This is a genomic window from Pedobacter sp. R-06 (assembly GCF_049913135.1).
Lineage (GTDB): Bacteria > Bacteroidota > Bacteroidia > Sphingobacteriales > Sphingobacteriaceae > Pedobacter.
Genome location: NZ_CP183977.1, coordinates 3,921,463 through 4,036,805, shown reverse-complemented (window position 1 = coordinate 4,036,805; position 115,343 = coordinate 3,921,463). Strand labels below are relative to the sequence as shown.

Below are 115,343 nucleotides of genomic sequence, written 5' to 3'. Positions count from 1 at the left end.
ATTTGGGGAAAAATATCCGCGAAGGAGCCCATTATACCCAATTTATGGTGTACGATCTGGATGGTGATGGCATTGCAGAAATAGTATGTAAAACTGCCGATGGAACAGTAGATGGTAAAGGAAAAGTAATTGGCGATGCGACTAAAGATTGGCGTAACCCGAACGGCAAAATATTGGATGGCCCTGAATTTTTAACCGTATTTAGTGGTAAAACCGGAGAGGCATTAGCCACAACAGATTATATTCCTGCCCGTGGCAATATTGGTGCCTGGGGTGGTAGAGGTGGGAACGGAAAAAACGATAATACGGGTAACCGTGTAGATCGGTTTAATGCCTGTGTGGCCTATTTAGATGGGATCCATCCAAGTGTGGTGATGTGCAGGGGTTATTATGGCAGAACGGTTTTGGCGGCCTGGGACTGGCGCAATGGCAAACTAACTTCCCGATGGGTATTTGATAGTAAGGATAGTAAAAACCCTTTTTCTGGGCAAGGAAACCACAATCTTACGGTTGCAGACGTAGATGGCGACGGAAAAGATGAAATTATTTACGGTTCGATGTGCGTAGACGACAATGGAAAGGGATTGTATACTACAGGTTTGAGGCATGGTGATGCCATTCATGTTTCAGACCTTGACCCGGAACACCCTGGCTTAGAAGTTTTTGGCGTACATGAGATAGAGGAAGGTACTAAAGGCCCTGGTGCGGCAGTATATGATGCCAGAACGGGTGAGATTTTATGGAAAGGTTCGCCAGATCAGGATGTAGGAAGAGGAGTGGCAGATAATATCGATAATACCCGTTTTGGTGCGCAGATGTGGTGGTCGGGATCGAACGGATTATATGATATTAAGGGCAATCGGATCGGTAATCAACCCCGATCAACCAATTTTTTAATTTATTGGGATGGTGATTTATCAAGAGAACTTTTAGATGGTAACCGTATAGATAAATACAATGCCGGGAGGCTTTTTACGGCTAATGGAGCTGTTTCTAACAACGGAACCAAATCTACCCCAGCTTTAAGTGCCGATATTTTTGGCGATTGGCGCGAAGAATTGATTTTAAGAGCCGAGGATAATCAAAGTTTAAGGATTTACAGTACCACCATCCCAACTGAATACCGAAATTATACTTTAATGCACGACCCACAGTACCGCTTAAGCATTGCCTGGCAAAACGATGGCTATAATCAGCCGCCGCATACGGGTTTCTATTTCGGTTTTGGTATGAAGAAAGCACCAAAACCACACATTACTTTGATAGAACCGAAAAAATAAACGAATCTGAAAACATACTATGACTAATTGCAGATTATATATTCTCATTTTTACATTTTCGTTTAGCTGCTACGCTACAATTGCACTATCGCAGGTAGTAAAAGAACAGGCGAGGGTAATAACACCTTTTGATCAGGACTGGAGCTTTAATCAAGGCGATGTTCAGGGCGCAGAAAAAGCTGATTTTGATCAAACCAAATGGCGGAAATTGAATGTTCCGCACGATTGGAGTATCGAAGGGACTTACGATAAAGCCCATTTAACTGCCCGTGGCGGTGGCTATTTGCCATCGGGTATTGGTTGGTACCGCAAAAGTTTCAATCTTGATGAAAGCTTTGCGAAAAAGAAAGTAACAATCGAATTTGATGGCGTAATGGCCAATAGTGAGGTATGGATTAATGGATTTTATCTTGGCAAGCGCCCTTATGGCTATATTAGTTTTACTTACGATTTGAGCAAAAACTTAAATTTTGGTAAAGACAAAACAAATGTCATTGTAGTAAAAGCCGATAATACTGTACAACCTGCTTCGCGTTATTATACCGGCGCTGGAATTTACAGGCATGTGCGTTTAGTGGCAACAGATGCCGTTCATATTGCAGATTGGGGTGTTTACATCTCTACGCCAGGTGCTACCGCGCAAAAAGCTACGGTTAAAGTAAAAACAAACCTTATTAACGAATCTGCTCAAAGCACTCAGGTTACTGTAGAAACAGCTGTTTTAGATCCTGCCGGAAAAATTGTTAAAACTGCTCAGAGTGAGCAAACCATCGCTGCGGGTAAAAATATTAATGTAGATCAGGATATTGTTGTGACCAATCCAAAACTTTGGAACCTTGAAAGTCCATTTTTGTATAAAACCTTAACCAAGATAACCGTAAATGGAAAAGTTATCGATGATCAGTTGAATACCTTCGGCATCAGGGCTTTTAAGTTTGATGCAGCAACAGGTTTCTGGTTAAATGGCAAAAACTTTAAGCTAAAAGGAGTTTGCCTGCATCATGATGGTGGTGCGGTTGGTGCAGCAGTGCCGTTAAGCGTGTGGAAATTCCGTTTAGAACGCTTGAAAGAAGTAGGGGTAAACGCCATCAGAACTGCTCATAATCCGGTTGCGCCAGAATTTTTGGATTTATGCGACCAACTGGGCTTTTTGGTGATGGATGAAACATTCGATACCTGGAACTCGGCAAAAAATAATGGCGAAAAAGGTTACAATAGATTTTTTACCGAATGGTGGGAGCGCGATACGCGCGATATGGTGATGCGCGACCGTAATCACCCATCCATCATAATTTACAGTGTTGGGAACGAAATCCATGATGATTTAAACAGCCCGGAGGGATTCAAAAAATATAAAGATCAGCAAGATCTTATTCATTTGCTAGATCCGAGCCGTCCGGTAACCATGGCGCTTTTCCGTCCTGCCAATTCGAAGGTGTACACTAATGGATTTGCCGAAACTATGGATATTGTTGGACAGAATTACCGTGAAAATGAATTGGTAGCCCTGCACAATCAAAAACCGAATTTAAAAGTAATCGGCACCGAAAATACACATGTAATTCAGCAATATTTGGCACTTCGCGATAATCCTTTTATGGCAGGCCAGTTCCTTTGGACGGGTTTTGATTACCTTGGAGAAGCCGATTGGCCTCAGATTACCAATGGACAGGGTTTGTTCGATAGGATTGGCAGTTGGAAACAGCAAAGTTTACAGCGCCAGAGCTGGTGGTCGGAGAAACCTGTTGTACACATTGTTCGCAGAGAAGATAATGCTGGCGCTGGTGCCTGGATCAACAATTGGACACCTACCGATTTCGATACTTACGATGACTCAAAGGTTGCCATTTATAGCAATTGTGAAGAAGTTGAACTTTTTTTAAATGGTAAATCGCTGGGCAGCAAACCTAAACCAACTGATGATTCTCCACGTTTATGGGATGTAACCTTCGAGAAAGGCAGTATTAAAGCGGTTGGTAAAAATAAAGGCAAAATAGTTTCATCAGAAGAACTTAAAACCGCAGGCGTGCCAGCTAAAATTATATTATCGGTTGATAAAAACAAAATCAGTAACAGCTGGGATGACGTGGCTTTTGTAACTGCAAAAATTTACGATGAAAATGGAAATATTTGCCCAAATGCGGATCAGTTGATCAAGTTTACCATTTCGGGCAGTGGAATTATCGATGCTGTTGATAATGGCAATATAACCAGTCATGAAATGTATAAAGCAACGCAGCGTCATGCCTATCAAGGTGTTTGTATGGCTAATATTAAAGGTAATATGCCCGGAACCGTCGAAATTAAGGCCTCTGCTGATGGTTTGGAAAGCGGGGCAATAAAATTAGAAGTGGGTAATAAATAATGTCGGTCTTCGAGACTGTGTAATAAATATAGTTTGTCATCCTGAGCCTGTCGAAGGACTTTTCTAAATGTGCTTTGAGGTGTTTCGACAGGCTCAACATGACAGTTCCCGAAGAGAAATTGCCAAAGGATGCAGGACAACAATAAATAACATTTATAAAATAGTTAACATTGATAATAATAAAATGAAGCTTAAACCCATAAAACTACTTACCGCAATAGCCATCATCTTTTTGGCCTCGGCATTTATAAAAGGCAACAAACCCGCATTACACACTATTGGCGATTCTACAGTCCGCAACTCAAACAAAGAAACCTGGGGCTGGGGAACACCGATTGCTTCCCTATTTGATACGACAAAAATCCATGTAGAGAATAATGCAATGGCCGGAAGAAGTACCCGTACCTTTTTATCGGAGGGCAGATGGGACAAAGTTTTGGAAACATTAAAACCAGGTGATTTTGTTACCATGCAATTCGGTCACAATGACGGAAGTGCGCCTGATACCACGAAAGCTGGTAGAAGAGGTGTGTTAAAAGGAACCGGAGAAGAAACCAAAGTATTAACCTGGCCAGATGGAAAAGTAGAAACCGTGCATACTTATGGTTGGTATATCCGCAAATTTGTACGCGAAACCAAAGCAAAGGGTGCTACGCCTATTGTACTTTCCATGATCCCCAGAAATATTTTTAAAGATGGTAAAGTGGTTCGGGCCAATAACGATTTCGGAAAATGGGCCGCTGAAGTTGCCAAAGAAGAAAATGCCTATTTTGTAGACCTGAATAAAATAACGGCCGATAAATATGATGCGCTCGGTCCGGATAAAGTAAAACTCTATTTCCCGGGCGATCATACTCACACCAATTTAGAAGGCGCAAAAATTAACGCGGCTTCTGTTGTAGAAGGAATCAGGGAATTAAAAGATTGTAATTTGAAAAATTATCTGCTTTAATAAAGGAGCTGAAAGGCCAAAGGCAATATAAATCTGTGTAATCCAACAATCGGTGTAATCATCCCGAAGGTTGTAATCTAATAATCTGTGTAATCATCCCGAAGGTAATAACCATGAAATCAACTAAATCATACCTGAATCTAATTCTCTTAACCACATTCATTATCTTTTCTTCCTGCATCATCTTAAAACCGCAAGGTAAACCCACTTTATTCCTCATAGGCGATTCTACCGTTAAAAATGGAAAAGGCAAAGGCGATGGTGCTTTATGGGGCTGGGGGAGTTTTGTTGGAAATTTATTTAATTCCGAGAAAATCAATGTAGAAAATGATGCGCTTGGTGGTACCAGCAGTCGTACTTTTCAAACCAATGGTTTGTGGGATGCTGTTTTGGCAAAAGTAAAAAAAGGCGATTTCGTGATGATGCAGTTTGGGCATAACGATAGCAGCCCATTAGACGATACCGCCCGTGCCCGTGGTACCATAAAAGGCATTGGAACCGAAAGTAAAGAAATTTATAACCCAATTAAGAAAAAACAGGAAGTGGTTTATACGTATGGCTGGTACCTGCGTAAATTTATCAGCGATATTAAAGCTAAAGGCGCAACAGCAATTGTGTGTTCACCGATTCCACGCAATCCGGTTAAAGATAATGCGATCGTTTTAGCTAACGATAGTTATGCAGGTTGGGCCGAAGAGGTGACAAAAGCCGAAAAAGTCGATTTCATTCCACTGAATCAGATCATTAAAGATAAATATGCTGCTTTAAGCGCGACAGAAGTAAAGGCATTTTTTACCGAGAAAGACCATACGCACACCAATGAAGCAGGAGCGAAGTTAAATGCAGTTGCTGTTGTAGAAGGTTTAAAGAAATTAAAAAACAATAAACTGAATAGCTACCTGAAATAAACCATCGGGCAGGATACTACAGGATGCTTTCCTGCCGATATTGTATTATTTTAACCGCCTAACCAAATACCAGCGGTAATAAACCGTCCAATTTTATGCAGATACAGGTTAACCGAGTTTTCAAAGTGCTGATAGGCATTGCTTTTATATTTTTAAGCATCACGCAAACACATGCCCAAAGCATTTCGCTTGCCGGCAAATGGCGTTTCAAAATTGATGCTAAAGATGAAGGTATAAAAGGAAAATGGTATTCAACTGTTCTTCCCGAATCCGTTAATCTGCCAGGCTCAATGGCCGAAAACTTAAAGGGCGATGACATTACCCTCAAAACTAAATGGACCGGAAGTATTTACGATAGTTCGTACTTTTTTCATCCCCGTTTAGAAAAATACCGTAAACCAGGTAACCTGAAAATACCTTTCTGGTTAACCCCTGCCAAACATTATACAGGTGCAGCATGGTATCAAAAAGATATCGAAATTCCTGCCAATTGGAAGGGTAAAAGACTAGTGTTATCTTTAGAATATCCTCATTCGGAAACAAAGGTTTGGATAGATGATATCGAAATTGGAACACAGTATACCTTTGTGGTTGCACAAAATTTCGAACTCCCGGCAAATTTAAAAGCAGGAAAACATACCATCACTTTATTGATCGATAACCGCATCAAAGCGATAAATGTGGGGCAGGATTCACATAGTTTAACCGATCACACTCAAGGAAACTGGAATGGCGTGGTGGGTAAAATGGAGCTGGTGGCTGGCTCTCCCATATATTTTGAAGATATTCAGGTCTATCCTGATCTGAAAAATAAGTCTGCCAACGTTAAAATCCAGCTTAAAGCCAATGCTAAGCAATCCTCTACCGGAAAAATTACGCTTACTGCTACAACTTTCAATACCAAAAATGCACTCCAGGTTAAGCCTGTAACCGCAGCTTACCGCATTACAAATGGTGAGGGTGCTTTGGAAATCAATTTGCCAATGGGGGATAAAATAGCCACCTGGGATGAGTTCGATCCGGCATTGTACCGTTTAACAGCTACTTTACTATCGAAAGATGGTAAAAAAGACGAGAAAAAGCTACAATTCGGTATGCGTGAGTTTAAAGCCATAGGCAGAACTTTTGAAATTAACGGTCGGCCGGTTTTTTTACGCGGAACGGTTAACAATTGCGAATTTCCTTTAACCGGTTATCCATCAATGGATGTTGCCGCATGGGTACGCATTTTTAAAATTTCGAAAGCCCACGGGTTAAACCATATGCGTTTCCACTCGTTTTGTCCACCAGAAGCTGCTTTTATCGCTGCAGATCAAATCGGTTTTTACCTTCAGCCAGAAGGACCAAGCTGGGCCAACCACGGTACGTCTATCGGAGATGGAAAACCAATTGATCAGTTTATTTATGATGAAACCAACCGTATGACCAAAAACTATGGCAATTATGCATCCTTTTGTATGATGGCCTATGGAAACGAACCACGTGGCAAGCAAGTAGAATACCTGACCAAATTTAATAATTACTGGAAAGCCAAAGATTCCAGACGGTTATATACAGGTGCGTCGGTTGGTGGCAGCTGGCCGGTTATTCCGAACAACGAATACATGGTTCGGGCTGGCGCAAGGGGGTTAGATTGGAGCAGAAAGCCAGAAAGTATTTCAACTTATGCCAAACAGATCGAACAATTTACCGTGCCTTTTGTAGCACACGAAATGGGGCAATATTGTGCTTTCCCTAATTTCGATGAAATAAAAAAATACACTGGTGTTTATCGTGCAAAAAACTTTGAGATGTTTCAGGAAGATCTTAAAGATCACGATATGGCCGATCAAGGACATGATTTTTTAATGGCTTCGGGCAAATTACAAGCCCTTTGTTATAAAAATGAAATCGAAAAAGCATTACGAACGCCAAATTACAATGGTTATCAGTTATTGTCGCTAAATGATTATCCAGGCCAGGGAACAGCACTTGTAGGTGTTTTAGATGTCTTTTGGGACGAAAAAGGTTATATTACAGCGAAAGAATTCAAACGTTTTTCTAACAGCACAGTGCCTCTGTTAAAAGTTTCAAAATTTGTTTTTACCAATAACGAAACCTTAGAAGCTGCGGTAGAAGTGGCACATTTCGGAAAGGCGCCAATTGAAAATGCAAAACTCTCCTGGACACTCAAAGATGAAAACGGTACAAATATAGCCAAAGGCAGTTTCAATCCTAAAACCTTGCCTGTTACCAATTGTATTGCCATCGGAGAAATTAAATTTCCGTTAAACAGTATTACAAAAGCAACAAAACTGAAATTAGAGGTTACCATAGATGGAACTGAATTTGCCAACGACTGGAGTTTTTGGGTTTACCCTGCACAATTGCCACAGGTTAAAGGCAATGTATATTACTGCACCAGCTTAGATGAAAAAGCACAGGCTGTTTTGGCCGAAGGAGGCAGTGTTTTTCTCAATGCAGCTGGCAAAGTGGTAAAAGGGAAAGAAGTGGTGCAAACTTTCCTGCCTGTTTTTTGGAATACCTCTTGGTTTAAAATGCGCCCGCCACATACTTTAGGTATTTTATGTGATCCAAAACACGCTGCTTTTAACAATTTTCCGACCGATTTCCACAGCGATATGCAGTGGTGGGAAATCGTAAACAAATCGCAGGTAATGAACCTCGAAGATTTCCCTTCAGGATTTAAGCCAATTATTCAACCAATTGATACCTGGTTTTTGAACCGCCGTTTGGCATTGGTTTTCGAGGCAAAGGTAGGTAAGGGGAAATTAGTGGTTTCGAGTGCCAATCTCTCACCTGATTTAAAAGACGCACCCGCTGCACAACAACTTTATTTCAGTTTGCAGCAATATATGATATCTGATCAGTTTAATCCAAAATATGAAGTGGCTTTTAATACTGTAAAAGATATCTTCGAAAGTCCTTCTAAAATTCAGTTCGATACCTTTACAAAAGATAGTCCTGATGAGTTAAAAGTAAAACCTAAAACCAATTAAGATAAGCGAATACCATCATGAAGAAATTTATATTCAGCTCCGCTATACTGTTCTGCATATCTGTCCAGTTACTTTTGGCACAGAAAATCCCTAATAAAAAGGAGGTTTTAAAAGTGTTAAAAACAACAAATGCTTATTTTATGAATAAGTGGCCTGATGCCGGGAAATCAATCATAACGAACAGAGAGCGGCCAAGTAATATCTGGACAAGGGCAGTATATTACGAGGGATTGATGAACCTTTATAAAATCCATCCTGAAAAACAATACTACGATTATGCCGTTCAATGGGGTGAAAAACATAACTGGGGCTTAAGAAATGGCATTACTACAAAAAATGCCGACGACCAGGCCTGTGGGCAAACTTATATCGATCTTTACCTGATTGATAAACAACCCGAACGCATTAAAGACATTAAAGCTTCTATCGATCTGGTAATTAAATCGGGCAAGGTAAACGATTGGACATGGATTGATGCCATCCAAATGGGCATGCCTGTTTTTGCCAAACTGGGTAAGTTATACAACGATACCTCCTACTATAATTATATGTACAAAATGTATATGCATTCTAAAAATACCGAGGGTGGCGGTTTGTACAATGCTAAAGATGGTCTTTGGTGGCGCGATAAAGATTTTGTGCCCCCTTACAAAGAACCAAACGGCGAAGATTGTTATTGGTCCAGAGGAAACGGATGGGTGGTTGCTGCGCTGGTGCGTGTATTGGAAATTATCCCTGAAAATGAAGCTCACCGCAATGAATATTTAAAAACCTATCATGAGATGATCAAAGCTCTGGTACCAATTCAGCGTGCTGATGGTTTTTGGAATGTAAGTTTACACGATGCGACGCATTTTGGTGGTAAAGAAACTTCTGGCACTGCTTTGTTTGTATATGGCATGGCCTGGGGCGTAAATCAGGGTATTTTAGATAAGGCTACTTATCTGCCAATCATTACCAAAGCCTGGAATGCCATGACCAAAGATGCTGTTCAAAAAAATGGGTTTATAGGCTATATGCAAGGAACCGGGAAAGAGCCAAAAGACGGACAGCCGGTAAGTTATACCAGCGTACCAGATTTTGAAGATTATGGACTGGGTTGCTTCTTATTGGCCGGAACAGAGGTTTACAAGCTTAAAAAATAATTAAAATGAATTTCAGAAATCTAGCAGGCTTATCGGTATTGATGTTTTTGTTCTTGCTGCCTAAACAAAATATGGCACAAAGGGCGGCCATTGCTGTTTCTGAAATTAATAGTATTTCATCTTTCCCGATTGTGGATGGAGGAAAAGCAGCATCAATTTATATCGATGAAAAAGATGCTGAAGTTGTTGGAATCGCTGCTGAGGCTTTTAAGGGTGATATTCACTTATTAACGGGGACAACAAGTCAGGTTTTGAAAAATAATCCTGCTTTCAGTGCTTATCCCATTATTATTGGTACCATGGGGCAGTCGCTTTACATAGATCAATTAGTTAAAACTGGAAAAATAAGCAGGACTGCTTTATCAGGAAAATGGGAGACTTTTTCTGTTTCAGTGATCGAAAATCCTTTAAAAGGAATAAAAAGGGCTTTGGTGATTGCCGGTAGTGATAGACGTGGGACTGCTTATGGTGTTTTTCAGCTTTCGCGGATGCTTGGCATATCGCCGCTTTGTTGGTGGGCTGATGTGAAACCTGCAACAAAAAAATCGTTATACATAAAAGCTGGTCAGCCCTTGGTAGAATCGCCTTCAGTTAAATACCGTGGTATTTTTATCAATGATGAAGATTGGGGAATACAGCCCTGGGCGGCTAAAATGATGGATACCGATGTGAAAGATATCGGCCCAAAAACTTATACTAAAATATTTGAACTGTTGCTCAGGCTAAAAGCCAATTACATCTGGCCGGGCATGCATCCTTCAACCAAAGCCTTTTATTATTATGCCAACAACCCTGTAATGGCTGACAAATATGGTATTGTTTTAGGTTCCAGTCACTGCGAACCGATGCTGAGGAACAATGTTTTCGAATGGGCAGAGAATTTTGAGCACGAATACGGCAAAAAACCAGGTGAATGGCGTTACGATCTAAATAAAAATGAAATTGCAAACTACTGGACCGACCGTGTAAAACAGGCAAAAAATTACGAGTCGGTTTATACTGTAGGGATGCGTGGTATCCACGATGGCAGTATGCCGGGACCGAAAGATAAAAATGAAAAAGTGAAATTGTTGGGGGAAGTGATTGCCGACCAAAGAACGATTTTGAGCAAAAACATTACAAAGCCTGTGAGTTCAATTCCACAAATTTTTTGTCCTTACAAGGAAGTATTATCTTTATACCAGGCTGGTTTAAAACTGCCTGATGACGTAACGATCGTTTGGGCCGATGATAATCATGGTTATATCCGTCAGCTTTCGAACCCTGAAGAGCAAAAACGCTCAGGTGGAAGTGGGGTGTATTACCACATTTCTTATTGGGGTGCTCCACAAGATTACCTCTGGCTTTCGTCTATTTCTCCATCGTTGATTTCATATGAGTTAAGCAAAGCGTACCAGTACAAAGCCGACCGCCTTTGGGTTGTAAATGTGGGCGATATTAAACCTGCAGAAATGGAAACACAGTTTGCCATGGATTTGGCCTGGAATGTAAACCAGTGGAAACCCGAAAATGCAGATAAATATGCCGAAAGCTGGGCTGCTGAGACTTTCGGTGCCGAATTTGCAAAACCCATTGCCGAAATAAAAGCAATTTATTATCGCTTAGCGCAGGCTGCCAAGCCAGAGCATATGGCCAGCGTTAATTTTACTGATGCCCAGGCCGAAGAACGTTTGGCTGCTTATCAAAAGATTTACGAACAAGCTAAAAGCTTAAATGACCAGATGCCGGCACGTTTGAAAGATGCTTATTTCGAATTAGTTTTATACCCGGTCGAAGGTGCCATACTGATGAACCAGAAGATTTTATACGCAAAGAAAAGTTTGGTTTTAGCGGCAAACGGCGATCAATCGGCCTTAAGTTATTCGAAAAAATCGAAAGAAGCCTTCGATCAGATCCAGTTGATTACCAAAAAATACAATGAAGAAATTGCTGGTGGCAAGTGGAACGGAATGATGAGCTGGAAACCACGCGATTTAGCCGTTTTTAAAATGCCAAAAGTGGCCGATTCTGTAACTTCAAAATCATCAGACATTAGCGCGAAAACTGAAAATAAAATCATTGTTCGTGCGGCTAAATATGTCGAGAAATCAGTGCCGAAGGGACTATCCTTACAAACCCTGAAAGGACTTGGTTTAGGTGGTGATGGCATTTCTCTTTATCCTTTTACTTTTAAGCCATTCGGGGAAACAGCGCTTCAAAATGCCGCCTTTACTGTTTACGAAGTTGATTTCAAAACACAGGGCGAACACCAGATCGAAGTGAAATGTTTACCTACTCAGTGCGTTAATAATGGGATTAAAGTGCGTTATGCCATTTCGGTAAACAACGACAAGCCGCAGGTCATTAATATTTCTCCGGCTTCAGAAAATAATATCTGGAAACAGAACGTATTACAGGGTTACGCTTCGGGCATAACCAAACACGAGATTAATAAAACAGGTAAATCGACTGTGAAAATCTATATGCTCGATCCGGGCTTGGTAATTAACCAGTTGGAAATACAATAAATATGATGAAGAAACTTTTAGCTTTTGCCCTATCCTTAATTTTTATGCTTGCCATCGCCAGGGCACAAAGTATTGGCGATTATAAATCTGGTTTTAAGAAAACGGGCAATACCATTTCATTTTTAACCACAAGAGGAGAAGTGAAATTGGAGTTCTGTACACCAGAAATCTTCAGGATCAGAACCAGTTGGAACGGGAAATTCGAAGCCAACGAAAACCTGATGGTGGTTAATTACAATTGGGCCAATGTAATGGTTAAAGTTTCGGATAAAAAAGACCATTTCTTGCTTGCCACCTCAAAATTGGTGGTTAAATTATACAAAGCCCCTTTCAGAATTGATGTTTTTGATGCCAAAGGTAAATTGCTGAGCAGCGAAGCGAATGGAGCGGTAGTCAAAGAAAATACGCAGGTTGGGGTAAGCAAAAAACTGCAGGCCGATGAGCATTTCTTTGGTTTTGGCGAGCGCATGGATTTTATGGACCGCCGCTTTAAAAAAGTAACATTAAATGTTGGACGTGGTAAAGGTTTACCGCACGCCATCGGTGCTTACAATATATTGGAAGCCAATTATTGTCCGGTTCCGTTTTTTATGAGCACAAAAGGTTACGGTATTTTCTTGCATAATTCTTTTGCTACCGAATGGGACATGGGCGCTTCCAAAAAAGGTCAGTACAGTTTTAAAGCTGCTGATGGAGAATTGGACTATTATTTCATGTACGGCCCAACTTTTCCGGCTATTTTAGACCATTATACCAGTATTACCGGCAAATCGCCAATGTTACCGCAGTTTGCATTAGGTTTACATGCAGGTACGTACAGTGGTGGTACATGGGGCTATGAGGCACAAACTTCCGATCATTATGTGGTTGAGCTGGCAAAAAAATACAGGTCATTAGGCATTCCGGTTGATCTGCTTTGGTTAGATTCTACCTGGCGCTTATTTGGCGAAAATGGAGGTAAAGGTGCTACTTCTTTCGAATGGAGAGAAACCTTTAAAGATCCAAAATCAATGTTCGATAGCATTTACGCCATGAACTATAAAATGGTGGGGCTTCACCTTCGTCCACGGTTCGATAACGCCAAAAAATTGAACTTGTTAGATCAGGCCAGAGCGCAGGGGTATACTTATCCCGAAAATGGTAAACCCGGCGAATTTGTGAACTTTTTCGATGAAAAGGCTACACAGTGGTGGTGGGATAATGGTGTAATGCGGGTAGCAAAATTAGGCGCTAAATTTCTGAAAACCGATGAAGGTAGTGCGTTTGGATCTTTAGCCAACGAAAGTGAGAAGGTTGGTCCAACAGGAAAAGATGCAGAACGTTTACACAATCTTTTTCCAATAGCTTATGCCAAAGCACCGTTTTTGGAGTTCGAAAGGTTTAATGGTTTTAGGGGATTAAATCAAACAAGGGAAGGTTATTCTGGCATTCAGCGTTATCCATATATTTTTGCAGGCGATTGGCCAAGTGAATGGCAGTATTTTGCTCCAGTAATTAAAGCCGGACTAAATGTTGGCCTTTCGGGCGTAGGTTCATGGGCACACTGTATGGGCGGTTTCGAGCATCAGGCCGATCCGGAACTGTACATCCGTTGGGTACAGTTTGGAATGTTCAGCCCAATTGCACTTGTTTTTGGGATGGATCATCCCGGTTATAAAGAACCCTGGAAATATGGTGAAGACGCATTGCGTAATTTCAAAAAATACGATCTGCTACGTTACCGTTTGTTTCCTTATATGTATACCAGCATGCATCAGCAATACGAAACAGGTTTACCAATGATGAGGGCTTTGGTGCTCAATTATCAGGATGATGAAAATGTGTACGAAATTGGTGATCAGTATCTATTTGGGGATAACTTAATGGTTGCTCCGGTAACCACCAAAGGTGCCATTACCCGTTCGGTTTATCTACCAGAAGGTACCTGGTTTAACTATTGGACAAACAAAAAATACGAAGGCAAAAGTTATCACCATGTGGTTGCGCCTTTAGATACCATTCCGTTGTTTGTAAAGGCGGGAAGTATTATTCCGATGCAACCAGAAATGGCCTACAGTGGTGAAAAACCAGTTGATGTGATTACCCTGGATGTTTTTCCCTATGGAGCATCTGAATATAATATGTACGAAGACGATAATTTAAGCGCTGCCTACAAAACAGGAAACTTTGCTTCAACCAAGATCACTTCTTCATTAGCCGCATCAAATTTAACGTTGAAAGTTGCTAAACCAACAGGTAATTTTAAGCCCAGTAAGCATAAATATCTGGCTAAAATACATTGGACAGGAAAAGTAGATCCAAATGGTGTCTCAGAAAATGGTATTAAATTAAAAGTTTTAAAAACACCAGATCAATTGGATAAGACTGAAGGCTGGTTTTATGATATAAAAAATAAAATACTTTGGATTAAATCAGCCGGAGATAACAGTAATGATTTAAGCTTTGTAGTGAATTAATAGGTGGTTAGTTCCTCGGTCTGTGTTTCCACAGACCGAAACTGAGCGATTTTAGTTTGGGTATAAAATAAATAATATTAGCGGTTCGTGGGGACATGAACCAGGGCGGGGAAAATCCTTAAAAAAATTGAAAACATGAAAATTGCATTTAAGATGAAACTTAAACCCGGTTTTGAAACAGAATACAAAAAGCGCCATGATGAGATCTGGCCAGCGCTATCTACTTTGTTAAAGGAAAATGGGATCAGCGATTATTCTATCTTTTTAGATGACGAAACCAATACACTTTTTGCCGTGCAGCAACAAAATGGAAACTCTTCACAAGATTTGGGCAATACCCAGATTGTGCAAAAATGGTGGGCATACATGGCCGATATTATGGAAACCAATGCCGATAATTCACCAAAAACATTTCCTTTGGAAATGGTATTCCATTTAGATTAAAAATATGCAATTACATAGATTCTTTTCTGTTCTGCTACTTAGTATATTGATTTTTAGTGTGGCTAAAGCACAAAAGCCTGTAAAAAATACCAGCAGTTGGCCTGTTATCGAAAAGCAGATGAAACCCTGGACCCGCTGGTGGTGGATGGGAAATGCTGTAGACGAACAGAATTTGGACCTGGTTTTAAAGAAATATGCAGATGCTGGTCTTGGTGGTGTAGAAATTACACCAATTTATGGCGCCAAGGGTTTTGAAAAGCAATATTTACAGTTTTTATCGCCAGAGTGGATGAACATATTACACCACACGGTAAATAAAGCAAATACGCTAGGCTTGGGAGTAGATATGAACACTGGCACGGGATGGCCATTTGGCGGTCCGCAGATTAAACCTGAAAATGCCGCCACCAAACTGATTACCCAGCAATATGCACTCAAAGCTGGCGAAAGATTAAATGAAACTATTAAGGTTAAAGAAGCTAAACAGGATTTCGCGCAGTTACAGGCGTTAACAGCTTATGGTAACAATGGTGAAGTGCTCAACCTGCTTTCTAAAGTTCAGGCTGATGGATCTTTAAATTGGTCGCCTGGTAGTGGGAGTTGGGATATTTATGCTGCTTTTGCAGGTAAAACCAGGCAAATGGTTAAACGCGCAGCACCTGGCGGCGAAGGTTTTACTTTAGATCACCTCGATAAAAATGCAGTTGATGTTTACCTGAAAAGATTTTCGGATGCTTTTGGAGGTAAACCACAGGGTATCCGATCGTTTTTTAACGATAGTTATGAAGTTTATGGTGCAACATGGACGCCAACTTTCTTACAGGAATTTAAGAAAAACCGGGGCTACGATCTGTCCACTCATATTAAAGAATTAACCGGTAAAGATTCTACGAATGCAAATATTGCCCGTTTAAAATCTGATTACCGCGAAACCATGGATGAACTTTTGCTCCATAATTTTACGCAAAACTGGACCAATTGGGCGCATCAGTTTAAATCGGTCACAAAAAACCAGTCGCATGGTTCTCCAGGCAATTTGCTCGATCTTTATGGAGCGGTTGACATCCCTGAAACCGAAACCTTTGGTTCAAGTTACTTCCCAATTCCAGGTCTTAGGCGTGATGCAGGAGATATCCGCAACGTAGATCCCGATCCGATAATGAGCAAATTTGCATCATCTGCAGCACATACAGGCGGCAAAAAACTGGTGTCTTCCGAAACGTTTACCTGGCTAACCGAGCATTTTAAAACATCGTTTTCGCAATGTAAACCAGAAGCAGAACAATTGTTCCTGGCAGGGATAAACCATATCTTTTATCATGGAACCACCAATTCGCCAGCAAATGTATCCTGGCCGGGATGGCTGTTTTATGCCTCGGTAGAAATGAATCCAAACAACAGTTTATGGCCACAGGCACAAGGATTAAACAATTATATTGCCCGTTGTCAGTCTATTCTTCAATCAGGAAAGCCAGACAACGAAATTTTAGTCTATTGGCCAATTTATGACGTATGGAACAAAGCGAAGGGTTTGGATATGGCCTTAAAAGTGCATGATGTTGACGAGTGGCTGCACCCAACAGCGTTTTATAAACTATCAAAAGAACTTTCCAAATCGGGTTATTCCTTTGATTTTGCATCCGATCGACTGTTAAAGCAATCAACCGTTAACAAGACTTTAATCAGCACCAATCAGACTGCTGCGCCATATCAGGTGTTAATTGTGCCGCAATGCGAAATGATGAGCCCGGAAACGCTAGATCAGATGATAAAACTGGCCAGCAATGGAGCGAAAGTCATTTTTCAGGCATTACCTAAAGATGTTCCAGGTTTAAATAATCTGGAAGCAAGACGCGCACAGCTAAAGGCCAGCCTGGCTAAATTGATTTTTACGGATAGTGCAGATGGTATTAAACGGTTTAAAGTTGGCGCAGGATTAATTTTATTGGCTAACGATGTGCAAAAAGCATTAAATGCAACTGGCATTAACAGAGAAACGCTAACCGATTCAGGCCTTCAGTTTATCAGGAGAAAAACAACAACTGGCAAATATTATTATCTGGTTAACCACACCGCTAAAGATATTGATACTGAACTTTCCTTAAATGAAGAAGGACAGGTTTTAATCATGGATCCGCAAAGCTCGAATGTGGGTTTGGCGGCAGTACGCGATAAAAAGGTTCGTGTACAGCTTAAATCAGGAGAGAGTTTGTTTTTAAAGGTCGATCAGAATGGAACAACCAAAACTCCTTGGGTTTATTTAAACAAAGCTGCCCGTACGATTAATCTTAACCAACCATGGAGCTTACATTTTATCGAAGGTGGGCCAGAGCTTCCTGCAGATCAGAAATTAGACAAATTGGTAAGCTGGACTACTTTAAACGACCCTAAATTACAAGCCTTTTCTGGCACTGGTGTTTATACCTCAAGCTTTATGCTGAACTCAAAATCGGCCAAAGAATATGTTTTAAATCTAAACCAGGTTGATGAAAGTGCCAGGGTGTGGATCAATGGACAGGAAGTTGGTATTTTATGGAGTATTCCTTTTCAGGCCCGTGTTGGCAAATATTTAAAAGCAGGCCATAATACCATCAAAATTGAAGTGGTTAATTTGATGGCGAACCGCATCCGTGATATGGATATCAAAAAAATCCAGTGGCGGAATTACCACGAAATCAATTTCGTGAATATTAACTATAAGGATTTTGATGCATCAAACTGGAACGTAGTGCCTTCAGGCTTAATCGGCCCGGTAAGCATTACAGCTTTCAACTAATCGTATACAGTCATTCCTGCGCAGACAGAGATTTAAAGCCTTGTACAAATCAATATGCATTTTATCATGAAAAAACTCATTATACTCGCTTTGTTTACGGCCATTGGCATAAGTGCCATGGGCCAAGATTATATCATCACAAAATTTGGTGTTGGTGCCGATAGCACCAAACTGAATACCAAAGCTATTCAAAGTGTAATAGACAAGGCCTATCAAAAAGGAGGAGGAACGATTGTAATCCCTAAAGGTGTTTATCTTAGCGGAGCACTCTTTTTTAAGCCTAAAACGAAGCTTTTGTTGCAAGAAGGCGCGGTACTTAAAGGATCTGATAACATAAAAGATTATCCTTTTATCCCGTCGCGTATGGAAGGTAGGAGCCTTAAATACTTTGCAGCATTAATTAATGCCACAAAGGTAGATGGTTTTAGTATTTCTGGCCCAGGTACCATTGATGGAAATGGCCTCAAATTCTGGAAAACATTCTGGGCACATCGCGATTCGCTCAAGAAATTAGGAAGGGAATCTACAAACCTGGAGGTGAGCCGTCCTCGCTTACTTTTTATCTGGGGATGCAATAATGTGAATATTAAGGGGGTGAAATTGCGTAATTCTGGATTCTGGACAACCCATTTGTACCAATCTAACAATGTACTAATTGAGAATTGCGATATCCGTTCGCCATTTCGGCCGGTAAAAGCACCCAGCACTGATGGTATAGACATTGATTTTTGTAAAAAAGTAACGATCAGGAATTGTTATATCTCTGTAAATGACGACGCCATTTGTATTAAAGGTGGCAAAGGACCCGATGCACAGAAACTACCAGAAAATGGTATTGTTGAAGATATTTTAATTGAAAACTGTACCATTGGCGAAGCACATGCTACTTTAACCATGGGAAGCGAGTGTATTCATGCACGCAATATTACCATGCGAAACTGTAAGGTAGAAAATAACTGCCCGATTTTAAAAATGAAAATGCGTGGAGATACTTTTCAGCTTTACGAAAATATTACGGTAGAAAACATTACAGGAAAATGTGGTGCTATTATCGACTTAAACCCCTGGAAACAGTTTTTTGATCTGGCAGGCAGCACCGCAAAACCATTTGGTACGATCAGAAACATCAAGATCTCAAACATTAAAGTAGAAGCAACAAAATTTGGCGAAATGGATGGGAACCCTGAAGATAAAGTATCGGGCTTTCTTTTTAAAGATTTGGAAGTAACGACTAAAACACCATTTTTGAAAAACAGGTACCAGGATGTTAAAATTGAGAACGTAATGGTAAACGGAGCACCATTGGTTGTTAAACCTTAGTGCTGAAGATAACTAATAATTTCAGCCAGCGGGCAACGGTAAATTGTGTAATACAAGCATGGTGCTCCATTAAAAATATTTTAGTATTAGGAAATAAGCGGCTTGTGGTTCTTGGCGGTCTTCAGTCCCGCTTTCATTTCAAGTCCTCGCTACGCTTTGGGCTTTACATTACAATCGGGTTTAGGAACGAGGGGTTGTGCACCCTGCAACTTTACAAATGAAATGCTGTTGTAGCCACTTAGCCCCTGTTGAAGCGATACCCTGCAGCAACGAGGCACGAGGAAGCGAAGCGTACAAGCGGAAAACGGGAAGAAATTTAGTATTTACTACAGGCCTTGCGCTCTAAATGTGAAAGTATTTAGTGTCAACTTTAACCTCGGTATGTGTCCTCAGAGAACGAAAAAATAATATTTAGGTGGTCTGTGGAGACCCAGACCACGGAATTGGAGAAAAATACTCTTTTTATTTCTGTGCTTCAGTGTTTCCGTGGCAAAAAAGCAAAATGCTACCAATCCAACTTTAATAAAGCCACGCCTTGTCTGGATAAGTCCATTTCAAAAGCACCACCTGCGGTGTTAAATTTTCTAGGTTTACCAATCATTTTAAGCTGGCCTGCTTTTTCTAATGCCGCAATCTGTTTTGCATCCGGATTTTGGGGTGAACCCATTTTTTTCCATTCCGAATAAGCGTTACTATTTTCGGTATCAATGCGATATTCTGTTATGATTACTGTTTTGGCAGGTAGTTTATTTAACAAGATGGAAACAACATCTTTCGAGTCCGCTTTATCCTCATCGTGGTAATTCCACAGCATAACAGCAGCGGTTTTTTCGGCTTTAGTGGCTAAAACACCTATGTCTGTCTGCGGTTTTCTAATGCTCGAATCCAAAATAGAATTTAAATTGTACATGCGGTTACTTATGGCTTCAACACGGTTCCCTTTCATCTGGCCAAACATCCTGAAGACATTCAGCACAGGTTTATCAACTCCGTTGGTGGCTAAATCGCGAAAACCTGCAAACCAAGGCTGGTTTTCAAATTCAAACGACCAGGTAACAGCACCCAAAAGGTTGATTTTATATTTATCTGTAAGTTCGTAAAGCCGCGCAAAAGAGGCTGCGGTATAGCTCGAATACATCGTGCCGTTGCGGTAGGCATTTTCAGGATTAGTACTCATGCCACAGGCTGCACAACCTTCAGGATCGGATTCGCCAATAATTACAGGGATATTTTTAAGTTGAGGGTATTTACTGATGATCTTATAATTTCCATCAATATTGCGGAGCTGGGCCCTTACATTCATCACTACGGTTCCATTAATCACCCTTGGTGAGCCTTTAGCATGAAAAAGAACAGCATCTAAAGTAGAACCGATTTTGCCCGTTACATAATTGGTATCTGTTAAACAATGTTTAATAAAGGCATCTAAATACTTGGTGCCTCCACCTGTTACGTTGGCACCGCCAATTTTCGCAGTAGGCAAGGCGCGTTTTAGTCCATCGGCAGCGTAGTCGTAAAGTTTAAAGAATTCGGCCTGTGTACCTTTCCAATAAGCACCATCCGGTTCGTTCCACACTTCCCAGTACCAGCTTTCAACCTCAGCTTTGCCATATCGTTCCACACAATGTTTTACCCATTCGTAAACCAAATTGCCCCATTTTTTATAATCTTTTGGCGGGTAGGCCCAGCCGGTTAAAATTTCATCGTACCGGGCGCCGGGCTTCCATTTGTGTTGGTAGGGTTGGGGGTTGGTTGAAAGTGCCTCAGGCATAAAACCAATTTGCGCCAAAGGTTTCATGCCCCTTTTTACGTAAGTATCGAAAATCTGATCAACAATTTTCCAGTTGTAAACCGGATCACCTTTGGCATCTTCTGTATAGGCATTCGTCGATCCCCATTTTAAAGCAGGTGTACCGTCGCCGGAGGTTAGCAGGTTATGCGTACGTACATATACGGGAACCGGACTTAATTTAGAAATCTCGGTCAATAACTTCTGCCCATCTTTCATATAGGTGTAATTCGGTTCATCGTAGCCAAACCAGGCCCAAATGGGTTTCATTGGTGCAATGTTCTGGTCGAAATTAACCTCGATGCTGGCTTTAGACTGCGCATTAACCGTATGGATGAAAGTGCTTAAGCTAAAGAATAGGAGATAAGCCTTTTTAAATGTTTTCATATCGTGTTGTTTAGAGATTTCGTCATACCGAACTTGTTTCAGTATCCGTCGTGCCTTTAAGATCCTGAACTAAATTTACTTCGTAGCTTTCCAAATCTGTCCGTAGAATTCAGTAGGGCTCTACGGACTATCAATGGAAAAGAGTCTCCGACTCATTCTTGTCAGTTGAGTTTGAATCTCAACCCTATAATTAAATCCGTAGAGACGCTGCGCTTAACTCTACTGACAGTTCATCGGTTAAGGCTGCTCGTAAATTTCTGCTTCAATAATACTTAAACCACCTTTTAATTTGGTTTCTGCACGGTCAACACCATCATCAAGTTTTTTACCATTTACCTCTACGCCAATATATGAGTTTTCTTTTTCTTTACCTGAACCCACCAATTGTATAGTCACTGTTTTTCCTTTTGCTGGTTTGCAGTTTGCAGTAAAATAACCCAGGCTAGGTTTGCTATTGCCTTCGAAAACCACTTCTCCATCAACCAAAATCCTTAATGGATAAATTTTAGTCCTGAAACCATTCAATTTTAAAGAAATTGCAGATACGGTACTTTCTTTTGCTAAAGTATATTTGATCCATGCGGTAGCGATCTTTCCATCATTTACCCAATCGCTCAATTCATTATCATCGAAGCTTAAATTGGCCTTTTCGCTATCGGCACCTGCTTCGGCAGCAACAATTTTAATCGATTTGCGTGTTACATTATACGATTGATCAAGTGGTGTTGCACCTTTGCTTAAGTTCGGTTTCAAACCATCACTTGGCAGTTGAACGGATAATCCGTCAGCTGTTTTAACTGGTAATGTTTCAAATGAAAGCGTTGCTGCTTGTACACCTTCGGCTTTTGCCGTTAGATTAATTTTTCCGGCTGTGGTTGTCGATCTGATGAGTATCCGGTTTACCCCACTCTCAACAGGAAGATCTTTAGCCAAAATATAATTATCTGGTCCTTGAGCTAAACCTCCGCGCCATTCGGCAGGGCCATCTAAACTAAGGTTAACCATATTTGAAGCCGTAGGGCAACGGTTTCCATCCTCATCTGTTACTTCAACCTGAACCAGCACCACATCTGCACCATCAGCCTTAAAACCGCTTGGGTTTTTCATTGCGGTAAGTTTTAACCTTATTGGTTTGCCTGCTGTTTTTAATTGGGTTTCTGCCAGTTTTTTTCCTGCTGAGGAATAAGAAATGGCCTTGATTGTACCTGCTTTATAAACTATGTTTTTAAAGGTGAACAGAAAACCATTACTTTTTTCACCAAAACCAAGCGATTTATTGTTTAAAATCAGTTCAACCTTATCACCGCTGGCCACTACATATACATTCTTTTTTACACCTGCCTTGTAGTTCCAATGGCCGATTAAATGAATGCCGGTTTTTTTAGCGTCAACCCAACCATCCCACATCACTTTGTGTGCAAAAAAGGCATCTTTTGGAATACGCATGGCATCTACCTCACCACTTCTGCGGTAGTTTTCTTCGCCACGATGGTGGGTATTCGAATCAGAAAATATGATGTTTACCCCACCAGAGCTTACCCTGGTTCCTGTTCCGGGGCGCTCTTCGTAATATTCGTTCCAGCGGATTACATCTTCAATAGCGAACGAATCCTGATTGCGGTTATAATCGCTGGCATCGGCATCTTTGTACTTAGGACCTGCACCATTTACATGGAAGGGAGGTGAGAACTCATCCCAATATTTTCTTAAGGCTTCATCTCTCGAATATTCCATAGACCATACTGGTTTAGTTGCGCTCTTATTGATGTACAACATTTCGCCTCCATATTCAGCTTCGGGAATATCGAGCATTTCTCTCGATCCGATTGCTCTACCGCCATTTGGATCGTAAAGGTTTCTAATGTCTTTCATTTCCAGCATGTGCGCTGCGCTGATCGATTCGTTTCCACATTCGTAAAAAACGATACTCGGGTTATTGCGGTTGTAAATAATGGCATCTGTCATTACTGCTTTCCGTTGATCCCATCTTGTTCCGGTTACATCTTTTTCCGAATCTCCGGCAGGCATGGCTTGGATCAAACCTACACGATCACAAGATTCTATATCCTGTTTCCAGGGTGTAATATGCATCCAGCGTACCAAATTGGCATTACTTTCTACCATGAGTTGATTGCTGTAATCGCTTAGCCAAGGTGGTACCGATAGGCCTATTGCCGGCCATTCGTTACTGCTGCGCTGGGCATAACCCTTCATCATCAATACCCGGTCGTTTAAATAAACCATCCCGTTTTTAAATGCTGTTTTTCTAAATCCGGTTTTGGTGTTCAGCTCATCGATAATCTTGCCTTCCGATTTTAATCTTGAAGTAACCGTATACAGATAGCCGTAGCCCCAGCTCCAAAAATTTAAGCCCGTTACCAATGCCTCGGCTTTTAAGGTTAAAGTATCGCCAGCTTTGATATTGGTTTCTGCAGATTTAAAAGTTTTAACGATTTTTCCATCAAGGTCTTTAAGCTCTACCTCATAAACCAGTTTTTTATCCGTTGCACTTTCATTTTTAACCTGCGATTCGGAAACTACTAAGGCTGATTTACCTTTAATATCGAAATTTTTAGCGTAACAGTAGGTACCTGTGGTTTTTAAAGTAGAATATAGTGGAAGTGTTTGATATACATTTCCGGTAACATGAAGGCGTACGTTTTTCGATATCCCGCCATAATTGGCATTAAAATTTTTATCATTCCATTGGTAGCCAGAATTGGTCGCTTTTTCTTTGTAGTTCCAGGTATTATCGATTCTAACTGCAATCACATTTTCTTTGTTCTGATTAATTAAGCTGCTAATGTCAAACCCAAAGGCCATCACGCCATTTTCATGTCTACCAATAAACTTTCCGTTCAGGTAAAATTCACCAGCCTGCCTGATGCCCTCAAATTCAAGGAATATTTTACTGCTTTGGCTGGTCTCTGAAATGGTAAAATGCTTACGGTACCAGGCGATGCCGGTTGATAAATCTTCTATAGATTTTTTAAAGGCTTCATCTTCGTTCCAGGCATGGGGTAGGGTAATGGCCTTCCATGTTTTGTCATCAAAATCGGCACTTTCTGCACCGGGTAAATCACCAACAAAGAGTTTCCAGCCAGGATTAAAGTTGTAGGTTTTTCTTACCGGATCTGCAGCACCATCATAAAGAGGATCGCTGTACAAAGGTTTGGAAACGAGCATTGTTTTATTGCTTTTTTGAGCAAAAGCACATATAGAAAATAGCATCAAAAAGGCAAGGAGGAGTTTCTTCATCTCAAATAATCATTATTGGCCCGTTTCTGTACCGTTGGGATAAAAACGCCATTAATAAAAAGGAAATATTTGGTTAAATAGTTTAAACGAGATTAACGTTTAAAATTGAAAGCGCCATCCTGCTCTATCCTGTAAGAATTGGCCTGGGTAAATTGTAAATGGCTTTAAAGGTGTTTCAAACGTTTGAAATAATGGTATGGTGGTTGTAATGAGGAAGTAACAAATGCAATACGAAATACAGAGAGGGATAATAACAAGTTTTTTTTTGAAAAAAGGTTGCATCATAAAGTTAATCTCTCATCAGATTCTGTCATTTTGAGCCTGTCGAAACACTTCAAAAGTATTTAAAACAAGTTCTTCGACAAGCTCTCCGCAGGAGTTCCCTTGGACAGGATGACAAGACTATATTTATAATGCAACCTTTTAATAGATCAAATTATTTACCAACCTGGGTTTTGCATGGCCTGTTTTTGCTCAGGTGTTAATGCTGCACCCCCGCTCTTAATTACATCTAAGAAACTTTGAGGAATTGGGCGCAGGTAATGTTTGCTATCTGATGGTTTTGCTTCATCGTTAAAGGCAGCTGTTCTTGCGACCAAAGTTTTGGTGCGTGCCAAATCTTCCCAGCGCAATAACTCGCCCATTAGTTCCCTTGAGCGTTCGTTTAAGATAAAAGCTGTAAACTTATTTTCCTGTGAGGTAGCACCAATTTTATCATAAAACTCTTTGTTGGAGTTAAATATATCGGCCTCACTATTTAAGTGCATATTGGTTAGCGTGGTGGCTGTTGTAGCAGTAATGTTATTTGATTCGAAGTAGCTGTTTTTATCAGAGTACGAAACAAATGGTGCTGTGTTTGCGGCAGCATTGTTTTTATACGACACACCGCCATCTACATATGCTGATCTGTCTTCTCCTTCTTTATAAGCAGCACGGTCTCTAACTTTATTTAGGTACGGAATGGCCTGCGCAAACTGGCCCATTCGTCCATAAGCTTCAGCCGCAATTAAATAGGTTTCTGCCAAACGGGCTAAAATGCCATCACGTTGACCAAATTGCGAAGCTACAGCATTTCTGGAACCATCCATAAATTTAGATAAAGCAACAAACTGACTAACACCATAATTTCCATGCCCACCCAGGTAACTTTGCGGCTGGCCAGCAAAGTACCTTACATACATACTGGGTTTACGGCGGCCAATATCAGTAGGAAGTGCAGGGTTTGCATTTGCAACGGCAGGTGTATACCTGGTATCGCCTGCATTATTAACGATATATAAAATAGATTCTTCGCCGCCAGCAAATTTTGCTTTACCCACAAGATCTGGTGTTGGTGCTGTTCCTGCTGTCCAAAGTGGCGCTCCGGCAGGCCTGTTACATAAATAACGTGTTTTAAAGCTTTTCCAAAACCTCGAGTCGTTTACACGGTCGAAAACATCCAGGGCATAATCTGTAGATCTTAAACGCTGGAATTCACGATCGCCAGGGATATCGCGCTGCATACCTGGTAAATTTTGATAAATAGAGGGATAATACAAATGTACCTGGTTACCATAACGCCCCTGAGTAGCCGTATTACCAGAAAATTGTGCGGCTAATATGATTTCTTTGTTGGTTTCATTCGCGCCGTCAATGGTGGTGAAATTCCATAAATCGCTGAAGTTGGTAGCCAGGGTATGCTGACCGCTGTTAATCACCAGGTCGGCATATTTTACTGCATTTTGTAAATCAGCAGTCTTGGTATCGCTATTCCATGGATTGTTTATTTCGCTTGCACGGAATAAATATGCTTTTGCCAAAAAGTGCGCAGCCGCCCATTTGGTAATCCGGCCGGTTTCTGTTACCGTAGCCGGCAAAAAGTTATAAGCCTGTGTAAAATCTTGAATTACTTGCTCATATACTTCTTTTGCGCTGTTCCTTGTAAATTCTTCCTGAATGAAATCCTGTGCTTCTAACCTCAACGGAACACCGCCATACTGTTTTACCAGTTTAAAATAATCGAAAGCACGCATAAAATAACCTTCGCCCAGGCGTGTGTTTTTACTTGCACCCTGATAATACAACGGCACGTTCTTGATAAGAATATTAGCCGAATTTATGTTCTCGTACATATTATCCCATACACTGGCCACATCCGAATTAAGGGAATTTAAACTCGCATCGTAAGAGTTCCACATTTGTTCAGTTCTATCTCCACCAACTGTAAATTCATCTACTCCATAGTTGGATGTAGTGTATGCCCAGGTATAATTAAAGTGAAACTTTAAACTTTGGTACATGCCTATGGTTAAACCGTCGAGGCCATCAGTTGTTACAAAATCTGCAGTGGTACGGGCATTAACAACTTCTTCGTCTAAGAAGCTTTTTTTGCAAGAAGTAGGGAAAATCATCAGTCCTCCTAATATTGCAGCACCCGATAATATATTTATAATCTTTTTCATGATCAATTTCTTTAAATAGCGATTAAGGATTACAGACTAACATTAACACCAAATACTACACCTCTGTTAAAAGTTGAGGTAACGGTATTGTTGGATGAGATGCCCGAATCAGGATCAACCCAGCCAACATTAGAGTAAATTAAACCCGGATTAATGGCCTGTGCATACACCCTTAATTTAGATAAGGCTAATTTTTTAGCAATTTTTTCTGGGAAATAATAACCCAGAGAGATATTTCTGATTTTTACGAAAGATCCGTCCTGGTAGTTCATCGAACTTCTGTAAGGGTCGCCGGCTGCACTTCCATAATTTGGTGCAGGATAATCGTTTGTTGGGTTGGTTGGTGTCCAATAATCAACTAAGCGTTGGGCAAAACGACCCTGAAGCGATTCCGCACCTGTGGCAATTAAGAAATTATATCTTGCGATAATAAAAATAGAAAGGTCGAAGTTTTTGTAAGTAAAGGTATTGGTCATCCCGCTGGTCCAGCTTGGAGTGTAACTTCCTCTTATCATTCTATCGTTATTGGCATCAATTTTATAATCGTTATTTAAGTCCCTAACCCGAATACTGCCTGGTTTAAAAGCGCTTGCTGCTGGCAGGTTAGCATTAAACTTTGCCATTTCAGCTAAGTCTTCAGGTGTATTTTGCCAGATGCCATCTTTTACAAAATCGTAGGCTACTCTAACCCTTTGACCGATGAACAATAAACTACCAATCACATCACCGTTGGCCAGTTTAACCACTTTATCTTTGCTTGCCGAGAAACTTAATGTTGTAGACCAGTTAAAATCTTTGTTTTTTAAGTTCACAGTGTTTAGGGTAATGTCGATACCTTTATTATGAGTTTCTCCAATGTTATCGAAAGATGAAGTATAACCATTTATCGAAGAAATATCTTTTTGTAATAACAGGTCTGTGGTTTTAGATTTATATAAGTCTATGGAACCGCCAACTCTCCCTTTAACTAAGCTAAAATCAAGACCAAGGTTATATTGTAAGGTATGCTCCCACCCAAGCGCTTTGTTTGGTAAGGTAGGAGGGCTGGCCAGTGATGCATCGGAGGCTACATATCCGGTTTGTACCGAACCACCATAAGTATAAGTTAAGGGCTGTAATTTACCTAAAGTTGTTCCATAAGAAATGGCCGAATTACCTACACTACCCACACCTAATCGAAGTTTCAGTTGATCAACCCATTTGATATTTTTCATAAAATCTTCCTGATCTATACGCCATGCAATTGCAGTAGAAGGGAAAAAGTCCCATTTGTTGCCTTCAGCTAATTGTGATGCACCATCCCAACGGGCAGATGCAGTTAACAGGTATTTGCTATTAAAACTGTAGTTTACCCTGGCCATGTAGGATACAAGGGTGTTTTTACTCAAATCGGTACTGAAAGCATCCAGGCTCGGAATATTTGCCCCGCCTAAGCCATACCAGAGTGGATTACTTAAAGGAATTTTAGTTCCCGTCATTGATGAACTCTCTTCTTTAAAGAGCGATGAACTTTGCAATAAAGTTACGCCAAAGTTGTGTTTTTTTACAGTTTTATCGTAGTAAACTAAGTGATCTAACGTATAGGCAAATCTGTTGTTTTGGTTAAGCTGAGCGTAGTTGGTAGAACCTGATTCGCCCGCACCGCGATTGATTGATTTTGCATCCTGATACCTTCCGTTGTAGTTGTTGTAAAAATCAGGACCGAAGTTAATACGGTACTTTAATCCTTTCAAAAGGCTTACTTCAGCATAAAAAGAGCCGATTGTTCTTAACACTTTACGTAAATTGATATTGTATTGATCTTCACCCACTGGATTTTGGATATTGATGTCGGCACCTGGTAAATTGATCCTGTTACCATTTACATCAAAAGGTACAGCAACTGGTAGCATGCCAAGCGCTGCGCCATACAAACTGCTCGGGCCTGTTGCATTGCCTGTTGAAAATCCATAGTTCTGCAAGCCATAAGATGCGGTAATGTTAGCCCCGAATTTAAACCACTTTACAGGATTCAATTCTACACTTACCTTAGAAGTGTAACGGTTATAATCCTGTCCTAGTTCTGTACCAATCTGGTTTAAGTAGCCAAATGAGGCGTAGGCTTTTAATTTGTCCGTACCGCCACTGGCGCTTAATACATGGTCTTGTGTAACACCAGTACGTGTAACCAAATCGGTCCAATTTGTTGTGGGCACTAAACTGCCATTGTAAACTCCATTTTGCCAGCCTTGCGCAATATTTGCCGTTACATAACTATCGTTAGGAAATATACGGTTATCATCTGCTTGTGTTGGTATAACAGGATAAGTAGTGCTTGCCTGTGCCGCAGGATTTAAATAACCTACACGACGGTAAGCATCGCGACGGAATTCGATATATTCAGCAGCATTCATCATCTGTGTTCTATCCTGGATGGTTTCGATGGTTGCCGTACCCACATAATCTAAAGTTAGTCTGCCTGCTTTACCTTTTTTGGTGGTAACCAGAACAACACCATTTGCTCCTTTGGATCCATAGATAGCAGTTGCCGATGCATCTTTTAAAATGTCGATGGTTTCGATATCGTTAGGGTTGATGGCTTCAATACCGCCTGCGGCAAATGGAATACCGTCTACAACGTAAAGTGGTGAATTGCTGGCGTTTATAGATCGTACGCCTCTGATTAAAATGGAGCCGATCTGACCTGGGCGCTCGTTTGAAGTAACATCAACCCCGGCTGCCTTACCTTGTATGGCTTGTAATGCATTTTGTACCGGCCTTGATCTAATCTGTTCTGCACCCACACTTACAACAGCACCTGTTAAATCACTTTTCTTTACGGTGTTGTAACCAACAACTACAACCTCATCTAAATCATTTGTGGAACTTTTTAATTGAATGCTGATCGTTGTTTTCCCATCAACAGGTACTTCTTGTGTGGCATATCCAATGTACGAAACCACCAAAACCGGGTTGCTCACCGTTGATGGAATAGTAATGGAGAAAGCACCGTTGGCATCGGTAGAGGCTACAATAGTCGTACCTTTTACTTTTATGCTAACGCCAACAAGGGTTTCGCCTTTTTCATCAACAATTTTTCCTTTAAGGTTAACATCTCGTTTGCTCATTGAAATGTTTGTACCTACAGTCCCTGATGTCGCTTTACGGTTGGCTGCATTTGCAGTATTCGCGACACAGAGTAGGCATAATGCCGACATACCCGTAATCAGGATTTTTTTGTACGAAGAGCCTTTTCGTCGCTTTAGATTTTCTGGATAAAAATTAAGATCCATAGTTTTATTGGTTATGTAAATATTTGGTTATTTGGCCAAATAGCATATTAGATGGAATGTGCTATCTGTTTTGAGTGCATATGATTAAGCAATCAATCCATTGTTTGTTGGATGAATTAGCAGTTGTGGAATGAAAATGAGTTAGTTTTTAATGTTTTTTGACTACAATAGTATCTTCGTTATAAGGCTTTAAATAGCAGTAAAGGTGTAATTAAGTGCAAACGATTGCATTGTTTGATGTACGGTTTTTCTTGCTCATAATAAGTATCGATTAAAAGAATTGATTATACTTGGTTATACGAGATTAGAACTTTTATTTCGGTAATCCATCCTGTTCCATCCTGTAAGGTGTAACCAGATGTAAAGATTTTGTTCTTTGGCCGATAGGTTTTAGTACATTGTTCAATAGTTATTTGGCTGCAACATTGGGGTTAACTCATACTGTTTTTGATTTCAGCTAGTTTTTATTTGACAAGCCATCACCTATTCGATATTAACTTCTTAACGGCTTTATAATAAAAAAAAATGGCCTATGTAAACACACAGACCATTTTTATATTGTTTAAGCCACAGTAAAGCTAAAATTGTTTCTGCCTCTTAAAGTTAAAAGCTGTTGTTCCAATTAGGATTACTGTAAATAGCAATATGGAAAGGAGATTTACCCATACAGATGGTATTTGCTGCGGACTATATTTTTCCAGTTTATAGTCCTTAATATCTGTACTGTCAACTGCTTTATTAAGAAAGATGCCCGGATAAAAGTGCAGCCTGATCTGTTCATGATATTTTCTGACTGCCTGCTGGAAATCGAGGTGGGTATTAAGATCCGATCCAGCCATATTGTTTATTCCCAACTGGGTTTGTATGGTAGGGAAGAAAAATGCAAACGCATTTGTAAATCGCTGTCTGGCAGCTAGTTTATTCTCAATTGCACGCCTGCTTGCCATCGCCTGATCATCACCCATCTGTTGCATGGCATAATACCAGAACCAGCTAAAAGTTTTCTCTTGTGGGAAGGGATATTGCTTCAGCTGCGGGTAATGTTCAAAAAATGGTTTCATGGTTACTTCTTTGGCCATATCCCATTTTTCGTGGTAACCCTCGCGCTGGTTAATTACATGCTGCAGTGCTTCTGGCATGGGGTATTTTCGGGTAAGAAAAAGGTTAAGTGATGCTGGAATTACAATGCAGATAAGTACCCAAATGGCAACCAATGCCGATGCATTAAAGTTAGATGATTTTGCTAAAGAAATGATAAAAAATGAAACTGCAAACCAGAAGGCCAGATAAAGCATAATGAGTGCAGTTATTGAAAAGAAAATGAAATCTACAGGCAAATGCAGATAAAGAATAGCAACAAATAATAGTAATAAAGCAACTGTAAAAATTACGGCTACCCTAACTAAAAATTTTTGCCAGATTACCTGAAAAGACTGGCTGGTTTGTGCGCTTAAAAGCGACCAGACTCCACTTTCTTTTTGCTCCGAAAGTAAGTTATAGCTAAAGGCAATAATCACCAGGGGAAATAAAAAGATAAATACAAAACTCAGATCCATGTTGCCCAAAAGCAGGCTTACCGGGTTATTAATATCTGTATCGTAAAGTTGGCCTTCTAAACCCAGCATCGTTACCGAAATTAAATAAGGATTAATATCCCGCTGCCCATTGGCAAAGGCAGCCCAGGCATTGGGTGCATTAGCCAATGAAAACTTATTGTGGTAAAACAATAGGCCAATATCTTTACCAAAATGATCGATATTGCTGAGGGTATTTTTCTTTTGTAACATTGCTGCTTTTTCAATTACAGCCTGTTGGTTGGCAATAAATGTTTTGCCGAAATACAAACCGGCAAAGCCTGTAATTAGCAGCACAATGATGCCTATCCCGGAGGAACTGTTTCTAAAAAACAGTTTAAATTCGAGGGTATATATACTTTTTTTCATCCTTAATAGCTATATCGTTTTAATCCATCTGGTTGTGTAATGTAGCAGCATAACCGTTGCCACTAACCAACAGGTTAAAGCACTCAGTGCCAATAACTCATTTGATATTACAGAACTTAATTTGCCAAAGCGGTAATTGAAATCAGGTTGCTCGGCCCAGTTGGCCTTACTAATGGACAAAGGTTTTTCTTCTTCCCCAGGGGTAATGTTACTGATCTTGTCAATCTGGAGTTTATTCATCTTTTGTGCCAGCTGATAACGGTAGGCTTCTGCCTGGTTCTGAAAATCAACAAAGGTGTCAAAATCAGATGCTGTTAGGGCCATCGAAATATGCTTGAGGGATAAATAAGGGTTCATGAAACCTGCTATCCTTGTAAAGCTGTTTTGCTTTTCAAAAATTTTATTCAGCTCCTTTTGGTGGTTGCTGTAAATTTTTGAGGTTATTTTTTCGCCCTCTGCCATAATATAGCCACCATAGTTAAAAGGCAGTTTTTTTACATCATCTACACCATAAGTTTTGAGTAATGAGTCTTTAATGGCAGCATAATGCGGGTCATCTGGATTATGGCTATCGCCCTGTTTATGGATGTCGGCAGCAATGGCATCTGCAAATGCTATTTTAGATGGAGAGGGATAAATTTTTACGCCGATTGCCTGGGTAATCTTGGGCATAATGACTATAAAAAAGATCCAGCAGGCCAATAAAGTGATTAGGGCTGATTTAGAACTGCGTGCAAAAGCCGAAACCAAAACCGTTACAGCAGACAGAACGAAGAAATAGATCGCATAGCTAAATATCAATACCATTAAACGCAAACTGGCATCACCAGTAATCTGCCAATGACTTAGCGAGGCCCATAGCAAAATGGTAAGCAGCATAAGTGGGATAAATATCGACAAACAAACACCAATTATGCCCAATGTTTTGCCCCAGAGGAGTTGTTTCCAGCTTACATTTTGGCATAGCAGGATTTTTAATGTTCCCGATTCGCGCTCAGCCGAAATGCTGTTGTAGCCTAAGAAGAAAATAAGTAATGGTACCAGGAGCTGCAGCACCATGGCCACACTAATTTCGCCGAAGCGCAACATTCCGTTAGAAAAACCTGCTTCACTAAAATTCACGGTGTTTTGTTTATGTGCTTCTAAAAAGATCGATACACCTGCAAAACTTTCTATCCCAAAATCGAAGAAACTCAGTTCATGTTTCTCGCGAAAGGCGAGGTAACCGTAGTGGGCCATCCGGTGTGGGTGTTTATCCGGTTTTGCCAGCCATTGTGCCCTCACCAACGCTTTATAGTGGAGACGCTGATTGTTTTGTGTTTTAAAATTCTGCCAGCCTACATAGGTAGCCAAACAGAGCGATAAACCTAATAAAAGGGTTAAGGCTAAGGTGGCCCTGTTGTTAAGGGCGGTTTTAAAAGTTTGTTTAGCTATAGTGCTTATTCTATTTGGCATTATATTCTATAGGTTACGTTAAACATTACATTTCTTGGTGTACCAGGGAAAAGGCGTAGATAGTTTTGTGCACCAACCCAATAGGTTTTATTTAAAATGTTATTCATATTTACAGCCAGTTGCACTTTAGAACCAGCGGGCGAATAATAAAGCGCAGCATCAAAAAGGGTATAAGCAGGTAGTACGAAATCTTTGATGTACAACGGAAGTTTAGTGCCGCTATACTGTAAACCGGCTCCAAAACCTATTCCCTTTAGCTTAAGTGTTTCAAAGTTGTAGCGTGTCCATAAGCTGGCACTGTGTTTTGGCGTGTTCTGCACCCTTTGACCAATTAAATCAGGATTAAAATCATCCTTAATAATGGCATCTACATAACTATAACCTGCATTAAACTGCCAGTTAGACCTGATAAAGCCAGAAGCTTCGAATTCGACACCACGGCTGCGTTGGGCACCGCGTTCTATCAGGCGGTTTACATCCAACGGATCATTTGCATTCACCAGTAGGTTTTTCTGGTTGATTTCGAATGCCGAAATGTTAACCATTAAACTTTTATTCAACCATTCAGATTTTGCACCAATCTCTTTTAAATCACTTTCTAAAGGTTTAAAATTGGTGCCTGCAGGTGGTGGTACAATAACCAGGGTTGAGGTATTGCCTTGCGGTTGGTACCCCTGTAAATAGGTTGCGTAAAGGTTAATGTTTGCGTTTATGGCATAGGTAATTCCTGCCCTCGGCAAAAGCTTATGCTGATAAATTTTCTTTTCGGTAACCAATTTGTAATTGCTATAATCTTCGTACCACTCTTGTCGTAAACCCAATGTTAAGGTAAGCTGATGGTATTTTATCTGATCCTGCAGATATACTGCATTAACCAGATTATATGCTGCAGGAATTTCTGTTTTGTTAAAAACGTAATCGCTTAAATTTTTAATGGTATAGCTTGGGTTGGCGAGGTTAAAGTGTTCTACATTGGGCACTGGTGCAGTTATACCATTTGCCACCTTAAATAAATAGAGGTCCTTTTTTGTGGGATCGTACCTTGCTGCAATGCTTCCATCTTTTAAACGGTAACCCTGAGCCGAGTTTTCGCCACCGCCCCGCAGTTTCTGGGTGTTTATCCTATCGTAGCCGATTACCAGCTTGTGGCTTAAGTTAAAAGTATTGGCGGTTATACTAAAATAGGTGCTTAAATTGTCGGTTCGCCATTTTTGCTGACGCTGAACGGCACGCATAGCCGCTAACGTAGGGATAGGTTGATTGTTTTCATCAACGCCAAAAGCATTAGTAGTTCTATGTTCTAAAAGATCTTCGTTCCAGTTTTGCTTCATATAGGCCACATTAAATACAATATCCTGTGTAAGGCTATGCGAAAAATTGGTCATCAACATTAAATCCTGACTGTTAAAGCGGTCGTTACTGGAACCCATATTGAAACTGATCGGTGTGCTTTTCAAATCAGTTTTACCAGCAATTGCACCAAAAATAGCCTGTCCACGGTCTAACCTCGAATTGCTGTTGTTCATTACCACTTCTACATTTAAGCTGGTTCGATCATTCGGGATGTACGAAAAGGAAGGGGCAATCAGGTAACCCTTTCTGTATTGCAGGTCTCTGAAGCTTTTACTGTCTTCATAACCTATATTAAGCCGGTAAAGCAGCGTTTTATCAGCATTTAAAGGGCCAGTAAAATCTAAAGCGCCCCTAACGGTACTGAAACTTCCCGCCGAGAGACTGATCTCTTTGCGATCTTCAGTCAGTGGTTTTTTGGTTACCAGGTTAATGCTTCCCCCTGGGTCTACACTCGAAAATGTAGCACTTGCAGGACCCTTTATTACCTCTATCCGTTCCAGGTTATTGGTTAAAGGTTGATTAAAATAATATTGGCGGGTACGCATGCCGTTAATAATGGCACCTTCTTCGTTCTGGTTAATTCCCCTGATCGAAAATTGGTTGTAATAGCTGCTTTGCGATACACTGGTTACATTTTTAACCGCATCGGCCAGTATAGCCGCCTGCCTGTCGGCAATTAATTCTTTCGAAACCGAAGAAATAGCCTGTGGAATATCCTTGTTCAAGGTAGCCGTTTTTGTGGCCGAAAAAGAGTAATTGCCATAGTACTTTTTGCCATTGGTACCTACTACTTCAACGGTCTGCAATTCTTCGTTGGTGCTTTGCAGCACAATCGCATCCAGTTTTAAATCACCAATGCCATTAACAGAGTAAATGCGATTAAAAGGGCTATAGCCTATAGCGCTAATGCTGATGGTGTAATTGGCTGTTTTAGGTAAAACAACCGAGAAATTGCCGAGCGAATCGCTGCTTGTATTCAGTTGATCTTTCCCATTCTTAAATTTAATTGTGGCTTTTTGGATAGCTTGTTTTTGGGTATCGATCACATTTCCACTCACCTTTAGCTGAGCAAAAGCGACCAGGTTAAATGTGCTGCAGAGCAATAGCAAACAGAGCGCACGGAAAATAGAAAAGCCTTTATATGTTAGGTACATGAAATGGATTTGTTTTTAAATAGTTTGTAAGTATAATTCCTGGAGATCGGCCGCAGTAATATCGCTGGCTTTAAGTGTATGGATCAATTCGCCTTGTTTCATAATGCCAATGTGCGAACCTACATTTACCGCATTAAAAATGTCGTGCGTAGCCATTAATATCGATCTCCCTTCTGCAGCCAATTGTTTAACCAATTGGGTAAACTCGGCCGTTGCTTTTGGATCCAGTCCGCTGGTAGGCTCATCCATTAAAATGATTTTTGCATTTTTCGCTAAGGCAATCGCAATTCCCACTTTTTGACGCATGCCTTTACTAAAACCCGATAAGTGTTTGTGGTGGGCAGCTTCCTGTAAACCACATTGCTTTAAAAAGCCGATCAAGCTTGAAGTACCATAGTTAAACCCTGCCAGTTTAGAAAAATAATCGAGGTTTTCAACGGCCGAAAGATTGCCGTAAAGCATAACCACCTCAGGAATGTAGGCCAGGTGTTTCCGCCGTTGGTCATCGTGCGCAGAGATTTCTTCGTTGTCGATTAAGATTTTTCCGCTACTTGGCTCAATAAAACCTAGAAATAAATTAATGGTAGTGGTTTTTCCGGCACCGTTTTGGCCCAGCAGGCAAAATACTTCACCAGGGTTAACGGTTAAATTAAGCTGATTTAAGGCCCGGTAAGATTGATAATTTTTGGATAATGAAATGGCTTGAAGCATAATAAAATATTGGCGCATACCAAACAGGCATGTGCGTTAAACAGAGTGAATTTGAAGGTTATGAAAGAAAAACTTCTTGAATGAAGATTAAGCCATTAAGCTTGGTGGGCCTTTATTGGCGCAGCATAAGATGTAAGCAACAGGATGCCTCATAAGGTAAACACAAGGTTTAATGGTTGGTTTAACTTCGCGTAAAGCAAAGGCAATAGGAGCAGGAAGATCGAAAAAGTGCGATCGGTGTTTCAATACCTCGCACAATTTGCATTTCAGCTTTGCCGAACTCAATTGTTTAAGCAAGTGCGCCTCACTACAGCTTTGCTTGCTGTAACCGGTTTTTTCGGCACCATGATGATGCAGGCTTTCGATTAGTGTTGCATTAAGAAATACCGCCAAGAGCAATACCGCCCATATACGGGCAAAAAAATCTCTGCGATATGTATAAGCTGAATATATCAATGCAACAAAGTTACATTTAAAAAATTATAAATCAAGTGCTGTGTTATTTAGTTAATTGCGGAATCGGTTAACTTTATGTTGTTTCATCAACTGCGGACTAAATATTATTTGTCCTTTGACTGCGCTACCATTGTCAAAAATTGGCGTCATCTCGACTGGAGTGCAACGGAATGGAGAGATCTTTGAAGCAAATTATAGAAATGAAATTTAAAAGATTTCTCCACTACGGTCGAAATGACGATACTTCGAGACCGTTTATCTCCTTAAAATCCGCTGTCAATTATCTTGATTTATGCAACAAATTATCACTCAGGGTGACATTTCGATTGGGGAATCAGTATATATTAATCGTTTAATCGACTTTGGACTCTAGACTTCGGACTTTCGACTAACCTCATTAATTCTTACCTTTATTTCGAGCTATGGATCCTAAAGAAACACTAAAAGCGCATATTTTAAAAACCGCTACTTTAAGCGACAAAGAGTTCGATTATTTATTTTCTCATTTCAAGCTGCAGTCTTTTAAAAAGGGGCAGGCCATCATTAGCGAGGGAGATAAGGTAGATCACGAATATTTTGTGATCTCGGGTTGTTTAAAAGCTTTTTTTATCAATGATGAAATCAAAATGTATATCCTGCAGTTTGCGATGCCTACCTGGTGGACTTCAGATTATGGCGCCCTATACAACCATACCCGTGCAACCATAAGCGTTGATTGCATTAGCGATGCAGAAGTATTATGTCTTTCTAACGATGACCGCGAAAAAATCTGCAGCGAAATCCATCAGGTTGAACATTTTTTCCGGTGGAGAACAAACAGAGGCTATCTGGCTTCGCAAAAAAGGCTGTTATCTTTTATGAATAACGATACCAAAGCCCGCTACGAGGAACTTTTGGCCATGTATCCTCAACTCTATAATCTTGTACCTAAACATTTAATTGCAGCCTATTTGGGTGTTTCCAGAGAAACCCTGAGCAGACTTTACAACGCACAAAAATAAAGCTTGCAGAATGTGATGTACATCACCTAAGTCCTGTAAATTTCCTCCTTTACTTTGTGTTGTCAAATCACTAACGATTGACAAAACAAAGAAATGGAAACTACAAAATTTGAAATTGTAAGCGCTCAAAGCAACATCAACTGGACTGGTAAAAAAGTTACCGGAGCACACAACGGAACCATCACGATTAAATCGGGTTCACTAAGTTTAAACGATGGTAAACTCATCAACGGAAACTTTATTATCGATACCACCTCTATTGTAATATTGGATGTTACCGACCCTGCAACCAATGCACAGTTTGCCGGACATTTATTCTCTGACGATTTTTTTGCGACCGATCAATTCCCGGAGGCCACATTTGTCATCACAGCTGTTGATCAAACCAATGAAGATAATACTGTAATTACTGGCGATTTAACAATTAAAGGCATTACACATGCGGTAATTTTTGCGGCTGATGTTGTGGTTAACGGCAATACGTTAACAGCTTCCGGTAAAATCTTTATCGACCGTACCAAGTACAATATGAAATTCAGATCGGGTAACTTTTTCACCAACCTTGGCGATAACCTGATCTACAATGAATTTGAGCTCGATGTAAAATTAACCGCATCATTAACTATTTAATCGAACAGCCATGCCATACGTAAAAATAGAGGTAACCCGCGAAGGTGTTACACGCGAACAAAAACAGACCCTAATTAGTGGAATAACCAAACTGATTACCGAAGTATTGGATAAAGATCCGAAGCTTACCCATGTAGTAATTCAAGAAATCGAACTGGATGATTGGGGCTATGCAGGCGAGCAGGTATCGGTATTGCGCGAAAAGGGGATAACAGCAAACAATAAATAAGCATCAAAAACATGAAAACACTAACTGTCATTATAACAGGCGCATCAACAGGTATTGGTCGTGCCATTGCAGCTTTATTTTTAGAACAGGGCCACAATGTGGTGATCAACGCTGCAAATGAGAACAATTTAATCACTGCTTTTAACGAATTAGGGTTGCACGATCAATTGGCGATGGTAGCAGGCGATATCAGCAATAGTAACACAGGTAAACTATTGGTAGAAACTGCCGTAGCGCGTTTTGGCGCTGTAGATGTGCTGGTAAATAATGCCGGTATTTTTGAGCCAAAGCCTTTTTTAGAGGTAGATGAAGCACATCTGGATAAATTTTTGAACATCAATTTAAAAGGCACATTTTTCACCACGCAGGCAGCCATCACGCAGATGTTGAAACAAGATGGTGGTGCTGTTATTAACATCGGAACTGTATTGGTAGATCATGCCATTGGAGGTTTTCCTGCAACAGCACCCATTTCTAGTAAAGGAGGTATCCATGCCTTAACCAAACAATTGGCTGCAGAGTTCGGCAAAAACAACATCAGGGTAAATGTCATCGCACCAGGGATTATTAGAAGTCCGTTACAGGCCAAAAATGGCATTAGTGATGCGGATGCATTTGCGGGTTTACATTTATTAAACCGTATTGGCGAAACACAGGATGTTGCTCAACTGGCCCTGTACCTGGCGGAAAGTAATTTTGTAACAGGCGAGACCATCAATTTAGACGGAGGTCATGTAGCAGGTCATCACATTGGCTAAGGATAAAAATTAAACAAAAACCAGGTATGCAAAGGGAAATCATTAAGCCCGGGCATACCTTAAAAATTAAAACCATGAACAATTACAGCGAAAATGCAAATGCAATAGCAGAGGTACTGTCATCTTATTTTAAGGGCGTTTTTAATGGAGATACCGCACTGCTCAGAAAAATATTTCACCCACAGTCTATATTGGCTGGTGATGTAAACGGCATTCCATATTTTAAAACACTTGATGAATATTTAGAAGGTGTAAGTAAGCGCAAAAGTCCGCAAGAGCTCAATGAAACATTCCGAATGGAAATATTATCTATAGAAATTATCAATTCTATTGCAATTGCCAAAGTTCATCTGCCTATTTTTGATTTTAATTATTACGACCTTTTATCATTAAGTCTAACCGATAGCGGGTGGGTGATTGTGAATAAACTTTTAACCAACGTAAAAATTTATTAAGATGTGGAACAGAACTAAAATAACCGAACTTTTAAAAATCGAATATCCGATTTTATTAGGCCCAATGGGCGGTGGATTTTCAACACCTGAACTTTTAGCAGCCGTATCAAACGCTGGTGGTTTGGGCAGTATCGGCGCATATACCTTAAGTCCTGAAGAAATTATCGAAACCGATAAAATTGTAAGAACAAAAACAGCTAAACCTTATAACATCAACCTATTGGTGAAAGATGTAGATGAGCGTTTGCTTAATTATCCATCAGAGAAAATAGAGGAAATTAAACTATTATTCAAACCTTTTTTTGACGAATTGAGCATTCCATTACCCGATCTTAATGTCAATATTCCTTCAAAATTTTTGAAACAGGTAGAAACGCTTTTCGAGCTGAAACCTGCTGTATTTAGTTTTATATTCGGTATACCTTCAAAAGAAATATTAAACGAAGCAAGAAAGCTAGGCATTAAAACGGTGGGTGCAGCAACCACATTAGATGAAGCTTTAGCACTCGAAGAAGCCCAGGTTGATGCCATTGTAGCAACAGGATTTGAAGCCGGGGGACATCGTCCTTCGTTTCTTAAACCGGCAGATGAATCGTTAACAGGAACTTTTGCATTGGTCCAGCAGGTAAAAGCGAAAACAAAAACACCTATAATTGCTGCCGGTGGTATTGCCGATGCGAAAGGTATAAGGGCAGCATTAACGCTTGGCGCAGATGCAGTCCAGATCGGTACCGCCTTTTTAGTAACCGACGAATCTAATGCAACGCCTATGCACAAGGCAAAACTTTTTTCCGAAGCATCAAAAAATACAGTACTTTCTAAATCATTAACAGGGAGAATGGGCCGGATGATTGCTAACCGGATATCTGGTGCTATTCGTTATGAAACTGAGGTGTTGCCCTTTCCACTGCAAACCCGGTTAATGGGGCCGTTAAGAGCCGCTGCCATTGAACAGGGCAAAACAGATATGTACAATTTTTGGTCGGGACAAAATGCGGTAAACTTAAAATATACATCTGCAAAAGAATTAATGCAGGTGTTGATTAGGGAGATGCATTAGTTGATTGGGCATTAGTTCATTGGTCATTGGTTAATTGGGTATTGGTTCATTAGTCATTGGTTCATTAGTCATTGGTTCATTAGTTAATTGGGCATTGGTCATTAGTTCATTGGAAACTGAGAACTATAAACTGAGAAGTGTTTCTTCCCTCATTTTCTTATTTTGTCTCTTCAATAATGCAACATTTATGCTGCTTTGCGAAAAATAAGTAAATTGAGCCGTTATTTTTTTGCTTAGTATTGCAAAGATATTCCTTATACTAATGAAACCTGATAATTTACAACTATGGCCTGATAGTTTGCTTGTTAGCGATATGCAAAGCAATGATCGGTCTGCGTTCGAAAAAATTTACAACAGGTATTGGAGCAAGTTATATTTATCAGCCTATCATATTTTACGCAATAGGGAGGCCGCTGAAGATATTATCCAAGAAATATTTGTGAGCCTTTGGTTAAAACGGGAGTATACCACAGTCGATAATCTCAATAATTATCTGTTTACTTCCGTTCGTTTTCAGGTATTTAAAGCCATTAGAGATGGGAAATTACGCCCAGATTTACTTCATGATACCGACCTTTTGGTGAGTCCGCATAATGCCGAAAATGCTTTTGCTGAAAAAGAGATTGCGCAACGTTTGGATAAGAGTATTGAGCTGCTGCCTCAAAAATGTAAAGAAATCTTTATCCTGAGCAGAAAAGAACACCTTAGTGTAAAAGAAATTGCCGACCGGTTAAACCTTTCACCAAAAACGGTAGAGAACCAGATTACAATCGCATTACGCCGCCTGCGTACCGATATGGGCGAATTCTTATTTTGGGCCATTTTATTATTGGCTGGCATTTGGGGTAAATAAATCAACGCTTATCCAATGCAATATGTCAATCCTGATTGTTTACCGTTACTTAACTTTGTTTAATTTTAATTGGCTGTTATATAGCTTGTTGTGTAAACTTTAAAATTTCTTTTGGGGGATATACTTCGTTTTAGGTACATACACCAAACCACAAGCAATTGAAAAAAGCAGAATTAACAAGTTTAACAGAAAAATACATAGCCGGTACTGCCAGTGGAGAAGAACGTCTTAAGTTAGAATCTTGGTACAATAATCAATTGAACCAAAATCCTTTGGCAGGAGAAAAACAGATTGATGAAGAAGAACAGGTTGAAGTTGGCGAAAAGATTTTTAATAAGATTAATCAACAAATAGATCAGCAAGAGAAAAAACGGACAGGCAGGTATTTTTATCGTTTAGCTGTTGCCGCCTCATTAATTGCCGTTTTAGGATTTGGATGGTTTATTTTAAGTGAACGTACCGATCTTAAAAAAATAAATAAATCAGCTAGCTTAATCAAACCTGGTGGTAACAAAGCCTTTTTAACACTTGCCGATGGAACTAAAATTAATTTAGATCAGGCGCTAAATGGTACAATAGCCAAGCAGGAGGGAATTCAGATTAACAAAACAGCTGATGGGCAATTGGTTTATACCATTTTAGAAAATAAATCAGCGTTAGCTAAACCAGGTCTTAACACCATCAGTACACCAGCTGGCGGCCAGTATCAGGTTACCCTGCCAGATGGAACGAAAGTCTGGTTAAATGCACTGTCATCATTAAAATACCCTACTACTTTTACAGGCAAGTATAGAATGGTAGAGCTTACCGGTGAAGGTTATTTTGAAGTAGCTAAGAATAAAAACAAGCCTTTCAAACTTAAAACAGCAAAACAGGAAATAAGCGTTTTGGGTACCCATTTTAATGTGAGTGCCTATGCAGATGATGCTGAAATTAAAACAACACTTGTGGAAGGTGGGGTAGCCGTTAAAAACTTTAATCCACAGGCTACAGGTTTGCTAAAACCAGGACAGCAGGCTGTTTTTCAAGGTACAGGTTTTAAAATGAGCAATGTTGATGTGGAAGAATATATCGCCTGGAAAAATGGGTTCTTTATGTTCAATAATGAAGGAATTAAAGAAGCGATGCAGAAATTGGCCAGGTGGTACGATGTTGATATTGAGTATGTTGGTAATTTCGATGGAATTTATTTCGGTGGATCTTTTTCTAAACACAACAACCTGCAAGAAACCTTAAAAATATTAGAGTCTACTGATAAGTTTAAATTTAAAATAGAAGGAAGGAGGATTAAAATTTTAAAATAATACTTTAAATTTTAATCTGAAAAACGGATTTCGAGTGCAATCGAAACCCGTTTAAAGTTTTAGATTAAAATTGTCCCAACAAATAACCAAATAGTTAAAACAAAGTAAATGTAATAGCAACTGCTATAGGCATTTAACTCAACCTAAAACCTAACAAATGTATGAAAATTTACGATTTTAATTTATATGGTGCAAGCCGTATAAAGAATAAAATTCTGTTATCTATGAAGCTAACCATCTTATTGCTTTTTATAGCCATTTTACACGTTAACGCGGGCAGTTTTGCACAAAAAAATATAACGCTTAACGAGAAAAATGCCTCGTTACAGAAGGTGCTTAAAGCAATAAAAAATCAAAGTGGCTACAATGTATTTTTTATCCAGAGCGATTTAAAAAAGGCAAATACAGTAAGTATTGATGTAAAAGATATGCCCCTCGCCGAAGCTTTAAACCAATGTTTTAAAAATCAGCCCCTAACTTATTCTATCCAGGCCAATACCATTGTGGTTAAAGAGCGGCCTGCAAATATTGTCCCTGCCAATAAGCCAGAACAAAGCGCACCTGTAAACAAGGTTATCGATGTGATTGGTACTATTTTAGACGAGATAGGTAAGGGTATACCTGGTGCCAGCATTAAAGTAAAAGGTAAAGAACAGGGTACGATGAGTGATGAAGCCGGAAACTTTAAACTAACTGGTGTGGCCGATGATGCCACTTTGGTAATTTCTTATTTAGGATATCAAACCAAAGAGGTAAAAGCTTCGGCAACGGTAAAAGTGACGATGGTGCCGCAAAGCAACGATTTAAATGAGGTGGTAGTTGTGGCTTATGGTACGCAGAAAAAATCGAGTTTGACGGGAGCTATTGCAACCATTACCCCTAAACAATTAAAAGAACGGCCTGTAACCTCGATACAAAATGCTTTACAGGGTATTTCGCCAGGATTAACCATTTTGCAACGCCCTGGCGATGTAAGTGCCAGTGCTACAAGTAATACAGGTGTAAACATTAGGGGAAGAAGCAGTTTAGCAGGTGCAGGTACCCCACTTTATATTATTGATGGTATACCGGCCAGCTCGCAGGAATTCGCTTCATTAAATCCTAATGATATTTCGGGCATGTCGGTATTAAAAGATGCTTCATCTGCCGCTTTATATGGTTCGAGAGCTGCCAATGGTGTAATTATGGTCACCACAAAACGTGGTGGCGGAGATAAAGCAACCATCGAGTTTAATGCCAATTACGGCTGGCAATCGCCTACCCGTATTGCCAAATACCTGGGATCGGTAGATTATACCACGCTTTATAACGAAGCTCTTACCAATGTTGGCCGTAATCCGATATATACCCCGGCGCAGATAGAATTGTATAGAAACGGTTCCCAGCCTGATTTATATCCCAACACCGATTGGTATAAAGAGGTTTTAAGAGAAAGTGCACCCTTGGGTGATGTAAATTTAAATATCAACTCACCGGGCAAGATCACCAATAGTTATTTGGGCTTAAGTTATTTAACCCAGGAATCGCTAATCCCAAATAAAGATCAAGACCGTTTCAGTGCAAAATTAAACACCGAAACTAAGGTTATCGAAAATATTTTAAAAGTTGGTACCAATATATCATTTATCAACCAGGCTTTCAATCGCTTGGGTAATTTATCCTGGACAGAATTAAACCGCTCTTTACCTACCACTGTTTTTCGCCAAAGCAATGGCCAATGGGGATCAGTAAATAACGGTACAGTAGCCAGTAGCTCTATTCCGTATCGTAACCAGGCACGTTTGGTCGAAGAAGCAGGGAAAGGAAGCGATAGAAACAATCTGTTACAAACTGCTGCAAATGCGACATTAACCCCATTAAAAGGTTTATCCATTAATGGATTGGTTTCGTTAAAGTTTACCAATAACAACAGCACTGCGTTTAACAATACCATGACGCCGATTAATAATTTTTTAACTGGTAATCCAATTCCACTTCCGGCAGGAGTAGGCACACAGAACGATTTAAGAGAATACTGGGTAAAAAGAAAAGAACTGTTAATACAAGGTACGGCCGATTATGAACGTACTTTCGGTAAACATTATGGTAAATTAACTTTAGGTGCATCCCAAGAAAGCAACGTGTTCCGTCAAGCATTTGTAGGACGGAGAAATTTCCCTAATAACGACTTAAGTACAATTATCAATGGCTCTACCAATGGTGAAGATATCGTAGCAGATCCTGATGGTGTATTGGCCAATAATACTACTGCCGAAGAATGGGCAATGCGTTCGATGTTTGGCCGTTTCAATTATACTTTTAACGAGAAATATTTATTAGAGTTAAATGCACGTATCGATTATTCTTCGCGTTTCAGTGAAGATGTACGTAGGGCCTTCTTCCCATCGTTTTCAGCTGGATGGATAGTTTCTAAGGAAAACTTTATGAAAGATATCAGCTGGATCGATAATTTGAAAATCCGTGGTTCGTATGGTTCACTGGGTAATCAGGATGTAGTGGCCGTTGGTAACTATTTTAACCGCTTAAATTCTGGCTATCAATATAGTTTTGAAGGTACTGCCCAAGGCGGAATCTGGCAAAAAGATGGCTCGTGGCCAACAACTACCTGGGAAAAGGTTTACATGACCGATTTTGGTGCAGATATGACCTTTTTTAAAGGTAAACTCGAAATTACTACCGATTACTATATCAAGGATACCAAAGATCTTTTATTGCGCAATACGGCACTTGCTACCTATCCGCTTACAGTGCCATTTACCAACTCGGCATCAACCCGTAATACGGGTTTCGAATTGGCCATTAATCACAACAATAAAATAGGTAAAGACTTAACTTTTAGCATTGGTGGTAACTTATCGTTAATCAAAAGCAAAATCACAAAAATCGGTGCCGATGGTAATGATAACTTTCCTACGGGAGATCCAAGTTTCCCAGATAATTCGCAGATACAGCGTTTAGGCGAGTCAATCGGCTCTTTTTATGGCTATATTGCTGATGGTCTGTTTGTTAGTAATGCCGAAGTGGCTTCGCATGCTTTTCAGGATACACGTACAAGAGCGGGAGATATTAAATACAGAGATTTAAACGGAGATAATGTAATTAATGCGGCAGATCGCACCATTATCGGAAACAATGTCCCTTTTGTTAACTATGGCTTTAATTTAAGCGCTGCTTACAAAGGTTTCGATTTCAATATCCTTACTTATGGTGTGGCTAAAGTAAAAACCTATTTAGGGCAAGAAGCATCTACACCTTTCTTTAACGGAGCAAATGCAAAAGTACAGTTGTTAAACCGCTGGACTAAAGAAAATCCTGATCCAAATGCCGATTTCCCAAGAACATTATTAACAGCCGATGGTGGGCATAACATTGATAATTATTCTTCTTTCTGGTTGTTTAATGGTGCTTATTTCAGGGTAAGGGGCATTACTTTGGGATATACCTTACCACAGAACGCAATTAAAAAAATCGGATTGTCTAAGCTAAGAATATACGGTACAGCCAATAATCCATTTACCATTATGGCCGATAAACGTTTGGGAGATTACGATCCTGAGTCTGCTTCCGGCCGTGGTGGCTACCCAGGTATTAAAACATGGTCGTTTGGTTTAAGTGCAGGATTATAAATTGATTAGAAAAATGAAAAAGATATATATAATTACAAGCGTACTATTATTAAGTGCAATTGTTTCTTGTAAGAAAGATTTTTTAGAGAGGCCGCCATTAAACGTAGTATCTGAAACTACTTTTTGGAAAAATGCCAACGATGTTTACCTGGCAGTTAACAGCGTGTATAGCCAGTTGCCGGGCGATGATATGGTTTATGATGATGCAGCTGCAGATAATGCACATGCGCAATACCCATGGGAAAGTTCGGCCACAGATGTATCGTCAGGTAATGTAAACTCTACATTAGACGCAGGGTGGGGATTTACCGGAATCGGCCGGGCCAATTACTTCTTAGATAATGCCGATAAAGTAACCGCTATTGATAAAACATTGCTCGATCGATATAAAGCAGAAGTGCGCTTTATCAGAGCCAATGCCTATTTTTGGATGCTTTGTAAATTTGGCGATGTGCCTTTAATTACGAAAACAGTTACACTTGGAGAAGAAAATGTACCACGTACCCCAAGGGCTCAAGTATTAAAATTTGTGGTAGATGAGTTAGATGCCATAGCCAAAATTTTACCACAAAGTTATGCTGGTGGCAAGCCAAATGAAAAAGGCCGTATTACAAAAGGTGCCGCTCTGGCTCTAAAAGCACGTGCACACCTGTACGAAGGGCAATGGCAGCTTGCCGCAGATGCCGCTGGCCAGGTAATGACATTAGGTTACGATCTGTTCAAAGTAACATCAGAAGATGCCTTAAGTGCTAAAGATGACTATAGTATATGGGTAGATTTTACCAATGCCGATGATCAGAAAAAATTCCGTTTAGGTTTGCGTAGTTACGAAGCTTTATTCCAACAGGCAAACGAGGGCAACATAGAAGTTATTTTAGATAGGCAACGCATTCCTCAACAGGATGCAAATTTCTTAAATACACTTCTACCATCTGGCGATCTTGGTGGATGGGGTTCCATAGCACCAACACAAGAACTGGTTAACAGTTACCCAAGTTATAAAACTGGCGATTTAATTACACCGCCGTCACCAGCACAAAGGGCAGCCTGGTATAAAGCAAAAGATCCAGCATTTAAAAACGAATATAAAAACAGAGACCCTCGTTTTTATGCCAGTATTTTATTTGATGGAAACCCATGGAATGCCATCGAAGATGATTATTCATTTAAGTGGACTGAAGGTGCAGGTAACACCGCCTTAACTGGTTACAGTGTGCGTAAAATGGTCGATCCTAAAATTTATAGAGATCAGATTGATAACCATGCGAATAATATTTTAATCCGTTATGCTGAGGTTTTATTAACCTATGCCGAAGCCAAAAATGAATTAACAGGCCCTGATGCAAGCGTGTATGATGCCTTGGATAAAATCAGGACCCGTGCAGGTATGCCTGTAATAGACAGAACTAAATATGCCACGCAAGAAACCTTAAGAGCATTAATCAGAAATGAGAGACGCGTTGAGCTGGCTATAGAGGGACAACGTTATATGGATATCAGAAGATGGAAAATTGCGCCACAAGTAATGAAACCCATATATAGTATTGCAGATGCCGCAAAACCGATCCAGGAAAGAACCTGGACTGATAAATTATACTTAATGCCAATCCCGCAAGCACAGATAGATCTCTCTAAAGGCGTTTTAAAGCAAAACAGCGGATATTAGAAAACACACAACACATAATGAATAAATAATGATTAAGAGGGTGTCCAAGAAGTTTGGATACCCTCTTTAAATTAGATTTTATGGCACTAACAATAGATTTAAAAGGGAAAATAGCTTTGGTAACAGGTGTTACTTCGGGCATTGGGTTGGGAATTGCCAAAATGATGGCTAAAGCGGGCTGTACCGTAATAGGTTGTGCAGAACAAAGTGAAACGAGTGATGTTGCCCAGCAGTTTTTAGCAGAAATGGAGTCTTTTGACGCACATACAGACTATTTTAAAGCTGATATGGTAGTAACTGAAGAAATTGACGGTCTTGTATCAGATATTACCGGTGACTATGGACGATTGGATATTTTGGTTTCTAACGCTGGTCAGAATGTATTTACGGGTTTAGAAAATACTACCGAAAAAGACTGGAAGTTTAATCTGGATTTAAACCTTTCTGCACATTGGCGTTTGGCTAAACGCTGCAAGTCGTTACTAGATGGAAATAATGGGGTAATTATCGTAATGGCGTCTAACCATGCTTTTGCCAGTATCTCTGGCTGTGCGCCTTATAACATGGCCAAAACTGCATTGACAGGTTTGGTGAGAAGTTTGGCTATAGAAACAGGCCCCGGTATTAGAACAATAGGTATTGCGCCGGCCTTTACTGATACGTCCGGTAATCAGCAATGGCTTAATTCATTTATACGGACCAAAGAAGAAAGGCAACAGACCATAGATCTTCATCCGGTGAAAAAACTGGGTACAGTAGAAGAAATTGGAGGCTGGTGTGTCTTTTTATCTAGCAAGTACGCCGGTTTTGCATCTGGAACTACCTATTTAATTGATAGTGGACGAAATGCAGTGCTGCAGGATAATTGAGATTTGAGATTTGAGATTTGAGATTTGAGATTTGAGAAAAAAGGGATACTAAGATAGAGGTAATTTTTTAACAATAAGATGGATATTTGGAAGCCAGATGTGCTTTGTAAAGCAGATTTAATATTAGGGGAAGGTGGCATGCCTGTAAGTTACTCCAATCGGAAGATTATTCAATCGCTGATGTTTGTTATGCCAGTGGATTTAATAATCAAACCAACTTTAATAAATTTTTTAAGCCTTTAAAGGCATGAAACCGTCAGAATATAGAAACAGGCTGAATAATTAAATTGGTTTATTGGTCATTGGTTCATTAGTCATTAGTTCACTGGTCATAGGTGCAGTTCAAGGCTAATTCATTAATCGGCCCTAAACACTCAACTTTAAACTAAACTGTTAACTGCCCACCTGTACTTTATTAGGACTCCCGACTAAAGACCTCCGACTAAATTTACTTCACCCGCACATTTTCTCCGGCTAACCTAACCGTTTCGCTAATTCTTGTTGCTCTTGTTTCTGTTCTTTTGGCTTCAGATATCCATTTTAGGATGGCTTTTTTGGAAGAACGTGGGAATTTTTCCCAATGTGTTTGTGCTGGCTTGTTGGTTTCAAATTCTTTTTTTAAATCATCAGGAACAATCAGATTTTCCACATCGTTCAGGGCATCCCACATGCCATTGGCTTTAGCTGTTTCTATTGACTGCAATCCTGCTTTGCTCATCAATCCCTGGGCTATCAAGTGTAGAGCCTTATTCTTGTTAATTGCGCTCCAATTGCTTTTAGGTTTTCTTTTTGAGAAAAATTGATAGCGGCTTTCATCATCACGTTTCATCGTTAAACTATCAATCCAACCATAACAAAGGGCTTCATCAACTGCGTTATTATGAGGTATACTATTTGCTGATGCATCTTTTTTATAGATAATTAACCAAACAGATACTTCTTTTTCATGGTTTTCGGCTAGCCATTGACGCCAATCGGCCTGGGTGTTGGCATAAAAAGCTTTAACTCCGTTTTTTATTTCTTCCATTGGGGTGGTGGTTCATTGGTTCATTCGTTCATTAGTCATTCGTTCACTAGTTATTGGTACAGTTCGAGGTTAAATTGGTTATTGACTCTAAACGCCAAACCCTCAACACTAAACTAATCAGGTCATTTATCCTTCACCTCATATACCAGCTGCACAACACCAGATGGAGCGCTTTTTGTTTCTTTTAAGGTTAACCAGACCCGATTGGTAATTTCGCTAAACAGTAATTTTCCTTCACCCAATATTACGGGATGTACAGCTAGCTGCAACTCGTCAACCAGGCCGGCATTTAAAAAACTAGTTATTAGCTTTGCGCCACCATATAGCCATATATTTTTACCGGGAAGTTTTTTAATTTCATTAACCTTTTGCACAATGTCCGACTGGATAAAAGTAGCACCTGTATCATCGTTGGTTTTGGTCTGCGAAAAAACATATTTTTTCTTGCTGTTAATATTTTCGGAGATCGATTTCATCAGGTCATTTTCTTCTTCTCCAGGTTGGTAATTCCCCCATAAATCATAGCTGATGCGCCCGTAAAAAATAGAATCTATGCCATCTAAAAAATCGTTAAAATTGGCATCGCCATCCATAATACACCAATCAATTTCTCCATTAGGTCCTTCAATGTAGCCATCAAGCGTAACGGCAAGGTTTAGAATAATCTTTTTCATCTGTATTAATTTTACGGTTTTCACTCCAGGTTAGCGGCGCTGTTTATCTTATTGAATTTAATAACAATAAACAGGAAGTTAACTTCTAAATTACGAAATATCACTTAAAACCGGCTTCGTTATGAGGTTTGGCTTTCGTTAACCTCAGTTAATTTTTCAACTTAACCTTAAGTTAACATGTACGCTCTTACTTTGTTCAGCATTGCCTGATATAGATGCTTTTAACATGATCAAATCCTATAGTGTTCTTGTGCTTTTTTTGCTTTTCATTTCGAATGCGATTGCCCAGGAAGAAAAATTCGAATCGATTATTGCGCTGAATCAAAAAGATCCGACTGCAGCCCTTGCTCAATTAAAAAAAATATACGCCAAATCTATCGATGACAATGATGAGCTTTTAGAAGGCAAATGTTTACAGCAAATGGGCAAGGTTTGTTATACACAGGGGCATTTTAGTCAATCGTTAGAGTTCTTTTTAAAAGCCGATAAAATATTCAACAATGCCAATCAATCGCTTTTATTGGCCGCTAATCTTAACGATGCAGGTGTGCTGTACTATTACATGAAGCAGAAAGACAAGGCCATGCACAGCTATAACAAAGCCATCGGTATCTATAAAAGATCGAATAACTTAACCGGACAGGCAACCGTTTTGGGCAATATTGGTCAGTTATACGAAAAAAGGCAACTTTACGATAGCGCATTTTACTATCAAAAACTGGCATTAAAAATAAACGAACAGGTTAACCATAAAAGTGGGACGGCAAAAATACATGAAAACCTGGGCAGTATATATGAAGATCTGGAGCGTTACGATTCTGCTTATGTGCATTTTAAGCAGTCGTTAAATTTATACCAGGAAGACCATAATGACCTGGGTAGTATCGAGGTAATTAATAATTTGGGCGATATTCTCCGTAAAACAGGCCGGTACAGGGAAAGTATTGTGCAAACCGAAACTGCATTGAAACTGGCCGAAAAGATGGGTAATATTTATCAGTTAAGCTCCTGCTGCAGAGACTTGGGCAAGGCATACGAACTGTTGAGCAATATGGACAGCGCCTACCACTATGTAAAACTTGGCTATAAATACACTATCGATCTGTATTCGGAGGATGGTGCCCGGCAAGTAGCCTTTCTGCAGGTGCTTTACGATATCAATAAAAAATCGGATGAGATTAATAAACTGAAGAACGACCGGAAGGTGAACAGGATCATTGCTTTTTCTGCCACAATTGTAGTCATATTATTGGTTGTTTTGGGATTTGTTATTTTTAGCAGGCAAAGGTTAAAGTTAAGAGATCAACAGATGCTGGCACGGCAGAAAGCGATAGAACATGATATGACCAGTCTGGCGCTCAAAAATCTTCAGCTCGAAGAACAAAATCTGAAACAGTTGTTGGAGGTTAAAAGCAGAGAACTGTCTACCCATACCTTAAATCTGATTAAACACAATCAATTCCTTGAAAATCTCAGGAGTACCCTACAAGCCATGGTAAAAGAGGATAAGCGCGATCAGAAAAAACAGATGAACCAGATCCTCACGGAGATTAATCAAAGTTTTAACCACGAACGCAACTGGAAAGAATTTACAATGGCTTTCGAACAGGTGCACCATCTATTTCTAGAAAGCCTAAAAAAATATAGCAGTGAGCTTACTTCAGCCGATATGCGCCTGATTGCACTGTTAAAAATGAACCTCGATTCAGGCGATATTGCAACCTTGCTTGGTATATCTACCGATAGCTTAAGGGTATCGAGATATAGGTTAAGGAAAAAGCTAAATCTGGCACAAGGCGATAATTTATCGGCATTTATCCAGGCTTTATAACCGTTACATCAGCTGTTATATATTACCTTTTTTTGCTCGTTTTAAGGGCTTAACAATTTGTTAATGTAACGGTAATGAAAGCATAACGGCGTTTTTGTGTTTGTTTAATTTGTTGATAATCATTGTGTTGCTTTTTGATATATGCTTGTTGTAACGCTGTTGCCTTTATGTAACCTCAATAATTTCTTTGTGTAAAATGGTGTATACACCTTTGCCCCGTCGATAATAAAAAGACTTTACCAAACACAATGAATAAACTATTACAAATTCTGTTTTTACTTCTTTTTTGTGCAGGCACAGCTAATGCCACAAAACTGAAAGGCCATGTTTACGATAAGCAAACTGGAGAGGCCATTGTAGGTGCAACAGTGGTTTTAGAAAACCCAAGGCGTACAACCAATACCGGATTAGATGGTACTTTCGAATTTAAGGATGTAAAAGTTGGTGCCGCCAAAATTAGTGTAAGCTACATCACCTACAAAACCATCGAGAAAACCTTGGTGATACTGAAAGAAGATAATGATCACTTAAAGTTCTACATGGAAAGCGATTCGAAAAGCCTTGATGATATTACCATCAAGTCGAACGCAGTTAGTTCTACTGATCAGGGTGCAAGGCGCCTGGAAAAAAATGCCCCACAGCTGATGAATATCGTATCAGGAAGATCGATTGAGATTTCACCTGATTTAACGGTGGCCAACGTAATGCAACGTATTTCGGGTGTGTCTATAGAACGCAATAGCAATGGCGATGGGCAATATGCCATATTAAGAGGAATGGATAAACGCTACAATTATACTTTGGTAAATGGCGTGAAAATCCCTAGTCCGGATAATAAATACCGTTATGTTCCGCTTGATCTTTTTCCTTCTGATTTACTCGACCGTTTAGAGGTGTATAAAACCCTTACCCCAAATTTAGAGGGCGATGCCATTGGCGGTGCCATTAATATGGTGATGAAAAATGCGCCTGGCTTATTGCAGGTAAATGCCAATGTTTCTACAGGTTATAGCCAATTGTTTTTCGATCGTAAGTTTACCAGTTACAATGCTTCAGGTATTAATTATAAATCGCCTTACGAGATAAACGGGAAAAACTACAATGCCACTCAAAGCGATTTTACCAAGGGAACATTCGATTATAAGTATAAAAATCCTGCGCCTAATCTAATCGGAAGCTTATCCTTAAGTAAACGCTTTTTGGATAATAAACTAGGGGTGGTGCTGGCAGGAAGTTATCAGAATACTTACCGTGGCAGCAACAGTACTTTTTACAATAATTCGGTTGTAGGCATCGATCCTTATGCCAAAATTACCAGCAAAAGTTACCGTGAGTATTCCGAACAGCAGCAACGAACAGGTTTACATGGAAAAATTGATTACGTTTTTAATAAAGATCACCAGATCAGTTTGTACAATGTATATGTTAACCTAAAAAATCAGCAGGTTAGAGATGCTGTAACCACCACCTATAATGGGGTTTATAATCCAACATCCGGGAATGCAGAATTGGTTTACGATACCCGTAGCCGTTTAACCGAGCAGCAGATTTACAATACTACGCTTCATGGCGACCATAAATTCTTTGATGATAAATTTAAAGTACAATGGTCAGCTGTTTATTCTTCGGCCAAAAACGATGTACCTGAAAATACAAGTATCAGTTTGAATGGAATACAGCAGAATTTTCAAAGCAAACGTACCAGTTTGGTCAATACCAATCCGGTAACACACAGGTGGGAACGTAATACCGACGAGGACTTAGCTGGCTACCTGGATCTGACCTACCAGGTTTTAGCTGGCGAGCATAAACTGGATATTATGGCCGGAGGTTTATACCGCGATAAACAAAGAAGCAGTTTCTTTAACAACTACAATCTTGCCCCAAGCGCAGCCAATGCATTTGATCTTTATGGTGTGAATTTTCAGCATTATACCGAATTAAACCTCATAGTCAGTAATCCAACAGGCGCAGTATCTAATTCACTAACCTACGATGCGAGTGAAAAAATAGCTGCTGGATATGGTATGTTTAAATACAACTCAGCTAAATTAGAAGTGATAGGAGGGCTTAGAATAGAACATACCAATCAGGGTTATAACCTGCTTTTTCCTGCAGGTGAAGCTTTTCCAAAAGGAAATCAGATTTATACCGATCTGCTGCCCAGTTTAACCGCAAAATACTTCTTAAGTGCAAAAGCCCAATTACATGCTTCTTATTACAGAGCCATTAACCGCCCTGGTTTTTATGAAATTGTACCGGGAAGAGTAAAAAATGAAGATTTTATAGAACGTGGTAATGTGAACCTGCAACGCGCCTTGGCCGATAACTTCGATTTACGTTACGAACTTTTTCCAGGTGCTTCAGAACAACTGTTAGTTGGTGCTTTTTATAAGCGGATCAAAAACCCAATTGAATATACTTTTCTGGCTGATGCGGTTCGCGGGCAGGACACTTATTATACCCCAGGAAACTTTGGTACGGCCAATAATTATGGCGCAGAGGTAGATTACATCAAATATTTCAGTAAAATAGGTGTGAAGGCCAATTATACCTATACCCATTCGCGTATTAACACTACTAAAACCACCAGGGTTATCAATAGTGCTACTGGAGATACGGAACCAGCCAATGTTAACCAGGAACGTCCGCTTTACGGTCAATCGGCGCATATTGCCAACTTATCGTTATTGTTTAAAGATACTAAAAAAGGCTGGGATGTTCAGGTTGCAGGTGCCTATACGGGACCACGAATCAACACAGTTTCTCAATTCTTAAATAACGATTTGTGGCAGGAAGGATTTATTCAGATGGATGCTTCAGCCGAGAAACGCTTTAAACGCGGTATTAGTGTTTTTGTAAAAGCCAATAACATCTTAAATACGCCGACAAAATTATTTATAAAAGGTACAAATCCTGAAAATAACAATATCAACGAAGACCTGGTTAAAAATGGGAATACACTGATCAGAAGTGATTATTATGGCCAAAACTACCTTGTTGGCTTCAGATACAAGTTTAATTAATAGAATTTAAAGATATAAAGACATGAAATCGAATCAGATTTTTAAATTGATGATCCTGATGGTGTTAGCCTTAGCAGGATGTGAGAAAGCCAATATAGATGTAGATACCACCGCTGTTGATGGTTCGGCAATTGGTGAGGTTTCTGGGGTTTGGGCTAAAGGCAGTACACAGGTAATTAAAGGCGATATTGTAATCCCGGAAGGGAAAACATTAACGATTGAAGAAGGGGTAACGGTATTGATGGATACGGTTGCGAAACCAGAAATTATTATAAAAGGTAATCTGTATGCTTTAGGGACCACAGAGAACCCTATTAAATTTACCGTAAACGATTTTTACAAAACGCCGTTAACCAAGTTTGGTAAACTCTGGGGCGGTATTTTAGCTGGTCCAACATGCGAAGAACTGGTGCTTGATCATGTAATTCTAGAATACGGCGGTGCTAAAACATCCGATGCCTCAACTTCGGTAAAAATGGGCTTGTACAAAGCTGTTGCCGGCGAAAGTTTGCCAGCGCTTTGGTTTGCCAATGCCAGGGGCAGATTGGTGGTTCAAAATAGCACCATCAGAAATTTTCAGGAAGATTGTACTTATATTGAAGGTGGAAGAATAATTTTTGCCAATAATGTGTTTTATACTACGGGTGTAACAGGGGGAGAAGCCATGAACTTTAAATCGGGCTGTTTGGCTGATATAGCCTATAATTTAGTTTATAGTACCAATACCAACGCCTTAAAATTATCTAACACTGGAGATAAAACGCCACAAACGTATATTATTGCTTACAACAATACGATGGTAAATACGGGTTGGAGAAGACCAACTGCGAAAGGCGGATCGATCTGGCTGGAAAGCACGGTGCGTGCCGATCTGTATAATAATCTTTTCGCCAATACCCGTTTTGGTGTAAAAAGAGATCCAAAAAAACCTGAAGATAACCGTTCTGCTTACAGCAACAACTGGTATTATGGTTTCGACCAGACTACTGTAAATCAGTTTCAGCCATCTGGCGATATTGTAGGCGGTAAAAACGATGTAATCAGTAATGTTGCTGGAGCAAACGACCCTAAATTTGTCAATTATCCATTAAACACTGCGGTTACCAATGCCGATTTCAATACCGCATGGGATTTTCACCTGCAAGGCAACTCACCGGCTTTGGGTAAAGGCATCACCAACTTTACCCGCCATCACCAGGCCGGAATCATAATGAAAAATGGTATCACCTATATCTCACCTTCACCATCAACATTTGTTGGTGCATACGGAACTAAAATATAAAATGAAGTATAACAATATATTAAAACTTGCCGCTTTTGCGGTTCTAAGCCTGACCATTTCTTGTAATGGAGGCGCGCAAAACGAAAATATTACAGCCGTAAAACCCTTATATGTGTCCGATCCTGTCGATTTTGATACTGACGATCCTGCTATCTGGGTAAACCCGAACGATCCGGCGCAGTCTTTGGTAATCGGTACTGATAAAGATAGCAGTGGTGGCTTATATGTTTTCGATCTGAAAGGTAAAACCATCAGGTCAAAAACCGTAAAAGGCCTAAAGCGACCAAACAATGTTGATATTGCCTATGGTTTGTTGTTGGCTGGGAAAAAGACAGATATTGCCGTAACCACAGAACGTTACACGCATAAGCTACGTATATTTTCGCTTCCTGATATGAAAGCAATCGATAATGGTGGGATTCCTGTTTTTGTTGGCGAAACAGGGGCAGAGTACCGCGATTTGATGGGGATTTCGATGTATACCGACCCAAGTGGAAAAATTTATGCAATTGTTGGTCGTAAAACGGGGCCTAAAAATGGAGGTTATCTTTGGCAATACCTGTTAACCGATGATGGAAAAGGCAACGTTAAAGCAGATTTGGTGCGGAAATTCGGGCAGTATAGTGGCAAAAAAGAAATAGAAGCAATTGCCGTTGATAATGAACTGGGTTATGTTTATTATTGCGATGAGCAGGTTGGTGTACGCAAGTATTATGCCGATCCGGCCAAAGGGAATAAAGAACTGGCATTGTTTGGGCAGGGCGATTTTACTGTCGACAATGAGGGGATTGCAATTTATAAAACCCCAGGGAATAGTGGGTACATCCTGGTATCCGATCAGGGCGCTAAGCAGCTGAAAGTGTACGACCGGGTGGCTAAAGCCAATACTGCTCATCCACACCCATTGTTAACTACCATTAAATATTCAGCCAATCAAACCGATGGCATTGATGTGGTTTCAGTTCCTTTAAATAACGATTTTAAACACGGTTTGCTGGTGGCTATGAGCGATGATAAAACCTTTCATTTTTATAGATGGGAAGATATAGCGGGTAAAAAACTGGATGTAAATAGGTAGTTTACGATGAATCGTCATCTCGACCGTAGTGGAGAGATCTTTTGATATAGTCCAAAGATCTCTCCACTGCGCGTTGCTCCGGTCGAGATGACGCCGATTTTTAGAATATGTCATTGATAGTAGCGCCGCGGAGTATAGAAATCTATATCGAAAGATTCTCCTCCAAAGGAGCTCCTCTGGAACATTTCGCTGCCGATGAAACCTGTGAAACAAGCAAGCAATACCATAAGTAAATAAAAGCAAACGCTTAAATCGGTTTGCTTCATCCGATAGCTATCGGATCGAAATGACGGTTCATTGCCCTATACCGCAATATTATTCGATAATTTGTACTCAGACGGGGTAATGCCCGTCTGTTTTTTAAAATACTTGCCAAAAAAAGAGGAGTTGCTAAAGCGTAGTTCCATGGCTACCTCCGAGATATTCATAACGTGGCTGGTTAATAATAGTTTCGCCTCCCTGATCACCATTTCATCAATAACTTCTCCCGCTGTTCTATCGGTTACCTGTTTAACAACCTGCGATAAATGCCTTGGCGTAATGCGTAAACAGTTGGCGTAATAAATTACACGCTTTTCCTTCTTAAAGTTTTCTGATACCAACGATAAAAACCGATTAGTGAGTTCTGTCTTGCTATCATGAGCAAAAGGTATTGGGTCTTTCTGTTTATTCTTTAACAAAAAGAGGTCGTACAGCAGTTCCAGGAAGCTATTGTGCACAATATTTTTAATCTGCGGGGTATCTTTTGGTACATTCAGCTTTTTGTGCAGGGCAAGCATATCATAGTAAATGAATGTATATTCTTCTTTTGATAATGAAAATTTATGAGTAGGATCGTTCTGGAACATTCTGTATGCTTCTCCGCTATTAAAGAATATCCCCTTGGTTTTTAAATAATTTTTGTTAAAATGGATGCTGATGAAAGAAACATCACTGTTGTCCTTAATTTCATAAACGGCATGTGGAAAAATGAGTAGAATATCTCTTTGATTTAATACATGCTCTACAAAATTTATCCGAAGGTTCATCTTTCCTTTTGTGATCAGAATTAAAGCGTAACTCGATACGCGGAAAGGCTCCGAACTGCAATAATGCGGATCGCTACTATGGTGGATTTTTGCCATCAATCCATCATTTAAAGAAAGCGCTTCCTCATGGTTTTTTTCTGAAAAAGTTTTATTGAGTAACTCTTGTTGCATAAAATCGTTCAGCGTTTTTTAATAATTTCTTAACAGATTCGATCATCTTTTCCACTACAATTTCAGCTACCCTTTTACGGATAGTTTTTCGCCCTTTATCTGTCGGATTTTGCTATGACAAATGTAATGTTCGCAATGAGTTTTGCAAGAACATTTTTTTAAAATGACTAATTTCTGATTGATTTTTAAGTTTTTGATTAAGAATTTTGTATATTTTAATCTGTTTAATTACAGGTATTTATCTTGTTTTTAGTGCTTTTTTAGTCGTTTTTGTATTTTTTACTATTTTATAATAAAAGTCAGAATGTCAATTGGTCAATTCATCTGAATGTCACATTTTGTCGATCCAACTTTTTGACCAATATATCCCACATTTGAACCTTTTTTTGGCTTCAATTCCGCGTTAAAATTGTGTTATCAAATCGTTTGGTTAATGCGGCCTTAATCTACATCGTTGATTTTAATCTCTATAAGTAGCATTCAGGTGCAGGCCAAATTTTCAGAACAGGGTTTTAAAAACTGAAGAATATAAGAGTTCAGCATGCGTAAAAAATTACAAGATAGAATTGCCTCTTTTAAGGATGCGGCGGTGATAAAAGAAAAGGGATTATATCCTTATTTCAGGTCGATAGAATCTGGCCAGGATACCGAGGTGGTTATAAATGGGAAAAAGGTACTCATGTTTGGTTCAAATTCCTACTTAGGGTTAACCAATCATCCTAAAATAAAAGAAGCCGCAAAAGCAGCCATCGAAAAATATGGAACTGGCTGCGCAGGATCGCGGTTTTTGAACGGTTCGCTCGATATTCACCTCGAATTGGAAAACCGCTTGGCCGAATATGTGGGCAAAGAAGCTGCAGTACTTTTTAGTACCGGTTTTCAAGTCAACTTAGGGGTAATATCCTGTTTATTAGATCGTAACGATTATCTGTTATTGGATGAGTACGATCATGCTTCAATTATTGACGGAAGCCGTTTGGCCTTTTCGCGCACCATTAAATATGCGCATAACGATATGCAGGACCTGCGCCGAAAACTAAGCAGGTTACCTGAAGATGCCGCTAAATTGATTGTTTCTGATGGTATTTTCAGTATGGAAGGCGATTTAGTGAATCTTCCTGAAATGGTAGAGATTGCCAACGAATTTGGCGCCAATATCATGATGGATGATGCGCATAGTCTTGGCGTAATCGGTTTTAATGGCTCTGGTACAGCATCACATTTTAACCTTACTGAAGAGGTGGATCTCATTATGGGCACTTTTAGTAAATCGCTGGCCTCTTTAGGTGGTTTTATTGCTGGTAGTACCGAAACCATCGAGTATATCAAGCACCGTGCACGCTCACTGATGTTCAGTGCAAGTATGCCGCCATCTGCCGTGGCAAGTGTAATTGCTGCATTAGATATTATTGAATCAGAACCTGAACGGATTGATAAACTCTGGGCCAATACAGAATATGCAAAGAAACTTTTGCTTGATGCAGGTTTCGATATCGGGCACAGCAACAGCCCGATTATTCCTATTTATATCCGCGATAATACCAAAACCTTTATGATTACGAATATTCTTCAGCAAAATGGGGTGTTTGTAAACCCGGTTGTTTCGCCAGCTGTGCCTTCCGATTCATCTTTAATCAGGTTTTCTTTAATGGCTACGCATACTTTCGATCAGATTGAATCAGCCATCGAGAAACTAAGTTTGGCTTTTAAGGCTGTTAACGTAGAATTAGTAGGAAGCCAATCATGAGAGAACTGGTAAAGGTTTCTGGTAAAAAAGCATTAAAGGCCTTTGTAGATTTTCCGCACGAATTGTACGCGGCAGATGTGAACTATGTCCCTGAACTTTTTATTGCCCAACGTGACTTGCTTACCCCAGGCAAACATCCTTTTTACGAACATTCGGAAATACAGCTTTTTTTGCTGTATAACGAAGGTAAAGTAGTTGGGCGAATTGCCGCAATTAATAACACTAACCATAATAAAGTTTATGGTGGACATGATGGTTTCTTCGGTTTTTTCGATTGCATTAATGATGTAACAGTTGCACAAGAGCTTTTAAATGCAGTACAAAACTGGTTAACGGAAAAAGGGCATACAAAAATTTTAGGTCCGGTAAATTTTTCAACCAACGAAGTATGCGGATTGCTCATTGAAGGTTTTGATGGGCCACCTGTAGCCATGATGCCTTATAATGCGCCATATTACTTATCGCTTTTAGAGCAAACTGGTTTTCAGAAAAATGTCGATTTAAGGGCTTATCGCTACACTGCCGGCAATTATAGCGAAAGATCGGTTAAACTGCTGGATCGGATTGAAGAACGGCTGCTCCGAAATGACATTGTGCTGCGTAAAATCAACATGAAGAAATTCAAGGAGGAGTGTAACGCGGTGCGGGAGGTATATAACAAGGCATGGGATAAAAACCTGGGTTTTGTACCGATGACGGATAAAGAGTTTGACTATACCGCAAATGATTTAAAACTGATTCTTGATCCGGAATTTTGTATCCTGGCCGAGCAGCATGGCAAGATTGTGGGTTTTGCACTGGCCATTCCCGATATCAATCAGATCCTGATCAAAATTAAACGCGGCAGGTTGTTCCCTACCGGGTTGATCAAACTTTTGGCGAATAAAAAGAAAATAGATGGGATCCGTATTTTGTTGCTTGGCGTGGTAGATGGTTACCGTAAAATGGGGATTGAAGCTTGTCTTTACGGTCGTATCATTAAACATTTCAAGGCTAAAAACATGAAATATGCAGAGGCCAGCTGGACTTTAGATCACAACGATCTGATCAATAAACCTATTGAAGATATTGGTGGGAAGTTATACCGGAAATACAGGATTTTAGAGAAAGCGATATGAAAAAGCGGGTGTTGATTACAGGAGCGACTGGATTTGTGGGCTATCACCTGATTAAATCTGCTTTGGCAAATGATCTTGAAGTGTATGCAAATGTACGGCAATCGGCTACTGCAGCTCATCTTAAAGATTTTCCGATCAATTACGTGGATCTTGATCTATCATCAATTTACTTATTAAAAGAAAATATAGAGGAGAAAAAATACGATTACATCGTGCATGCAGCTGCGGTAACCAAGGCCAAAAAACGTGATGACTACAATCAGGTAAACGCCATTTATACCCGGAACCTGGCCTTGGCGGCTTCTAAATCGGAACATAGAATAAAGAAATTTGTATTTATAAGCAGTTTGGCTGCGCTAGGGCCTTTAAATCGGAAGAATGAAAAACTGACTGATATGGGGGCATCAAACCCCGTAACCAATTATGGGGTCAGTAAAGCACTCGCAGAGACTTATTTGAGTCAGGTCCCGAATCTGCCATTGATCATATTCAGACCAACAGCAGTATATGGACCACGTGAGAAAGACATTTTTATATTGATTAAAACGATTAAAGCCGGGTTGGAGCTGTATATCGGCAAACAGGAACAGGAACTGAGTTTTGTGTATGCCACCGATTTGGCCAATATCATTATAAAAGCACTTGCATCTGATGTAGTTGGCAAAAGTTATAATATTTCGGATGGGGTAGTGTACAGCCGGTCATCACTTGCTGCCCATGTGCGTAAGGCATTAGGAAAAAAGACCGTTACGGTAAATGTACCTGTGCCGATTATTAAGGGGCTGGCCTGGTCGATGGAGCGCTTGTATGGTCTGTTTAATAAGATCCCGGCCCTAAATGTAGATAAGATAAAAGAACTCACCGCCCTTAATTGGGGCTGTGACATTAAAAATATTCAGAACGACTTTGGTTTTATGCCTCAATTCGGACTCGAACAAGGGCTTAATGAAACCATAAACTGGTACCGTAAAAACAATTGGTTATAAGATTTTAAATAAAATAGAATGAAACAACAAGTAAAAGCAGCTGAAGGCAAGCTGGGAATATTAATGCCAGGATTAGGCGCTGTAGCAACAACGATGATTGCCGGAGTTGCTGCAATTAAAAAAGGAATATCAAAACCTATCGGTTCGTTAACACAGATGGGTACCATCCGTTTGGGAAAAAGAACAGAGAAAAGAGAACCAAAAATTAAAGACTTTGTGCCATTGGCTGGTCTTGAAGACTTGGTTTTCGGTGGCTGGGATGTTTATGAAGATAATGTTTACGAAGCGGCAATGAATGCCCGTGTGTTGGATGCTAACCTGTTGCGCGATGTGCGTGAAGAATTACAGGCCATTAAACCGATGCGCGCTGCTTTCGACAGAAATTATGTAAAAAACCTGGATGGTAAATATGTAAAAGATCTCGATAACCGTTACGAACTGGCTTTAGCCGTAATGGAAGACATTAAAAACTTCAAGGCAGAAAACAATTGCGATCGTATTGTACTGGTTTGGTGCGGTTCTACCGAAATTTATTTCGAACCATCAGAAGTTCACGAATCACTGGCTGCGTTTGAGCAAGGTTTAAGAGATAACGATTCGCGTATTGCGCCAAGTATGATCTATGCTTATGCAGCATTAAAATTAGGAATTCCTTTCGCTAACGGAGCGCCAAACTTAACGGTTGATATTCCTGCCTTAATTGAATTGGCTAAAGAAACCGATACCCCAATTGCTGGTAAAGATTTTAAAACCGGTCAAACTTTAATGAAAACCATTTTGGCACCTGGTTTGGCGGCACGTTCGTTAGGTGTAAACGGCTGGTTTTCTGATAACATTTTAGGTAACCGCGATGGTTTGGTACTAGACGATCCTGATAACTTTAAAACCAAAGAAGTATCTAAACTGGGCGTATTGGAAGATATCTTTAAACCAGAGGTTAACCCTGATTTGTATGGCGATATGTACCACAAAATCAGGATCAACTATTATCCGCCTCACGGTGATAACAAAGAAAGCTGGGATAACATCGATATTTTCGGTTGGTTAGGTTATAAAATGCAGATCAAAATCAATTTCCTTTGCCGCGATTCGATTTTGGCCGCACCGATTGTATTAGATCTTGCTTTGTTTATCGATTTGGCTAAACGTGCAAACCTATCGGGGATTCAGGAGTGGTTATCATTCTACCTGAAATCGCCACAAACGATCCCAGGTGTACCTGCAGAAAATGATATTTTTAAACAGTTGATGAAACTTCAGAATACCTTACGTTACATCATGGGCGAAGAATTGATTACCCATTTAGGTCAGGATTACGAAGAAGAACTGATAGAAACGATATAGTGTTTATCCACAAATTTCTTTCAACGGCTCTGGGAATCGGGTATATCGGCAAAGGCGCAGGTACTTATGCTGCTATAGCAACCTGCATCTGCTGGCATCTTTTCCAGAGCCCTTATACCAACCCTTATTTATGGCCGGTACTTTTCACTATGCTCATCGTGATTTTGGGGGTGATGAGTGCCGATCGGGTGGAAGAGATTTGGGGAAAAGACCACGGTAGGGTGGTGATTGATGAAGTGGCCGGAATGTGTATCACCCTATTGTTTGTGCCTTTAAAATGGGAATATACCTTGTTAGGGCTTATTCTTTTTAGGTTTTTCGATATCCTAAAGCCACTTTATATCCGTAAACTCGAAGTGTTGCCGGGTGGCTGGGGTGTAATGGCTGATGATGTACTGGCCGGAATTTATGCAAATGTTATACTGCAACTGGTTGTTGCTTTAGAACTGTTTTAACCATGATGTTCACTTATCTAAAAGCACAGGCATCATCCTTAGTGGCCTCGGCAATAGATTTTGGTGTCACCATTATTGCCGTAAATCTTTTTGGCTGGTGGTATCTGGCAGCAAGTATTACAGGTACGGTTACAGGTGGAGCAGTTAATTTTTATGTGAACCGGAAATGGGTTTTCGAAAGTGAATCTAAAGCCATTAACTGGCAGATATTGAAATATATTTTGGTATGGTCAGGCAATCTGATTATCGTAACCGCAGGTGTGTTTATGCTCACCCATTTTTTTAATCTCAATTACGTTCTCGCTAAGGTGCTTAGCTCGGTTTTAACCGGGATAAGCTACAATTATATCATGCAAAAGCAGTTTATTTTTTCAAGTTAAATGAAACCGATCTATTCATTTTTTCTCCTCGTAGTGCTCAGTTTTATTTTGCAGGGAAATGCTTTTGGCCAGAGAACAGTCGTATCCGGCATAGTGCGCGATGCGGTTACCAAGGAAACGCTGCCCAATGTTTCTGTTTTCTTTAAGGATACCAAAATAGGCATACAGACTGATGTAAACGGAAAGTACACATTGGTTTCTCCCGATCCTCAAAATGAAATCAGTTTTAATTATGTGGGCTATCGGGCAGTTTTTAAAAATATTATGCCATCTGCAACGCAGGAACTTGATGTGGTATTGGTTCCTGATTCGAGAGCTTTGGATGAAGTGATCATTGTGGGTGGAAAAAAGGTAAAATACCGCAATAAAGATAATCCGGCTGTGGAACTGATCCGCCAGGTAATTGCGCATAAAGATGAAAACCGGATTAAGAGTTACAATACGGTGTCTTTCAGGCAATATGAGAAGATGTTGTTCTCGTTGAGCAACGTTTCGGATAAGTTTAAAAGCAAAAGGATGTTCAGAAATTATCAGTTTTTATTTCAGGAGCAGGATTCGACCTTAATTGGTGGAAAAAATCTCCTGCCTGTATATATTCAGGAACAATTATCTGACCATTACCTCAGTAAAGACCCTGAAAAAAATAAAACGGTTGTTATTGCCGAGAAACAGGTAAACTTCGATAGCAGGTACATCGATAATAAAGGAATGAAAACTTATTTCGATAGGATGTACCAGGATATCGATATCTATAAAAACAATATTTCGGTGATCAGTAACGAGTTTCTGAGTCCCATTTCGGATGGTGCACCTGCTTTTTATAAATTTTTTATCACCGATACGCTTAAAAATCAGAAACCTCAAATTATTGAGCTGTCCTTTACGCCCCGAAATACAAACGATATGTTATTTGAGGGAAAAATCTATGTAACGAACGATAGCCATTATGCCGTTACGGGTGCTTCATTTGGCGTAAACAAAAACATTAACCTCAATTTTGTCCGTGCGCTGAAAATCGATCTTGATTTCGAAGCGAATAACAAAGGTAAGTACAGTTTAAGCAAAAGCAATCTCTTGGCCGATTTCGGTATCGGCAAAACCAAAGGCATAGGTTTTACCGGCGAGCGCACCGTTACCTTTAAAAATTATCAGTTCGATACGGTTCTGCCTGATACTATTTTTCAAGGGAAAAGCACCGTGGTGCTGGCCGATGCAGCAAAAAAAGACGATAAATTCTGGGAGAAAAACAGACTGGATACCATTTCGAAGAACCAGCTGAAGATTTATGGTAATATAGATACCCTTCAAAATCTGCCATCTTTTAAGCGGACCATGAAAATCGTTACCCTTTTATTTGCAGGTTATCAGAATTTAGGCCCCTATGAAATTGGTCCGGTAAATACATTTTACAGCTTTAACAATGTAGAAGGTTTAAGGCTGCGTGTTGGTGGCCGAACAACGCCCGAGCTCAGTAAACGGTATTATTTCGAAAACTACCTGGCTTATGGGATTAAAGACGAGAAATGGAAATTTTTCCTTTCCGGAACTTATTCGATAAACAATAAATCGATCTACGAATTTCCACAGCATTATATCAGGGCAAGTTTTCAACGCGATACCAAAATACCGGGACAAGAACTCCAGTTTGTACAGGAAGACAATTTCCTGCTCTCGTTTAAAAGAGGTGTAAATGATATGTTGCTTTACAACGATTTTTATCGTTTAGATTATGTAAAAGAGTTCGAAAATCACTTTTCTTACAATCTCGGCTTTAAAAAATGGAGTCAAACCCCAGCCGGCGGACTCAATTACCTAACCGGAGCAAATCAGTCTGTTAACCGGTTAAGTACCAGTGAAATTTCCTTGCAATTAAGGTATGCGCCCAACGAAAAGTTTTATCAGGGAAAAATATACCGTGTACCCATTGCCGATCGCTATCCGGTATTTAATTTACGTTATACCGCAGGTTTAAAAGGCGTTTTCGGTGGTGAATACAATTACCATAACTTAATGGGAAGCATCGATAAACGTTTTTACTTATCGCAGTTGGGTTATAGCGATGTAACTTTCGAAGGCGGTTATATTGCCGGAAAAGTGCCTTTCCCATTATTGGCCATACATCGTGCCAACCAAACTTACGCCTACCAGCTTAACTCGTACAACCTGATGAACTTCCTTGAGTTTGTGAGCGACCATTATGTAAGCATCAATATCGACCACAATTTTAACGGTTTCTTTTTTAATAAAGTACCTTTAATTAAGCGGTTAAAATTAAGGGAAGTGGTCTCGTTTAAGGCATTATATGGTGGGTTGAGGAATGAAAACAATCCAAATCTCCAATCTGGCTTATACCGGTTTCCGGTTTACGAAAATGGCGCACAAAGAACTTATGCATTGGGTAACGAACCCTACATGGAAGGCAGTGTTGGTGTAGGCAATATCTTTAAACTATTGAGGGTTGATCTTGTGAAGCGTTTCAATTACCTTAACAATCCGGAGGTTTCGGAGTGGGGAATAAGGGCAAGGGTAAAATTTGATTTTTAAGAAAAGCTATGGAAACTAAATTAAGGGACAGCCTGCAACAGGGCATATATAAAGTGATTAATCCTTTTGTAAAGGGACTGATTAAAATTGGCTTAACACCTAATGCGGTAACCACCATAGGCTTGATCCTGAATATTGGTGTGGCGGTTGTTTTTGTACTGGGTGCCGAAAAATCAAATCGTGGTGATATGTCATACATCGGTTGGGGAGGAGCACTGGTGCTTTTTGCAGGCCTGTTCGATATGCTCGATGGTCAGGTGGCGCGATTAGGGAATATGAGTTCGAAGTTTGGGGCATTGTACGATTCGGTACTCGACCGTTATAGCGAAATGATCATGTTTTTAGGGATCTGTTATTACCTGGTTGCACATCATTATTTTTTAAGCTCATTGTTTGCGTTTATCGCATTAATCGGCTCGATGATGGTGAGTTATACCCGCGCAAGGGCCGAGGGATTAGGTGTGGAGTGTAAAGGTGGTTTAATGCAAAGGCCGGAAAGGGTAGTAACCATTGGCGTTTTCGCCATAGCCTGTGGTATTGCAGGTCATTTTATTGGTGGCGATTACAAAGTTTATGTACCAGGCATTTCATTCCATGTTTTCGAAACGATGTCGATTTTTACCATGCCCATTACCCTAATGGCGGTATTAACCAATATTACGGCTGTTAAGAGGTTACAGGAAGCCAAAAAAGGACTCGAAGCGCAAGAACTTAATGAGCGAAAAGGAAATAACAGGGCCGCTTTAATTGCGGGTTTGGTATTGATGGGAAGTTTAACCGGAGTATTGTCCTTTAATGCAAATGCACAGGGCTCAGATCCTTCGCCGATTACTTTTCCAACGCCAAAAGATATCCCTAATCAGCTGTTTTATTTGCAGCGCGATCCGAATACCAATACCATTATCTGCCAGTTAAATGTAGATAAACATGGCGAGGTAAATAAGGAGCAACCCGTAAATGTTTTTTGGATGCGCTACGGAGATAAAGGCGAAAAGAAAGAGCTGAGTTATATCCAACGGAAATTTGCATATGGCATTATCAGCAAAAATCTGGGTAACGGGCAGTTCGAACTTCGGTTTACCTCGCACAAAAAACTACCAATGTATCTGAATAAATCTGGCGCAGACAAAAAATACCATGTTTTTGCCACGATCAACAATAAAAAAATGCAGTTAGAACGGATTTTCCTTCGGATTGAGGGCGGTACCTTTTGGTTCCCGAATGTAAAATATGTAGAGATAAAAGGTTTTGATGCTTCAGAACCCTCAAAGGTGTTAGTTGAAAGGATTAAGGTTTAGCGCGGGCGTTTTGCGGAGTGGCGATTCCATTCCTTTCGTCATTGCGAGCGAAGTGTAACGAAGCCGAGAACCACGAAGTGCTCAGCGCAGCTAAATCTAATTGGATAGATCTCTCCATTCCGCTTCGCTTCATCCGATAGCTATCGGATCGAGATGACGAACCAGGGAGGAGTCGAAGACCTTTATTGGGTCGTCATTCCCAACTTGATTGGGAATCGTAATGCGATAAGCTTTAAGATTCCCGCCTGCGCGGGAATGACGATCGATTATATGATTTGTCAGTCTGAGCGGAGTCGAAGACCCTGCGTTCAAAATGGCAAATTGTTTGAGGAGAAGATCCTGAAACAAGTTCAGGATGACGATTAAATGTGTGGGTAGTCGAAGACCAGTTAAAAAATATTACCAATGAAAAAGAATTTTGTTTCAAATTCGACCGCATCCATCAGGATGTTTAAAAACGACTTTTTAGAAAGCCTATCAAAAGTTAGGTTTTACGTACCGTTGATTGTTTATGTACCGGTTATTGTCTTTCTTTCTTGGAAAGCGCTTTGGCAAATCGAAATGCCCGTTTTAAATTTTGCAGGCTGGTTTCTGTTTGGTCTGGCCATCTGGACCATTACCGAATATGTTCTGCATAGATATGTGTTTCATTTTGAGCCAGATGTGGAATGGGGAAAGAAAATCCATTTTATTTTTCATGGTGTACACCACGATTACCCTAACGATGCCAAAAGACTGGTGATGCCACCTTCGGCCAGTATTCCTATGGCTCTGGGTTTTTACTTTCTTTTCGATTGGTTATTGCCCGATACGGTGGTTTATCCATTTTTCTCGGGTTTCATGATCGGTTATCTTTTTTATGATATGGTACATTATGCGCTTCACCATGCTAATTTTAAAAGCGGTTTCTGGAAACAGTTAAAACAGCACCATATGCTTCACCATTATTCCGATTCGACCAAGGGTTATGGGGTAAGCTGGACTTTTTGGGATCATATTTTTAGATCTAATTTTGATAAAAAATAACATGCAGCAAGAAGTATTGCTTAAAAACAGTTTTTATAATCTTCGGAATATTTATCTAACAGTTGCTATATCTGTTGGATATCTATTGTTATCAGTACTACTGGTCGGCTTTAAAACCGATCAGCTGGTGCTGATTTTTATTTTTAATGCTTTGTTTTTTATCTCAAGGGGAACCAGGCAGTTTATCCTCGGCTTTTCAATCTTTATCGTCTATTGGATACTGTTTGATTACATGAAAGCCTTTCCAAACTATCTCTTTAATCCGGTACATATTGAAGATTTATATGACCTGGAAAAAAACACTTTTGGCATTAACTACCATGGCTTAATACTTACACCTAACGAATACTGGAAAATAAACAGTAATGCATTTTTAGATGTATTAACCGGGTTTTTCTACCTGATGTGGGTACCTGTTCCGCTGGCCTTTGCTACTTATCTTTTTTTTAAGAATAAGGAACAGTTTGTTTGGTTCTCACTCACCTTTGTCTTTGTTAATTTATTGGGCTTTGTGGTTTACTATGCTTTCCCGGCTGCACCACCATGGTACGTGCAGGAACATGGCTTCGGATTTATCGCGAAAACTGCCGGCAATACTGCTGGATTGGCCCGGTTTGATCATTATTTTAACATTACGCTCTTTCATGGCATATACAGCAAAGGTTCTAATGTATTTGCAGCTATGCCATCGCTGCACTCATCATATCCTGTTATTGTAGTTTATTACGGTTTAAAAAACCGTTTAGGGAAAATTAATATTTTCTTTTTTACTGTAATGCTGGGCATCTGGTTTTCGGCCGTATATACCAGTCATCATTATACGCTTGATGTGCTGGCTGGAATAAGCTGCGCCATATTGGGTATTATTTCCTTTAATTATTTAATGCGCAATACAGGTTTGAAGCACTTTGGGAAAAAACTGATCAACGCCATTAGTAATTAAACAACCGGCATTGATCAGGTACGATGTTTCAGTATATGATGTTATGCTGAAAGGTTAAGTGGTGTTTGGCTGTTACGCATGGTTAAAGCCTGGCAATTGCTTTTTGCTTTCGCAAGCAGGTAAAATTCTACGCTGGCGATTAGGATGAGCGTATAGCCAAAAAGTTCGAGCGATTCTTCTGATACATTCTTCACATCACGGGTATATTGATTTTCCATAACGGCCATCCAAAACACTTTTCTACCATATAAACGTGCGAAAATATAAGTAGTTAAAATTCCGGATAATAGTATACCAAAGGAAAATTTGTTTACAAAATCGTTTAGGTTAGAAAAAAAGAGTCCTTTATTTCTGTATATCATAATAATTGCAAGAAAAAGTAAACCAAAAGCGCCGGTTTGCCATGCTCCATCATAAACATGTTCATCAAGAAAAGCGTCTTGCTCTCTGATGAGAGATGCCATTGTGAAGCTAAATAAAGCAAAGGCAAGTGGGAATGATGATTTATGTTTAAATGAAATATAAAGGTAAGTAAGGGCACTTAATAATAGCAGCAAGCTCTGCACATATTCTACAATTGATTGTTCACTGAATTTATTACTTCCTGCTTCATGCTGCACATTCCATTTCAGAAATTCAGACAATAAGACCATTGTTAAACCATAAATAAGAAATCGGATAATAGCAGTTTTTAAACCGCTTGGGCTTGATGAGATAGTGGGACTGACCATTTTTTATTGAATTTGCATTTATCATCAGCTAGAAAAATCAATAAACATGATTCTGCCGATAAGTTAGACTACAAATTTCGCTCAAGAACCATTGCTAAAAAAGGTCTATAAGTCCTAAAAATTGGTTAAAAAGTACGAATATTTCAGAATTTAAAAATATAGTTTTTTGTTTATGTTATTCAATTAAGATAAGGCCATAAGTAATTAAAAAAGCCCAATAGTTGATCTTAAACGACTGGCTATTAGTAATGTTATATGCAGTACTGTGTATTTTAAACACAAACTGTTATATTTAACTGAAACAAATTAAATATGGATCCGAACATTGTTACCCTTAGTGTTATCAATTACATTAACGATTATGATTATTATGATTCGCTCACAGATTTAAATAGCGATACAAACTCAAAATCTTTTACTAAACTGAGCGAAATCAGGGAAAGGAATAAACGTCATATTTCTGAGCTTTTTCCGAATGTGAAATTTCGCGATAGCAAAAACCAGCTACTTGCAGTAGGTAGTTTTAAGCATGCAGTTAAAGCGAAGATCGAAACATTATCGAAGAAAGAAATAGAAGATTATCTTGAAACATTTAAAAAAGATGCCAAAAAAATAGCCAGGCTTTATAGAAAGATCAGGAAATAAGGGCGAGATTTTCCTGATACTAAAGTGATAAAACTGTTTTGGTATTGAACAGGTTATTTTATATTAACATTAGCGCTATATTTTTGATTATCTATAGGGTTAATATAATTTTCAATTTTTTATGTCATGACAGCAGCAATCGAATCAATCGGCGACGGCCATTTTCAAGGTGCATGCCCCTGCGGTAAGGGTGATAAATCGGATCTGGAAAGAATTCCACGGACATTTATGATGAAAACCCTGTTATTCTGGTTACCTATGAAACGTTACAGGTGTTATCGTTGCATGCGTAACCGCTGGGTACTTGGAAGGAAATCACACCAAATCAGTCATTAAAAAATCTATTCGTGTAACACCAGAATCGCTTTTACCGATTTGTTTAATACCTGATTAACCGTACTACTGGTAAATAACCGGTAAATAATATTGTGGTGATGTTTAACTAAACAAAGTATATCGGTATGGTTGCTTTTAATGAAATCTATAATACCGTTTGGGGCACTACTGTCCTTAATGTAATTAAATTCTATCTCTGTATCTGGAAGTAATTCTCTAATTCTTTTTTCTCCGGTTTGGATATGTACCTCATCTGATTTTTCAGCAACATACAGTACCTGCATTTTTCTTGTACCCGAAGCTTTTAAGAGTTCGCTCAGTGCCGTAATATCTTTAGGCGATAAAACGGTTTCATAGTCGGTGGCCAGCGTAATAATGGGGAAGTTTGTAAAACTGCTCTCTAAGGGAACAATTAGCGTTGGGATTCTCATTTTGGTAACCGCCATACTGGCGTTGCTACCCACAATACCACTAATACCTGTTGCCCCGGTAATGCCCATTACTAAAAGTTCCACAGGATTTTTTTCTGTATGATTGGTAATTACTGCCCTTAAAAAACCAACATCGCAAATGGTTTCCAATTTAACATCGGTGTGGTTTTCTTTTGCCCTAATATTTCCGGCCCATTCTTTTAAGGCAACCCTTTTATTTTCGTAATAAGATTCAATAAAAATGGCATTATAAGTACTGTTATTTATTCCTTCAGTAGGATGGATGGCATGGATGGCCACAACCTCCATTTTTAGTGTTTCTGCCATAGCCAAAGCGTAAGCCAGGGCATTTCCTGCACTTCTCGAAAAATCTGTTGCTACAAGTATCTGTTTCATTTTTTGAAAAATAATAGGATGATTTGAATAGGGTTAGATAAACAAATGAAAAAGCATAAATAACAATATGGCTAAAACAATCGATACCGGCAAAGTAAGGATCCAGGCTAAGCCAATATTTTTTAAGGTATTATTATTTAAATTTTCTTTTCCGCCAGAGGCCACCATGGCACCGGCAATCCCGCTTGATAATACGTGTGTGGTACTTACGGGTAAGCCGAAGGCTGTGCTTAAACCGATGGTAGATGCGGCAACAATTTCGGAGGTTGCGCCCTGAGCATAATTTAAATGTTCGTTTCCAATCTTTTCGCCAATGGTAACCACTATACGTTTCCAACCAATCATGGTGCCAAGCCCTAGCGAGATGGAAATTAACAATACAACCCATAAAGGTGCAAAATCAACCACTTTAGTCAGTTCGATTGTATTATCTGACAGGAGCTGATCGTCGGTTTTGTTAATGATCAGTGTTTTATCTGCTCTTAGTGTTTTCACCGATGCAATTACCTCTTCAATCTGCTTACGGAAAAGATAAGTGTTTTTTTTATCTGTTTCATTTTTTAGCGACAGGTGGAATTTAGCCTTATCTATTTTAGTTACCAGCATGGTGATATCCAATTTTTTGTCCTGATTAAGTGCTGCTGCTTTTTGAAGCACCTGTTCAGTCTGGTTCAGTTGGAAAAGTATTTTATCATTTGAGATATGGTGGTTCACTGCAAATTTTGCTGGTAGGAAAGCAATCAGGATCAGCATTAATAGGCCAACACCTTTCTGCCCGTCGTTACTGCCATGAAAAAAGCTAACCAATGTACAGGTGGTGATGAGCAGGCCCCTGATGAGTAGCGGAGGCCTGTCGTTTTCACCATGTGGGATATGGAAAAGCGCATGGTACTTCACGATATGTTTTAAAAAGTACATCAGCAAAACGGCTAAGCCAAAGCCAATAATGGGCGATAGGATTAACGATAGGCCAATTTCTTCGGCCTTGCCCCAGTTTACGCCTTTACCTCCGTAATGCCAGGTAAATGCCAAACCAGCCCCAATCATGGCACCGATCATGGTGTGCGAACTCGAACAAGGAATACCTAAATACCAAGTGCCCAGGTTCCATGCAATTGAAGCCAGTAAAACAGCCAGTACCATCGCAGCACCCACGCCAATGGGAAGGTTCATTAAGGCATCTAAGGGTACGAGTTTTAAAATGCCCATTGCAACGGCTATCCCACCGGTAAATACCCCCATGAAATTCCAGAATCCCGACCAGGGGATGGCGATAACGGGTTTAAGTGCCTTGGTATAAATTACCGTAGCTACTGCATTTGCCGTATCGTGGAAACCATTTACAAACTCGAATCCAACCACCGCTATCAGGCAGACAATAAAAACGACGGCAAGGGGCGTACTTAAATCGGTATTTCCTAAAAAGAGGATGATGTTGCAGAACGACGGCATAAGATCAGTTTGGATATTCATAGCAGATAACGGTATCTGCGCTATTCAAATAAATGAATAAGTAGCTGATTTAAATCGTGTTGTAGGTTAAATGATTGTTATCAATACGTTAATGTGCAAATTGTAATAAAAGAAAAAGGGAACACCTAGTGCAATTGCTTGGTTTTCCCCATTTTCTATACAATAAATATAAATCCTATTGAAAATACTGAGAAAGATCTGTTAATCTTCCACCTGATACATAAATAGATCTGGTTGGTGTGGTAACAGCTGTTCTGGCATCTGCAATTACAAATAACTTTGATTTTCCTGCTTCAAAATTTATCCCGTTTTCAGCAAATGCTGCAGTGATTCTACCCTCATTAGGCTTTAGCGTATAACCATTAAGTACTAAAGGGGTACCAGGGGTATAAGGCTCGGTATTAGTTCCTTTTTCAACAATATCAAAACTGTAAATATAATTTGCACCTGGTAAAGGAGGTAGTTCTATCGAATTAAAAGACCCATTTTTAGGTAAGGTAAATCTAAGCTCAGGTGTTACTTTTGTTCCGACAGTTGTATTCGACGCAGTTTTAAGCCTGGTATAGAAAACAAGGTCTACATCAACATTTTTAAATTGATTTGGAAATGTAGTTTCAAATTTAGCCGTCAGCATCATGTTAGCAGGATTAACAGGGGGATCAACTTTTACATTATCGACTATTTTAATGCCGTCAAAAAAGAAGCCGATATTTTGCTGTGCCGTGGCCGATTCGATTGTCTTGGTTAGGAGAATAGCTGTTTCTCCTTTTTTGCGGATGGTGATTTCTCTTGTGGTGCCTTTATCGATCAGGATAGAAGATAATTTATCTATGGCGCCATTACCTGAAGAAAATACAGTCCCATCCAACAGGAATTCGAGTTCGCCAGATAGTGCATAGCCTTTAAGTCTTAATGAAATGGCATTGTTATATATTTTGGTCCCATCATAAAACAGGCTAATATGCTGATCGAATGGAGTAGCCATAATGGTTCTGGTAAGCAATATTTCGGAAGTACCCTTTTTTCTCACTTTTAGCGTAACATTCTCGCCTTTTACAGAAAGGAGGGTTTTTACGTTAATGCCACCAATAGGGGGGCTAGCTATAATACTGTCTTTATACAGATATTCTAACGCTACATCTGATGCACCGGTAATGTTTAACTGGATTATTTTAGCTGGTTCTGGTTGAAGAAGTTCTGCTTTGCGACAAGATAAACTTAAGACTGCAAGCGTAGAAAGAAAAAAAAGGGTAAAAATTTTTAGTTTCATATAAAGTGTCATTACATTTAAAAACAGTTGCCTGTTTTTATAATAAAGAGACCATACCCTAAGGTATAGCCTCTTTGTGTTAAGAGAGAAAAAAATTAGAATACAAGTTTAGACCAGCCAGCTGACCAGCTTGGTAAAGTAACTGTAGCTGGAGAACCTGGAGTGTTATACCATGGTTGGCTTACACCAAAATAACTTGCGTTGGTTGGGTTAACAACTAATGAGTTACCACCACCATCAACATAAGTACCAGATGCTGTAGTAATAGCGTTATTGAAACCATGAACAGATGTAGTACTGATGCTTGAAACACCGGCTGGAGCATCTGCATCAAATGCGATACCTGTGTTGTAACCAGAAACAATTACATCGATCAAATCAACTTCCGATCCTCTACGCTCGCGGATACCGTTACGGTAACCTAAACCGGCAATACCTGAAGGATTTTCAGTTCCGAATATACTTACGTTAATTAAAGTTGGGTGCGTTTTAGGGGTTAGGCTAAATGTAGCATCTTCTGCAGGGGCATTGTTGTCAGATTCGATACCGTTAGAATCGCTGTTACCACCACTTGTACTGTGTGTAGCGTTTTTGTCTGCAATGGCTACTGCATCAGTCAATGTTCCGGTAAAACCATTATCAAAATCAAACTGATCATCGTCAGATGCTAAAGCAATTAAATTGCTTGGGCTCACTGTACCGCCGAAAAATTCGAATCCATCATCAAGACCGTAAGAAACCTGTACGTGATCAATAGTAGTACCGCTACCCACACCACCTAAAGTTAAACCATTAACCTCGATGTTTGTAGCTAACTGAAAACCTGCATATTCGATGCGTACATACTGTAAAGTACCACGGTTATCGGCATCGTTCGATCCACCATAATGGAACTGAGGTTGGTCAGCTAAACCTTCAATCAGTTTATCGCCAACGTTAATCGTTGCATTACCTAAAACAATTAAACCGCCTATATCTCCTGGCTTACCTGTTGTGCTGGCATCACCATCTAAAAGGTAACGGCTGGTAAATACAATCGGATCAGCCGCTGTACCAACAGCGTTAATGGTACCATCTTTTGCTACAACCAATACACCGTTTTGTACACCTGTAGTATTTACCGATGCTTTAATATAAGTACCAGGTTGGATGGTTAAAGTTGCACCGTTTCTTACCGTTACCACACCGCTTAATTCATAAACGTTTCCTGCTGTCCAGGTAACAGAGCTGGTAATGTCTCCGCTAACGGCTACAACCGGTAATGATGATTGTGAATAATCTGCTGCTGAAGTGCTGCGGTTACCGAAAGCAGCTGATCCACCTTCATTTTTTTTACAGGCTGTAAAAGAAACAGCAACAATTGATAAAAGACCGATTAAATTTTTGAAATTTTTCATTTTCGTTTCTTGTTTTTCATAGGATCTCATAGGTAGGATCCATGTTTTTTAGGTTGATTTTTTACGGTCATTTAGATGTGAGGACAGGGCATTCATAATTTTCGTTGAAATAAATGCCTGTTTATATCTAAATGGGATGATTTTTTATATCTTAGTGTTTCTTATCGATTTTACTAAGCACCTGTTAGCTACCCTTGGTTTTTAACAGTGGGTTTTTAAAATAATTCGGGTTTATCCTGATACGCCGTTCCACTAGAAATGATCGGTTTAAAACGGAGGGTTCTGGTACAACCTTTCGTTTTTTTTATGGCTATGCAGGAAACTTTGTTCCTCCTTCCTGGTTAAATGGTTTGATTTTATTTATACTGTTTTTCATGGTAGTTTTAAAAATTATAAGTAATAGAGGTACTGTATGTCCGGCCAAATTTCTGGCTAAAGCTGATCAGGTCGCCATCATCATATTTGTTACTATAACCTTCTTTTAACCTTGTTCTGTTGCTACGATCGGCATCGCCACCAACGTAATCAGGATTTACCTCGTAACTGGCGGTGTTTCTATAAAAAACCGAGGCCCTGTTCAACAGATTTCCGGCATTGATCTTTATCTCAAGTCTGTTTTTTAATAAACGTCCACTAATTTGTGCATCTATCTGTGCCCTGGGTTTTTCGTATTCAATATCAGCGGGCAGTTCACTTACGATATATGTTTTATAGCCCGATTTGTTGTACATAACGTTGAAACCAAAATGGCTTGCACTATATTGTAAACCCAGGTTAACCAGGTAGGGCGACTGTCCGTACATGGGGCGGTTCTGTTTGCTTGGGGCCTCTATGCTTGGAGGACCATTTGGATCGGTATTGGCCACCAGGTATGTCCCTTTCACATCCGATCGCTGAAGGGTTAAATTGGCGTAGGCCGTTAGGTTATTAAATAGTTTATGTGAAGAAATAAAGCTGAAATTTTTCCGTAGTTCAAGCTCCAGTCCATAAACTTGTGCAAAATCGGCACTTTTTAAGTAGTAGTTGATATTGCCTGAAGCGGTGCTAAAGGTAAGTTCGGTGGGTGTGTTGAATTTCTTGTAAAAGCCTCCTGCAGAAATAATTTCGCCAAGCCCCGGAAACCACTCTGCTTTCAGGTCGTAACTGTTAATCCTGGTACTGTATAAGCCCTGGTTGCCAAATTGTGCACCAAGATATGGGCTATATCTCCAAAACTGGCTATTGTCTAATAATTCAGGCCGGATTACACTGCTCGAAAAGGCAGTCCGGATATTAAAGCTACTTGTAGGACTGTAAGTTAAATTGGCAGATGGCAACCATTGCCAGTGTTTATCTGGTTTAATGCTGAATATTTTGAGATTGGTGTTATTCCCATTATTGATTTCATCGTATTTATAATATTCTGCGCGTAGCCCCCAAACCAATCTGAATTTCTCCAAAAACCTGGTGTCGAACATCACAAAACCAGCCTGTGTAAGGCTTTTACCCTTGTATATATCCTGGAAACCATTCCCCACATTATAGAAGAAACCGTTGGCACCGCGAATGTTTTCTGTTTGCTGCATCTCAGCTATTGTTAAATAGCGCAGGCTATCCGGCAGGGTATTAAAATTGGCCGAAAAGGAAGCAATAGTCCAATTAAACCGTGCTTGTTTCCAGTTTCCAAAATATCCGGTTTTTAATGTATTTCTTGTTCCTGATACTTCAAAAGGAACAGATGTAGACACATCCCAAGAATAATGCTCTTCGGCATTTTCGTAATGATGACGGGAGGTTGGTAGGATACGGGGCTCACTACTGTTTACGATATCATAAAAATACTGATACTCCTGACCAATAAGCCTCGGCACCTGGGTAGCCAGTATGACATCTTTTTCGACACGGTTAATCGATGTTCGGGCCAGATTCCACTCTACTTTAAAATTACCTGCCTGGTGCTGTCCGCTCAGTTTGTTTTGTAACAGATCTGTAAATGTCGGATCATCAGTTTCTTCCAAACGGTTGGCTGGTGTATTGCCCGAAACATCAAAGCTGTGTCCAAGCGTTCTCACCAACAGATTGTCGTACATATGCGTGTAATTGTTTCGGAAACTATATCTGTTTTTGCCTGTTTGGTAGCCAATGTTTAACAAGGCAGACCAGGTTGTGTTAAACCCATAACTCGAACCGGCATTGTTATATAATTCGGAAGCAGACCAGTCTCCTCTTTTCTGCTGATCAAATGTGTTGATCTGTTGTGTGTTCCGGTAACTTATTGATCCCGTAAAACCAAGTCTTTTTTGTTTTAAGGTATCAATCTGCATCATTCTTCCGATACTGAATTGATAATTTTGAGAGGGGGCAGCTTGATAACGGTATATTGTAAAGTTATCGTTGGTAAATAAACGGCTCTGCGTTTCTACCTTTTTTGCATATTCTGCTTCCGTTAAACTATTGTTGGGTGCAACTCTTCTATCTGTTACAACAAGGTCTTTAGGGTAATCCCTCTGGCCATCATCAAATCCAAAATAATCATATTTACCTCTTTTATGACTTAAAAAATCCTTACCCGTGCTTTGGTCGTTGTACGATGTACCTGCGGTAAAACTCATAAAATTTTCAGTGGGGATGTCTTTGGTATTGATCTGGATCAATCCACCACCAAAACTGGTGTTCATATCGGGCGTAACCGTTTTACTTACCACAACATTATCAACGAGGTTAGAAGGGATAAGATCAAAGGAGAAATTACGGGTCTGCGCTTCGGTACTCGGCAGCGTAACGCCATCAAGCTGTGCAGAATTATAGCGCTCGCCAATTCCCCGCACAATTACAAACTTATTGTCTATAGAACTTACGCCACTAATGCGTTTCAAACTTTCACCAATATTTTTATCGGGTGTTCTGCTAATTTGTTCTGCACTGATCCCGTTGCTGATCTCTGAAGCATTTTTCTGGCGGGCCAGCAAACCCTCAACTGATGCTTTTTTATAGCTGGCTGTTACCACCACTTCCTGAAGGCCTTTTGCATCAGGTTTTAACGAAATGTTTAATGGTGTATTTTTGTTAGCCTTTACGTTTACCTCGCTAATGCGCTGGGTAACAAAAGAAATATAACTAACTTCTACAGTATAAGTGCCCGGTTCAACGCTTATGGTATAACTTCCGTCGCTGGCCGTTTGGGTGGCTTTACCTGTTTCGATAACCTTAATGGAGGCACCCGGGAGGGTTTCACCTTTTTCGTCTAATATTTTGCCCGATATGTGTCCGGGTTTTACCGGATCGGGAAGTTTGTAAAGCAATATGGTATTGGTATCAGCAAACCTGTAAGCTACCCTGGTTCCTGAAAGTATTTTTTTGAGGATCAGCTCAAGTGGCATGTTTTTTACCTCCAGGCTTATTTTACTATTCTGGCTAAAAATCGATCTATTGTAATTAATCGACAAGCCTGCTTTTTCTTCTAAAAGACTAAGGGCATCCGTGATGCTCATTTCTGCTATTTTGATGCTTACGCTACTTTCTCTTGGTATTTGCTCAAAGCTTCTTGCAAATACCTGATTAATCAATAAGGCGCACAACATCAACGTAATTGCCGATGGCCTGTAATCGAAATTGATAATATATTCTTTTATATATTCATAAAATCCTATTTTCATAGGTTCAAGATGTTTTTTAATTCTCACGGGTTAAAAACTTTTGTTTAGGAGCTGGATTGTTCGAGCAATCCGGCTCCATGTTTGTGTTAAGAGGTTTAATTTATTTTTCATAGGTATAAAATCCGGTAATGTGGCGCCTGTATATTGCGCCCTGTAAGCTAACCCATCATTGGCAGCCCTCCCCCCATACGGTAATTGTTTTAGTGCCTGTATCTATTTTGTATTTCAGGTGTCTCCCGCTCATTACATGGAGCTCTTCCATTACATTGGTGATGCTTTTGTTCGAAAAGGTGGCATTAAACCTGCATTGATTAAGTTTAACGCTCTTTAGCTCAATGTGCACATTGTAATATCGCTCTAATGATTTGAGCATATTAGGTAGCGTTACATCTTTAAAAGCGAAGCTATTTTTGATCCAGGCGTTTACTTCAGTTACCCGTTCAGTGTGTACCGTATAATTACGTTCCTTTAAATGATAAAATATTTTCATGCCGGGAGTAAGCATTGAAAGCTCTTTTAGTTTGCCCTGGCTGTTCTCCGAAACCTTTACCTTACCCGTGCGCACGGCAACGCTGAAGGTGCCATCTTTTGGATAAGCATAGATATTGAATGAAGTACCCAAAACCTGTGTCTGCATCTGCCCGCTATGTACAATAAAAGGACTTGTGGTATCGCGTTTTACTTCAAAAAAAGCTTCTCCATCAAGCTGTATATTCCTCAAACTGCCCTTCACAAAGTGCGATGGCCAGATAAGTTTACTTCCGGCACCGAGGTATACAATAGAACTATCAGGTAAAATCAACTTTACTTTTTCACCTTTTTGGGTGGTTTTACTTAAAAAAGCTATGGCTGTTGGCGCAGGTTGTTGTGCTTTCTTATAGGCATACCAGCCAAGTGAAGCGGAAATAATTACCACAATGGCTGCGGCATATTTTAATATTGGGAAGAGTGATGTGCTTTTGGGTTGGCGTTCCTCAACTTTATCCCATATCTGTGTCAATCCTTGAACAGCGCTTAACGAGTAATCAGTTTCGCTTGTTTGTTTTGTCCAGGCCCGTTCCATTACGCCATGGAATTCACTATCAGTGTTCGCCGGGTCGGCCAGGTACGCCATCAGGATTTTTTCTTGCTCCGGATCGGTTTTACCTGCCAAGTATTGTTCAAATAATATTTTAATGTCTTCTTTCACTTTAATGTTTGTAAGCTTTTATGCTGCGCGCTATTGTATATATGCACGAAACCTTTGATACAGCTATAGAGAATGAAAATTTTTTTTTAAGAAATAGTGAAAGAGGGAAAATGCAAGATGGCGGAGGGAAGATGGAATTAATAACCAATGATCAATTTTCAATAACCAATAGGCTAATTACTTAACGGAAGAGCAGGATAGATCCTGAAATAAATTCAGGATGACGTGTCGCTGAGACTGATCTAGAAAATCTTAATGCGCCTAACTTCTTAATGATCGAATAATGGAATTAATAACCAATGATCAATTTTCAATAACCAATAGGCTAATTACTTAACGAAGAGCAGGATAGATCCTGAAATAAATTCAGGATGACGTGTCGCTGAGACTGATCTAGAAAATCTTAATGCCCTTAACTTCTTAATGATCGAATAATGGAATTAATAACCAATGATCAATTTGCAATAACCAATAGGCTAATTACTTAACGGAAGAGCAGGATAGATCCTGAAATAAATTCAGGATGACGTGTCGCTGAGACTGATCTAGAAAATCTTAATGCGCTTAACTTTTTAATGATCGAATAATGGAATTAATAACCAATGATCAATTTGCAATAACCAATAGGCTAATTACTTAACGGAAGAGCAGGATAGATCCTGAAATAAATTCAGGATGACGTGTCGCTGAGACTGATCTAGAAAATCTTAATGCGCTTAACTTTTTAATGATCGAATAATGGAATTAATAACCAATGATCAATTTTCAATAACCAATAGGCTAATTACTTAACGGAAGAGCAGGATAGATCCTGACCACGAAGTAACTATTAGGCCTAAAATCAATAAAGATCCTGAAACAAGTTACCAACGACAGACTTAGAAAATCAGTCGTCATTTCGACTGAAGCGCAGTCCTGAACTTTCGGGAGAGAAATCTTTTGACATACTTCAAAGATTTCTCCTCCGAAGGAGTTCCTTTGGAACACTGCGGTCGAAATGACGATTCTACGCGGCATGTCATCTCCACTCCAATATTGTTCTGAAAAACCAGACCTCTCAGGAGAACGCGTCTTGGCGAGGCGCTATAAAAATCTTAATGTCCTTAATCTCTTAATGGTAAAATGATGGGAGATGAAAAATGGAAGATGAAAAATAGGACAGGGCGCTTATCTTAATGCTCCACGTCAACACTTAACAAAACAACACCAATACAAAAGATAATATCGTTTCAGGAGAATAAGTGCTGAAATATTTCCGCATAATTCCAAGTGATTTTTTGAGGTGATTGTTTACCGTGTTTTTGGAGATGCCCATCAACTGCGATATCTCCTCATGTGTATGGTGGTCATTTCTACTCATCAGGTATATTTTTTTTACCTGCGGAGAAAGACTTTCTATTGCTTCCTGTACAATCTGTTTGGTTTCTTTAGCATTAAGCTCATCTTCAATGGCATTAAAAGATTGCTCATGCTTAAGGTTTTCGTTACTATAGGCTTTTTCTCTGGCTTTTTTACGGAGTGTTGAGAGGAAATTATTGCGGATAAGGGTATAAAGGAAGGCACCAAAATTCTTTTCCGGATCGATCTTCGATCTGTTTTCCCAAAGCCTTACAAAAACATCTTGTGTTAGTTCTTCAGCTTCTTCTTTGTCTCGTGTAAAATGATAGGCATAACCATATATTTTTTTGCGGTACTGATGGTAAATTTCATTAAAAGCAGCCGAGTTGCCAGTTTTTACTGCATTCAGGAGTTTTGCGTTTTTAAAATCTTCCAACTGTTCCATAAGTAGCGGTTATGGGAGGCAAGTTAGTGGTCGCGTTTAAAGTTAATGTTAACACAATGAAAACCTTTTCTATCACCTTAATCGGTGCGTAGTTACGATGCTCTGTTGGGCAGATTCTGCCCTCGAGTCCATTAAAATACGATCAGCCCGAAAGCGCTTGGAAACCGCATTATTTATAACAATCGAACTTTTGATGGTTTTGCCAGTTATCGCAGCAATTGCTGCTTTTACCATCGGATCTGCAGGATCTCCCAGTTGCAGCAATGGCAGAATACTCATTTCATTGATGGCGATATCAGGGTTAATTCCAGCACTATATCCACCGCTGCCCTGTGCATTAGAAAGTTTATAAACAATGGGGTGCATTTCCCAATTTACCTGTTTAGGGCTTCGGGCATCAAATATCCTGAATGATGCTTCATCCTTTCCCCTTGTTTTTTCACCAATTTGCACCACCTGAATAAAAGGTTTAAGGTTATTGATCATGACTTCTGAAGCAGATGCTGTGGCGGCTGTTGATAAAATATAAACCCGACTTAGGCCAAGGTTTTGCTGCAAGAGCGTATTGAAATTTACGGTGCCATCGAAAGTAGCCGCAGTACCAATAGATTCTGTTTTGGAACCCCCATTTTTATTGCCCCTGTAGGTAATGAAAGGTTTATCGAAAGATACATTTTTAGCAATCATGGCACATATACCAGCTGCTTCTGCTACCTGACCACCCGCGTTATAACGGAGATCGAGGATAAGTTCGGATACGCCTTCTGCTTTAAAATTACTAAAAACAGGAGTGAGCGAGCTGGCCAAACCGCCGTTAAAATCCAGAAAATAGAGGTAACCGATTTTTTTTCCGTCACTTTCTATAACCTTGCTAATCTCCCGTTGGTCGAGTATTACACTTTTGCTTAAGTCAACAGTGCGTGTATCTGTCCAGGTATTGTTATTCAGCTCGGCTAAACCTAAAGAAAAGCGGTCGCTGTTTAAGATTTCGGTTTGCAAAGCCTGTGCATTAGTAGCGGTTAAGGTTTTGCCGTTAATTTTGCTGAAGTAATCTCCGCGTTTTAAACCGGCCCTCGACGCCGGGGAATCCTTTAATACAACTTTAATGATCCCGATAACTTTAGCGTTGTTTTGATCGCTTACCGTTGCATAATCAAAACCAAAATTTCTATTGCTTGGTGTTGCTGTGGTAGGATCGTTAGGGATATTGATATATGAAAATCGATCGGATGAATTGCGGATGGAATTAAAAAAATCTTTTGGCGATAAACTGATATTGGGACCGGCAGGCAATTGCTCATTCCAATAATAGTAGCGTTTAAGGCTATCGAGTATCCAGCTGTTGATATTCTCATTGCTTCCAATCGGATAATCGGGATTTTTATTGCCCTTTTTGCAGGATTGTAGAACGGCTAAAAACAGGATGATAAGATAAATACTATAATAAGTTGTTCTTTTTAAGTAGGTTATCGGGTTTGTCATCGCCTTTCCGGATTTTAGGAACAAACTTAACGCTACTATTGTTAAGTCGAGATTAATTTTCAAATCGGATTTATCTATCACATATCGCCTTAAAAGAAATGGAATCCTTTGTTAAGTTATTATTATAATATTGGTTAATGTTAACATAACAATAATTAAACATTAGCTTTTTGTAGTGTTAACTTTGCGCCGTGAATTTCCCGCTCTATATCTATTACGAACTGCTGATCCGTTTATCTGAAATTGAATCCGAAATCGGTCATTATGTATCTGCTAACGCAAATGAAGAAGTTTGCATATTGCGTACCACGAACGGTACAGTAAAAGTTCCGGTTAACTTTTTAAAGCGACAGTCTGAAGATCCAAATCTGATCAATAAAGAGGAATTAATAGCATTAAGTAAAGATTTTAGGCCTAACTACGAATAATTCGGCGGGCGGTCAGATAAATCGCTTCTGATTATTAATTTGCCATGGCTTTACATCCGGTTTATTAATGAATACTTAACATGTAATTAATCAAAAAATAAACTCGGGACTCTAGTTTTGCTGAAAATAGAATCATCCATTTTTTATGGAATATCCCTTACTTTCAGATCGGCAATTACTAGAAGAATGTTCTCGCGACAACCTGAAAGCGTTTAATATTTTATTTGACCGGTATTTTAACAAGCTTTTTAAATATGCACTTGCTTATGTAAGCGATGAATGTTTTGCAGAAGAGGCAATGATGGACTTGATGATGTGGCTGTGGGAGAAAAGGCATACACTCGAAGTACAGGGAGAGTTTAAACATTATATTTTTAGGGCCGCGAAAAACGCAACCATTAAAGCGATCAGAAAAAAGGCCATCGAAACAACTCCAATAGAAAGTATAGAAAATCACATCCGCTTTACCGGTAACAATGCCGATTATGCAATTTTAGCAAGTGAACTGGAACAAAACTATCAGAATAAGCTTAATCTTTTAAGTCCCCAGCGCAAAATTGTTTTCCAAATGAGCAGGGAAGAAGAGCTGAGCCATGCCGAAATTGCCAATAATCTCGATATTTCGATCAATACGGTAAAAAACCACCTCAAATTTTCGTTGAACCATTTCCGTAAAAATTTGCTGAGGTATAGAGATGCAGCATTAATTGTTAGCCTTCTACTGCTCTGGCATTAAGCTAATCCTTCCTTTTACTGCTCTGTTAATCTTTTTTTTTAAATTAATTTTCTTGATTATCAGTTGTTTATGTGTTTTGTTGGAAATGCATTAGCCCCTTAGCGTTTTTTTTGTCCCTTGTTAGTTGAAGGCGATTAATACGCGCCGAGCCAAACAAATATGCCCAAGTTGGTTGATCAATTACTTCTAGAAAAATTCCTTAAAGGTGAATGTTCTGCACAAGAAGAGCAAATGGTGCGCTTATTCTTAAAACAGCCAGAATCTGAAATCTTATTAAGCAAAATCCTCTCCTCCAATCAGGCAAAAGATTGGGCGCTATTTGAAGCAGAGGAGGTACCGCATATTAAACAACAATATTGGAACAATTCAATCAACCAAAGAATTACGGACAAACAAGAGGAGCAAGAGTTAAGGACGAAAAAGCGCTTCAATTTTAAATACGCAGCCATCTGGACCACGCTCGTAATCACTGCACTAAGTGTTTACCTGATCATGCATTTTAGTAAACCCGATCAACAGGTATTCGCTTTTATTGAGCGTAGTAACCCAAATGGTCAGCGGTCTAAAATAATTTTATCCGATAGTAGTGTAGTGTACCTTGGTGCCGGCAGCCGCTTAAAATACCCGGAAACATTTTCAGCAGCTAAAAGAGAAATTAGCCTGTATGGAGAAGCTTTTTTTGAGGTAACAAAAAATCCCAAAAAACCTTTCATTATCCATACCGGAAACGTTAGTACCCAGGTTCTTGGCACCTCTTTCAAAATAGAGGCATTTAATGGTAAAGCCCTAACGGTAGAGGTAGCAACAGGAAAAGTAAGGGTAAACAGAATAAAGGGAAATAGCATCGAATCATTGGCAATCCTTACACCCGGACAACGGGTGGTTTATTTCCGTGGCAAAGCCAATACCGAAGGTGTCGACATTGCTGATGTTACTGGTTTTAAATCATCGCAGCTGGCCTTCCATAATTCAAGCCTTTTAGAAATCTGTGAAACACTTGAGCGCTGGTATAATGTTAAAATCATTTTCAAAAAACGGCAAAAACCGATGGAACGGATGACACTAACTATGGATGCAACTGTATCGATAAATAAGTTGTTAAATGTACTTTCTGCCGCAGGAAAATTCCAGTATAATATTAAAAATAACGAAATAACTATCCGTTAACATTCAAAAAAAATAGGAAAGGAAATCAATGGATTAAAAATAACAAACTTCCCCATCCATAGGGCGGGGAAGCAGTCTTTATCGCATTATAATCGCTTGCTTTTCGACGACAGAGCGATTAAATGAAGAAAAAAAATCAACAATTATTCCGGTCTATAACCGGGCAAACTATTAATATACAAATTTATGCAAAAAGGATTACATCCTACAATTAAGTTTATGATGAGGTGTTCATTTATGCTTTTAATCGCACAGTTTACCTTTATCGGCGTGCTTTTGGCCGGGAGTGTTCACAGCCAGAACCTCGATCAGGTAATCAATATTAATTTAGATCATTCAACCGTTAAAGCAAGCCTGCTCAGCATTCAGGAAAAAAGTGGTGTTAAGTTTGTACTGCCAGAGCGCTTGCTTAGTGGTGTGAAAACCGAAATTACCTTGGGCCAGCAAACTAAAACGGTAAAGTACCTGATTGAAAAAGTACTTGGCGAAACCAATCTCGAATATAAATTAGTAGAGGGCTATGTGGTAATTGTTCAAAAACCTGTTCCTCAGCAACTGGGGAATATTTCTGGCCATATTGTCGACGAAAAAGGTGGTCCATTACCTGGTGCTACTTTAAAGGTGCTCGAAACCGGACAAACCATTCAAACCGATCCTAATGGTAATTACACCCTTTCGTTAAAACCTGGCAACTATACCATTGAAGTTTCCTATATCTCTTTCCTAACGCAAAGCATAACAGGGGTAACCGTAAAAGAAGGTAAAACTACAGCCTTAAGTTTTTCAATGAAACCTGCAGATAACCAGCTTTCGGAAGTTGTGGTGAGTTATGGAAAACAAAGGTTAAAAGATGTGACTGGGGCTATAGCCACTATTGACGCTACTCAGCTTCAGGATATGCCTGTTGGTCAGTTCGCCCAGCAGCTGCAAGGAAAAATTGCCGGTGTACAGATCGCGCAAACCAGCGGGCAGCCTGGGCGTGGAATGGGGTTTATTATCCGCGGAGCGGCTTCATTTTATTCCAGCAACCAACCCTTATTTGTAATCGATGGTACCCCGATAACAGGGAGTATCAACAACATTAATCCAGCAGAAATCGAAAGCTTTAGCTTTTTAAAAGATGCATCGGCAACTGCACTTTATGGATCGAGGGCAGCGAATGGTGTGGTGCTGATTACCACCAAACACGCGAAACCAGGCGATTCGAAGATAGATTTTTCCACTTATTACGGTATCCAGAAGATTCCAACCGGGAAATTGCCTAAAATGATGACGGCAAGGGAATTTGCAACATTTATGAAAGAGCGTGGAGAAGATGGCTTAAAATATGAACCGGGTTACACCATCGCTGCAGATTACCATGCCGCTTATGATAATCCCGAACAATACGGTGAAGGAACCAACTGGTTCGATCTGTTAACCCGTTCGGCACCTATCCAGAGTTACGATCTAACAGTTCAATCAGCACGCGAACATTCCTCATCAACGGTTATTGCCGGGTACCAGGAACAACAGGGGGTAGTAATCAATAACGGAACCAGGTTATTTTCCCTAAGATTCAATCAGGATTTTACTTCAGCCAATAATAAACTTAAAGTTGGTTTTAACCTGGCCCCAAGTTATAGAATGGACCATAACAACAGGTTAAGTAGCGATGGTGTTGGTGGTTATTTCGAACGTTTTTTCGAAGCCAGCCCCTTAATTTCACCTTATAATCCAGATGGTACCTATATCAGAAATGTAGCCTCGCCGGGGATGGTTGCTTATATCAATCCACTGGCTACTTATGAACTTACCAACGATGATTATAATACTACCCGCATTTTAGGTAATGGTTATCTGAATTACGAATTTTTGCCAGGCCTTACTGTAAAAACCAATCTGGGCGTAGATAAAGGAGCCGAGATGCGTAAATATTTCCAGGCAGGATTGGTTACAGGAACACAGGGACAAACCACGGGAACAAGTTCGTCGGTTGATAACGGTTCGTGGACTGCAGAAGGAAACCTTACCTACAACAAAACCTTTGCAAAAAATCATAGTATTGATGCACTTGTAGGCTACTCGGCGCAACAATTTAGTACTTACAGTAATACCTTAACCGGACTTGGCTTTACGAGTGATGATATTGAGTATTTAGGTGCGGCTACCAGCGTAACTGGTAGTAGTGGTGCTGGTTCTTATGCTTTGCTTTCGGCAATTGCGAGAATTAATTACGCTTATAAGGGCCGGTATCTTTTATCAGCTGCGGTAAGACGTGATGGCTCATCTAAATTCGGCATTAACAAACAATGGGGAAGTTTTCCTTCGGTATCTGCCGGATGGATTGTAACGGATGAAGGCTTTATGAAAAACGTAAAAGGTATCGATTTCTTAAAACTTCGTGCGAGTTATGGCATTACCGGAAATAACTTTTTCGCAGGAAACTACGATTCGCAGGCTACCATAGGTACTTATTATTACAACTTCAATAACGTAATTACACAAGGCCAAACCATTAACCGCTTGCCTAACCAGGAGTTGAGGTGGGAGCGTAACAAACAGCTCGATTTAGGTCTTGAATTAGGTATTCTGAACAACAGGATTAATTTTACCTACGATTATTACCGAAAGTTAACTGATGGATTGATTCAACAACGTGCCATCCCAACCTCTTCAGGCTTTTCTCAGATTATATTTAATGTGGGCGAACTTAAAATGTGGGGACATGAATTTTCGGTCAGCTCAAAAAACCTCATCGGTAACTTTAAATGGAATACCAACTTAAGTCTTTCGTTCGACCGCAACCTGATTACCAATTTGGTTGATCCTGGTTTTATCAGAAGAAATGTTACGGTAAGTTCAGATTATTTCCGTCAGCAGGTTGGTCATCATTTAGGAGAATTTTACGGATTTGTTTTCGAAGGTTTATACAAAGATGCTGCAGATCTGGCTAATTCGGCTAAGTATTTAAGTACCCCTGCAAAACCTAACGGCAATTCAGATATCGGCACCATCAAGGTTAAAGATATTAATGGCGATGGTGTAATTGACGATGTGAACGACCGTACTTTCATTGGCGATCCAACACCAACCTTTACCGGTGGTATGGTGAATAATTTTAAATACAAAAACTTCGATCTAACTGTTGATATGACTTTTTCGGTAGGTGGTAAAATTTTAAATGCCGCCAAATGGGCCTATCAAACCAACATGGATGGTTCGAGGATTTTGCTGGCAGCAGCGGCAGACCGTTGGCGATCGGAAGAAAACCCGGGATCAGGTATTTACCCGAGAACCAAATCTGGAACTACTGGTATAGGCCGTTCGGTAAATACACAATGGATTGAGGACGGCTCTTATCTGGCCGCCAAAAATATTTCACTGGGTTATACCATACCGGTGAAAAACCTCATGCTGAAAAACCTGCGCGTTTTTGCCTCCGTTCAGCAAGCCTTCGTTATCACTGGTTATTCGGGAATGAACCCCGAAACAAATGTGGGCGGGTCAGACCCAACTTTGGGTGTTGGGGTAGATGAAAATGCCTATCCAATTCCAAGGACCTTCTCTTTAGGGATTTCAACCACATTCAGATAACCATTTAAGCTAAAAAAATGAAAAAGATATATATAGCCATTATACTGTTAACCATTGGTATCAGTTCGTGTAAAAAGGATTTTATCGCACTTAATCCCGAAGATTCTTATACTGACGGAGTATTCTATAAAACCGAACAGCAATTCCGCTCTGCTGTGGTAGCTGCTTATGCACCGCTAAGAGATGTTTTAATAAACGATTATTTTACCTCCGAAATGCATTCAGATAATACGGTCTACCAGCCTATTCCTGGAAATAGGGGAACGGCCTATGTAGAGCGTGAGAATATTTCGGATTTTACCAATACCTCTACCAATGCTTATGTTTCGGCAACCTGGCAACACAGTTATACAGGCATTTCACGTTGCAATATCATTATCGAAAGATTAAAAACTTCCGATCTTGCCGATGCCGTAAAAGCCAGTTTGGATGGACAGGCCAAATTTTTAAGGGCACTTAATTATTTCAAGCTGGTTCGCCTATATGGTGCGGTACCACTTTCGATAGCCGAAGTTAAAACAGCAGAAGATGCGTTTAAACCTCGAGCTACTGAAGCTGAAGTTTATGCCCAGATTGTTGCTGATGCTAAAGATGCTATTAATGAGCTTTCAGTACCAACTAAATTCCCGCAAACCGGCGAGGCAACAAAAGGTTCGGCCACAATGTTATTGGCTAATGTTTATGCCGTTCAAAAAAAATGGGCAGAGGCCGAAACCCAATTGAATAGTCTGTTAACAATGGGTTACGACCTCAATGCGAATTATGCAGATACCTTTTTACCTGCCAATAAAAACGGAAAGGAATCGATTTTCGAAATCCAGTTTTTAGGCGGTACCATCACAGGGTCTACGCCTAATGCACTGTCATTCCACTTTCTGCCCAGAAGTAAGGATACCAGGTTGCTCACCGGTATTGCGATCGATAATACAGGTACAGGAGGGTGGAATACCCCGAGCAGCGATCTGATTGCCGATTTTGAAGCCAATGATAAACGTCTTGATGCCGCCATTGGTATTGCCGAAGGTACTTACGATGCCAGCAGTTATTTTGTTTATTCGGCAGTTAAAAGTATTGTCAATTATACTCCGGCTACAGGCAAGGTTGGTGTGCCATACATTAAAAAATACCTGCACTCACCACTTGCAGCAACCACGGGCTCTAGCGATGACTTTCCGATATACCGTTTTTCTGATGCATTATTGTTATTGGCCGAGGCATTGAACGAACAGGGCAAATCGGCGCTTGCTTTAGCGCCATTAAATAGGGTGAGGAAAAGAGCTGGTTTAACGGATATTGTAAGTACCGATCAAACGGAGCTTAGAACAATTATTCTGCACGAGCGCCGGGTTGAACTGGCTTTCGAAAACAGCAGATGGACAGATTTGTTGAGGACAGGGAAAGCAATTAATGTTATTAATGCATTTGGTGTTAAAATCAGGCAGCAGCTTCCATTTCTTTCCTCAGATGCCTACGTAATCGATAATCATCATTTATTATTCCCAATCCCACAAAACGAAGTCGGGCTAAATCCTAAGATCATCCAAAACCCGGGATACTTTTAAGATTGAAGTATAAGACAAGTAAAAGAGGAATAAAATTTAATTAAGTAAAAATGACCATAAATAAAGCACTGTTCAAGAAAAGCCTTTGCATTTTTTTAAGTGCACAAATGTTATTAACCACAAGTGCAAGCCTAATACCGTTGCAGGAAGAACGTTTAGCAGACGATGGATTTGCGATCGTTGTACTGCCCGATACCCAATATTATACTTCAGAGAAGAATGGCGGGAAAAAGGAAATGTTTTCGGCGCAGACCGAGTGGATTGCAAAAAATGCAGCGAAAGAAAACATTAAATACGTAATCCATCTTGGTGATATTTCTGATGATGGGGAAAAATTTCCACAACAATGGGTAAATGCTGCCGGGTCGATGTATATATTGGAAAAACCACAGCCTGGTTATCCGCAGGGTATTCCATATGGCATGGCTGTAGGCAACCACGATCAAACCAAAAGCCAGTATCCTTTAAGTGGTAAAACCGATCAGTACAATAAATATTTCGGCATAGATCATTTCAAAGATAAAAAATGGTACGGAGGGCATTATCGTGATAATAACGATAGCCATTTCGATCTTTTTGAAGCAGGCGGTTATAAATTCATTGCTATATTTTTTGAATATGATTCTTATGATGAGGATATTGAAGGATTGAACAAATGGGCAAGTGCGTTGCTAGAAAAATTTAACGACAGGAAGGCCATCTTGGTGAGCCATTCTATTATTCATTTTAACAAGAAAACAGGCACCAACGAAAAGGGCTTTCCGAAGTTTTCTAAACAGGGGCAGCGGGTTTTCGATCGTTTAAAAAGTTATCCTAATGTATTTTTAACTTTATCAGGTCATGTGGGCGATAATGGCGAAGGCTACCGGCAGGATGGTTATGCTGGCAATGTGATCAAATCATTCCTGTCTGATTATCAGAGCAGGCCAGATGGGGGGCACGGCTTAATGCGGCTCATGAAATTTTCTAAATCAAAAGATCTGATCAGCGTACGCACTTTTTCTCCGGTAACGGGCGAGGAAGAAACCGATGCCGATAGTAAATTCACACTGCCCTGGTTCCACCATACCACGGTGGCCAGGTATCAGGATTACAACAACGATGGTATTAGCGAAATCGCATTTTTTTCTAATGGTACCTGGAAAATATCGGGAAAGGCAGATGTTGTTTTTGGTAAACCGGGCGATGTTGCAGCTCCAGCCGATTATAATGGTGATGGCAAAACGGAGCTTGCGGTTTTCAGACCATCCGAAGGAAAGTTTTATATCCAGGGAGGGAAAGAGGTTGTGCTTGGTCAGGCAGGCGATATTCCGGTGTGTGGAGATTGGGATGGAGATGGTTTCGCAGAAGCTGCTGTTTATCGTCCTTCCACATTAACATGGTACTTTGATGGACTGGACAGTCTAAAATTTGGACATAAAAATGGTACCCCTGTTCCTGCAGATTATGATGGTGATGGAATATTGGATGTAGGCATATTCCGTAGAGACAACTCTTTATGGCAAACCAGTCTTGGTAATATCCCTTTGCAGGTTAAACATGTACCGGGCGATATTCCGGTACCTGCAGATTATGACGGCGATGGTAGGGCAGAGATGGCTGTTTTCAGGCCTTCAACAAACGAATGGATTATCGACCGTTTTAAAGAACCGATAAAATTTGGACAAGAAGGAGATATTCCTGTTCCGGGCAACTACTTATCCGGAGGAAAATCTAGCTTGGCTGTATATAGAAACGGCTTAATTTACCTTCAGCATGGCAAACCTATTGACGCCAAAAACGGAAAGGCTGCGGATTTGATTAATAATAAAAACCGTTAATCTTTGTTGCCATTCAGCTGCTAAGAGATATATTAAGTTTTTAAGCTGAAAACAAAAGAGGGTGTATCATGAAGGCGATTTCAGCGCAGAAGCTGTCATGTTGAGCCTCCCGAAGAATCGGGACAGGTTGTCGAAACACCTCAAAGAGTATTTAAACAGGTACTTCGACAAGCGCTCCACAGGAGTCCTTTGGACAGGATGACAGATCTATATTTACGATACACCCTCTTTTTATTATTTTATGGCACCAAATGCCGCGAAATAAGAATTTTTATGCAGGATCTCTGTAACACTAAACCCAACTTTTTGCAATAATGCCAGTTGATAGTTTAAAGAGCGAGGGGTATCTTCATATTCGATATAATCAAATACCTTTTGCTTATAGGCCGCACCGCCAAGTGTTTCCAGGTAGGCCCCGTATTGATCTCGAAAAAGGTTATCGATCAATACAGAATCGTGGGCAATGAGGTCTGAAATCCAGATGCTGCCACCAGGTTTTAAAGCCCGGTAAACTTTAGTAAAAACAAGCTCCCAATCGGCATCGGTGCGCAAATGATGAAATGTTGCAGCAGCAAGTATAATATCGAAATGATTATCGGGTAAATTAAGGTTACGCATATCATCCTGTATAACGGTTACGGTTCCGCTAGTTTGTGTCGATACCCTGTCATTGGCACGTTCTAGCATCGGTAAACTCAGGTCGTTAAGTGTACAGTTAAGGTTTGGGATTTTACTGAGCATTTTTAACGTGTAATTGCCCGCACCACATCCAATATCCAACAGTTCTTTTGCATTCGGATTAATGTATCTGGCTGCTCCGGTGCAAAGCTCCATGGTAAGTGGCGCATCGATGGTGGTTTGTTGTCCGCTCTCTAAGTTCGAGAAACGCGCTACATCATTATCAAACCTTGCTTTAATTTCTTCATTTGTTGCTTTATGCGAATAATCTTTATTCATTGCTTTATTTTTTTTGTAAAGTTAGTGCTGTTAATCATATTTGTAAAATATCAATTTTTGCATTTAACGATACTTTAAAGGTATTATAAATATGGAACTCAGACATTTGTTGTATTTTAAAACTGTTGCGGAAGAACTTCATTTTACCAAAGCTGCAGCCAAACTTTTTATCTCGCAGCCTCCTTTGAGCAGGCAGATTAAAGAACTGGAAGAAGAACTCGGTGTACAGCTGTTTGTGCGGAGTAATAAGCGGGTTGCATTAACAAATGCCGGAAAGTACTTTAAGGCTGAAGTAGATGTTATGTTTGCCAGACTGGAAGAGAGTAAAGAAGTTGTTCGTAAAATTCATGAAGGCGTTAGCGGCGAATTAAAGATTGGCTACATCAGTTCGGTTTACCAATCGCACCTGGCAGAAATTTTAAAATTAATGCATCAGGAATTCCCTTATCTGAAGACGAGTTTGTTCGAAGTGCCTACACTTGCTCAAATTAAAGAGTTAGAACATGGTGGTTTAGATGTGGGGATTTTAAGGGCCCCTGTTTTATCGGAAAAATTGAAAGTAGAATCTTTGTTTTTTGATCCCTTTGTGGTGGTTATTCCTTTAACAGACCAAAAAATTGATGCCAGGAACGGACTTGCCGATTTTTTGAAGAAAAGTCCGTTTATATTCTTTAATAAAGATTTTGCACCTCAATATAACCAGAAACTGATGGAGATCTGCCAGCGGATGGGCTTTAGTCCCGATATTACCCACGAAGCAAACAACGTACACTCCATATTGCAATTGGTAGAAGCGGGCTTGGGGGTGTCTATTTTGCCATTGTCGTTAAAAAAGCAATATGCACAGTTGAAAGTGTCTTTTATTGAGTTTGATGCTATTCCGGTTAATACAGAAGTGGTATTGGCCTATAAAGAATCGAATAAAAACCCCGCATTAACCTGGTTTATTAAACACTATGCCGAGTTAAAAATTAATTGATTCATTCTGCAGCAGGCAGCGCTTAAAATACTGAACAAACCGATCGCGGGTAAAAAATAACCGGTTGAAATCTTTTTCCTCCTTGAATTGCCGCAGTTCGCCACCTGTGTTTTCCGCTGTTATTTCAATCTCCTTTTTATGATATAGGTGGCGGTTAAATTCGATGCGGCTGTTAAATATAAACACCTTGCATTGAAGATCTCTATCTCTGGTTTTAAGCTAAATAGCTTGATATTTAGTTGATTGTACCCAATTTTCTATCCTTTCTTTAACGATTTTCATCCTTTTTTAACGGATAATACACCAGTTTTGATTTAACCAAACCCGTATCCTTCCTGGCTTCAGGAAGATATGAAAACATTATAAGTATGTCTACCTAAAGCATGTTTATAAGCAATTAACCAAAACGAACAATTATGAAAAAACAACTACTTCACAAGCTAGATCTTTTGAAGGTTTACCCAGAGCAAATTAAGCGCTGTTTCTCTGCTGCGTTTTTCAGCTCCCCCTTACTGCTGCACCTTAAAGCTTCAACCGAAATGTTTAATGTGGTGCCTTATCCTAAAAGTATATTGATAACACTAAAATTTGATCAGGTCAAATACTTTTCATTTCCAAGTCAAAATTTAATTCCGAATTAAAGCCAGGCCCAAAATTACAAAGGTAAAAACAGCTAAACAGTTTCCGCCCCAAAGAAAAAGAACAACAGGAATTTGATGGAGAGCAGCTCCCTTAAGCTTCGTTATTTCTTTTCTGAAGTATCGCCATAATCAATGGTGCTGAAAATTATTTGCCTAAACCGAAGGGTTTAGATGGAACTGTATTGCTGTTTTTAAATAGTTAAGCCAACAAACATTACTTAAAATGAACGAAAAAAATCAAGAATTGGATCATTACATTAAACAGCTTCCCCCGGTCTGGTCACTTAAAAACATGCGGGGAAAGATGGGCTTATTTTTAATGGTATCGATCGTGTTTACCGGTATGCTCAGCCTTAAATCGTACGGAAAGGAAACCGATTACCTTAGTGCGGTTTCCAATACCTGCTTTCAGGATACCACAAAAAAAACAAAACAACCGGTTGCTATCGATTCGGTTGTATTGGTGAGTTATGTATCGAAGAGAAATGTAGATACCGTAAAACTCAGCAACGTTAGCATTTATCCTTTTATTTCTTTACAACAAGCATTAAAGAGTAATTCGAAAGGCTTATATGTACAGGAAATTACAGGCGAACCTGGCAGCGCAGATCAATCGATGTTGTTAAGGGGCTTAAGCAGACCGTTACTTTCGAAAACCAATGTTGCCGAAGCACAACCTGCAGTTTTTATTAACGGTATTCCCTTAATCGCTGATAATCCTTTTGTTTATACCATCCAGGAGTATGATTTCTCGCCAATTGGCCCGGCCACCAATTTATTATCTTCTATCGATCTCGATAATATCCAATCTATAAATGTGATCAGCAATTTAGCGGCTTTATCAATTTATGGCCCACGCGCTGCAAACGGTGCAATATTAATTACCACTAAAAATGCACACCAGGGCAACCGCGAAATTTCGATCAACAGCTATTACGGCTACGCGACCAAAAATAAAGTAACTACAACCAACGGCCAGGATGAAAGCATTTTACGACGTACTTTTTATAATAAATATGCTACTGCCGAAGATTTTGATAAGTATCCTTCGTATTTGGCTGATGCAACTAACGAAAACTACTATGGCAGATCAGATTGGACCGATCTTTACTATAAAAATTCGGCCTTACATACCATAAATGCCAGTATAACAGGCGGAACGTCAAGATCAAATTTCAGGTTTTTTGCAGGTAACACTTCAAATGCAGGCAATGCCGACGATACCCGCCTAAATAGATACAATGCATCGTTTTTTATTAATGTACTTCCCCTAAAATGGCTAACCATATCAACCATGGTGAATGCTACGCGGTTAAACCGGGATAGAAACCGCTCGTTAAGAGATCGTTTTGCCGAAATGCAATATGTGCCTGATCTGATTAGCCCGATAGCGCCCAACAAAAATATTTATGGTAACTATTTAAGCGAATATGAAAATAAAACCATCGATAATAACATCAACAATGTAATTCAGGGATCATTCTCTGCCAATGCAAAGTATAAAAACTTCGATTTCATTACACGGATATCATTCGATTACAATGAGGGGATGAGGGATTTATTTTATCCTACAACTTTAATGGACGGCAACAATTATGTATCCAATTTTTATGCTTATAACCAACGTTTAAATGTCGATAACTCGCTGGCTTACAATTTTACGGTAAATAAAACCCATGTTTTTAAAGCATTGTTTGGTCATACACTTTCGCTCGATGTGAACAAGTACAATTACCTGCAGGGTTATAAAGGCACCAGCGATTACATCAGGATCAATAGCGTAGATGGCGACATTAGCCACAGCGATTATTTGCAGCCTGAAGGTTTTTACACCAAAAAGTTTACAGATAAACAGAAAATCAATGTAAGTTCGCTTTACAGCAGCTTTGATTATACCTTAAACAACGAGTTCTTTGCCACGTTAATTGCCCGTACCGATGGTGCATCGAACATGCAGGCCAATAACAGGTGGTTTTTTTCGCCATCGGTAAGTGCCAAATGGGACATTACAAAATACATTAAAACCCAAAAATCAATCCTTAGCAGCTTAAACCTAAATGCCTCATATGGTAGGTTGGGTACCCTTAATATTGTCGATCAGTACGGTGCCGGCCCTCAGTATGTAACCGATTTAGGTTGGAGTTCAAATAAATCAGTAGGCTCATATGGCGGTATTGGTACTTTATCAAGACCGTATAGCTCGGGCTGGATTGGCTACGATATCCCCTGGGCTTATGTAGAAGAGCTTGATCTTGGTGTGGATGGAGCATTTTTTAACAACAGGTTGCAGACCAGATTATCCTTCTATGCCAAAAACAATAAACGGATGATTTTGGGCGTGCCGGTTAATGCCGAATCGGGATACACCAAGGAGTACAAAAGCGGATTGGATGTAAATAACAAAGGAATCGAACTTGCGGTTTCGGGCGAAATATTAAAAGCCAAGGCCAATAAACTGGGTTGGACAACAGATTTTAACATTGCTTTCAATAAAAATACGCTAAAGGCATTGCCGAACAACCTTAAAGAAATTACCATCGGAACACAAAAACTAACCGTTGGAAAACCGATTGATCAGATTTTGGTGCTGCAAAGTCAGGGTGTTTACCAAACCGATGTTGATGTTCCTGTAAACCCCGCCAACTTTCAGATCATGAGCTACAAAGGACTGAAACTTCACGGTGGAGATCCTAAATGGAAAGATCAGAATGGCGATTATGTAATTGATGAAAATGATAAAGTGGCCATGGGCGGTTATTTACCAAGGATAGTGGGGAATTTTAGCAGTACGCTTAGCTATAAAGGTTTTAACCTCGATTTTAACATCTATTTCGCTTTAAAAAGAAGTATTATCAATCAAGCAGCTGCAAATCAGCTCGATTTTATTAACAAAACCGGAAATAATAACATCAACGCTGTAAATGAGATTACTTTTTGGCAAAAAGGAATTGATGTTGCCGATTATCCGATCTATAATCCATGGAGTGCTGTTCAATCGTATCGTACCGACCAGGATATTTTTGTTGAAAACGGATCGTATGCAAAATTAAGGTCTGTTTCTTTAGGGTACGACATTTCTAAATTCAAATACTTCAGCAAAAACTTCAAGAAAATTTATGTGTATGCCTCGGCGCTTAATGTGTATACCCTAAAAAGTTATACAGGGGGTGATCCTGAGCTGGTTAACTATGTTGGTGAAGATACGGGCTATGGCCTGCCCTTGCCGAGAACATTCACACTGGGTTTAAAAATTGATTTATAAGCACTAAATGATCATGTATAATAAAATAATACCATCAAGAAGGATATCCGCAGTATTGTTTATGCTGTTCTGTACCATATTCATATCGGCCTGTAATAAAAAACTGGATATCGACTCTACCCACCTGGTAAATGAAAGCAATAACTGGAAAAGTTTAGCCGATGCCCGCTCGGCACTATTGGGTTCTTACGGCCTGTTAAGAGCTGCATTGGCCGATAATAATGCACATTGGCTATATGGCGATGTACGGATGGGCGATTTTAAAGCAACCTCCCGGCTGGATTTAAAAGCCATTACCGAAAATAATTTAAATGCGCCATATCCGGTTGTAAAATCGCTGAGCAACTGGCGTAAATTTTATGCCGTAATTAACAGCTGTACAGTTTTTATCGACCGTGCAGGAGAAATCTTAAAAAACGACAAACAGTATACCGAAGAAAACTACAAGGTAGATGTTGCCCAAATGAAGGCTTTAAGGGCATTTACCTATTTTTATATGGTACGTATATGGGGCGATATTCCATTAATTACCGCTTCAACAGATGGTAATTTTACAGCGCGTCCAAAAGTAGCAGCCGAAATTGTATTGCAATTTGCTACAAACGAACTGTTAAGCATCGTAAACAATCTACCTTATCGCTATGGGGCAATAGAAAATGGTTTCAACCAGCAAAACTATTACGGAAAAGTAGCGCCTTATTGGGATGGTATTTTATTCAATCGGATTTCTGCCTATTCAATTTTGGCGCATATTGCTGCATGGCAGGGTAAATACCTCGATGCAGTAGCATATTCGAAGTTTGTGATGACCAATTTTGGCTTAAGTGGTGGTGTGTATACTACAACTACTAACTTAACCAAAGTAGATGGACTGTTTTATGGCAATAACGCAGCCCAGCTGGTCGGTTTTCCTTTTAACTATAACACCACCGAAATGAGTGCCATAGGGCATATGGAAGATTTGGCCCTGGCGGCGCCCATTATCGCCAAAGCCGTTCCGCAGATTAAAATGCCCGATGATGTAATTGCTTCCATATTTAACGAACCAAACGATTTGAGGTTTAGGTTCGATCCGCTTACAGGTTTACCGGTATCCGATTATTTCAGTGGCTACGGAACCTCAAATACGGTCTTCAGCAAAATAAAGTGTATCAGGAACGCCTCAACCGATGGCTCACTGGCCATTTACAGCTCAGCTTTAATCTTTACAAGAATAGAAGAAATTACCCTGCTCTACGCCGAATCGTTGGCGGCAATAGGCAGTATGGACGATGCTACTGATGCTTTAGATATTGTTCGGAACAATAGAGGGATAGGCCTTTACAAAGGCACTAATGCAGGATTGGTCGATGCCATTTTTGCAGAACGCAGAAGAGAATTAATGGGCGAAGGCTGGAGATGGTACGATTTGGTGAGGTATAACAAACTGAAAAACAACGATGCCAGGTTTTTAGAACTGATCAAAAAGGGAGGGATATACTGGCCTATTGATGAAGAGGTGCTGAGCACCAATGCAAAAATTACACAAAACGAATATTGGAGGTAATGATGATAAAAAGTATTAAAAATATAGCATTCTGTATGGCCATAACACTGTTTATGCTTTCCTGCAAAAAGGGAGATGACGGGGCATACAATTACGAAAATGAGGCAAATGTGTTCGATGGTAATGCCTATGCTTATCTAAAATCGCAAACGGGGCAGTACGATTCGCTGCTTAAAGTGTGCGACCGCATCACCTGGGCAAAAGATACCTTAACAAATAGCAAAGCGATTACTTTTTTTTCGCTAACCAACCGCAACTTTTCGATTGCCTTAAACGCGCTTAATAATTTAAGGATAAGCCAAAATAAAAAAGCCTTGGGCATTTCCACCCTGGATGCAGACCAGCTGGGGATTTTATTGGACCGTTACATTGTTAGAAAAAAAATAACCACCGATAGCTTACACTTTGCCGATGGTGCATTTTTAACCAGCACACATTTTAATTATGGAATGAATGCGCAGGAGCTAAACTCAAATGCCAGCGGATATGTTTTTGGCGGACCAAAAGGAGTAGTGTACAGCGATATTAAAAACTCGCAGTACACCAAAGAATGGAAGTCGGCTACTACACAAGCAGTAAATATTGCAACCAATAACGCAATCATACACGTGCTTTCTGCTTCTCATGAATTCGGTTTTGGCGAGTTCCTAATCAGGTTAAATAAATAAATCATGAATGATATGATATCAAAAAATAAATCATTTGCCTTATTCTTTGTCGCTATTGGCGTATTGGCCATATTTAGCTGCAAAAAATTATTGCCGAGCGATAGTGATGCATTTAATAAAGATGCAGGTTTTAAACAAACCACCTACAGGCCTATACTAGGGCGTACAACCTTAATGGGCGATAATTTCAACATCGAAAGCTCGTCTTTGCCCTTAACATTCAAAATTGTAGCGATGCGCAATGGCGACGGCCAGACCAGCCCCGAGCTTTTAAAGCCTTTCCCTGTACTGGTGTGGAAAAAAGCTTACGATGGAAGCGAAAAATCTATCCAGGAAATAGAAAATAAACGCACTACCGAACAGCACACTTTATTCGAGGTTGGCGAACATTCTGGCGAATTTATTATGTGGGCTGAGGCCAGGAGCAATATTGTTAAAGCGCTTCCCGATTCGGGCTATGTTTTTGATGTTGAGGTTTCTAACAATGGCGGGCGTAAGTATTTTAATAATCTGGTATTACAGCCACAACGGGAATTGCCTTACGAGCCAAACAGAATAAACCCGCTAACAGGGGCCAATACCGGAGGTACTATTACGCCCTCTACTATGGCGGGCATTTTCGGCGAAAAATCTGGTCAGCCTTTAAGCGCTAACGATGTTACCATACTATTTAATAAAACAGGCGAGGGCAATTCACTTTCCTTTAAGTTTTTAGATACGCTGTTAAAACCTATTGACCCTGCAAAATTTAAACTCACCAATTGGACTAAGCTGGTGCATGGTTTCAACATGAAGATGACACCAACATCGGTTAAATACGATGTGGCTTACCCAATTCCTCTGGTACAGATTCCAACTCCTTACACCAATGCCGCCGGGTCGAGGGCCCGTGTAGCCTTTTCGTATGACCGGATTGGTTTTGGAGGCTTTAGGGTAGAAGCTAACCTTGGTTTAGACTTTGCCATTTTCGAAAAGGGAGATTGGGAAATCGTGATCTGGTTTAACAAGGATAACCCCAGGTTTACTAACGATTAGCACCAGAAAAATAAGTTGAACATGAGTTTTTATTATACAGATATGGCTAAAAAATACATATTAAATTTATTGCTGTTAATGACGTTAACGGTATTGGGCAGCTCAGCATGGGCCCAAAACCTGATCAGCGTAAGGGGCAAGGTTGTAGATAAGGGAGATGGCTCAGGTATACCTGCCGTAACCATTATGGCGAGCACAGCAACCCGGGCAATAGGAATGACCAGAGATGATGGTTCATTTACCGTAAGCGTAGCCGATAACGCAACCCTAACCTTTAAATACCTGAATTATAAAGATGTTACCGTAAAGTTAAACGGTAAAAACGATCTGAAGATCGTAATGGTTGAAGATCTGACCACCTTAGATGAAGTTAAAATTACTGTTGGTTACGGTCAAAAAACCAAAGAAACCGTAATGGGGGCAGTAACTTCGTTAAGGGGGAAAGATATACAGGATGTTCCGGTGAGTAACGTTGCCGAGCTTTTTCAGGCCAAAGTACCAGGTTTAAACATCCAGAACAATACGGGCAGTCCAGGTGCGGCACCCAGCATTAACATGCGGGGGTTATCAGGCATTAGTGTAACCGGATCGGGTGATAACGCATTTTTAACACCCACTTCGCCATTGTTTGTAATTGATGGGGTACCTGTTGATTTAAATACCGACTATCAGTATGGGTTTTCCAGTAATGGCCCGGGCATCAGTCCATTATCATTAATCCCTGCTGAAGACATAGAAGAAATCCTTTTCTTAAAAGATGCAAGTGCAACCGCATTGTACGGGGCACAGGGCGCTTATGGCGTAATTTTGATCAATACCCGAAGAGGTAAATCGAAAACCCCGATTATCCAGTATTCTACTAATTTTTTCTTTAATACACCACCTAAACTACGCCAGGTTATTGGCGGCGCTGCAGAAAGCAATTTAAGACTTTGGGAAATTTATACCTATGGCGCCAACATCTACTCGGCCAGGCAGAGTGTTGATAATACGCCAATGTTGGCCGATAGTTTAAATGCTTTTTATAATAACTCTACAGATTGGCAGAGCATTTTTTACCGCTCTACCTATAACCAGCAACATAACGTAAATGCAAGCGGTGGTGATGACTCTTTTAACTATAAAATTAACCTGGGTTATTACGATGAAAAAGGGATACAGGAGAATACAGGTTTTACCAGGTATTCGCTAAGCATGAACACGCGTTACAAACCGAGTCCGAAATTTAATGTAAACCTTATTCTTTCCAGCAGTTTGGGCAATAGCCAGAAAGGAAGTGGTAATGGTATCCTTCAAACCGGTGTTGCCGCTGGTGCAGGTTCATCTTCACTATTGCCTGGACCAAATTTAATTAACAGCAATGCTGCCTTGGGGGCATTAATTGTTGATAACGATAATAAAGCCGGCAATATTAAAACAAGTGTTGAGGCCAGGTACGAGTTTCTTACCGGTCTGGCTGTTTCCAATATTACCAGTTACGATTATTCGATGGGAACAACAGAAACCTTTAACCCAGCCATATTGAATAACAATGTTGCAGGGGTTTATTCTTATAACGATAAACGGAGTACGCTTTACAACCGGGCAATGGTTAGTTTCAATAAATCGCTCCAAAAGGATGTTCATAACATTGGCGCCTATGTTTTCTCAGAAGTTTATGTGCGGAATTTCCAGGCGCACGCCATTCAGCAGGATCAATATACCAACGATCAGTACCAGGGGCCTTTCGGTACTGCATCGGCAAGTTCGTTAGGTGGAGTATTGGATAATTATTCTGATTCGAGGGCCGCTTCATTGGCAGCAAGTTTATCGTACAACTATAAAACCAAATACCTGATTGAAGCCACATTCCGTTTAGATGGAACTTCGAGCACAGGACTTAATGCACCATGGGCAAAAAATCCATCACTGGCCTTGAAATGGAATTTCAACAAGGAAAATTTCCTGGCCGATTCCAAATGGCTTGATGTCGGGATGCTTAGGCTTTCGTGGGGCAGAAATATTGCACCGGTTGGTAACGTATTTGATGCCAACGGAACATACGATTATTATGGTAATTATAACGGCATACCTACCACCGCGATTGATTTTAATAATCTTCCAAACATTAAATTATTACCGACCACAACCACACAATACAACGCGGGTTTGGATTTAAACCTGTTTAAAAATAGGATTACACTAAATTTCGATACCTATTACAAAATGGTTGACAACCAGTTATGGGAGAAAAACATTACCACCCATAACGCCTTTACTAAACTAAAAACGAATGAGGTAAGTAATGTTAACTACGGTTACGAACTGGCGCTTAGTTTTAGGCCTTTACCAGCCAGTAGCAAAGTGAACTGGTCTGTTAGTATAAACGGGGCCTACAATAAAGAGAAAATTACTGCACTTCCTGATGCTACCAGGCAGCTTTTGTTAGATGGTGGAGCAACCGGCCAGGCAATATTGTACAGGCTGGGCCGAAATTCATTAACCAATATCCTCTATAATTTTAAAGGGGTATTTTCTACCGATGACGATGTTCCGGTTAACCCTGCAAATGGTACACGTTACCACACCTTCAATGGTTCAACCCCCGTGTATTTCAAAGCCGGAGATCCATATTATGCAGATATTAATGGCGATTATGTACTCGATGCTAAAGATATGGTGGGCGCAGGTAATTCTCAACCCCTGATTAATGGCGGTATTAGCAGTTATGCATCTTACAAAGGCTTTTCACTTAATGTAATTATGGCCTATACCTGGCACCGGGATATCCTGAACAATCCTTTGGCAGCAAGTTTCCAGAATTTCTCTTCTCCATTTTCGGCAAACAACCTGGTACCAATAACGGAGTATAACATCTGGCGTCAATCAGGCGATATTGCAAACTACCCGAACCCTTACGACTATTTAAGGTATGGCAGTTACTCGGCAACTGATAAGTCTACCCAATTTTTGCCGTTCAGGTATAATCAAACCCTGTTTCAGGAAGATGGCTCGTATCTAAAACTGGCCACGGTAACCGTTGGCTACACTTTTAAGCCTGAATTAACAAAACGCTTAGGTATTACCAGTTTAAGGGTATATGGCACCGCCAATAACATCCACACTTTTAGTTTTTATTCGGGTGCCGACCCTGAAAATGTGAGTTCGCTGGGAAGAGATAACTCCGGAGGATATCCCGTGAGGAGAACATATGCTTTAGGCTTAAACATTCAATTATAAACAGGATAACGATGAAAAAAATAATATATATACTATCAGTATTGCTGCTGCTGAGTGTAAATTTTAGCTGCAAAAAATTCTTAAATGTTGAGCCGCTAAGCAAATTGTCGGGTAATAACTATTGGAAAAACGATGGCGATGCAGAAGGCTTTGCACTGGGGCTTTACCGTTCGTTTAGGGAGGCCACCATGCAGAGTGTACTTTTCGAAATTGGCGATACCCGTTGTGGTTGGGCCATCCCATCAACAAAAGGTTACCCACCACGTATCGATTTTACTTATATGGCTACCAATAACCTAAAAATGGCCATTGCGGCAAGAGCGGACCGTTCTTTACCGGGTTATGAGGCCAATGCCATTAACGAATGGTTTCAGCTCAACTCACGCTATGATTTAATCCAGAAATGGTTGCCTTTTTATAAAGTTATCCAATCGGCCAATATCATGGCAAAAGAGGTAGAGGCCATGCCCGATGCAGCTATTTCGCCTGCAAGAAAGAAACAGTTTATTGCCGAAGCGGTTTTTATGCGCTGCGTATCATATTTCTTTTTAGTCAGACTATTTGGCGATGTGCCTTATTACACTGATGCTTATAATCAAGAGGCACTGCCCCGCACCAACATGGTGAAGGTTTTAAAAGGTTGTTTAACCGATTTGGCAGCGGTTAAAAATGATTTACCATGGACCTACAACGACCCGACTTTTAAAGGCATCAGGGCCATGCGTGGTGGTGCAATAGATTTAATGATGCATATGAATATGTGGTGCGCCGGTTTCGATGCGGCCAATTCCACTGCTTATTACAACCAGGTTGATGAACTGGGTAACGAACTGCAGCATATTGGCGTCGACCAAGAAAAAGCCTACCGTTTATTGCCTATCGAACAAACTTATCTTATCATGTTCGGTAAATCGCAAGAGGGTTTATTCGAAATCCAATTGAGTGATAATACAGGAGAAAACACGGCAAAACTCAGATATAAATATTCCTTTTCGGTGGTTCACAATCCTTTCTTCGCCAGTAGCGACAGGCCTGTAAGCGAATTGGTTTACAATACGGATTTTATGAAGAAAATTTACCCGGAGGGTGGTACCGATAAGCGTAAAACAGTTTGGTTTGATGAAAATATATACGATCAAACGGGGGCCTGGCAGTTTTACAAGTTCTATAACCGGGCAGCTTTGGTTCAGTTTAGTGATGATAACCCGATTATTTTCAGATTGGCCGATGCCATTTTATTACATGCAGAAGCATTGGCAGAACTGGGGCGTGATGGTGAAGCGGCTACTTTGCTTAATGTGATCAGGGCAAGAGCAGGTGCCGATCTTTTTCCGGCAAACCCAGGCGAAGGAAAGATAAAAGATGCCATCTTTTTAGAAAGAGCAAAAGAATTAATGGGTGAGGGGCATCATTTTTACGACCTGGTACGCACCAGAAAAATACTGGATCCAAAATTTACGCCAAATCCCCTCTCGTTTTCTGCATTTCAGGCTGGTGCATGGACCTGGCCTATCGATCCGAGTGCCACCACAAACAATCCTTACATGACTTTGAATAACTATTGGAGGTAATAAGCAATAGCGCAAATAATACGATTTAACCTATTAAAGAATAGATTCAATGAATAAGTTTAATAAAAACTCTGTACTGCTAACACTTGCCCTAATCGTGGTGGGTTTGGCCTTTAGCTGTAAAAAATACGAACATTATATAGATGGGGGTGTAAAAGAAGCCAAATTTGATGGTACCATTCTGCAATATCTCCAATCGAAACCCTTACATTTTGATACCCTTACACAGGTGATTAAAATAGCGGGCATGGAAAGTGTTTTCAGCAATGATAATATTACTTTTTTTGCACCTACCGATCCAACAATAGGCAAAGCTATCCGCACCTTAAATAAAGAACTCTTATCAACAGGAAAAGATACGGTAAGCAGACTAGCTGACATAAAACCAGCGGTATGGAAAACCGTACTTTCTTTATACCTGTTTAAGGGCACCAACCGGCTTAAAGATTATAGCCAGGTTGATACCCTTGCGCTCAACACCTATAAGGGGCAGGGCTACCTTTCTTACAATAGTACGCCAATGAACATTGGAGTGGTGTACAACGACGCCGTAACCAACGCCGGCAGTGCAACAGAAGTAAGGGTAAAATATGCCGGCTACAGGCAGTTAATGATTTCTTACATCCCGGATTTATCAAGGCCACAGGCCTTTTGGATCAATGCCCTGGTAGCTTCATCCGATATCAATCCAACAAACGGGATTGTCCATGCACTCAAAATCGAAAAGCACTCTTTTGGTTTTAGCAGTAACTACTTTAATTCAATAGCAATAGAAAATGGAATTGGGAATCAATAAAAACATAAATATGTTAAGAAATAGACAAGTTTTTGGTAAAAATGCCGGCTTAGCTACATGGATTGCCTGTTTGTTATTACTGGCACTTTCCATTTCATCATGCAAAAAGGAAAGCCCCATTAGCGAAGATCCTTATGCAGGTGGTAAAGAAACATTGGGTATAAAGTTCTTATCAGATGTATCCGATACGGAAGAGGTAAACGGGGCTACCCAGATCACTTTCGAGGTAAACGGTTTAATGCCTTTTAAAGATAAAGTAAAATTCTACATCAACGATACCGAAGCAACCATTACCAAAATAACCGATAAAACCATTACGGTTCTTTTCCCTGTAGGGGCAAGTACTGGAGGAACTACCCTCGTGGTTGATGACCAGATATTTTTTGGTCCGGCCTTTCGGGTTGAAGGTAAAGTAGAAACAGATGCCACTTTTGCTGCCAATACCAGTAATACCGTCATCAGGCAGATTTTGCCCCTGCCAAATGGCAATCTGGTTATGGTGGGTTCATTTGATAACTACATGGCCGCAGCAACAGTTAAAAAGCCAATAAACAATATTGTGTTAACCAATGCTAATGGTTTTATTACTTCGGGCTTTTCAACCGGAAAAGGTGCCAACGGCGCTATATCTTCTATTTTCAGATTGGCAACAGGTCAGTTCATTGTGGGCGGTAGCTTAACCAAATACAACGATCGCGACGGCATTAGCAGTATAACGAGGTTAAATACAAACGGCTCTTTAGATTCATCGCGGGTTGAGGTTGTGGGTACGAGTTCAGATCACTCGTACGATACTGTAGCCACTTTTAATGGTGGGGTGCTGGGTTTAGTAAATAAAGTTTTTAACTATAACAACAGCATTTATGTGGTGGGCAGCTTTAATAACTATGCCGAATATTTCTACGAACGCTCTACCAGAGATAATAAAGTGGTGGGTTATACCAAATTAAACGGTTTGTTAAAAATGAGCATGGAAGGTAAAATGGACTCTTCCTACAATTTCAATAAAACGGCAAACCTACCTTATGCTGGCGGTAACGGCCCTATTAGCGATGCCTTAATGCAGAGCGATGGAAAAATTATTCTGGTAGGGTCTTTTACCAATTACCAGGGTTTAAGCAGTAACCGGATCGTAAGAATCGGTACAAATGGGCTCGTAGATCCAACTTATCCATCAGGAACAGGGGCTGACGATGCGATAAACGCCATTACCTATAGTGCAACTTCGGGCAAATATCTTGTTGCGGGTGCATTTAGCAATTACAATGGTTTTGCTACAAAAGGCCTGGTGATGTTAAATGCCGATGGTACGGTAGATAAAAGCCTGGTGCTAAAGTCAATTGAAGGTGGGAGCATCAGTAAAGCTTACCAGCTTAAAAGTGGAAAGATCTTGGTATTCGGATCTTTTAAAAAGTATGATGGTATTGTTAGACAGGGTTTTATGATCTTAAATCCTAGCGGAAGTTTAGCTGCCGGATACAATAATACAGGTAAGTTCCAGGGTATAGTAAACGATGTGTACGAAAGTGTAGATATTTTCGGAAACCCTACCGCACTTATTGCCGGTGCAATTTCGCTTTTCGATAACCAGCAGGTTTCAGGTGCCGTCCGCATCTCTATTAAGCCATAAAATAATGTTGTTATTAAATAATCATACAATGAAAAGTAAAATAGAAAAGTCAGCATTTATAGTAAAACTAACGGCTGTCTTAGTCGTTTTAATGATTTCTATTTCTTGTAATAAAGAATTAGCCGATAGAAAGGATTTCGCTAACAATACCGGGGGCAATGTTATTGATGCGCAGCAGCAAAAAGTATTGTACGTTATTGTAGATGGCGCCAGGGGAGAGTCGGTGTTTAAATCCCCAACGCCCAATTTATCCAGAATGATCAAAAATGGCATGTTTACCATCAATGCTGTATCGGATGAGAATGGACTCAATGCTACTTCGTGGGCCGACATGCTTACGGGCGTAGACAAAACCAAACATCAGGTAATTAGTGAGGATTTTGCGAACAATAAACTTGCCGATTATCCAATGTTCTTTAAACGTGTTAAAGACAATACCAGTTTAAGAACAGCTGCTTTTAGCATAACTCCCGCACTAAGTACCAAACTGGTTACTCATGCAGATGTAAACACTTCTCTTTCGAGCGATGAAGCAGTAAAAACAGCAACACTGGCCGAACTGTCCAATAAGGATGCAGCAGTAGTGCTGGCTGAATTTCAGGGTGTAGATAAAGCAGGTGCACAATATGGATATGATGCCAGTATACCGCAATACGCAGCCGCTATAACAAATATTGATACTTATATTGGCGAGCTAAATAACGCCATTAAAGCACGGCCTAATTTTAGCAAAGAAAACTGGCTCATCGTAATTGCATCAAATAAAGGGGGCGATTACCCGGTAATACCGGCTTTAATGGATCAAACCTTATATAGTAAACCCTTGTTAAATGGCTTTGTTATCCTTTATAACCCTAATTTCAAATCTACCATTTATAACAAACCTGCTAATTTAAATTCATTACCCTATACAGGCAGTTACGGAAAATTAAATGGCGATACCATTGCCAGTGTTGATGCCACCAAATCGAACCTCTATAATTTTGGTACAACGGGAGAGTATACGGTAGAGTTTAAATTAAAAGTTCAATCGTTTGGAACTTTAAACGCGCCTATATTCTTTAAAACCTCCAGTCCGGCCAACGCATCCACTGGCTGGTGGATTATCCACAACGGATCGAACGGTACATGGAGATTGGGTGGTTTGGCTTCTGCCGCAATATCTACTCCAACTACCAAAGCTATGGAAGTTAACCAATGGTATCATATTGGCTTTAAGATCTACTTTGTGGGTACCGTGAGGTATGTACAGATATATCAGGATGGCGATCCAATTGGTTCTCCTACCGTAATAACGGGTAGGAGTGTAAACAATAGCGAACCTTTAGTTGCCGGTTACCGTTCGGGTTATGGCAATAGTGCAACGCAGTTTATAACCGACATCAGGATTTTTAATGCCGCCGTTCCCGACGCCGTTATAAAAGATTTTGCCTGTCAGGTGCTTTTAGATAGCAGACACCCAAACTATAACAATTTAATCGGTTACTGGCCGGCACTCGATGGCGCTGGTACCTTAATTAAAGACCAGAGTAAATCGAAAAACGATTTTGTTTTCCAAAAATCTACCCAATGGACAAGTTTCGAAGATTACGACAGTAAATTCTGCATCAAGCCAACACCAGAACTGTACAAAATAGTACCAAGAGGTATCGATATACCACGATTTATTTTAGGCTGGCTGAACATAAATGCAACGGGTTTTAACCTCGACGGAAAAGTTTGGACACCGATTTACACTAATATTATAAAATAACTGAGCCATGAGAAGTAAAAAAATAATAGGCTTAACCTCAGCTTTTGCAGTTCTTTTGCTGTTTACTCAATCCTGTAAAAAGAATTATGGCTACTCTTTTGAAGATGGCTATAGCAAAACTGAAGTAATAGATACTTTTGGAAACCAGGATCTGGATACCTCCAAATATAAAGTTGATAGAACGCAGTTTAATTTAGCCAGGGTTTTTCCAGGCTTGGTATCGATCTCAGAGCCACGGATTAAAGATACCAGGGTAACGCTCGACTTTGATTTTGTATATGCCAATAATGCCAACCTCAGGATTTCTGTACCACCGCAAGGCTGGTTTAGTACGGGGATGTATGCACCTGCCGGCGAACTCATCCAAATCGATGTTCCGGCGGGCGAATATGGAATGATTGCCCAAATAGGGGCGTGGGACGATGATTTAACCAGTTTAACCACAAAGTTAAGAGCACCGGTTATTTATACGCGCCATAACCTTGCACCAGGCAAAAACCTGATCCGCAATTTATACGGTGGCCAGGTTTATATCATCCCGCCAAGAGCGCTAGGTAGGAAAATAGATTTTTATTTCACCGGAACGGTTAAATCGCCTGATTTTGTGCTGGGCGAAACTACAGATGAAGAGTGGAAAGCCATGATCGCCAAAACAACAGTTCCCTTTTTCGAACTGCGTGGCAAACGGATCATTTTTACTTTGCCGGTGTCGCGTCTGGCTAAATTCCCAATTGCCAGCCCAACCGCTTTAATGCAAACCTGGGATGAGCAGATTTTACACTGCTACTGGGAATGGTATGGTTTATCAGAAAATGCGGCCGATGCACGAGACTTAAACCCCATGCTGCCCTGGCGTATTGTACACGATATACAACCTTCAGTTGGGGCGCAGCATAGCGGTTACCCGGTGGTAGCCATGGCCAACGATAATTATTTTGCACAGGCCGTAACATTAAGCGGGGTTATAGGCCAAAACTGGGGTACCTACCACGAGCTGGGGCACAACATGCAGATGAATAATACCTGGAACTTTGATGGTAACGGCGAGGTTTCGAATAACATCTTCTCTTTAATGGTAACCAAGTACCACGGTTATAAACACAGTAATTATAAACGCATGATGACTGCTGCATTGGCCTTTGTAACGCCAACCGGTACCAAATCATATGCTAATGCATCAGAAGATGCCAAACTAGGCATGTTTATCCAGTTGATGGAACGTTATGGGTATAGTTTTATCACCTATCTCGCTACCGAAGCCAGGCACGCAAGGTTTACCTCCAATAACAATCAGGATAAGATCGATTTCTTTTACGAACGTTTATCTGAGTTCGCCAAAACCGATATGGAACCTTTTTTAACCAAGTGGGGCATTACGGTAAGTGCAGTTTCTAAAGCTAAAATTCAGGCAAAATATCCATTGCTTACCGAAACCGTATGGTTATCCAA

The 115,343-nt window shown here is 40.0% G+C and carries 78 protein-coding genes (2 of these 78 only partly in view); 56 read left to right on the top strand and 22 right to left on the bottom strand.

Annotated elements, in window-relative coordinates:
* The 11 genes from ACN9MR_RS16070 to ACN9MR_RS16020 form a co-directional block, all read left to right on the top strand.
* Positions 1 to 1,280, top strand: partial view of a rhamnogalacturonan lyase gene (locus tag ACN9MR_RS16070; RefSeq protein WP_426325128.1) — the 3' portion only. Its footprint begins 568 nt before the window's first position; only the last 1,280 of its 1,848 coding nucleotides appear in the window; its start codon lies off the left edge, out of view; its stop codon occupies positions 1,278 to 1,280.
* 19 nt (positions 1,281 to 1,299) lie between these two features.
* Complete coding sequence (locus tag ACN9MR_RS16065) at positions 1,300 to 3,645, top strand: glycoside hydrolase family 2 TIM barrel-domain containing protein (RefSeq protein WP_426325127.1); 2,346 nt, start codon at positions 1,300 to 1,302, stop codon at positions 3,643 to 3,645.
* 184 nt (positions 3,646 to 3,829) lie between these two features.
* Positions 3,830 to 4,597, top strand: a complete 768-nt coding sequence (locus ACN9MR_RS16060; protein ID WP_426325126.1) for a rhamnogalacturonan acetylesterase — start codon at positions 3,830 to 3,832, stop codon at positions 4,595 to 4,597.
* Between the two features lie 113 nt (positions 4,598 to 4,710).
* Positions 4,711 to 5,505 carry a rhamnogalacturonan acetylesterase gene (locus tag ACN9MR_RS16055; RefSeq protein ID WP_426325125.1) on the top strand — a complete coding sequence of 265 codons (795 nt, stop codon included), beginning with the start codon at positions 4,711 to 4,713 and terminating at the stop codon, positions 5,503 to 5,505.
* Positions 5,506 to 5,600: 95 nt separating this feature from the next.
* Entirely contained in the window at positions 5,601 to 8,504 is a 2,904-nt protein-coding gene (locus tag ACN9MR_RS16050; protein ID WP_426325124.1) for an exo-beta-1,4-galactosidase, read from the top strand.
* Between the two features lie 17 nt (positions 8,505 to 8,521).
* Complete coding sequence (locus ACN9MR_RS16045; RefSeq protein ID WP_426325123.1) at positions 8,522 to 9,649, top strand: glycoside hydrolase family 88 protein; 1,128 nt, start codon at positions 8,522 to 8,524, stop codon at positions 9,647 to 9,649.
* A gap of 5 nt (positions 9,650 to 9,654) precedes the next feature.
* The gene (locus ACN9MR_RS16040) at positions 9,655 to 12,156 is read left to right on the top strand and encodes a glycosyl hydrolase 115 family protein (RefSeq protein ID WP_426325122.1); all 2,502 of its coding nucleotides are present in this window, start codon (positions 9,655 to 9,657) and stop codon (positions 12,154 to 12,156) included.
* A 2-nt stretch (positions 12,157 to 12,158) separates the two neighbouring features.
* On the top strand, positions 12,159 to 14,612 hold the full coding sequence (locus tag ACN9MR_RS16035; protein ID WP_426325121.1) for a glycoside hydrolase family 31 protein: 2,454 nt from the start codon (positions 12,159 to 12,161) through the stop codon (positions 14,610 to 14,612).
* A 135-nt stretch (positions 14,613 to 14,747) separates the two neighbouring features.
* Positions 14,748 to 15,056 carry an L-rhamnose mutarotase gene (gene rhaM / locus ACN9MR_RS16030; RefSeq protein WP_426325120.1) on the top strand — a complete coding sequence of 103 codons (309 nt, stop codon included), beginning with the start codon at positions 14,748 to 14,750 and terminating at the stop codon, positions 15,054 to 15,056.
* A 4-nt stretch (positions 15,057 to 15,060) separates the two neighbouring features.
* Positions 15,061 to 17,832 carry a glycosyl hydrolase gene (locus ACN9MR_RS16025; protein ID WP_426325119.1) on the top strand — a complete coding sequence of 924 codons (2,772 nt, stop codon included), beginning with the start codon at positions 15,061 to 15,063 and terminating at the stop codon, positions 17,830 to 17,832.
* Between the two features lie 66 nt (positions 17,833 to 17,898).
* Positions 17,899 to 19,152, top strand: coding sequence for a glycoside hydrolase family 28 protein (locus ACN9MR_RS16020; protein WP_426325118.1), 1,254 nt, complete (start codon positions 17,899 to 17,901; stop codon positions 19,150 to 19,152).
* A 505-nt stretch (positions 19,153 to 19,657) separates the two neighbouring features.
* On the opposite strand, the gene ACN9MR_RS16015 is transcribed toward ACN9MR_RS16020, so the two are convergent.
* From ACN9MR_RS16015 to ACN9MR_RS15975, 9 genes are all read right to left on the bottom strand, one after another.
* Positions 19,658 to 21,328, bottom strand: coding sequence for a GH39 family glycosyl hydrolase (locus tag ACN9MR_RS16015; protein ID WP_426325117.1), 1,671 nt, complete (start codon positions 21,326 to 21,328; stop codon positions 19,658 to 19,660).
* Between the two features lie 237 nt (positions 21,329 to 21,565).
* Complete coding sequence (locus tag ACN9MR_RS16010; RefSeq protein ID WP_426325116.1) at positions 21,566 to 24,514, bottom strand: glycoside hydrolase family 2 protein; 2,949 nt, start codon at positions 24,512 to 24,514, stop codon at positions 21,566 to 21,568.
* Positions 24,515 to 25,026: 512 nt separating this feature from the next.
* Positions 25,027 to 27,027: a RagB/SusD family nutrient uptake outer membrane protein gene (locus ACN9MR_RS16005; protein WP_426325115.1), complete on the bottom strand. Its 2,001-nt coding sequence runs from the start codon at positions 27,025 to 27,027 to the stop codon at positions 25,027 to 25,029.
* 29 nt (positions 27,028 to 27,056) lie between these two features.
* Positions 27,057 to 30,299, bottom strand: a complete 3,243-nt coding sequence (locus ACN9MR_RS16000; RefSeq protein WP_426325114.1) for a SusC/RagA family TonB-linked outer membrane protein — start codon at positions 30,297 to 30,299, stop codon at positions 27,057 to 27,059.
* A gap of 578 nt (positions 30,300 to 30,877) precedes the next feature.
* Positions 30,878 to 32,242, bottom strand: coding sequence for an ABC transporter permease (locus ACN9MR_RS15995; RefSeq protein WP_426325113.1), 1,365 nt, complete (start codon positions 32,240 to 32,242; stop codon positions 30,878 to 30,880).
* A gap of 9 nt (positions 32,243 to 32,251) precedes the next feature.
* The gene (locus ACN9MR_RS15990; RefSeq protein WP_426325112.1) at positions 32,252 to 33,697 is read right to left on the bottom strand and encodes an ABC transporter permease; all 1,446 of its coding nucleotides are present in this window, start codon (positions 33,695 to 33,697) and stop codon (positions 32,252 to 32,254) included.
* Complete coding sequence (locus ACN9MR_RS15985; protein ID WP_426325111.1) at positions 33,697 to 36,204, bottom strand: TonB-dependent siderophore receptor; 2,508 nt, start codon at positions 36,202 to 36,204, stop codon at positions 33,697 to 33,699. Before ACN9MR_RS15985 ends, ACN9MR_RS15990 begins: the two co-directional genes overlap by 1 nt.
* Positions 36,205 to 36,219: 15 nt before the next feature.
* Positions 36,220 to 36,915, bottom strand: coding sequence for an ABC transporter ATP-binding protein (locus tag ACN9MR_RS15980; RefSeq protein WP_426325110.1), 696 nt, complete (start codon positions 36,913 to 36,915; stop codon positions 36,220 to 36,222).
* An 87-nt stretch (positions 36,916 to 37,002) separates the two neighbouring features.
* The gene (locus tag ACN9MR_RS15975) at positions 37,003 to 37,371 is read right to left on the bottom strand and encodes a hypothetical protein (RefSeq protein ID WP_426325109.1); all 369 of its coding nucleotides are present in this window, start codon (positions 37,369 to 37,371) and stop codon (positions 37,003 to 37,005) included.
* Positions 37,372 to 37,793: 422 nt separating this feature from the next.
* On the opposite strand from ACN9MR_RS15975, the gene ACN9MR_RS15970 reads away from it, so the two are divergent.
* The 12 genes from ACN9MR_RS15970 to ACN9MR_RS15915 all read left to right on the top strand — a co-directional run bounded on the left by ACN9MR_RS15970 (position 37,794) and on the right by ACN9MR_RS15915 (position 50,073).
* Positions 37,794 to 38,372 (top strand): Crp/Fnr family transcriptional regulator, encoded by a 579-nt coding sequence (locus tag ACN9MR_RS15970; protein ID WP_426325107.1) that lies wholly within the window; start codon positions 37,794 to 37,796, stop codon positions 38,370 to 38,372.
* Positions 38,373 to 38,465: 93 nt separating this feature from the next.
* On the top strand, positions 38,466 to 39,002 hold the full coding sequence (locus ACN9MR_RS15965) for a YceI family protein (RefSeq protein ID WP_426325105.1): 537 nt from the start codon (positions 38,466 to 38,468) through the stop codon (positions 39,000 to 39,002).
* Positions 39,003 to 39,012: 10 nt separating this feature from the next.
* Entirely contained in the window at positions 39,013 to 39,231 is a 219-nt protein-coding gene (locus ACN9MR_RS15960; protein WP_131531439.1) for a tautomerase family protein, read from the top strand.
* 11 nt (positions 39,232 to 39,242) lie between these two features.
* Positions 39,243 to 39,989 carry an SDR family NAD(P)-dependent oxidoreductase gene (locus ACN9MR_RS15955; RefSeq protein WP_426325103.1) on the top strand — a complete coding sequence of 249 codons (747 nt, stop codon included), beginning with the start codon at positions 39,243 to 39,245 and terminating at the stop codon, positions 39,987 to 39,989.
* A 26-nt stretch (positions 39,990 to 40,015) separates the two neighbouring features.
* A complete protein-coding gene (locus ACN9MR_RS15950) occupies positions 40,016 to 40,444 on the top strand; it encodes a nuclear transport factor 2 family protein (protein ID WP_426325101.1) in 429 nt (142 codons plus the stop codon).
* Position 40,445: 1 nt separating this feature from the next.
* Complete coding sequence (locus ACN9MR_RS15945; protein ID WP_426325099.1) at positions 40,446 to 41,504, top strand: NAD(P)H-dependent flavin oxidoreductase; 1,059 nt, start codon at positions 40,446 to 40,448, stop codon at positions 41,502 to 41,504.
* Positions 41,505 to 41,766: 262 nt separating this feature from the next.
* Positions 41,767 to 42,357 carry an RNA polymerase sigma factor gene (locus ACN9MR_RS15940; protein WP_426325097.1) on the top strand — a complete coding sequence of 197 codons (591 nt, stop codon included), beginning with the start codon at positions 41,767 to 41,769 and terminating at the stop codon, positions 42,355 to 42,357.
* A gap of 158 nt (positions 42,358 to 42,515) precedes the next feature.
* Positions 42,516 to 43,661, top strand: coding sequence for a FecR family protein (locus ACN9MR_RS15935; protein WP_426325095.1), 1,146 nt, complete (start codon positions 42,516 to 42,518; stop codon positions 43,659 to 43,661).
* 161 nt (positions 43,662 to 43,822) lie between these two features.
* Positions 43,823 to 47,287: a TonB-dependent receptor gene (locus ACN9MR_RS15930; protein WP_426325093.1), complete on the top strand. Its 3,465-nt coding sequence runs from the start codon at positions 43,823 to 43,825 to the stop codon at positions 47,285 to 47,287.
* A 13-nt stretch (positions 47,288 to 47,300) separates the two neighbouring features.
* Complete coding sequence (locus ACN9MR_RS15925; RefSeq protein WP_426325091.1) at positions 47,301 to 48,953, top strand: RagB/SusD family nutrient uptake outer membrane protein; 1,653 nt, start codon at positions 47,301 to 47,303, stop codon at positions 48,951 to 48,953.
* An 80-nt stretch (positions 48,954 to 49,033) separates the two neighbouring features.
* Positions 49,034 to 49,822 carry an SDR family NAD(P)-dependent oxidoreductase gene (locus tag ACN9MR_RS15920; protein ID WP_426325089.1) on the top strand — a complete coding sequence of 263 codons (789 nt, stop codon included), beginning with the start codon at positions 49,034 to 49,036 and terminating at the stop codon, positions 49,820 to 49,822.
* Positions 49,823 to 49,944: 122 nt separating this feature from the next.
* A complete protein-coding gene (locus ACN9MR_RS15915; protein ID WP_426330232.1) occupies positions 49,945 to 50,073 on the top strand; it encodes a helix-turn-helix domain-containing protein in 129 nt (42 codons plus the stop codon).
* A gap of 197 nt (positions 50,074 to 50,270) precedes the next feature.
* Here the strand turns inward: ACN9MR_RS15915 and ACN9MR_RS15910 are convergent, their stop codons facing one another.
* On the bottom strand, positions 50,271 to 50,849 hold the full coding sequence (locus ACN9MR_RS15910; protein WP_426325087.1) for a YdeI/OmpD-associated family protein: 579 nt from the start codon (positions 50,847 to 50,849) through the stop codon (positions 50,271 to 50,273).
* Positions 50,850 to 50,971: 122 nt separating this feature from the next.
* On the bottom strand, positions 50,972 to 51,523 hold the full coding sequence (locus tag ACN9MR_RS15905; protein ID WP_426325085.1) for a dihydrofolate reductase family protein: 552 nt from the start codon (positions 51,521 to 51,523) through the stop codon (positions 50,972 to 50,974).
* 226 nt (positions 51,524 to 51,749) lie between these two features.
* Here ACN9MR_RS15905 and ACN9MR_RS15900 point away from each other — a divergent pair, with 226 nt between their 5' ends.
* The 4 genes from ACN9MR_RS15900 (at position 51,750) to ACN9MR_RS15885 (ending at position 58,740) form a co-directional block, all read left to right on the top strand.
* On the top strand, positions 51,750 to 53,354 hold the full coding sequence (locus ACN9MR_RS15900; RefSeq protein WP_426325083.1) for a tetratricopeptide repeat protein: 1,605 nt from the start codon (positions 51,750 to 51,752) through the stop codon (positions 53,352 to 53,354).
* Between the two features lie 248 nt (positions 53,355 to 53,602).
* The gene (locus tag ACN9MR_RS15895) at positions 53,603 to 56,380 is read left to right on the top strand and encodes a TonB-dependent receptor domain-containing protein (protein ID WP_426325081.1); all 2,778 of its coding nucleotides are present in this window, start codon (positions 53,603 to 53,605) and stop codon (positions 56,378 to 56,380) included.
* A 22-nt stretch (positions 56,381 to 56,402) separates the two neighbouring features.
* Complete coding sequence (locus ACN9MR_RS15890; RefSeq protein WP_426325079.1) at positions 56,403 to 57,662, top strand: right-handed parallel beta-helix repeat-containing protein; 1,260 nt, start codon at positions 56,403 to 56,405, stop codon at positions 57,660 to 57,662.
* Between the two features lies 1 nt (position 57,663).
* A complete protein-coding gene (locus tag ACN9MR_RS15885; RefSeq protein ID WP_426325077.1) occupies positions 57,664 to 58,740 on the top strand; it encodes a phytase in 1,077 nt (358 codons plus the stop codon).
* Between the two features lie 302 nt (positions 58,741 to 59,042).
* Here ACN9MR_RS15885 and ACN9MR_RS15880 read toward each other — a convergent pair whose 3' ends face one another.
* Complete coding sequence (locus tag ACN9MR_RS15880) at positions 59,043 to 59,939, bottom strand: helix-turn-helix domain-containing protein (RefSeq protein WP_057933735.1); 897 nt, start codon at positions 59,937 to 59,939, stop codon at positions 59,043 to 59,045.
* 541 nt (positions 59,940 to 60,480) lie between these two features.
* On the opposite strand from ACN9MR_RS15880, the gene spt reads away from it, so the two are divergent.
* The 10 genes from spt (at position 60,481) to ACN9MR_RS15830 (ending at position 71,780) form a co-directional block, all read left to right on the top strand.
* Positions 60,481 to 61,686 carry a serine palmitoyltransferase gene (gene spt / locus ACN9MR_RS15875; RefSeq protein ID WP_426325074.1) on the top strand — a complete coding sequence of 402 codons (1,206 nt, stop codon included), beginning with the start codon at positions 60,481 to 60,483 and terminating at the stop codon, positions 61,684 to 61,686.
* Complete coding sequence (locus ACN9MR_RS15870) at positions 61,683 to 62,804, top strand: hypothetical protein (protein WP_426325072.1); 1,122 nt, start codon at positions 61,683 to 61,685, stop codon at positions 62,802 to 62,804. Before spt ends, ACN9MR_RS15870 begins: the two co-directional genes overlap by 4 nt.
* On the top strand, positions 62,801 to 63,790 hold the full coding sequence (locus ACN9MR_RS15865) for an NAD-dependent epimerase/dehydratase family protein (RefSeq protein ID WP_426325070.1): 990 nt from the start codon (positions 62,801 to 62,803) through the stop codon (positions 63,788 to 63,790). The genes ACN9MR_RS15870 and ACN9MR_RS15865 overlap by 4 nt, the downstream gene beginning before the upstream one ends.
* An 18-nt stretch (positions 63,791 to 63,808) precedes the next feature.
* A complete protein-coding gene (locus tag ACN9MR_RS15860; RefSeq protein WP_426325068.1) occupies positions 63,809 to 65,134 on the top strand; it encodes an inositol-3-phosphate synthase in 1,326 nt (441 codons plus the stop codon).
* Complete coding sequence (locus ACN9MR_RS15855) at positions 65,134 to 65,589, top strand: phosphatidylglycerophosphatase A family protein (protein WP_426325066.1); 456 nt, start codon at positions 65,134 to 65,136, stop codon at positions 65,587 to 65,589. The genes ACN9MR_RS15860 and ACN9MR_RS15855 overlap by 1 nt, the downstream gene beginning before the upstream one ends.
* A 2-nt stretch (positions 65,590 to 65,591) precedes the next feature.
* A complete protein-coding gene (locus tag ACN9MR_RS15850) occupies positions 65,592 to 65,969 on the top strand; it encodes a GtrA family protein (RefSeq protein ID WP_426325064.1) in 378 nt (125 codons plus the stop codon).
* A complete protein-coding gene (locus tag ACN9MR_RS15845) occupies positions 65,970 to 68,513 on the top strand; it encodes a DUF5686 family protein (RefSeq protein ID WP_426325062.1) in 2,544 nt (847 codons plus the stop codon).
* A gap of 8 nt (positions 68,514 to 68,521) precedes the next feature.
* Entirely contained in the window at positions 68,522 to 69,811 is a 1,290-nt protein-coding gene (locus ACN9MR_RS15840) for a DUF4833 domain-containing protein (RefSeq protein WP_426325060.1), read from the top strand.
* A gap of 405 nt (positions 69,812 to 70,216) precedes the next feature.
* Complete coding sequence (locus ACN9MR_RS15835; RefSeq protein WP_426325058.1) at positions 70,217 to 70,837, top strand: sterol desaturase family protein; 621 nt, start codon at positions 70,217 to 70,219, stop codon at positions 70,835 to 70,837.
* Between the two features lies 1 nt (position 70,838).
* Entirely contained in the window at positions 70,839 to 71,780 is a 942-nt protein-coding gene (locus tag ACN9MR_RS15830; RefSeq protein ID WP_426325056.1) for a phosphatase PAP2 family protein, read from the top strand.
* Positions 71,781 to 71,821: 41 nt separating this feature from the next.
* Here ACN9MR_RS15830 and ACN9MR_RS15825 read toward each other — a convergent pair whose 3' ends face one another.
* Positions 71,822 to 72,424: a hypothetical protein gene (locus ACN9MR_RS15825; RefSeq protein WP_426325054.1), complete on the bottom strand. Its 603-nt coding sequence runs from the start codon at positions 72,422 to 72,424 to the stop codon at positions 71,822 to 71,824.
* A 399-nt stretch (positions 72,425 to 72,823) separates the two neighbouring features.
* On the opposite strand from ACN9MR_RS15825, the gene ACN9MR_RS15820 reads away from it, so the two are divergent.
* Positions 72,824 to 73,156: a hypothetical protein gene (locus ACN9MR_RS15820; RefSeq protein ID WP_426325052.1), complete on the top strand. Its 333-nt coding sequence runs from the start codon at positions 72,824 to 72,826 to the stop codon at positions 73,154 to 73,156.
* Positions 73,157 to 73,497: 341 nt separating this feature from the next.
* Here ACN9MR_RS15820 and ACN9MR_RS15815 read toward each other — a convergent pair whose 3' ends face one another.
* The 8 genes from ACN9MR_RS15815 to ACN9MR_RS15780 all read right to left on the bottom strand — a co-directional run bounded on the left by ACN9MR_RS15815 (position 73,498) and on the right by ACN9MR_RS15780 (position 86,548).
* The gene (locus ACN9MR_RS15815) at positions 73,498 to 74,319 is read right to left on the bottom strand and encodes a universal stress protein (protein WP_426325050.1); all 822 of its coding nucleotides are present in this window, start codon (positions 74,317 to 74,319) and stop codon (positions 73,498 to 73,500) included.
* Positions 74,320 to 74,352: 33 nt separating this feature from the next.
* Entirely contained in the window at positions 74,353 to 75,792 is a 1,440-nt protein-coding gene (locus ACN9MR_RS15810; RefSeq protein ID WP_426325048.1) for an inorganic phosphate transporter, read from the bottom strand.
* Between the two features lie 175 nt (positions 75,793 to 75,967).
* Positions 75,968 to 77,062: a hypothetical protein gene (locus ACN9MR_RS15805; RefSeq protein ID WP_426325046.1), complete on the bottom strand. Its 1,095-nt coding sequence runs from the start codon at positions 77,060 to 77,062 to the stop codon at positions 75,968 to 75,970.
* Between the two features lie 95 nt (positions 77,063 to 77,157).
* Positions 77,158 to 78,459 carry a hypothetical protein gene (locus ACN9MR_RS15800; RefSeq protein WP_426325044.1) on the bottom strand — a complete coding sequence of 434 codons (1,302 nt, stop codon included), beginning with the start codon at positions 78,457 to 78,459 and terminating at the stop codon, positions 77,158 to 77,160.
* A gap of 383 nt (positions 78,460 to 78,842) precedes the next feature.
* Positions 78,843 to 82,094, bottom strand: coding sequence for a TonB-dependent receptor domain-containing protein (locus ACN9MR_RS15795; protein ID WP_426325042.1), 3,252 nt, complete (start codon positions 82,092 to 82,094; stop codon positions 78,843 to 78,845).
* Positions 82,095 to 82,260: 166 nt separating this feature from the next.
* Positions 82,261 to 83,283: a FecR family protein gene (locus ACN9MR_RS15790; protein WP_426325040.1), complete on the bottom strand. Its 1,023-nt coding sequence runs from the start codon at positions 83,281 to 83,283 to the stop codon at positions 82,261 to 82,263.
* 1,192 nt (positions 83,284 to 84,475) lie between these two features.
* On the bottom strand, positions 84,476 to 85,066 hold the full coding sequence (locus ACN9MR_RS15785) for an RNA polymerase sigma factor (RefSeq protein ID WP_426325038.1): 591 nt from the start codon (positions 85,064 to 85,066) through the stop codon (positions 84,476 to 84,478).
* 72 nt (positions 85,067 to 85,138) lie between these two features.
* Positions 85,139 to 86,548 (bottom strand): S41 family peptidase, encoded by a 1,410-nt coding sequence (locus tag ACN9MR_RS15780; protein ID WP_426325036.1) that lies wholly within the window; start codon positions 86,546 to 86,548, stop codon positions 85,139 to 85,141.
* A 191-nt stretch (positions 86,549 to 86,739) separates the two neighbouring features.
* Between ACN9MR_RS15780 and ACN9MR_RS15775 the strand changes: the two genes are divergently transcribed.
* The 6 genes from ACN9MR_RS15775 to ACN9MR_RS15750 all read left to right on the top strand — a co-directional run bounded on the left by ACN9MR_RS15775 (position 86,740) and on the right by ACN9MR_RS15750 (position 95,837).
* Positions 86,740 to 86,976 (top strand): hypothetical protein, encoded by a 237-nt coding sequence (locus ACN9MR_RS15775; protein ID WP_426325034.1) that lies wholly within the window; start codon positions 86,740 to 86,742, stop codon positions 86,974 to 86,976.
* 145 nt (positions 86,977 to 87,121) lie between these two features.
* A complete protein-coding gene (locus ACN9MR_RS15770) occupies positions 87,122 to 87,712 on the top strand; it encodes an RNA polymerase sigma-70 factor (RefSeq protein ID WP_426325032.1) in 591 nt (196 codons plus the stop codon).
* Positions 87,713 to 87,871: 159 nt separating this feature from the next.
* Entirely contained in the window at positions 87,872 to 88,879 is a 1,008-nt protein-coding gene (locus tag ACN9MR_RS15765; RefSeq protein ID WP_426325030.1) for a FecR family protein, read from the top strand.
* Between the two features lie 186 nt (positions 88,880 to 89,065).
* A complete protein-coding gene (locus tag ACN9MR_RS15760; RefSeq protein WP_426325028.1) occupies positions 89,066 to 92,455 on the top strand; it encodes a SusC/RagA family TonB-linked outer membrane protein in 3,390 nt (1,129 codons plus the stop codon).
* Positions 92,456 to 92,472: 17 nt separating this feature from the next.
* Positions 92,473 to 94,017: a RagB/SusD family nutrient uptake outer membrane protein gene (locus ACN9MR_RS15755; protein WP_426325026.1), complete on the top strand. Its 1,545-nt coding sequence runs from the start codon at positions 92,473 to 92,475 to the stop codon at positions 94,015 to 94,017.
* 50 nt (positions 94,018 to 94,067) lie between these two features.
* Positions 94,068 to 95,837 (top strand): metallophosphoesterase, encoded by a 1,770-nt coding sequence (locus ACN9MR_RS15750; protein WP_426325023.1) that lies wholly within the window; start codon positions 94,068 to 94,070, stop codon positions 95,835 to 95,837.
* A 234-nt stretch (positions 95,838 to 96,071) separates the two neighbouring features.
* Here ACN9MR_RS15750 and ACN9MR_RS15745 read toward each other — a convergent pair whose 3' ends face one another.
* Positions 96,072 to 96,794, bottom strand: coding sequence for a class I SAM-dependent methyltransferase (locus ACN9MR_RS15745; RefSeq protein ID WP_426325021.1), 723 nt, complete (start codon positions 96,792 to 96,794; stop codon positions 96,072 to 96,074).
* A 91-nt stretch (positions 96,795 to 96,885) separates the two neighbouring features.
* Between ACN9MR_RS15745 and ACN9MR_RS15740 the strand changes: the two genes are divergently transcribed.
* From ACN9MR_RS15740 to ACN9MR_RS15685, 12 genes are all read left to right on the top strand, one after another.
* A complete protein-coding gene (locus tag ACN9MR_RS15740) occupies positions 96,886 to 97,773 on the top strand; it encodes a LysR family transcriptional regulator (protein ID WP_426325019.1) in 888 nt (295 codons plus the stop codon).
* 416 nt (positions 97,774 to 98,189) lie between these two features.
* Positions 98,190 to 98,414: a hypothetical protein gene (locus ACN9MR_RS15735; RefSeq protein ID WP_426325017.1), complete on the top strand. Its 225-nt coding sequence runs from the start codon at positions 98,190 to 98,192 to the stop codon at positions 98,412 to 98,414.
* A gap of 223 nt (positions 98,415 to 98,637) precedes the next feature.
* Positions 98,638 to 101,676 carry a SusC/RagA family TonB-linked outer membrane protein gene (locus ACN9MR_RS15730; RefSeq protein ID WP_426325015.1) on the top strand — a complete coding sequence of 1,013 codons (3,039 nt, stop codon included), beginning with the start codon at positions 98,638 to 98,640 and terminating at the stop codon, positions 101,674 to 101,676.
* 13 nt (positions 101,677 to 101,689) lie between these two features.
* The gene (locus ACN9MR_RS15725; protein ID WP_426325013.1) at positions 101,690 to 103,222 is read left to right on the top strand and encodes a RagB/SusD family nutrient uptake outer membrane protein; all 1,533 of its coding nucleotides are present in this window, start codon (positions 101,690 to 101,692) and stop codon (positions 103,220 to 103,222) included.
* Positions 103,222 to 103,890 (top strand): hypothetical protein, encoded by a 669-nt coding sequence (locus ACN9MR_RS15720; RefSeq protein WP_426325011.1) that lies wholly within the window; start codon positions 103,222 to 103,224, stop codon positions 103,888 to 103,890. The genes ACN9MR_RS15725 and ACN9MR_RS15720 overlap by 1 nt, the downstream gene beginning before the upstream one ends.
* A gap of 3 nt (positions 103,891 to 103,893) precedes the next feature.
* Positions 103,894 to 104,925: a DUF5007 domain-containing protein gene (locus tag ACN9MR_RS15715; RefSeq protein WP_426325009.1), complete on the top strand. Its 1,032-nt coding sequence runs from the start codon at positions 103,894 to 103,896 to the stop codon at positions 104,923 to 104,925.
* 21 nt (positions 104,926 to 104,946) lie between these two features.
* Complete coding sequence (locus tag ACN9MR_RS15710; protein WP_426325007.1) at positions 104,947 to 108,144, top strand: SusC/RagA family TonB-linked outer membrane protein; 3,198 nt, start codon at positions 104,947 to 104,949, stop codon at positions 108,142 to 108,144.
* Between the two features lie 11 nt (positions 108,145 to 108,155).
* The gene (locus ACN9MR_RS15705; protein ID WP_426325005.1) at positions 108,156 to 109,715 is read left to right on the top strand and encodes a RagB/SusD family nutrient uptake outer membrane protein; all 1,560 of its coding nucleotides are present in this window, start codon (positions 108,156 to 108,158) and stop codon (positions 109,713 to 109,715) included.
* 49 nt (positions 109,716 to 109,764) lie between these two features.
* Positions 109,765 to 110,511: a fasciclin domain-containing protein gene (locus ACN9MR_RS15700; protein WP_426325003.1), complete on the top strand. Its 747-nt coding sequence runs from the start codon at positions 109,765 to 109,767 to the stop codon at positions 110,509 to 110,511.
* 10 nt (positions 110,512 to 110,521) lie between these two features.
* Positions 110,522 to 112,141, top strand: coding sequence for a DUF5008 domain-containing protein (locus ACN9MR_RS15695; protein ID WP_426325001.1), 1,620 nt, complete (start codon positions 110,522 to 110,524; stop codon positions 112,139 to 112,141).
* A 28-nt stretch (positions 112,142 to 112,169) separates the two neighbouring features.
* Positions 112,170 to 113,894, top strand: a complete 1,725-nt coding sequence (locus tag ACN9MR_RS15690; protein ID WP_426324999.1) for an alkaline phosphatase family protein — start codon at positions 112,170 to 112,172, stop codon at positions 113,892 to 113,894.
* A gap of 7 nt (positions 113,895 to 113,901) precedes the next feature.
* A protein-coding gene (locus ACN9MR_RS15685) for a M60 family metallopeptidase (RefSeq protein WP_426324996.1) crosses the window boundary here: on the top strand, positions 113,902 to 115,343 show its 5' portion. It continues 10 nt past the right edge of the window; only the first 1,442 of its 1,452 coding nucleotides appear in the window; the start codon lies at positions 113,902 to 113,904; its stop codon lies beyond the right edge, outside the window.

Excerpts from the sequence above, each read along its gene's own strand:
- ACN9MR_RS15905 (WP_426325085.1), bottom strand. The coding sequence starts at position 51,523 with ATGAAAAAGATTATTCTAAACCTTGCCGTTACGCTTGATGGCTACATT.
- ACN9MR_RS15805 (WP_426325046.1), bottom strand. The coding sequence starts at position 77,062 with ATGAAACTAAAAATTTTTACCCTTTTTTTTCTTTCTACGCTTGCAGTC.
- ACN9MR_RS15835 (WP_426325058.1), top strand. The coding sequence starts at position 70,217 with ATGAAAAAGAATTTTGTTTCAAATTCGACCGCATCCATCAGGATGTTT.
- ACN9MR_RS15740 (WP_426325019.1), top strand. The coding sequence starts at position 96,886 with ATGGAACTCAGACATTTGTTGTATTTTAAAACTGTTGCGGAAGAACTT.
- ACN9MR_RS15995 (WP_426325113.1), bottom strand. The coding sequence starts at position 32,242 with ATGAAAAAAAGTATATATACCCTCGAATTTAAACTGTTTTTTAGAAAC.
- ACN9MR_RS15765 (WP_426325030.1), top strand. The coding sequence starts at position 87,872 with ATGCCCAAGTTGGTTGATCAATTACTTCTAGAAAAATTCCTTAAAGGT.
- ACN9MR_RS15820 (WP_426325052.1), top strand. The coding sequence starts at position 72,824 with ATGGATCCGAACATTGTTACCCTTAGTGTTATCAATTACATTAACGAT.
- ACN9MR_RS15735 (WP_426325017.1), top strand. The coding sequence starts at position 98,190 with ATGAAAAAACAACTACTTCACAAGCTAGATCTTTTGAAGGTTTACCCA.
- ACN9MR_RS15970 (WP_426325107.1), top strand. The coding sequence starts at position 37,794 with ATGGATCCTAAAGAAACACTAAAAGCGCATATTTTAAAAACCGCTACT.
- ACN9MR_RS15865 (WP_426325070.1), top strand. The coding sequence starts at position 62,801 with ATGAAAAAGCGGGTGTTGATTACAGGAGCGACTGGATTTGTGGGCTAT.
- ACN9MR_RS15815 (WP_426325050.1), bottom strand. The coding sequence starts at position 74,319 with ATGAAACAGATACTTGTAGCAACAGATTTTTCGAGAAGTGCAGGAAAT.
- ACN9MR_RS15800 (WP_426325044.1), bottom strand. The coding sequence starts at position 78,459 with ATGAAAAATTTCAAAAATTTAATCGGTCTTTTATCAATTGTTGCTGTT.
- ACN9MR_RS16005 (WP_426325115.1), bottom strand. The coding sequence starts at position 27,027 with ATGAAAAAGATTATAAATATATTATCGGGTGCTGCAATATTAGGAGGA.
- ACN9MR_RS15960 (WP_131531439.1), top strand. The coding sequence starts at position 39,013 with ATGCCATACGTAAAAATAGAGGTAACCCGCGAAGGTGTTACACGCGAA.
- ACN9MR_RS15785 (WP_426325038.1), bottom strand. The coding sequence starts at position 85,066 with ATGGAACAGTTGGAAGATTTTAAAAACGCAAAACTCCTGAATGCAGTA.
- ACN9MR_RS15695 (WP_426325001.1), top strand. The coding sequence starts at position 110,522 with ATGTTAAGAAATAGACAAGTTTTTGGTAAAAATGCCGGCTTAGCTACA.
- ACN9MR_RS15845 (WP_426325062.1), top strand. The coding sequence starts at position 65,970 with ATGAAACCGATCTATTCATTTTTTCTCCTCGTAGTGCTCAGTTTTATT.
- ACN9MR_RS15715 (WP_426325009.1), top strand. The coding sequence starts at position 103,894 with ATGAATGATATGATATCAAAAAATAAATCATTTGCCTTATTCTTTGTC.
- ACN9MR_RS15895 (WP_426325081.1), top strand. The coding sequence starts at position 53,603 with ATGAATAAACTATTACAAATTCTGTTTTTACTTCTTTTTTGTGCAGGC.
- ACN9MR_RS15690 (WP_426324999.1), top strand. The coding sequence starts at position 112,170 with ATGAAAAGTAAAATAGAAAAGTCAGCATTTATAGTAAAACTAACGGCT.
- ACN9MR_RS15750 (WP_426325023.1), top strand. The coding sequence starts at position 94,068 with ATGACCATAAATAAAGCACTGTTCAAGAAAAGCCTTTGCATTTTTTTA.
- spt (WP_426325074.1), top strand. The coding sequence starts at position 60,481 with ATGCGTAAAAAATTACAAGATAGAATTGCCTCTTTTAAGGATGCGGCG.
- ACN9MR_RS15920 (WP_426325089.1), top strand. The coding sequence starts at position 49,034 with ATGGCACTAACAATAGATTTAAAAGGGAAAATAGCTTTGGTAACAGGT.
- ACN9MR_RS15770 (WP_426325032.1), top strand. The coding sequence starts at position 87,122 with ATGGAATATCCCTTACTTTCAGATCGGCAATTACTAGAAGAATGTTCT.
- ACN9MR_RS16045 (WP_426325123.1), top strand. The coding sequence starts at position 8,522 with ATGAAGAAATTTATATTCAGCTCCGCTATACTGTTCTGCATATCTGTC.
- rhaM (WP_426325120.1), top strand. The coding sequence starts at position 14,748 with ATGAAAATTGCATTTAAGATGAAACTTAAACCCGGTTTTGAAACAGAA.
- ACN9MR_RS16055 (WP_426325125.1), top strand. The coding sequence starts at position 4,711 with ATGAAATCAACTAAATCATACCTGAATCTAATTCTCTTAACCACATTC.
- ACN9MR_RS15985 (WP_426325111.1), bottom strand. The coding sequence starts at position 36,204 with ATGTACCTAACATATAAAGGCTTTTCTATTTTCCGTGCGCTCTGTTTG.
- ACN9MR_RS16000 (WP_426325114.1), bottom strand. The coding sequence starts at position 30,299 with ATGGATCTTAATTTTTATCCAGAAAATCTAAAGCGACGAAAAGGCTCT.
- ACN9MR_RS15880 (WP_057933735.1), bottom strand. The coding sequence starts at position 59,939 with ATGCAACAAGAGTTACTCAATAAAACTTTTTCAGAAAAAAACCATGAG.
- ACN9MR_RS15930 (WP_426325093.1), top strand. The coding sequence starts at position 43,823 with ATGAAAATTTACGATTTTAATTTATATGGTGCAAGCCGTATAAAGAAT.
- ACN9MR_RS15945 (WP_426325099.1), top strand. The coding sequence starts at position 40,446 with ATGTGGAACAGAACTAAAATAACCGAACTTTTAAAAATCGAATATCCG.
- ACN9MR_RS15755 (WP_426325026.1), top strand. The coding sequence starts at position 92,473 with ATGAAAAAGATATATATAGCCATTATACTGTTAACCATTGGTATCAGT.
- ACN9MR_RS15890 (WP_426325079.1), top strand. The coding sequence starts at position 56,403 with ATGAAATCGAATCAGATTTTTAAATTGATGATCCTGATGGTGTTAGCC.
- ACN9MR_RS15840 (WP_426325060.1), top strand. The coding sequence starts at position 68,522 with ATGGAAACTAAATTAAGGGACAGCCTGCAACAGGGCATATATAAAGTG.
- ACN9MR_RS16050 (WP_426325124.1), top strand. The coding sequence starts at position 5,601 with ATGCAGATACAGGTTAACCGAGTTTTCAAAGTGCTGATAGGCATTGCT.
- ACN9MR_RS15860 (WP_426325068.1), top strand. The coding sequence starts at position 63,809 with ATGAAACAACAAGTAAAAGCAGCTGAAGGCAAGCTGGGAATATTAATG.
- ACN9MR_RS15705 (WP_426325005.1), top strand. The coding sequence starts at position 108,156 with ATGAAAAAAATAATATATATACTATCAGTATTGCTGCTGCTGAGTGTA.
- ACN9MR_RS15910 (WP_426325087.1), bottom strand. The coding sequence starts at position 50,849 with ATGGAAGAAATAAAAAACGGAGTTAAAGCTTTTTATGCCAACACCCAG.
- ACN9MR_RS16010 (WP_426325116.1), bottom strand. The coding sequence starts at position 24,514 with ATGCTCGTTTCCAAACCTTTGTACAGCGATCCTCTTTATGATGGTGCT.
- ACN9MR_RS15700 (WP_426325003.1), top strand. The coding sequence starts at position 109,765 with ATGAATAAGTTTAATAAAAACTCTGTACTGCTAACACTTGCCCTAATC.
- ACN9MR_RS15710 (WP_426325007.1), top strand. The coding sequence starts at position 104,947 with ATGAGTTTTTATTATACAGATATGGCTAAAAAATACATATTAAATTTA.
- ACN9MR_RS15830 (WP_426325056.1), top strand. The coding sequence starts at position 70,839 with ATGCAGCAAGAAGTATTGCTTAAAAACAGTTTTTATAATCTTCGGAAT.
- ACN9MR_RS15965 (WP_426325105.1), top strand. The coding sequence starts at position 38,466 with ATGGAAACTACAAAATTTGAAATTGTAAGCGCTCAAAGCAACATCAAC.
- ACN9MR_RS15885 (WP_426325077.1), top strand. The coding sequence starts at position 57,664 with ATGAAGTATAACAATATATTAAAACTTGCCGCTTTTGCGGTTCTAAGC.
- ACN9MR_RS15900 (WP_426325083.1), top strand. The coding sequence starts at position 51,750 with ATGATCAAATCCTATAGTGTTCTTGTGCTTTTTTTGCTTTTCATTTCG.
- ACN9MR_RS15745 (WP_426325021.1), bottom strand. The coding sequence starts at position 96,794 with ATGAATAAAGATTATTCGCATAAAGCAACAAATGAAGAAATTAAAGCA.
- ACN9MR_RS15940 (WP_426325097.1), top strand. The coding sequence starts at position 41,767 with ATGAAACCTGATAATTTACAACTATGGCCTGATAGTTTGCTTGTTAGC.
- ACN9MR_RS15720 (WP_426325011.1), top strand. The coding sequence starts at position 103,222 with ATGATGATAAAAAGTATTAAAAATATAGCATTCTGTATGGCCATAACA.
- ACN9MR_RS15980 (WP_426325110.1), bottom strand. The coding sequence starts at position 36,915 with ATGCTTCAAGCCATTTCATTATCCAAAAATTATCAATCTTACCGGGCC.
- ACN9MR_RS16025 (WP_426325119.1), top strand. The coding sequence starts at position 15,061 with ATGCAATTACATAGATTCTTTTCTGTTCTGCTACTTAGTATATTGATT.
- ACN9MR_RS16060 (WP_426325126.1), top strand. The coding sequence starts at position 3,830 with ATGAAGCTTAAACCCATAAAACTACTTACCGCAATAGCCATCATCTTT.
- ACN9MR_RS16020 (WP_426325118.1), top strand. The coding sequence starts at position 17,899 with ATGAAAAAACTCATTATACTCGCTTTGTTTACGGCCATTGGCATAAGT.
- ACN9MR_RS15870 (WP_426325072.1), top strand. The coding sequence starts at position 61,683 with ATGAGAGAACTGGTAAAGGTTTCTGGTAAAAAAGCATTAAAGGCCTTT.
- ACN9MR_RS15850 (WP_426325064.1), top strand. The coding sequence starts at position 65,592 with ATGATGTTCACTTATCTAAAAGCACAGGCATCATCCTTAGTGGCCTCG.
- ACN9MR_RS15990 (WP_426325112.1), bottom strand. The coding sequence starts at position 33,697 with ATGCCAAATAGAATAAGCACTATAGCTAAACAAACTTTTAAAACCGCC.
- ACN9MR_RS15725 (WP_426325013.1), top strand. The coding sequence starts at position 101,690 with ATGTATAATAAAATAATACCATCAAGAAGGATATCCGCAGTATTGTTT.
- ACN9MR_RS15795 (WP_426325042.1), bottom strand. The coding sequence starts at position 82,094 with ATGAAAATAGGATTTTATGAATATATAAAAGAATATATTATCAATTTC.
- ACN9MR_RS15760 (WP_426325028.1), top strand. The coding sequence starts at position 89,066 with ATGCAAAAAGGATTACATCCTACAATTAAGTTTATGATGAGGTGTTCA.
- ACN9MR_RS15955 (WP_426325103.1), top strand. The coding sequence starts at position 39,243 with ATGAAAACACTAACTGTCATTATAACAGGCGCATCAACAGGTATTGGT.
- ACN9MR_RS15925 (WP_426325091.1), top strand. The coding sequence starts at position 47,301 with ATGAAAAAGATATATATAATTACAAGCGTACTATTATTAAGTGCAATT.
- ACN9MR_RS15810 (WP_426325048.1), bottom strand. The coding sequence starts at position 75,792 with ATGAATATCCAAACTGATCTTATGCCGTCGTTCTGCAACATCATCCTC.
- ACN9MR_RS15730 (WP_426325015.1), top strand. The coding sequence starts at position 98,638 with ATGAACGAAAAAAATCAAGAATTGGATCATTACATTAAACAGCTTCCC.
- ACN9MR_RS15780 (WP_426325036.1), bottom strand. The coding sequence starts at position 86,548 with ATGACAAACCCGATAACCTACTTAAAAAGAACAACTTATTATAGTATT.
- ACN9MR_RS16040 (WP_426325122.1), top strand. The coding sequence starts at position 9,655 with ATGAATTTCAGAAATCTAGCAGGCTTATCGGTATTGATGTTTTTGTTC.
- ACN9MR_RS15950 (WP_426325101.1), top strand. The coding sequence starts at position 40,016 with ATGCAAAGGGAAATCATTAAGCCCGGGCATACCTTAAAAATTAAAACC.
- ACN9MR_RS16035 (WP_426325121.1), top strand. The coding sequence starts at position 12,159 with ATGATGAAGAAACTTTTAGCTTTTGCCCTATCCTTAATTTTTATGCTT.
- ACN9MR_RS16065 (WP_426325127.1), top strand. The coding sequence starts at position 1,300 with ATGACTAATTGCAGATTATATATTCTCATTTTTACATTTTCGTTTAGC.
- ACN9MR_RS16015 (WP_426325117.1), bottom strand. The coding sequence starts at position 21,328 with ATGAAAACATTTAAAAAGGCTTATCTCCTATTCTTTAGCTTAAGCACT.